Source organism: Kitasatospora sp. NPDC053057, from assembly GCF_044546945.1.
In the GTDB taxonomy this organism is placed as follows: domain Bacteria; phylum Actinomycetota; class Actinomycetes; order Streptomycetales; family Streptomycetaceae; genus Kitasatospora.
This window is the reverse complement of the sequence record NZ_JBITZP010000021.1, coordinates 56,427-151,261: the sequence shown is the minus strand read 5'-3', so window position 1 is coordinate 151,261 and position 94,835 is coordinate 56,427. Positions and strand designations below refer to the sequence as shown.

Below are 94,835 nucleotides of genomic sequence, written 5' to 3'. Positions count from 1 at the left end.
ATCGTCATGAGTCCACACAACCCTTGATGATCACGCGGTGGCCGTTGCCGTTCTCACCCGGCTCCCGGGAAAGATCACGAAGTCGCACTGGAGTACTAGCAGGACGGGCGGTCCGGCGCCAGAGGGCGTCCCCAACTCGGCCCTGGATGGATGACGTTCAGATGAAAGTGGGCATGCCAGGAAATCCCGTCCGGCATGCTGTGCCGCGTGACCATGCGGATGGAGGCCGAAACCGTGAGCGCGAACCTGCCGGAGACCGTCGCCGAGGGGGCGGTGATCCTGCCGGCACCCCCTCGGGTGGTGGACGACCTGGCCCGTGACCTGACCCAGGCCGCCGCCGCCGTCCGGGCGGTGTCGCGCGGCGGCCGCACCACCGGAGGCGACGTCGCGGTCGCCGCCTACACCGCCGTGGTGTGCACCGGGCGTTCGGCGGCCCGGGCCCTGGAGGAGGCGGCCGCCTGGTGTCGGCAGGCCCCCGAGGCCGAGGTGCACTCGCTCGCCTGGGCGCGGGTGCCGGGCCACCGCCACGATGTCTTCGAGTACCGCGTCACCATGGCCGTCAGCTTCCCCGACGACGAGACCGGCGAGCACCTCGGCGACACCCACCACGCCTGCCGCTGAAGTCGTATCATCGCCGACATGGGTGATAGGGGTACGAACGAGATGACCGGCGCGACGGACGGCACGCCCAACGAGACTGCGGGGAGCACCACTTCGGTCGCCGACGGCGATGGCGGCGCCGAGGGCGGCCCGCGCGAGCTGTCCAGGGCCGCCGCCGTCGGCGCCACGGCGCTGGCCGTCCTCTGCGGCTGCGCGGTGCTGCTGGCCATGTTCCACTGGCTGGGCTGGGCCGTTCCCGGAGTCGGCTGGATCGTCGCCAAGGTCGGGATCAAGCTGGCCGTGGGCGGCTTCGCCGGGCTGGCCGTCGCCGCCGCCTGGCTGCGCACCAAGTTCCGGGCGCAGCAGCGCGGTTGATGGGCCTGCTGCTCAGCCGGCCGGCGAGGCCGGGCAGGTCAGGTCGTGCTCGGGCGCCTGGCCGTCCAGCAGGTAGCGTTCGACGGTGTCGGTGACGCACGGGTCGGAGCCCGGGTACTGGCCGTGGTTGCCGTTGCCGTTGCTGGTGACGGTGACCAGCTTCGAGCCCCGCAGTGCGCGGTGCGCACCGACCGCCGACTCGTAGTACGTCGCCGGGTCGTGCAGCGAGTTGAGCATCAGCACCGGCGGCAGGTGGGCGCCGGTGACCTTGACCTTGGGTGCCGGGTCCGTCGGCCACAGCGCGCAGACCGAGCTGAAGACGAGGGTGCGGGCGCCGACCAGCGGGTAGCGGGCGGTGTTCTCCGCGCCGCGCTCGATCCAGGTGTCCATGTCCTTGTTCCACTTGGTGTCCCCGCACGTCACCGAGAAGAACTCGGCGAGGAACTCCGGGCTGAGGTACTGGCCGAACAGCTGGCGGGCCGTCTGCTTGGCCGCCGGGTCGGCGCCCTGCCAGTCGTCCAGCGCGGTCAGTGCCCGGGCGAGGGCGGGGAAGGCCTTGTCGCTGTAGATCGCGCTGATGGTGCCGTTGTCCAATTGGTTCGGGCCGAGCGTCAACGAGCCCTCGGTGATGGGCTGGTCGTGCAGGGCGGCGCGCCGCTGCTCCCAGTGCGCCTTGACCTCCTCCGGCGTCGTGCCCCAGTGGTACGTGGCGTCCCGGGCGGCCATCCAGGGCAGGAAGTCCTGTTCGAAGCGGCGCTGGAAGCTCATCGGCTGGCCCAGCTCGTACTGCTCCCAGGTGCCCTCGAAGCCGACGTTGCTGTCCAGCACCATTCGCTCGACCCGGTGCGGGAAGAGCGTGCCGTAGTAGGCGCCGATCATGGTGGCGTAGGAGGCGCCGTAGTAGCTGATCTGCTTCTCGCCGAGCAGCGAGCGGAACAGGTCCATGTCGCGGACGGTCTGCTCGGTGGTCAGGTAGGGCAGCAGATCGCCGCTGTGCTCCACGCAACCGGCCACCAGCTCACGGGAGTTGGCGATGATCCGGTCGACCTCCTCGGGGGACTGGTCGCGCCAGTCCCCGGCCAGGAACGCCTGGAACTGCTCCGGGGTCTGGCACTGGGCGTGGGTGCTGCGGCCGACGCCGCGCTGGTCGAAGCTGACGATGTCGTACGCGGCGGCCACCTTGGGGGCGCCCTGGACGAGTGCCATCGGCCGCAGCAGGCCCTGCCCGCCCGGACCGCCCGCGGCCTCCATCAGCGTGCCCTTCCGGTGCGCCAGGTCGGCGGTGCGGTGTCGGGAGACGGCGATGGAGAGGTCCGGCCCGGCGTCGGGGTGGTGCCAGTCGCGCGGGACGGCCATGGTGGCGCAGTCGAGCGCGGGCCCCCCGTCACAGGGCTGCCAGTGGAGCTGCTGGCCGGCGTAGCGGGCGGGCACGCGTTCGGCGTCGCCGGGGTTGCGGCCGGAGTCGGCGTTCGCCGTGGCGGGCAGGGCGAGGCCGGCGAGGACCGCGGTGGCGACGACGGCGGCCGCGCGGCGGGTGCGGGATGCGGTGGTGTTCACGGGAACGATCCTGTCCGACATCGCATCTGACGCACGATGATGCTGGACACCGTCTTCGGGGTGGTGCTGGATACAGCCCCGGGCGGGGGTATCCAGCACCACGGCGGTCAGAAGCCGTTCAGCGGCCGTCAGTAGCCGGCGGTGAAGCGGGTGCGCCGGTGGACGGGCTGCTCGGCCTCGTCGAGCAGCACGATGGCGAGGTCCTCCATCGAGATCGCCGAGTTGCCGTCGGCGTCGACCAGTAGCTCGTCCCGGCCGAGCCGGAAGCGGCCGGTGCGCTCGCCGGGTTCGAGCATCGCGGCCGGGCTCAGGTACGTCCAGTCGACCTTCTCGTCCGCGCGGTAGAGGTCCAGTTGCTCGCCGCAGGCCAGCGCGATCGGCCGGATCTCGTCGGGGAAGCCGGGGGAGTCCACCAGGATCGTTCCGTCGGTGCCCGGGACGATCAGGCTGCCCGCGCCGCCGACGGCGAGCAGGCGCACGCCGGTGCCGGCCAGGCCGGCCAGCAGGCCCCGGGTGGTGGCGGCCAGTTCGTGCTCGCGGCCGGGCGCCGGGCGGGTGGCGGTGATCACCAGGTCCTGCCCGGCGGAGATCCGGGCGACGTCCTCGGGGTTGCTCGCGTCGCCGACGGCGACGGTGACGGCGGACGGCAGGCCGTGCGGCTTGGCCGGGTTGCGGACGACGGCGGTGACCTCGTGGCCACGGGCGAGCGCCTCGGTCACGACCCGGCGGCCGACGTTGCCGGTGGAGCCGAACACGGTGATACGCATGAAGGTTTCTCCTTGGATCTTCGAGCGGGGTGAAACGTAGGGGGTACTGCGCCGTCAGGCGTTCTCGCGCGCGGGAGCCGACTGGACGGCAGGGGCAGGGGCAGGGGCAGGGGTGCGGGGCCGCTGGGTCTGCGCGACGATCAGCGAACCGAGCACGACCACCGCGCCGAGTGCCTGCAGTGGACTGAGGTCCTGCCCGAGCGCCAGCCAACCGACCAGGGTGGCGACCACCGGGCTGAGCAGGGAGAGGAAGGACAGCGAGGTCGGCGGCAGGGCGCGCAGACCGCGGAACCAGATCGCATAGGTGAGGGCCGCGCCGATCAGGCAGAGGTAGGCGTAGCCGAGCACGTTGTCGGCGGTGTAGTGGGTCGGCGGGGCGCCCTCGCTCAGCAGGGTGACCGGCACCAGCAGCAGACCGCCGGCGGTGAGCTGCCACCCGGTGGTGGCGAGCAGCGGCGCGGGGGAGACCCAGCGCTTGGAGAGCACGACGCCGAAGGCCATCACCACCGCGCCGCCGAGCGCGGCGGCCACCCCGATCGCGTCGAGCCGCGCGTTGGCGCGCAGCACCAGCAGGCTGACGCCCGCCACGCCCGCGATGCCGGACAGCACCGTGCGCAGGGTGAGCCGGTCGCCGAGCAGGGCGGCCGAGAGGCCGGCGGTGACCAGCGGCTGGACGGCGCCGACGGTGGCCGCGATCCCGCCGGGGAGGCGGTAGGCGGCGATGAACAGCAGGGCCTGGAAGCCGCCGATGTTGAGTGCGCCGAGGACGAGCGCGCGCCACCACCAGCCGCCCTTGGGCAGGGTGCGGGTGAGGGCGATCAGCAGCAGTCCGGCGGGCAGGCAGCGGATGACGGCGGCGAGGAGCGGACGGTCGGGCGGGAGCATCTCGGTGGTGACGAGGTAGGTCGTCCCCCAGGTGGCAGGGGCGAGGGCCGTCACCAGCACGACGGCGAGGCGATTGCTTAGCACTAAGCCAATGTAGCTCAGCGCTAAGGCATCCTTCAGGGGATATCACCGGTGACGTGGCTCACAGTTACCTCATCGCTAAGGAAATTCCTGGGCATCGCCTACCCTGAACCCGTGGCAGATCATCTCGACCGCGTCGTCGCGCAATGGGGCGCCGAGCGCCCTGACCTGGACGTCTCCCCGATGGAGGTGTTCGGCCGGCTCAAGCGCCTCTTCCGCCTGGTGGACGCCGAACTCAACCGCACCTTCGCCGAGCACGGCCTGGACGCCCCCTCCTTCGACGTCCTGGCCACCCTCAAGCGCAGCGGACCGCCGTACCGCCTCACCCCCACCGGCCTGATGGAGTCCGCCATGGTCACCTCCGGCGCGATCACCCAGCGCCTGGACCGCCTGGAGGCCCGCGGCCTGGTCACCCGCACCCGCAGCGACCAGGATCGCCGCAGCCGCGACGTCGAGCTCACCCCCGAGGGCCACGCCCTGATCGACCGCGCCCTGCCCGCCCACGTCGCCAACGAGCACCGCATGCTGGCCGGCCTCGACGAGGCGCGCAAGGCCGCCCTCATCGACGGGATGCGCGCCCTGCTCGCGGACCTCGGCGAGGGCTCCGGCTGACCCCTGGTCAGCCGTTCGCGGGGCGTTGAGCGTGGAATGGCCGATACCGGTGTCACGCCGGGCCGGTCCGTTCCGGGAGTATTGGCACCGAAGGCGAGGCATGTCCGAAAGGAGATCGTTCCGGTGCGTATGCGCAACGCGGTGCTCGTGCTCGCTTCCGCCGCCCTGATGGCCCTGGTCGGTACCGGCAGCGCCGGTGCCGCCGCCAACGCCAGGGCGGACGGGGAGCTGTGGTCCCCCAAGGGTTTGAACGTCGGCGTCTGGAAGACCTGGACGGGCGACGGGCACGGCGGCTACAACGGCCAGTTCCAGTGGGGGAAGAGGGACAGCGGCGTCTGGGTGCAGATGCGGATCACCTGGGAGTCCGGGCGCCTGGAGCAGAAGAACATGACGTTCGGGAAGCTCTACTCCTACAACGGCGCGTACGACGTCTACCTGCGCGCCTGCGACTCCAGCGGCTGCGGCGGCTGGTGGTAGCCGGGAGCCCCGGGCGGCCTACGGGTTGACCGCCACCGCCTTGAAGAAGGTGTAGTGGAACGTCCCGCCCGGTTCGGCCGCCCGGCGCAGCTCCGCGATGCCGAGGTCGAAGGCCTCCGCGGTGGTCAGCCCGGCGGCCAGCGCCTCCGATCGGACGGCCTTGACCATCGCGACGAAGGTCCGCCGCGTGAAGCCGTCCACCAGGGCCGGGCGGCCGCCGTCGGCGTAGACCGTACGGGGGCGGACCGTCACGTCCGCGAAGCCGGCCGCCGTCAGCAGCGGGTACAGCCGACGGCCCAGCAGGGCGTCGCCGCCCGCCCCGGCCTGGAGCCGCACCAGGTGGTCGATGGTGCGGCGGGCCGCCGGGGTCTCCGGGTGGAAGAAGGCCGAGCCGTGGTCGCCCTCGATCACCGTGATCGTCCCGCCCGGTCGCAGCACCCGCCGCAGCGCGGCCAGTCCGGCCGTCGGGTCGGGCAGGTGCTCCAGTACGAAGCACAGGAAGACGTGGTCGAACGCGCCGTCCGGGAAGGGCAGTCGGTGCAGGTCGCCGTGGTGCCAGACGACCCGGGCGGTCGGCGCCGCGTCGGCGATTCTGGCCCGGGCCTGGGCCAGCGACTCCGCCGAGACGTCCACCGCCGTCAGCAGCATGCCGGGGCTGGCCGCCAGCAGGTGCGCCGTCTGCGCGCCCACACCGCAGCCCGCCTCCAGCACCCGGCTGCCCGCGGGGTAGGCCGTGCCCGCGTGCAGCAGTTCGGCGAGGGTGTCGGCCTGGTCACCGAGGCGCTGCGCCTCGGTGTCCGAGTAGCCGTGGACGTAGGGGGCGGGGGCGGGGTGGGCGCCGGTTCCGGCGGCGATGGCTTCGGTGGTCATGGCTCAACCCTCGCGCCACTATGGACCGGTGAACAGGTCCAAAGAGAGCGACGTGGGCAGGTCCAAAGATGCCGACAGGTCAGGGGAGACCGGCGCCGACTTCCTCCAGCTCGACGCCGCCGACGCCCCGCCCGGCGGCCTCACCGACTGGCTGGCCCGCCGGCTGCGCGAGGCCGTCGCCGACGGGCGCCTCCCGGCGGGCAGCCGACTGCCCGCCAGCCGGGTGCTGGCGGCCGAACTCGGCGTCTCCCGAGGGGTGGTGACCGACGCCTACCGTCGCCTCGCCGAGTCGGGTCAGCTCGCTGGGCGCGGCAGGGGCGGCACCGTCGTCGTCGCCCTGGCGCCCGCCGGGCCGCGGGACCTCCCGGAGGCCGTCCCGTCGGCCCGGCCGGCGCCCGTCCTGTTCCGGGACGACCCCGGACCCGAGGTGTTCGACCACCTGCGCGGCACCCCCGCCCGGATCGACCTCACCCCCGGCGTGCCCGACCTCGCCGCCTTCCCCCGCGCCGCCTGGCTGCGCGCCGAACGGACCGTCCTCGACGGCCTCGCCGCCCACCACCTCGGCTACGGCGACGTCCGCGGCACACCCGCCCTGCGGCAGGCCGTCGCCCACTGGCTCGCCCGCAACCGGGGCATCCGCGCCGACCCGGAGGAGGTGCTCATCGTCGCCGGGACGGCCCAGGCACTCGCCCTGCTCGGCCGCGCCCTCGAACGGAGGGGCATCACCGAGGTCGCGGTCGAGGACCCGGGCTCGCTCGGCGCCCGCCAGCACCTCGCCCACTGGCTCGCCGCCACCCCGCCCGTCCCGGTCGACGCCGAGGGCATCCGGGTCGACGCCCTGCGCGCCACCGGAGCGCCCGCCGTCCTGCTCACCCCGGCCCACCAGTACCCGACCGGCGTCGTCCTCGGCGGTGAACGGCGCCGCGAACTGCTGCGCTGGGCAGCCGAAGGAGGGCTGGTCATCGAGGACGACTACGACGCCGAACACCGCTACGACCGCCCGCCCCTGCCCGCGCTGCGGGCCGAACTGCCCGACCGGGTCTGCTACGCGGGCAGCATCTCCAAACTGCTCGCCCCCGCCCTGCGCACCGGCTGGCTGCTGGTACCCCCGCGACTGCGCGACGCCGTGCTCGACGCCAAGCGCTTCGCCGACCTCGGCAATCCGGTCCTGCCCCAGCTGGTGCTGGCCCGGCTGATGGAATCCGGCGAACTCGAGCGCCACCTGCGGCTGTTGCGCCGCCGCCACCGCCGCCGCCGGGACGCGATGATCGCCGCCATCCGCACCCACCTGCCCGCCGCCACGGTGCACGGCGCGGCCGCCGGACTGCACCTGATGCTCACCCTCCCTGAGGAACTCGGCTGCAGTGACACCGAGTTGGCGACATTCGCGCTCGCCCGCGGGGTCAAGGTCCAGCCGCTGTCCTGGCACGCCCGGCTCCCCTACCCGCCCGGTCTGGTGCTCGGCTACGCGGCGGGCTCACCGGGCGCGATCGCCGAAGGGGTCGCCGTCCTCGGGGAGTTGGTGCGGCGTGCGGGGTGTCGGCCGTCTGCGCGGTAACCGCGGCCCGCCTGTGGGGTGGTGGGAACGTCGGCGCTCAGGCCTCCGGCCGCCACCACGGGTCGGCCTCGATCCGGGGCCGGCTCGGCCTCGTACTGCTCGGCCCAGAGGGCGACGTCGTCGATCTGCCGCACGACGGCGGACAGGTGGCCGCAGCAGCCACCGGTGTACTCCGGCCGGCCCAGTTCCACCCGGCGCGGCTGCCCGGTCGCCCTGGTGTCGCGGGGCGGAGAGGCGTTACGGCTTTTTGCCGGGCTGCCGGATGGCCGGTTCCTGGGTACGCTGACCGACCGTACTGCCGTTGCTGACCCTGGAGGCGTGATGGCCCCGTTTCGGCATGTTGCCCAGCTGGCCTCGGTGCTGCTGGTGGTGGGGGCCGCGCTGGGACCGGTCCCGGCCGGGTCGGTGACGCAGCGCAGCGGCGCCCACGCCGAGAGGACCGCACCGATGACCGTCCGGCACCAGGACTCCCGCGAGCTCGCGGGGCGTCGGATCGTGCTCTCCTACCCGGGCCCGACCCCGCCGCCCGAGACGCTGGAGGCGATCCGGGAGGGCCGGGCCGCCGGGGTGATCCTGTTCGGCGAGAACGTCACCAGCCCGGAGCAACTCGCCGAGGCGGTCGGCCAGTTGAAACGGGCCGCCGCCGAGGCCCCGCACCCGCGACCGCTGCTGCTGATGACCGACCAGGAAGGCGGCAAGGTCCGTCGGCTGCCCGGCGCACCCGAACTCTCCGCCCGTCGCACCGGCACGGCCCCGGTCCCGCTCGCCGCCGCCGTGGAGTCCGGCACCGGCGCCGCCGGGACCCTCACCGACGCCGGGCTGAACGTCAACCTCGCCCCGGTGCTCGACGTCTACGACACCCCGGACAACTTCATCGACCACTTCGAGCGCTCCTACGGCCAGGACCCCACCCGGGTGGGCGAGCTGGGCAGCGCCTTCCTCGCCGCCCAGCAGAGCCAGGGCGTGGCGGCCACGGCCAAGCACTTCCCCGGCCTCGGTGCCGCCGCCCGCGACGAGAACACCGATGCCCGGCCCGTCACCCTGCCCGTCCCGCTCGACCAGCTGCGCACCCGCGGCGAAGCCCCGTACCGCGCCGCCATCGCCGCGGGCGTGCGCCTGGTGATGGCCTCCTGGGCCGTCTACCCGGCGCTGGACCCCGACCGCCCGGCCGGGTTCTCGTCCACCGTGATCCAGGGCGAACTCCGCGACCGGCTCGGCTTCCGGGGCGTCACCATCACCGACGCCCTCGAAGCCGACGCCCTCACCCCGTACGGCCCCACCGGCCCCCGCGCCGTCGCCGCCGCGGCAGCAGGCATGGACCTCATCCTCTGCTCCGCCCGCGACCCCCAGCAGGGCCAGGAGGCCACGACCGCCCTGGCCGCCGCCCTCGACTCCGGCGGCCTCGACCGCGAGGCCTTCGCGGCGGCCGTGGCCCGGGTGGACGCGCTGCGGGACGGTCTGGGCTGACCGGGGGCGGGAGCCGTCACGCGATGCCGTCGCGCGCCGGCCCGTGCGGGATCGGTGTCAGTCCCGACCGGCAGAGTGCCGCCCATGGACACCGATGAGTTCTGGGCCGTCATCGCGGCCGCGAAGGCCGACACCACGCCCGCCCGCCCCTGCGCCGCCCGGCCGCCGCTGCCCGAGCTGGGCGAGGATTTCGACTTCGACGACCCGGTGGAGATGCACCGGCGCCTGCCGCGCCTGGCCGCGCTGTTCCTGGGGCCGGCCGATTGCTCGGCCGACTGCTCGGCTGACGGCCCGGTCAGCGGTTCAGCAGGGCGCGAAGGTCGATGATGCGGTAGCCGCGGGCGCGGGCGCCGTCGATGATGCGGGGGAGCGCCTCGGCGTCGAGGCAGGTGTCGGGGCCGCTCTCCTCGTCGGCGCCGACGTGGAACTGGAGGACGGCGCCCGGGGTGAGGGCGGTGAGGGCGCGTTCGACGGCGCGGTCGGTGGTCATGCCGTGGCCGGGGCCAAGGTAGCCCTTGGTGTCGGCGGTGAACTCGAGGTCGGCGTAGCCGAGGTCGTTGACCGTGGCGATGGCCTGCGGGCTGGTGGCGCTGTAGGGGAAACGGAAGAAGGGCAGTGGTTCGGTGCCGGCGGCGCGGCGGATCGCGGTGTCGGCGCGGCGCACCTCGCTCCGGGCCCGGTCGGGGGTGAGGGCGGTGAAGTCGGGGTGGCTGTAGGAGTGGTTGCCGAGGCCGTGGCCTGCGGCGGCGATGGCCCGCAGGGCGCGGGGGTGGTGGTCGGCGAAGTCGCCGGTGGGGAAGAAGACGGCCGGTGCGGCGCGGTCGTGCAGGACGGCGAGGACGGTGTCGAGTCCGGTCTCGTTCCAGGCGGCGTTGAAGGTGAGGGCGAGGACGCGCTCCTCGGTCGGGATCCGGCGGATCTCCGTGCCGAGCAGGGGTTCGGGTGCCGGTGCGATGCCCAGGAGGGCCGTGAGGGCGAGCAGTGCCGCAGCGGCGGTGCGCAGGCGCCCTCCTTCGAGTGCGAAATGAAATGTCATGTGTGAAACGCCTTGCTGGGAGGGGGCGGCGGGGAGCCGCCCGGCCGGACCGGGCAGGGAAAGCTTGCCCGGTCCGGCCCCAGTCTCGGCGGATCTGCCTGGAGATTTCTGACGGTTCATCATCCAGGCTGCCAGGCCCGTGATTTGGCAGGACGTCGGGCGCGACCCCCATGTGGCCCGGCGTGGCCGGCGGTGTGGGGGTGGTCACCTTCCACTGTGACGACTTGAAGAAATCTTCATCTGTCGCGATGATGCCTGTCGGCCGCGGCACGGACCCCGCCCGGCCGGACGACCACCGAGCCGGATTCGAGGGAGGGAACGGGCGATGCCGGTCCCGCTGTACCAGGCCAAGGCGGAGTTCTTCCGCACCCTCGGCCACCCCGTCCGGATCCGGGTCCTGGAACTGCTCCAGGACGGCCCCCGGCCGGTGCGCGAGCTGCTGGCGGAGATCGAGGTCGAGCCGTCCAACCTCTCCCAGCAGCTCGCGGTGCTGCGCCGCACCCAGCTGGTCACGGCCACCCGCGAGGGCAACACGGTGGTGTACGCGCTCAGCACCCCGGACGTCGCCGAGCTGCTGCGCGCGGCGCGCCGGATCCTGACCGAGCTGATCACCGACCAGGGCGCACTGCTCACCGAGCTGCGCGCTTCCGGCGGCCGGCCGCCCCGCTGAATCCGCAGCCTGCAGCTCGCGGCCGCGCCCATCCGGCCCGAAGCCCGCGTCCGACCCCGAGGAGAGCCGCACCATGAGCGACAGCGCCGACAGCCCGGTGAAGGGCGACGGTACGAGCGAGGAGAAGCGCCGCCGCAAGGCGATGCTGGTCCGCGCGGGGATCTACATCTTCGCCACGCACCTCTTCGCGGGCTTCGTCCTGCTGCTCTTCGCGCTCGGCGGCCGCAAGTAGCACGGCAGCGAGCGGCGGGGCCGGGCCTCAGCGCCCCCGGTCGCCCGGCACCAGGTAGCGGTCGCTGGTGCTGGTCCAGGCCTGGACGCCGGCGACCAGCTCCCGGGTGCCGTCCAGGTACCAGCGCCCCGCCGGGTGCCGCCGGCCCAGGTCGCGGCGCAGCTCCTCGTTCTCCTGCCGCAGCCGGGTGACCCGGGCGCGGACCGCGCGGACGGCCCGGCTGCGGGTGCAGCCGCGGACCCGTTGCAGGGTCAGGACGGTATTGAAGGCGGCCGCGCTCTGCCGTTCCTCCCGCTCCAGCGAGTAGAGGTCGTTGATCAGCGTCGCGGCGTCGGCGGTGTTGGCACGCAGGCGGTGCAGTGCGGGCTCCGCGTGCAGGGCGGCGGGGGCGTCGGCGCCGTGGACCCGTTCCAGTATGTTCATGAACGGGTAGAGGCAGCTGCCGTGGCGGCGCAGCCGCATGGTGTCCGCCAGGCCGAGGGCGGGGACGGTGCCGCGTGCGCGGTGCTCGGCCTCGGCGGGGAAGGTGGCCAGGCAGGCGCGCCACTCGCGGGCCGCCCTGGCGCGCCAGGCGGGGGAGGCCGCCTCGCTCTGGCGGTGCCACAGTTCCCGCCAGGCGGTGAGCAGCCGGTCGTCCGGGGTGTCCGGGCGGGCGCCGCCGTCGAGGGCGGAGATCAGCGGGTCGACCAGGGCGTGGGCCTCGGTGGGGCGGCGTCCGGGCGGACCGTCGAAGCGGTCGTCCAGGACGGTGAACCAGCCGAGTGTGTCGACCAGCAGGTCCAGTTCGGTGCCCCGGGCGCGCGGGAAGGCGTGGCCGATCAGCTCGTGCAGCGCGTAGGCCTGGTAGCCGGGCAGTTCGGCCGGGGCGAGCAGGCCGTGGTGGACCGTCCAGTCGGCGTGCCGGTCGGCGGCGGCGCGCAGTTCGGCGGGCGGCCGCGGGGTCGGTACGGGGGTGGCCCCGGTGCCGGTGAACGGGCAGCGGGCGGGGAGCGGCTTGTTCACCGGCTGCTCCGGCGCGCCGGCCTCGACCTCCGTGACGACGGCCTCCGTGACGGCGGCCGCCGTGACGACGGCCTCCGTACGGGGTGCCAGCCGTACCCGCAGTCCCTGCGCCTGGACGGTCGTCCACACCACCTCGCGGGCCCGCGCCCCGGGCACCGCCACCGGCCGCCAGCGGCGCAGGATCGCGGCCGCCGCGACGGTGAGCTCGGCCCAGGCGAAGGCCTCGCCGATGCACTTGTGCTTGCCCGCCCCGAACGGCAGGAAGGACGGCCGTCCGAGCCCGCCGCCGTCCTGCCAGCGCTCGGGCCGGAAGCTCAGCGGCTCGTCGTAGCGCAGCGGGTCGCGGTGCAGCGCGGTGAGGCTGTACAGCAGCTCGGTGCCGGCCGGGACCCGGTACGGGCCGAGGTCCACCGGCACCTGGGCGGTGCGCATCAGGAAGGCGTTGGGCGCGTGCAGTCGCACCACTTCCTGGGTGACGCTGCGGGTGTAGGTGAGCCGACCGAGCGCCTCCGGGGTCGGGGTGGTCCCGGCGGGCAGGTGTTCGTCCAGCTCGGCGAGGACGCGGGCCTCCACCTCGGGGTGGCGCAGGAGTTCGTCCAGCAGCCAGGTGAGGGTGGTGGAGACGGTCTCGGTGCCGGCGCCGAACATGGTGATCGCCTCGGATCGGACGTCGGCCTCGGTGAGCGGACGCCCGGTGGCCGGGTCGGTGGCGGCCCGCAGCAGGGCCGGCAGGGTGCCTGCGCGCCGGTCCGAACGGACCTTCCCGGAGCGGCCGTTGACGGCCTGGTCGACCACCCGGTTGAGCACCCGTACGGCGGCGTCGAAGCGCCGGTTGACGGGCAGCGGCAGCCGGGCGAACGCCGGGTGGGGGTAGAGGGACTGGACGATCTGGCCCTTCACCAGGTCGGGCAGGGCCCGGTGGAAGGCGAGGGTGGCGTCCTCGCTGAGCCGGGCGTCGAACAGGGAGCGGGTGACGATCTCCAGCGCCAGGTGGTTCATCTCCTTGGCCACGTCGAGGACTTGGCCGGGCCGCCAGCGTCCGGCCCGCTCCTCGGTGACCTGGTGCATCACGGCCAGGTACCCGGCCATCCGGTCCGGGCCGAAGGCGGGCTGGATGGTCCGGCGGCGGTCGCGGTGCGCCTGGCCCTCGGACATCAGCAGGCCGTCGCCGAAGGCCGTCCTCAGGGTGTCCTGGACGGCGCCGCGCGGACAGTCGCGGGCGAGCGCGACGAGCAGGGTGTGGACGAGCCGGGCGTCGGTCACCACGCAGACGGTGCGTGGTCCGAGCCGGATGCGGACCACGCCGCCGAGGCGGGCCAGCGAGCCGAGGAAGCCGAGCGGATCGCGCAGCAGGGCGGTGGCGTGGCCGAGGCCGGGCAGCGCGCCGGGGGCGAGCGGGGGGACGGCGGCGCGGACGGCGGGGACGGGGGGTGGTGTGGTTCTCGGGGGGACGATCCGTTTCCGTGTCTCTGCCAGCAGGACGTTGGTCGGCAGGACCATGACACTTCCTCTCACCAGGAGGACCGGTGCGGGCGGTACCGGGGGAAGGCACCGGCCGGCCGGCCGGGAGACGGGGGCCGGCGAGCGCGGGCCCCGCGTGCGCCAGGGGGCAGCGGGCGCACGCCATAGGAAACGCGCCGGTGCGGTGGGCGTTGCGCCGAACGCGCTCGGATCACTCCAACGGCCGATCCACTCGGCCCCGTCCGCCCGGATGGGCGTCCCGGTCGGCGGTACGTCCGGTGGCACCGGCCTGACCTGCGAGGATGCCTCCGTCCCGACGGTTCGTGTGCTGTCCGGACGGCAGGGTCTTTCGGCCCTCGCCCACACGGCCGTCCGAGGGCCAGCACGGTCGGACGGCGGCCCCGGGGCTCCGGCCGGGTGGCCGCCACGACCCCATGCCGGGAGCGCGCACCCCCCGAGTGCGCTCCCCGGCACCTTCGTGTCCGTCTTCGTCCTCGCTCTGCCGCCCCTTGCGGGGTGCTGCGACGGCGGTCTCGAACGAGTCCGGGAATTTCGCAGGAGGTTTCTGTTATTCCCGGCCGTCCCACTCGCTCTCCCTTGTGTCGGAAGGTCCGAGCCCCGCACCACAGGGCGCGGACCGTCGCACGAGGAAAGGAACGCGATGGGACACCGGAGCAGCGAACTCCGTCGGCGCAGGCGCCGCAGGCTCACCCGCAGGAGTGCCCTGGTCGCCATGGCGGTGGCGGCCGGACTGGTCGCCGGCGCCCTGGGCCTGCGCACCGCGCTGGAGCCGGGAGCGGTGCACAGCGCCGTCGCGGTGGCGGAGGCGCCGGTCGACGCGGTCGCGGACGACGGCGGGTCGGGGGAGACCGGCACCGCCGAGGGTGCCACCAGGGCGCCCGCCCCGAAGCGGGACGAGAAGGCCGCCCCGCCCAAGGCGATACCCAAGGACCAGCCCGATCGCGGCCTGGTCTACGCGGGGTTGAGCCTGCCGGCCAGCGACCGCTGCGGCAACATGCTGGAGGTCTCCGGCAGCACCCAGTGCAGCCACGGCCCGGACGCGCCGCCCAAGGACGTGGACATCCGCAAGGACGTCCCGCCGGTCGCGGCCCCGGCCGCCCAGGCGCCCGCGCTCACCCCGGCGGCGGGCGCCCAACCGCCCGCGGCCGCTGATCTGTTGAAGGGCGGCGCGCCCGTCCTCGACGCCACCCAGAAGGCGCTGCTCGGCGACTCCGGCACCGCCGCCGCGCCCCAGGACGCCGCGGCCCCGGCCGCCGGATCGGGCCTGGTCTGCGAGGGCGACGGCAGCAGCGGCAACCGCGTCCAGGTGGTGTACGTGCACAGCCCGGGCAACGACCGGTTCGCCCAGTACCTGTCCTCGTTCAAGAAGTGGGCCGCCGACGTCGACGTCATCTACAACGCCAGCGCCGCCGAGACCGGCGGTGTGCGGCACGTCCGATTCGTCACCGAACCCGACTGCACCGCCTCGGTGTTGAACGTGCAGATCTCGGACGCCGAGATCCAGGACTTCAACGCGAGCAACCGCGCCCTGGCCGCGCAGGGGTTCAACCGCAAGGACCGCAAGTACATGATGTTCACCGACGCCAAGGTGTACTGCGGGATCGGCACCTTCGCCGGCGACGAGCGCTCCGGCCAGGACAACCTGAGCAACTTCGGCCCCTCGTACGGCCGGACCGACTCCGGCTGCTGGGGCGGGCACACCGCCGCCCACGAACTCGGGCACAACCTGGGCGCGGTGAACAACAGCGCCCCCAACTCCAGCAAGGCCGGGCACTGTACGGACACCTGGGACCTGATGTGCTACTCGGACGCCCCCTACTACCCGACGATGCGGATCGTCTGCCCGGACCGCGCGCATGACGACCGGCTCGACTGCGGCCACGACGACTACTACAACACCTCGCCCGCGCCCGGCAGTTACCTGGCCACCCACTGGAACGTCGCCAACAACCGCTTCCTCATCGCGGGCAGCGGCAGCGGCCCGAACCCCACGCCCACCCCGACCACCGGTCCGACGGCCACGGGCTCGCCCACCCGCACACCCTCGCCGTCCCCGACGCCCACCGGCAGCCCCACCGCCACGCCGACCGGGTCCCCGTCGCCGACCGCGACCCCGACCACGGGCGGCACTGGCCCTGATGTGACGGCCAGTCAGATCACCCAGAACTCGGTCATGCTGAGCTGGAACCCCGTCCCGTCCGCCGCCGGCTACGACGTGCAGCTGAACGGCCAGACCATCGGCACCGTCCGCGCGACCGTGGTCGGCGTGGTCCGGCTGGCCCCCGGCACCGACTACACCGTGTCCGTCGCCGTCCGTGACGCGGCCGGAAAGGTCGGCAAGCCCGGCCGCCAGGCGAGCTTCCACACCCTCGCCGACGCCGGCCGCCCGCAGTCCGGCGCCCACTACACGATGGTCAACGGCCTCACCGGCCAGGCCGCCGACCTGTGGGGCAGCTCGATGAACGACGGCACCGTGGCGATCGGCTACCAGCGCACCGGCTACGCCAACCAGAAGTGGCTGTTCGAGGACGCTGGCAACGGCGCCGTGCGGATCAAGTCGGCGCGCTCCGGCAAGTGCCTGCAGCTCGGCGGCACGCCGGTCGCCGGTCAGTACGTCGCGCAGCAGCCGTGCGCCGACGCCGCCGCGCAGAAGTGGCAACTCACGGCCGGCGACGGCGGGTTCACCCTCACCGCAGAAGGTTCCACCCTGGTGCTCGGGCTCAGCGACCGTTGGTACTACGGTGGTTGGCTGCTGGAGCTTCAGCAGCCGAACGGCCGGCCGTACCAGAGCTGGTCGCTGCTGAAGACCTCGTAGGTCCGGAAGTCCGCTCCACTCCGTGCACCACGGGTGCGGCCGCCATTCACCCGAGGGCGGCCGCACCCGGCGCCACCGCTCCCCGCACCCCCACCGCCCGAGGACCGCCCGCCATGCGAATCCGCACCCGCCCGCTGCTCGCCTCCCTCGCCCTCGCCGCCGCGGCCGTCCTGCCCGCCGCCACACCCGCCGCCGCCCACGGGGACACCGTCCACCTGGACCTGCCCGGGCAGCAGAACGGCCGGATCAGGGCCGTCGCCACCTGGGAGAACGACCACGACCCGGTCACCGAGGACTTCGCCGGCACGCTCTCCGCGACCGCCGCCGACGGCCGGACCGTCGGGCCCTGGCGGCTGGTCCCGGTGCCCGGGCAGCCGGGGACGTACACCACCCGCGAGCTGCTGCCCGCCGGGCACTGGAAGATCGCCGTCGACTGCGCCTTCCCCTCGCTGGGCCACGGCGAACGTGAACTCGACGTCGAGGCGGCCGCGATCAGCGACCCGGTGCAGATGGACGCGACCGCCACCTCCGGGACGCCCGCCACCGCCCCCGCCACAGCCGCGGCAGCTTCCGCCGCCGACGCCGCCGCGGCCACCGCACCCGTCCACGAGAGCACGGACGACGCCACCACCTGGGCCGCCATCTGCACCGCCACCGCGGCCGTCGTCCTGGTCGCCACCGGCTTCCGGCTGCGCGCCCGCGCCCGCGCCCGCCGCTGACGGACCGCAAACCGGCGCCGCCCGCCGACCGTTGACCGACGAGGCACCGCCGGGCGGGAACCGACCGTGCACCGAGTACGTCCCAACGATCACCGGGCGTCACCGGACGCCCGGCCGATCGCAAGGGAGCACCCGCGCATGAGGAAGGTCCTGATCACCGGCGGTGCCGGCTTCATCGGCAGCACCGTGGCCTCAGCCCTGCTCGACCGGGGCATCACCCCGGTCGTCCTGGACAACCTGTCCAAGGGCCGCGCCGAGTTCGTGGAGAACCGCGTCTTCTACAGCGGCGACATCGCCGACACCGCCCTGCTGGAGCGGATCTTCACCGAGCACCCGGACATCGACGCCACCGTGCACTGCGCGGCCAGGATCGTCGTCCCGGAGTCGGTGGCCAAGCCGCTGTTCTACTACCGGGAGAACGTCGCCAAGACCGTCGAGCTGCTGGAGGCCCTGCAGCGCCACGGCTGCACCCGGGTGGTCTTCAGCAGCTCCGCCTCGATCTACGCGCCCACGCCGGACGGCCGGGTCGACGAGAGTTCCGCGGTCGAGGCGAACAGCCCGTACGCGCGCACCAAGCTGATGATGGAGCAGGTGCTCCAGGACTGGACCCGGGGCGAGGGGGCCGAACAGCAACGGGTCATCTCCCTGCGGTACTTCAACCCGATCGGCGCCGACTCCCGGCTGCGCACCGGCCTGCAGAACCTCAACCCCAGCCACGCCCTCGGCAAGCTGATCGAAGCGCACACCGACGGCACGCCGTTCACCGTCACCGGCGTCGACTGGGCGACCAGGGACGGCTCCGGCATCCGCGACTACATCCACGTGCAGGACCTCGCGGAGGCGCACGTCGCGGCGCTGCTCCGGTTCGACGAGGTGATCGCCCCCGACGCCACCGACCGCTACCGGGCGATCAACGTCGGGACGGGCGAGGGCACCACCGTCCGGGAGCTGGTCGCCGCCTTCGAACAGGCCGTCGGCACCAAGCTGGACGTCCGCGAGGCCGGTCCGCGCCCCGGCGACGTGATCGGCTGCTACGCCTCCGTGGACGCCGCCCGCGAGCTGCTCGGCTGGACGCCGAAGCAAAGCCTCGCCGAGGGCGTCGCCGACGCGCTGGCCTGGCGCGCCAAGTGGGCCGCCCAGCTCGGCGCCAGCTGATCGTCCCCGGCGTCTACTTCACGGCCTCGCCGGACCGCGCCCAGTTGTCGTGCAGGCGGTCCAGGTAGGACTGCGCCTGGGAACCGATCTTGACGCCCCGGGCGAACGCGAGCATGTTGCCCGCCCCGGCGTTGTAGCCGAGGGCGAGCAGCTCGTCCTTGTTCAGCGGGGCGCTCACCCGGACGGGTAGCTGGCCGGCGAGGTCGTGGAGGTGCCAGGCGGCGGCCTGGATGGCCAGGTTGCGGTCGTCCGGCAGCTCCTCCCAGCGACGGGAGGCGAACGGGCGGCCCGGCTTGGTGTCGTCGAAGGCGGCCCGGTGCATGTTGGCGATGCCGAAGGCGGCGTCCGGCTTGTTGCGCTGCCAGGCCCGTTCGAAATCCGGGTCGTGCGGTTTGTACGCCTCGTTGTAGAGGATCGCCATCAGCAGCTGGGGGTTGACCCCCGCCTCGGCGGCGTACTGGCGCACGGGCGCCGCGTAGTCGGCCGGTTCGTAGGTGCCGGAGGGCTTCGACGGCGGCGCGGACGACGCGCCCGGGGTGGCGGCGGGCGCCGAGGCCGAGGAGGACGGGGAGGGCGCCGACGAGGACGTGGCGGGTTCGTGGCCGCCCCCGCGGACGATGCCCCACCCGGCCGCCGCCAGGACGCCGATCACGATCCAGCGCCCCCAGCGCGGTCCCTTCTGCTCCTCGCCCACGGCTGCCGGCCCCTCCCCGTTCGCCCGTTATCCAGTTCGATCGCCGTACGGTCGACCGTGCCTCGCGGGAGGCCCGTCCGGCCCTATTCGGCGGGCTTCTGGCCCCCGTCGAGGTTGCGCAGGAAGTCCTTCGCCTTCTCGACGCCGGTGTCGATCTGCCCGCTGTACTTGCCGTCCGTGCGGTCGTCGATCACGCCGCCGACCTTCTCCAGGCCCTGCCCGAGCACGTCGCTGTGCTCGCGGGCGAGGTCGGTGGCCTTGTCCGCGAGGTTCTTCAGACTCTCAAACATGGTGACGCTCTGCTCCTCTGATGCGTTCCTGTTGGTGTGCCGACGTGGCGGGGATCATGGTCATCCTAACGAGGGCCGGGAAGGCGGCCCGCCGCCGCGGAACGACGGCGGATGACTCTGCTGAAATGGGTTTGTATGCTCCACACCAGCCTCTACAGACCTGTAGACGTGGGAACTGCCACGGGACCGGTGGCGTCCCGGCACGCGCGGTGGCGTGGCGCCGCCGCAGCCGAAACGATCGAGGGAAGTGCGCATGGCCGGCCAGCGGGCGAGAACGTCGTACCAGGACGCGGGAACCCGCATCGAGGACCCCGCCGTGCCCGCCCAGCGCTCCCGCGGGGCCGGCGGCGCCACCGACCCGGGCCGGGAGGCCCGCGCCCAGCGGGGTGGGGCCTCGCGCCGCAGGCAGCAGGCCCGCCGACGCGGCGGTCCGGTCGCCGCGCTCGCGGCGGTCGGGCTGCCGCTGCTCGGCGGGATCGCGGACGAGCTGAGCGGGCCGGGGGTCGGCATCCTGTTCGCGGTCGGCGCGGTGCTCGGCACCGGCATCGCGGCCCTGCTGTGCAGCCGGACCGGCCGCTGGTGGGTGGTGACGGCCGCCCCGGTGGTGGTGCTGCTCACGGCTTCGGGCGTCGAATACCTGTCCAACCCCGACAAGTACCAGGGCAAGGGCCTGGGCACCGGCGCGGTGCGCTGGGTGGTCGGGGCGTTCCCGGTGATGGCGGAGGCGGTGGCCGTCGCTCTGCTGGTGATCGTGGTCCGGGCGGTGCTCGAGCGCCGCAGGCCCGCCAGGGCGGGTGCCCCGAGCGGAAGGGGGCGCCGTGGCTGAGCACAGCAGCCGCCCGCACGGCCGGGCCCAGCGCCAAGGCTCGGCCGCACGCCGCAGCTCCGCCCCGCTGACCCTGGCCGGCCGCACCCTGGCCTGCACCGTCTCGGTCGCCGTGCTCGGCGCCAGCGGCTTCACCTGGTACGAGTACCGCAGCCTGGACGACGGCATGATCAAGTCCACCGCGCTGGCGGACGCCAAGAAGAACGCCCCGCCGCACCTGGACAAGTCCGTCAACCTGCTGCTGATCGGCCTGGACAGCCGCAAGGACATGGACGGCAACGACCTGCCCAAGCAGTTCGTCGAGGACGAGCTGCACGCCGGCTCCAGCGAGATCGGCGGCTACAACACCAACGCCCTGATCGTGCTGCACATCCCGGCCAACGGCGGCAAGGTCACCGCGCTGTCCGTCCCGCGCGACGACTACGTGCAGACCGTCGGCGCCGACGGCAAGATGCACAAGATCAAGGAGGCCTACGGCATCGCCAAGGAGGCCGCCGAGGCGAAGCTCAACGGAAAGGGCCTCTCCAAGGCCGAACTGGAACGGCAGAGCCGGGAGGCGGGCCGCTCGGCGACCATCCAGACCGTGCAGAGCTTCCTGGACGTCCCGATCGACCACTTCGCCGAGGTCAACCTGATCGGCTTCTACGACATCGCCAAGGCGGTCGAACCGATCCAGGTCTGCCTCAACCATCCGGTCGACGATCCGATCATCGCCCGGACCGCCACCCACGAGGGCGGCGGCACCGGACTCAAGCTGCCCGCCGGGATCAGCTCGCTCGACGCCGCCCAGGCGCTGTCCTTCGTCCGCCAGCGCCACCACCTCACCAACGGCGACCTCGACCGCACCCACCGGCAGCAGGCGTTCATCTCCTCCGTCGAGTACCGGCTCAAGCAGCAGGGCATCCTCAACGACTTCGGACAGATGCAGAAGCTGTTCGGGGTGGTGAAGAAGGACGTCGTGATCGACAACGAGTGGAACATCCTCGACTTCGCCCAGCAGGCGCCCAACCTCACCGGCGGCAACGTCGAGTTCAACACCCTGCCGATCACCGGGTTCAAGACCGTCGGCGGGCAGGAGGTCAACACCGTCAACCCGGACCTGATCAAGAAGATCGTCCGGCAGCTGTTCGATCGCGAACAGGCGCCCGCCGCCCCGGCCACGGCGGCCGGCTCCGCACCGAGCGAGACGGCCTCGCCCGCGCCCTCGCCGAGCGCCGCACCCAAGTCCGTGGTCGACGTCAACGCGGTGGCGGGCGCGGGCGCGGCCGCCACCGAGTCCAAGGCCCTGGTCGTACTCGGCTACCAGGCGGGCAGGATCGGCGACGCCCCCGCCCGGACCCGTGCCACCACGGTGACGTACGGCAGCGGTGCCAAGGCCGACGCCCAGGCGGTCGCCGCCCGCTACGGCGTCACCGCCGTCCCGTCCTCGGCGGTCGCGGCGGGCCACGTCCTGGTCAACCTCGCCGCCACCCGCACCCCGACCCCCACTCCGGCCACGCCCTCCGCAGGCGCCTCGGCCCCGGCCGACGGCTCCGCCGACCCGGCCGCCGGGCTGCCGATGCAGGGCCCGGCGGTGAAGGCCGGCGGGATTCCCTGCGTCGACTGAGTCGGGTGACGGCGGTCACCGGCCCGGCTGGTCGGGCCGGTGACCGCCCTGGCCCCGCAGGGGCTCGCGCAGATCCCGCAGGGGCTCTCGGTCGAGCACCTCGACGTACATGATCCGGCCGTCGACGACGTCCAGGATCAGGGTGCCCTCCGCGGGCAACAGCGGCACGCAGCGATGGCCCGGGCCGTACGGCTGTCCGGCCCGGTGGGGCTCCGTGCGGAAGCTCTGGCAGAAGTCGTCGCCGCAGCCGCAGTCTGCGACGAGGCGCAGATCCCGGGCGCCGGCGGCGAGTTCGGGCTCGCCCGCTGCTTCCAGGAGCGCCGTCAGTTCGCGGACGAGATCGGGGAAGACCTCGCGGACGAGGGGGTCGCCGGTCACGGGCGCGGAGCCTTCTCGCCGTGGACGGCGGTGTACTCGGCGGCGAGCCAGGGGGCCAGGTCGTCGATGAGGACGGCCAGGACGGCGCGGTCGATGGTGGGGGTGCGGGCGACGGCCGCGGCGAGACGCATCTGCTCGGCGCGGTCGGGGTAGTGGACGGCGAAAGCCTCGGCGGAGGCGGTGAGGTCGCTGGTCCAGCCGTTCCAGCGGGGCATCACCAGGGTGAAGCCGGTGCGGACGAGCCGGCGGGAGACCGCGCGGCTGAGCGCTGCGAGATCGGCGTCCGGGGCGATGGCATCCGGGGCGGCGCTGTTCGGGGTGGCGGCCGCCAGTCGTTCGCGCCAGCGGGGGAGGGCGAGCGCGAGGTCGCCGTTGGTCTCGCGGGCGAGCAGGGAGGTCGGGCGGTAGCGGGGGAGCTGCTCGGCGAGGTCCTCGCCGAGCAACGGGGTGCACAGGCAGGCGACGAACCAGCCCAGGTCGTACCGCTCCAGCTCGCTGAGCAGGGTGTCCGTGCCGAACAGGAGCACGCCGACGCCCTTGATCTGCGGGAAGGCCGAATCGAGGGTGGCTTCCAGGGCGTCGGCCTCGGCGTGGTCGTCCGGGGTGGGCTCCCGGTGCAGGGCGAGCAGCAGATCGAGGTCGGAGACACCGGGGATCGCGGTGCCGCGGGGGATGCTGCCGTACAGGTAGGCGCTGTGCAGCCGGGCGGGGCCGAAGGCGGTGGCGATCCGCTCCCGGGCGGCGTCGACCACCGGAGCGAACTCCGCCGGAACGCGGTCCGGCGAGCCCTCCCGCGCGATGTACCCGTCCTCGTCCAGTCCGTTGCTGATCATGGCGGCACTCTGCCGGTCCGCCGCACTGTTGGCCACCGATTAATTTCGTGGAGTTGACGCGGGGCCGGATTGTCAGGCGTGCGCTGCCACCGGCGTTCGCAACGGCCGGTGGCAGCGGGGGAGTCACACGATCAGGGGGTTGTGCCCGTTCCGGTCGTCGTGACCGTGGTGGTCGTGGTCTCGGTGGTCGTCGGAGCCCTCGTGGCGGTGGTCTCGGTGGCCGTCGGGGTTCTGGTGGTCGGGGTTCCCTTCGACGTCTCGGTGCTCGCCGAGGAGGTGGAGGCGGACGAGGACCCGGTCGCCGAGGACGTGCCGGACGAGGCGGTCGTCCCGGACGGCGTGCCCGAGGAGGTCGTCGATCCGGACGTGGTCGAGCCCGAGGTCGTCGCACCGGACGTCGTGGATCCGGGCCTGGTCGAGCCCGAGGTCGTCGCGCCGGAGGAAGTTGCACCCGAGGAAGTCGCGCCGGAGGAAGTTGCACCCGAGGAAGTTGCACCCGAGGAAGTTGCACCCGAGGAAGTTGCCCCGGAGGAGGTCGCCGAGGTGGATCCGGACGCGGAGGTGGACCCGGACGCCGAGGAGGATCCCTTCGTCGACGACGTCGCCGTCGACGACGTCGCCGTCGGGGTGGTCGGCTTCCACGGGACCGGCGGCGGGATGCCCGGCACCAGCGGGCCCCTCGGCTGATCGACCCGCTTGTCCACCACGTCGATCCGCCCGGTCAGCCGGGAGAACCAGCCGCCCGTCTCGACGTTCACCAGGATGATCTCGGTCACCGGCTGCGGCGCCGGCACCACCACGATCAGCGTGCTCGGTTCGAAGCCCGTCCAGGCCTTCCCGGTGTACTTGGCGTTGCTCACCAGCACCGGCGGCTTCAGCGGATTGCCGCAGGCGCACCGCACCCGGGGCACCCCCTGGGCGTCCACCAGGACGGCGGTGCCCGCCTGCAGCACCGACTGGTACTCGACCACGGCACCGCTCTTGTAGCTGTGGTTGGTCACCCGGGTGTCCACCCGCAGGTACGCCGAGGTCAGCGAGCGTAGGTAGGACGGGATGGCGGACTGCTCGATTCCCGCCGCCGAGGCCCAGGCCCGGCCGGCGTCGCCGCTGCTCACCATGCCGATGAGCCGCTCGGTGTCACAGCTGGGCTTGCTCATCGTCCCGCCGTACAGCCCCGCCGAGCTGCCCTGCACGCTGTGCAGGACGGCCGAGGAGCTGCTCTTCGCCGAGCCGCCCGGCTGGGTCGGCGCGGTGGTGGGCGAGGGGGTGGGCGCGGGAGCGTTCATGCCCTGGGTCTCCACCGATGGGGTGAACGGGGCGGGCCCCGGGTCGGCCGGGGCCTGCAGGGCGACCTCGTTGGCGGTGGGAACGGACTCGTTCTTGCCGCCCTGGTTGTTGACGACCAGCACGGTGGCCACCACGGCCGCCACCACCACCCCCGCGGCCACCGACAGGCCCTTCCCGGTACGCCACCACGGCCGTCGCGGGCCGCGCCCGCCCGCATCGGCGGAGGAGGACCCCGACGGGCCCGAGGGCGGCGGCGGTCCGGCCGCGCCGCCACCCGACGGCGGACCGGCCAGCGGGCCGGACGGGGGGCCGGAGGGCGGGCTGTAGGGCGGCTCGCTCGGCGGCCCGGAGAGGGGCGGTTGGGGACTCATCGAGGCTCCGTTTCGCAGGCGGCCGGCGCGAACGGCCGGCACGGGAAGCTCCTGCCACTGGGTTCCATTTCTCCCCCGGTGCCCAGTTCGCCGCAACAGCAGGTGCCGGCGCCGTCGCCGAGCGTGCCCGGCCGCGGTCGGTCACCCTGGGAACGAACCAGACCCGCGCGAGCAGAGGGAGGCGGCATGCAGCAGTCCACCACCGGGGACGCCGGTCCGCCCGGAGCCGTCCGCGGCTGGCTGGACGCGCTCGCGGTCGTGCTGGCCGGTCTCGTCGCGATGGCAGCGGTGGCCGCGCTCGGCCTCTGGCTGGCCGGCGCCGACGACCTTCCGGAGGGCGGATTCCCGCCCGTGCTCGCCGCGACGCTGGCGCTGGCCGTCGGCGGATCCGTCCAACTCGACGGTGGCGCGGGCAACTTCGCCGCCGTGGATGCCGGGGTCGACGCGATGCCGCTGACCGTCTCGCTGGTCGGCGCGGTCGTGATGGCCGAGGTGTTCCTTCGCCAGCTGCGCTTCCGTGCGGTCGCCGGGGGCGGTGAACTGCTCGGCCGGATCGCCCGGACGGTGGTGCTCTGGCTGATCGCCCTGGTGGTGATCACCGTAACCGCCAAGCACACCTTCGTGATCCAGCTCGGCGGCAGCCTGGTGCAGACCATCGGCGGCGCGCTCGGGCTCACCCCCGAGGTCGGCTTCCACGCGGACGGCCCCACCACGATCGGCATCGGGCTGGCCTGGCTGCTGCTGGTGCTCGCGGCCACCTTCGCGGTGTCCCGGCGGGCGCCACTGCCGCGCGGCCTGCTGCGCTACCAACTCGCCGTCCGCCCGGCCGCGTTCGCGCTGTGGATGGTGCTGCTGGCGTACGTGGCGATCGGCGCGGTCGCCGGGATCATCACCGCGATCACCCACGGCGACGCCCGGCAGATCATGGCCGTGCTGCTGCTCGCCCTGCCCGACCTGGTCTGGCTGGCCTTCGGCATCGGCCTCGGCGCCGCGTGGCACGGGCGGCTGGTCGGCGCGCTCGGCCTGCCCGTGCCCAAGCCGCTCAGCGCGGTGCTGCGCACCCCCGGCGGGAAGGAGGCGACCATCGACCTCGGCACCCTGACCGACCACGACGCCCGCAGCTGGTGCCTGCTGCCGCTGGCCGCCGTGCTGCTGCTCGCCGCCGCCTTCCTCGCCGCCCACCGCTCCCCGCGCACCGTCCGGCTCTGGCAGCACGCCGTCCGCTTCGCCGTGGCCACCGCCGTCACCGTGCTGCTGGTCGGCCTGTGGACCCGGATGGACGCCGACTACGGGCTGTCCGTGCTGGGCGTCGGCCTCGGCAAGGACGGACTGGGGGACCTGCTCGGCGCGGTCCTCGGCGGCAGCAATCCGCTGGCGGCGCTGGGCAGCGGCAGCCTGACGCTGCGCCCGGCGCTGTGGCCGGCGGTGCCGCTGGCGGCGGGTTGGGGGCTGGTGACCGGGCTGATCGGGGCGCTGCTCGCCGCGCGGGTGCGACGCCGCGGGGAGGTCACGCAGGACGCGGGCGGCTGAGCGCCGTCCGGGTGGCCGAGTACGGGCCCGGGCCGGCCCGGGCCCGTACTCGGCCACCCAGGCTCAGACCGCCCCGCCTCAGATTGCTTCGGCGATCAGGATGACCGCCGCCGGTACGGCCTGGCCGAGGGCGCCGCGCCACAGCTTCGGCTCGGAGATGAACAGGGCCGTCCCGCCGGCCACCATGAACGCGGCGATGTAGAGGATCACCGGCCGCCCCGACCCGGCGTGCCCGGTGTGCAGCAGGACCAGGCCCGCGACCAGGCCGAGAGCCAGGAACAGGTTGTAGAAGCCGACGTTGAAGCGCCACAGCCGGACCTCCGGCGCGTCCGCCGTGCTGCCGGTGAGCAGGTAGCGCACCCGTGGGTGCCCGTACAGGTAGCTCTCCAGCGGCCACACCACGAGGTGGATCGCGGCGGCGAGCATGGCGAAGACCTGGCTCACGGCGTTCATGTTCGACGGCTCTCCCTAACGGTCCCGGGACGGCGGGTGGACGGCCGGGCCGGCCCAGGCGGGCGGGTCCGGCACCTGGGCCGGGGCGGCGGGGGCCCGGGCGACCGCCGGGACGGCCCGGGTGGGCGGCCCGCCGCCGCTCCACGGAGCGGGCACGATGGCCGCCCGCAGCTCGGCGACGAACTGCAGACAGCTGGGGTACCGATCCCCGGGTGCCTTGGCGAGGGCGCGGGCGACGACCGCCTCGACCGCTTCCGGGAGGTCGGGCCGTTGCCCGCGCAGTTCGGGCGGCGGGTCGTTGAGGTGCGCCCAGAGCAGCGCGAGGTCACTCTCCCGGCGGAACGGCGGGGTGCCCGCGAGCAGCTCGAAGACCACGCAGCCGAGGCTGTACTGGTCGCAGCGCCCGTCCAGCGGCTTGCCGGAGATCTGCTCGGGTGCGGCGTAGTCCAGCGTCCCGACGATCTGGCCGACGCTGGTCAGCCCGCTGAGCGACAGGGACTTCTTGGTCAGCCCGAAGTCCGCCAGGTAGAGGTGCTCGGGGTGCTCGCTGTCCGTACCGGCGGCGACCAGGACGTTGCCCGGCTTGACGTCCCGGTGCACCAGCTCGTGGTCGTGCGCGGCGTCCAGCGCGGAGGCGATCTGCAGGGCCATCCGGGTGGCGCGCTCGATCGGCAGCGGGCCGCCCCGGCTGATCAGGGCCCGCAGGTCGCCGCCCTCGACGAAGCGCATCGCCAGGTAGAGGATGCCGTCGTGCTCCCCGGCCTCGAACACCGGGATGATGTGCGGGTGGTCGATCCCCGCGGCGGCCTTGGACTCGTGCATGAACCGCTGCCGGAACACCCCGTTGCGGGCCAGCTCGGGGGCCAGCAGCTTGACCGCGACGGTCCGGCCGAGCCGTAGGTCCTTGGCCCGGTAGACCACGGCCATCCCGCCGTGCCCGATCTCCTTCTCCAGCTGGTACCCGGCCACCTTCCGCCCGACCAGGCCGGCCGGCAGGCTCGGTGCCGAGGGCGGCTCGACGGGGATCACGGCTCACCGGTCCGGGTGGGCGCGTACGGGCTGTGCACGGGCGCCGCCGCCGGGGACGGCGCGGGCGAAGCAGTCGGGGAAGCCGCCGGCGAAGCGGTCGGAGGAGCAGTCGGAGAAGCCGCCGGAGACGCCGTCGCGGCTTCCGGGGGCACCGGGGAGGCCTCGGGCACTGGGGAAACCGGGGAGACGGGGGTGGACACCGGTGCGGGCGACGGCCGGTTGGTGGCCGCGTAGGTCTGCAGCTGCAGCCCGTCGCAGTAGCACCAGCGGTCGTGCACCGGGTCGAACACCCAGAGCGCCTCGCCGTCCGCGATGAGGCCGATCCGCTGGCCGCGGGTCCGCTCCCGGAAGGCCTCCAGGTCCAGCGTGCCCGCCGCGAGGTCCTCCAGCAGCGCGCGGTGGCGGGCGAGCGCGGCCTCGGCCTCGGCGAGCGCCGGGCGCGGGTCGGCGGTGCGGGCGGGCGGGCCGCCCGCGGCGGGTGGCGGCTCGGGGAGCGCGACCAGCAGCCGGCCGTCCACCCAGGCGGTCCAGCCGTTGGAGCAGAGGACCTGCGCCCAGTCGCCCTGCCGGGCGATCAGCCGGAGTGGGAGCAGCGGGTCGAGCCGGGCGGACGGCCGTGCCGGGTCCGGGGCCGTCCAGGTCGCCATGCCGTCCGGCGGGGCGACGTGGGTGGGGCGGAACGCGAACTCGTCCATGGGCGGGTGGATTCCCTCCGCCGCGCGAGCCGGAGCCGGTGGCCGGGGCTGCGTGCGGCACTGTCACCGCAGATCGGTTTCCACTCTACCGGCGGCGGCCGGGGCGGCTACTTGCGCATGATCGTCGGCTCGCGCCGCCGCAGCAGGGCGAGCACCGCCAGCCCGTACGCCACCGCGAGGACGAACAGGGCGGCCATGTCGATCAGCCAGCCGGTGCGCTCGTGGCGGAACATCGGGTCCTCGGTGATCGGGCTGGGGCCGCCGAGCCGGTTCAGGTCGACGGTGCGGGCCATGGCGCCCAGGCCCCACCGGGACGGGATCAGCCAGGCGAACTGCTCCAGTCCGGGCACGCCGTGCAGTGTGAGCATCAGGCCGCTGAAGACGATCTGGACGATCGCGAGGAGCACCAGCAGCGGCATCGTGGTCTCCTCCTTGCCGACGAACGCGGAGACCACCAGGCCGAGCACCATCGATGTGAAGGCGAGCAGCGCGATCGCGATGATCAGCTCGGGCAGCTGGGGCATCAGCAGGCCGCTGGTCACCGGCGGCGGGGCGTTCGGCCGCGGCCGTGCGGTGAGCGTGACCCCGGCCAGACCGACCACGGTCAGCACCGCGGACTGGGCCGCCGTGACGATGCCGAGCACCACCACCTTCGAGATCAGGTACGCCGATCTGGACAGCCCGACCACGCGCTCCCGCCGGTAGATCGCGCGCTCCTTGACCACCTCGCGCACCGCGTTGGCCGAGCCGATGAGCACACCGCCGAGGCAGAGCGTCAGCAGACAGTTGATGGCGTTCTGGTCGCTGAGCCGCGAGCCGGCCATCGCCCGGCACATCATGCCGATGATGAACGGCAGCGCGATCATCACGGTGAGGAACAGCCGGTCGGCGGCGAGCACCACGGCGTACCGGCGCACCAGGGTGCCCAGCTGGGAGAACCAGCTCTGCGGCTTCTCCCGGCCGATCACGGGGGCGGAGGCGGCCGGTGGCTGCGCCGGGTGCGCGGCTTCGGCCGTCACGTACCGCCGGTACTGAGGCGAGGCGCGGAACCGCTGCTGGCAGGCCCCCTCGGAGTCGCTCTCGAAGGCCTCGAAGGCCTCCGGCCACTCCTCCTCGCCGAAGTACGCCAGCGCCTCGGTCGGCGGACCGTAGTAGGCCGTCCGGCCGCCGGGGGCGAGCACCAGCAGGCGGTCGCACACGTTGAGGCTCAGCACGCTGTGCGTCACCACGACCACCGTGCGGCCGTCGTCGGCCAGTCCGCGCAGCATGCGCATCACCGAGCGCTCCATGCCCGGGTCCAGGCCGGAGGTCGGCTCGTCGAGGAAGAGCAGCGAGGGCTTGGTGAGCAGTTCCAGCGCGATGCTGACCCGCTTGCGCTGGCCGCCGGAGAGGCTGGCGATCACCTGCTGGTCCCGATCCTCCAGCCCCAGTTCACGGATCACCTCGGAGACCCGGGCCTCGCGCTCGTGAGCCGCGGTGTCGCCGGGGAAGCGCAGTTCGGCGGCGTAGGACAGGGCGCGGTGGACGGTCAGCTGGGTGTGCAGGATGTCGTCCTGGGGGACGAGACCGATCCGGTGGCGCAGCTCGGCGTAGTCGTGGTACAGGTCGCGGCCGTCGTACAGCACGGTTCCCTCGTCGGCGGGGCGCAGCCCGGTGAGCGCGTTGAGCAGGGTGGACTTGCCGGCGCCGCTCGGGCCGGCCACCGCGAGCAGCGTCCTCTCGGCGAGCGGGAAGCCGACGTCGTCCAGCAGCACCCGGTGGTCCGGGCCGACCCGCACCACCAGGTGCTGGACGTCCAGGGAGACCTCGCCGCTGTCGACGTACTCGACCAGCCGGCCGTCGACCAGGCAGAACTCGCAGTGGCCGATGCCGACGATGTCGGCCGGGCCGATCGGGGCGTGCCGCACCGGGCGACCGTCGACGTAGGTGCCGTTGTGGCTGTCCAGGTCGACGATCTCGTGGCCGCCGCCCGGCAGTTCGCGCAGTTCGGCGTGGTGCCGGGAGACCAGCAGGTCGTCCAGGACCAGGTCGTTGTCGGGCGAGCGGCCGATCCGTACGGTCGGCCCGGGCAGTTCCAGGACGGCGCTCGGGCTGCGGAAGACGCTGGAGCTCTGCGGGACGAGCAGGGTCGGGCGCTCGCCGGGGGCCGGCTCCGCGGCGGGGGCGGGCAGGCCGGCGAAGGTCGCGGACGGGCCGGTGGCCGGATCGCCGAAGCGCAGCCTGGTGCCCGGGCCGACGTCCTCGTGGTCGACCCGGCGGCCCTGGTCGTAGGTGCCGTTGGTGCTGCCGACGTCCTCCAGCAGCCAGTGGCCCTCGGCCGTGCGCAGCACGGCGTGGTGCCAGGAGACCCGGGGGTCGTCCAGCACGATCTCGCTGGTCGGGTCGCGGCCCAGGTGATAGGCCCGGGTCGGGTCGATCAGCCGGGAGTCGCGGTCGGTGACCAGGACGAGGGGCGGCGCGGTGGGTGCGCCGGGGCGCTCTCCCATGCAGCGAATTCTATCGTCGGGCGGTGCCGTCGTGCTGCGCGAACGGTCTTTCCGGAGGGCGACATTGGGCTGGACCACTGCCTCGGCGCGCCACTATCGTTCGGCGTGTCCGCCCACGAGCGTAGGGATCCCATGACCATCTGGCCGCAGTCGCGCAGCTCCCTCTGCTTCGACCGGCCGCTGGACGAGGACCGGCTCGCCGCCGGACCGGCCCCCGCCCTGGAGCGGGTGCCGGTGTTCGCCGAGCGGCTGCCCGACTGGCAGGAGCAGCAGCGGCCGCTGCTGCTCGCCGGGCCGGACCGCCGACTCGGGGTGCTCAGCCTGCCGGTGCAGCCGTGACCGGGCTCGCGCTCTGGCTGATCGCCACCGACCAGCCCGAGGAGGTGGTCGCCCGGCTGGGGTGGACGCTGGACGCGCAGGAGCGGGCCCGGGCGGAGCGGGCCGACGAGCTGCGGCGCAGCCGGTTCACCGTGGTGCGCGGCGCCGTCCGGCAGCTGGTCGCCGCGCGGCTGGGCATTGGCCCGGCCGAAGTGCGCTGGCGGGAGGGGCCGCACGGCAAGCCGGAGCCGGTCGGGGCGGGCGCGCTGCGGGTGAGCTGGTCGGCCTCGGACTCCCTGGCGGTACTGGCCCTCGCGGAGGGCCGGGCGGTCGGCGTCGACGTAGAGCGGCTGCGCGAGGCCCGGCTGGCCGAGCGGATGGCCGCCCGCTGGTTCCCCTTCGAGGAGGCGCGCTTCGTCGCGGAGGCCGCCGAACCCGCCGAGCGGTCGGCGCGCTTCACCGCGCTGTGGTGCCGCCGCGAGGCCTGTGTGAAGGCGTACGGCGGGCGGCTGACCCAGGCGCTGGGGGTGTCCGTGGCGGGCCCCTCCCCGCTGCTGCTGGCCGACCCGGGGCCGCTCGGCGCCGGTCCGGTGGCGCTGTGGGACGTGCCCGTCCCCGGGCCGTACCGGGCCGCCGTCGCCACCGTCGGTGCATCGAAAGATGGGATCAACCTCCTTTACTGGCAAGTAAGTTGATTTACCGTCAGGAAATGGACGATCACCGTCGGCCGCTGGTAGCGTCCGGCCGTACCTCCGCTGAGCCCTTCCCGGCGAGCCGAAAGGCGCGTACGACGTGACTGCGCACAACGCTGCACCGCCCGACGCGACACCCCACGACCCGACCCGGACCGGTCGGCAGGTCACCGTCCACTTCGCCGCGACGACCGGCGGCTCCGGCCCGCTCACCCGTGGCCAGGGCAACATGATCCGGTGCATCCGACGCGACGCCCCCGAGCGGATCAACGAGGAGTCCGTCTGGCCCGTCCCGCCCGTTGCCTCCCTCGCCGCCGGCCTGCAGGCGCTGCGCGGGCTGGTCGAGCGGCACGAGTCGCTGCGGACCTCCTTCCCGCCGGGCCTAGGCCCGGATGGCTTCCCGGACAGCCAGGTGGTGCACGGGAACGGCCGGTTCACCGTCACCGTGATCGAGGCCGGCGGTCTGGACGATCGTGAACTCGACGCTCTGGCCCATGAGTTGGGCCGGGCAGACGTCGCCGTCCCGGTGGAGCTGACGGCCGTCCCGCGGATCCGCTTCACCCTGCTCGCGGACGGGCCGGAACTGCTCCGGCTGGTCGCCGTGGTGTGCCACGCGGGCGCGGACGGCGCCGCCACCGCCCAGCTGATCCAGGACTGGTACGCCCTCGCCGCCGGGAAGGAGCTGCCGCCCGTCACCGCCCCGACCCCGATCCAGATCGCCGCCGCCGAGCGGAGCCCGCAGGGCCGCCGCAAGGTGACCGGCGCCCTGCGGCACTGAGCTCACCCCCGACGCCGTGCACCGCGCGGTGGCCGCCGCCCTGCCCGGCCGGGACACCGCGATGGCGCCGCGCCACCACCGCATCCGGTATCGCGGCCCGGACGGCGAGCGGCTCGGCGCGGGGAGCGGCCGCGACCCGAGGTCGTCGCCCGGCTCGCGGCCCTCACCTGAACGTGGGACGGCGGGGCCGCCGGGGCGCGCTCACTCCAACGGGTGCTCGTCGTCCCCTCCGTCCGGCTCGCCGAACGCCCACGGCAGGCCCCAGGAACACGCCGCGGTCGCCCCGGAGGTGAGCCCCCAAGGGCTCGGCACCTCCTGCGCCTCCTCCTCGTCCCCGCCCTGCAGCGGCAGCCGGTCGATCACCGCGACCAGCGCGGGCGGCAGCTGCGGCGCCAGCCCCCGGTGCACCCGGGAGAGGATGTCGCGCCGGGCGGCCTCCGGCAGCAGCGGCCGGCTCATCCGCAACGGCCGCGGCCCGGTCGGGCGTTCGGCCGTCGACAGCTGCTCGGACCAGGCCCGCCAGTAGTCCGCGTCGTCGGTCTCGCCGAGCTTCAGATGGTGCAGGTGGAGGCAGTAAGCGGCCGTACCGCTGCCCGAACCGGCAGCGAAGCGCCACCAGAACTCGGCGCCCTCCTCCTTGCCGGTGGCGTACAGCAGCGCGCCGAACACCTCCGCCCCCTCCGGCTGGATCCGGCGCGCGTTGACCAGCAGGTCCAGCCCCCGGGAGGCGCACGGCGCGCCCAGCACCAGGGCGATCACCAGGCCGAGTTCGAAGGCGGCCTGCTCGTGCTCCGAGGGCAGGTGGGCCGGGGCGGCGGTGAGCCGGGCCTGCCGCAGGGCCGCGATCCGCTCGGCGTGGGCGCGTTCGCGCCGGGGTACGCGGAACACCGAGCGCTCCCCGCCGGTGGTGCACGCCCCGCCGTCCGGGTCGGCCTCCCGGCCGGTCGTCACGACTCGCCCTCCCGGTCCGGCAGTTCGCCCACCCCGAGCCGGCGGGCCAGCCGCTCCCGGGCGTGCCGCAGGTTGGAGTGCACCGTCGCCACCGGCCGCCCCAGGTAGGCCGCGATCACCCTGGCGTGCAGGCCCAGCAGATAGCGCAGGATCACCACGTCCCGCTGCCGGTCCGGCAGTTCCAGGATCGCCGCGTACAGTCGAACCTCGTCCGCCTCGCTGTGCAGCAGCCCGTCGGCGACCTGCTTGAAAGCCCCGATCACGGCCGCGAAGGTGACCGCCTCCACCTCGACCGGTTCGTCCGCGGCCACCCAGTCCCCGACGTGCCGGTTCGCCAGCCGCCAGGCGTACGCGGCCGGTTCCTCGAACCGCAGCACCTGCGGCCAGCAGCGGGCCAGGTCGGCCTTGACCGCCTCGACCACCAGCACGGCGTCGGCCGGGCTGCCTATCCGGGTCAACGCGAGCGCGTGCCAAGCGGGTTCATGGGTCTCGCAGAACGCGGCGTAGGTGAGGTCCAGGCGCGGGCCCGACTCGACCAGCACCGCCGTCCGCTCCGCCCCGGCCGCGCTGGTGCCCTCCACCGCCGTCCCTCCGCGGTACCCGCGCGCGGCGGTACCCCTGTCGATCGTCATCGAGCCTGCTTTCCATGGCCTCGGCTGTTCGCCGGCCACCCGAGGGTCGGACTGTCCGCGCCCATCCTCATTCCATCAGGCCCGTCACTCCAGGCTGCAAACCGAATACAGATTGTCATCCCATGTGATGGGCCGTTGAGTTGAGCCCCAGGGGAGACGATTGCCCCCCGGGTACGGTGGGCACCGATCGGACGGTGTCCGCGATGCCGAGGGGGAAGCCGGATGAGCCGCTACGACGGGGTCGACCTGCAGCTGAACGTGCCGCACTCGGCCCGGATGTACGACTACTTCCTCGGCGGCTTCACCAACTTCGCCGCCGACCGCGAAGCCGCCGGCCACGTCCTCGCCTCCGCCTCCTGGGTGCGCGACGCCGCCCACGCCAACCGCGCCTTCATGCGCCGCTCGACCCGCACCCTCGCGCGGGCCGGCATCGACCAGTTCCTCGACATCGGCACCGGCATCCCCACCTCGCCCAACCTCCACGAGGTCGCGCAGAGCATCCGGCCCCGCGCCCGGGTCGTCTACGTCGACAACGACCCGATCGTGCTCACCCACGCCCAGGCCCTGCTCACCGGCACCCCCGAGGGCCGCACCGCGTACGTCGAAGCCGACGTCACCGACCCCGCCGGCCTGCTTGCCGCACCCGGCCTGCGCGAGACCATCGACCTCGCCCGCCCGGTCGCGCTCTCGCTCAACGCCCTGCTCCACTTCGTCCCCGACGCCGGCGGCGCGTACGAGCTGGTCGAGCGCCTCAAGTCCGTGCTCGCCCCCGGCAGCGCCCTGGTGATGACCCACATCACGCCCGACTTCGCACCCGAGGAGGTCGGGCGCATCATCGGCGTCTACGAGGCCGCCGGCACCGCCCTCCAGGCCCGCACCAGGGCCGAGGTCGCCCGCTTCTTCGCCGGCTGGACCCTCCTCGATCCCGGCGTCGTCCCCCTCCCGCACTGGCGGCCCGACCCGGACGAGCCCTCCGTCCCCGCCGCCGACGCCGCCGGCTACGCGGGAGTGGCCCTCCGGCCCTGACCCGACGGCTGCCACGGCCCCGGGCGCCCGCCGCCTTCGGCATCGTCCTCGCGCGGAGGGCGGGCGCGGCCGTCATCCCCACCGTCCCCGCCCCTCCCGTCCCACCCGTGCGCCCCCGCCGCCCCGGGCCCAGACTGGTGGTGGATCGCCGCCGCCCGCGAGGGAGACGCATGCTGCTGGGACTCACCACCGCGCTGGTCGCCACCGTCTGCTTCGGCTTCGGGGCGGTGTTCCAGGCGCGCGGGGCGCGGTCGGCGCCGCGCGCGGACCGGGTGCGGGCGGGGCTGCTGGCCTCGCTGCTGCGGTCCTGGCAGTTCATCCTCGGCACGGCCCTCGACATCCTCGGCTTCGTGCTGAGCATCGTCGCCCTGCGCAGCCTCCCGCTGTTCCTCGTGCAGGCCGTCACCAACGCCAGCCTCGCCGTCACCGCGCTGGCCGCCGTCTGGCTGCTGGGCGCGCGGCTGCGCCGGGGCGACGTCGCGGGCATCCTCGCGGTCGTCATCGGCCTCAGCCTGCTGGCGCTGGGCTCCGGTCAGGAGGGCCGGGAGTACGCCCCGGCGGCCTTCCACTGGGCGCTGCTCGCCACCACCGTCGTGATGCTGCTGGCCACGCTGGTGCTGGTCCGCCGGGACGGCACCGCCGCCGTCGCCGGTCTGGGCCTGCTGGCGGGCGCGGGCTTCGGCATCACCAGCCTCGCGGTGCGCGTGCTGGACGCGTCCGGCCTCACCGCCGTGTTCACCGATCCGGCCGCCTACGCCCTGGCGCTCGGCGGGCTGGGCGGCTATCTGGCCTACGCCCTCGCACTGCAGCGCGGCACGGTGACGGCCGCGACCGCCGCCGGGACGGTGGCCGAGACCTTCGGGCCGGCCCTGGTGGGGGTGGTCTCGCTGGGGGATTCAGCGCGCCCCGGTTTCGCCGGGTGCGCCCTGACGGGCTTCGCGATCGCGGTCGGCGGAACGTTCCTGCTCTCCCACTTCGGTGAACTGGAGGGCGAGTCCGCCGAACTGTCGGCCCCGCGGCCGGACGCCGAGGCCGAGGCCGAGCGCGGACGCCGGGGCCGGGCCCGCCCCGGTAGCCCGGACGGCTCTGCCGTGCGAAGGTGACTTGCCGGACAAATCGGACGGCACGATGCCCCACGGAGCGGCAGGTGAGCGATGGCGGAGGACGCCGCGATGGCTGAGCGAGCCCAGGCCCGGTCCCGGCGGTCAGGGCCGACCGGCCGCCCCGTCGTGCTGATCACCGGCGCCTCCTCGGGAATCGGCCTCGCCACCGCCACCCGGCTGGCCGACGCCGGCTGGCAGACCCTGCTCTCCGGCACCGACCGCACCCGCCTCGACGCCCTCGCCGAACGCACCGGCGGACGCGCCCTGCCCGAGGACCTGAGCAAACCGGACGGCCCCGCCCGCCTCGCCGAGGCCGCGCTCGCCGCGGCCGGCCGGGTGGACGCACTGGTCGCCAGCGCCGGCCTCGGCTGGCGCGGCCCGTTCGCCGAGACCCCCTCCGACACGCTCGACCGGATGATCGAGGTCAACCTCGCCGCCCCGCTGCGCCTGATCCGCCTGCTGCTGCCCGGCATGCTGGAGCGCCGCCACGGCCGGATCGTGCTGCTCGGCTCGATGGCCGGGCAGGTCGGCGTGCGCGACGAGTCCGGCTACTCGGCCACCAAGGGCGGGCTGGCGATGTTCGCCGAGAGCCTCTGGTACGAACTGCGCGGCACCGGGGTCGGCGTGCGGCTCGTCCTGCCCGGCGCGGTGGACACCCCGTTCTTCGACCGGCGCGGCACCCCGTACCAGCGCGAACGCCCGCGCCCGGTCTCGGCCGAGCGGGTCGCGGCCACCGTGGTCGCCACCATGACCACCGAGCGGGACCGGCTCTACGTCCCGCAGTGGCTCGGTTTCCCGGCCCGGATCCACGGGGCCGCGCCCGGCGTGTTCCGCCGGCTGGCCTCCCGCTTCGGGTGAGCCCCCGGCCTGCTGCCGCCTTCGCGCTCGCCCTCGCGACGGGCGTCGAGTTCCTGCACCTCGCCCCGGCGGCGGTCCGCCTCCCGCCGCTGCGCCGCACCCTGGCCCGCCGCACCGCCGGCTACGGCACCACCCCGGGCCACCTCGCCCTCACCTTCGACGACGGCCCCGACCCGCGCAGCACCCCGTACGTCCTGGACGCCCTCGACGAACTCGGTGCCCGCGCCACCTTCTTCCTGCTCGGCACGATGCTGGAGCGCGCCCCCGCCCTCGGCCGCGAACTGGTGCTGCGCGGCCACGAAGTCGCGGTGCACGGCTGGCACCACCGGCAGCAGTGGTACCCGGTCCCGGCCCGCGACCTGCGCGAACTGCGCCGCGCCACCGAGGCGGTGACCGACCTGTGCGGCGCCCGCCCGCGCTGGTACCGCCCGCCGTACGGCGTGCTCACCGCCGGTCCGGCGCTGGCCGCCCGCCGCCTGGGCCTGCGCAGCGTGCTGTGGACCGCCTGGGGCCGCGACTGGACGGCCGAGGCCACCGGCGACTCCGTCTACGCGACCGCCCGCCCCGGCCTCACCGCCGGCGCCACCCTCCTCCTGCACGACTCCGACTGCACCTCCGCCCCCGACTCCTGGCGCGCCACCCTCGCCGCCCTCCCGCTGATCGCCGCCCACTGCCGCGACCGCGCCCTCACCCTCGGCCCGCTGCGCGACCACGCCGTGCCGCCCCTCGCCTCCGCCGCACGGTAGTCGGGACGGTCGGCCCCGGTCGCCCGACGTTCCAGGCGCCCCGCTACCCCAGCCCCACCCGCTCCAGCGCCGCCCCGAAGCCCTTCTGCCAGGCCTCCGGCGTGGCTCCGGGCGAGGGCTCGGGGTCCGGCCGGTCGAGGGCGGCGAGCGCGTTGCGGACCACCTCGGCGGGGCGGGCGGTGGCGACGTCGGCGTGGCCGAGCTCCAGTTCGTGCTGGAGGTTGTCCCGCCCGTGGCCCTGGACGACGTCGAGCAGCAGCAGTCGGCGCCCGAGCGCCCGGGCCTCGCTGCAGGTGTCACCGGAGCTGGTGACGACCAGGTCGGCGGCGGCCATCAGGGCCGGGATCCGGTCGGTGTAGCCGAAGGCGTGCAGGCGCGGCTCCCGGCGGGCGGCCGCCCGCAGCCGCCGTTCCAGCTCCCGGTTGCGCCCGGCCACGGCGAGCACGTGCGGTCCGGCGGCGGCCAGCGAGGCGGCGGTGCGGGCGATCGGCCCGAGCCCCCAGGAGCCGGACATCAGCAGCACGCACCCGGCGCCGGGTGGCACGCCGAACTCGGCCCGGGCCTCGGCCCGGCCCGGCGGGCGGTAGAACGGCTGCCGCAGCGGCGCGGGCAGCACAGCGACGTCGGCGTCCGGCCGGTAGCGGCGCACGGCGCAGGCGGCGACCTCGGAGGTGACCAGGAAAAGGTCGGTGCCCTCCTGCACCCAGAGCCGGTGGGGCGTCGCGTCGGTGCAGAACACGAAGTGCCGGAAGTCCCGCCGCGGCAGCCGGTTGACCGCCGAGGTGGCGGTGGCGAACACCGAGACCACCAGCTGCGGCCGCTGCGCCGCGACCAGCTCGCGCAGCGCCGGGACGAGCCGGCTGCGGGCGGCCGCGTCGGCGAGCACCGCGATCCGGGCGCCGGGGCGCAGCGCCGAGAAGTGGAAGGCGTCGTAGATCCCGGGCAGGTCGAGCAGCCGCCGGAAGACGGCCTCGCCGGCGGCGCCCGAGCGCTGCCCGAGCAGGGCCATGGCGTCCACCGTGCGGGTGGTCCAGCCGCGCTCGCGCAGGGTGTCGGCGCAGGCCTGGGCCATCACGTCGTGGCCCTGGCCGAGCGAGCCGGAGACCAGCAGGGCGTGCGGCATCGGGCGGCCCCGGTCAGCCGGCGGTGGTGGGGGCGGCGGTGTCGGCCCGGTACCAGTCGGCGTAGCGGCGCACGCCGTCGCTGAAGTTGGTCCGCGGCGACCAGCCGAGCAGCCGCTTGGCCTGGGCGGAGGAGATCCGCCGCCCGGTGTAGTCGGCCTTGCGCCCGTCGATGTGCTCGATGGTGACCGGGCCGAACAGCTTGTCGACGGTGTCGGCGATGTCGCGCACCGAGACGGCCGTGGAGCCCTCCAGGGCGAAGGTCTGGTCCTCGGCGGCGGGGGACAGGGCCCGGACGTGGGCGTCGGCGAGGTCCTCGACGTAGACGAAGTTGCGGCTCTGCCGGCCGTCCCCGGCGATGGTGATCGGCCGCCCGGCGAGTGCCGACTGGACGAACCGGGCGACGACCAGTTCGTCGCGCATCCGCGGACCGTACGGGATACCGAAGCGCAGGATGGTGAAGTGCTGCCCGTACAGCTCGCGGTAGCTGTGCGCCAGCATCTCGGAGGCCAGTTTGGTGGCCACGTACAGGTGCCCGCTGTGCTCCAGCTCGATCGGTACGTGTTCGTCCAACTCCTGTTCCTCACCGCCGAGTTGCCCGTCGCGGAGGGCGGCGCCGTAGACCCACACGGTGCTCGCCAGCACGGTGCGGCTCAGTCCGCTGCGCCGGGCGGCCTCCAGGACGGCCTCGGTGCCGTCGATGTTGGTCCGCACGGCCCGGACCGGGTCGGCGGAGACCTGCTCGACGTCGGCCATCGCGGCGAGGTGGTAGACGACCTCGCTGCCGGCCAGCGCGGAGGTCAGCGCCGGCAGGTCGAGGATGTCGATCCGGGCGTGTTCGGCGTCGGGGTTGAGGTACTTGTCGGTGGTGTCCACGGCGAGGACCTCGTGGCCGGCCGCGATCAGGTGGTCCACGACGTGTGAGCCGATGAACCCGCAGCCCCCGGTGACGGCTATCCGCACGGTCTTGCTCCCTTCGCTCCGCTACCCGGCCAGCCGTCGGTGCACGGCCGAGACGGCCTCGATCACCTGCTCGGTCTCGTCCTCGGTCATGTCGGAGTGCACCGGCAGGCAGACCTGCCGCGCGCAGACGTCCTCGGCCGCCGGCAGCGGCCCGCGCCGGTAAGCGGCCAGGACCGGCTGCAGGTGCAGCGGCAGGTCGTAGACCTCACCGGACAGCCGCACTCCGTACTCCTCGGCCACCGCCCGCTTGAAGGCGGCGCGCTCCACGCCGGGCGGCAGCAGCGCCACGTACTTGTAGTAGTTGCCGCGGCTGCCGGGTGGTTCGAGCACCGGCTCCAGCCCGTCCAGCCCGGCCAGCGCCGAGTCGTAGCGGCGGGCGACGGCCCGGCGGGTCTCGATGAACTCCTTGAGCCGGCGCAGGTGCACCGCGCCGACGGCCGCGTGCAACTCGCTCATCCGCCAGGAGTAGCCGAGCCGGACGTGGTGGTTGGTGCTGAAGGAGCCCTTGCCCTGGTCGCGGTAGATCCGGGCCTCGTCGCGCAGCTCCGGCGACTCGGTGAGGACCATGCCGCCCTCGCCGCTGGTGGTGACCTTGGTCGGGTAGAAGGAGAAGGCCCCGGCCAGGCCGAAGGTGCCGGCGGCGCGGCCGTCGTGGCTGCTGCCGTGGGCGTGCGCGGCGTCCTCGATCAGCGGGACTCCGTGCCGGTCGCAGAGCGCGCGCAGGGCGTCCACCTGCGGGGTGACCAGTCCGCCGATGTGGACGAGTACGACGGCCGCGGTATCCGGGGTGAGGGCCGCCGCGAGGGTCTCGGGGGAGAGCGCCAGGGTGGCCGGGTCGACATCGGCGAACACCGGACGGCCGCCGGCGTGGATCACCGCGCCGGCCGTCGCGTAGAAGGTGACGGCCGGGACGACCACGTCGCGGCCGCGGACGTCGACGGTGCGCAGGATCATCTCCAGCGCCGCCGTGCCGCTGCTCACCGCGACGGCGTGCGAGGCGCCGTGCTCGGCGGCGAAGGCCTGCTCGAAGCGCTCGGTCCACGGGCCGAGGGTCAGGGCGCCGGTGGTGAGCATCTCGGTCACCGCGTCGGCGACGGCCGCGCGGTCGTTCTCGTCGAACACGATGCGGGCGGCTGGAACGCCCATGGGCACCTCCGGCGGCGGGCTGGGATCAGCACCGATCAGGACGGGTCGGCCCGAACCGGGTGGAAACGGTCGGGCCAGAGGCCCATCACGCTACTTCGCCCGGGCGGTCGCGGCCCGTCGTCACCTCCGCACGGGTGATGCGCCGCTGCTCCCGCCGCAGGCGACCGGCCGCTCCCGGCTGCTCCCGGCGCAGGGCGTGCGCTCCGCCGTACGGGGGAGGGCCGTACTGCGTCCGCAGTACGCAAACGGCCTGCGCAGGGACGACGACGGAGCAGGGGTCGGCGATCAAGGATTGGTCATGCTGCGAGCGGACCGCCTTCGTGCTGCCGCACCCGCACCCGTCCCCGTCCGCATCTGCTTCCGAATCCGAAGGAGTCCGTTCTCCCGTGGCAACGTTCCTCTACCGCCTGGGCCGATGGGCCTTCGCCCGGCGCCGGCTGGTGGCCCTCCTGTGGGTCGCCGTGCTGGCAGTCGGCGGAGTCCTGGCGGCCAAGGCGCCCGCCGCACCCGACGACGGCTTCTCGATGCCCGGGACGGAGGCGCAGAAGGCCTTCGACCTGATGAACGAGCGCTTCCCCGGCGGCCACGCCGACGGCGCCTCGGCCCGCCTGGTGTTCGTCGCGCCCTCCGGCCAGAAGATCACCGCCGGGCCCAACCAGCAGATCGTGGAGAAGACGGTCGGCGAGCTCGTCCACGGCGAGCAGGTCACCAGCGCGGTGGACCCGTTCAAGATGAAGGGCGCCGTCTCCAAGGACGGGACGACGGCCTACGCCACCGTCAGCTACTCCGCCAAGGCGGGCGAGGTGTCCAAGGGCGCCACCGACGCCCTCCAGCAGGCCGCCCAGCACGGTCGCGACGCCGGGCTCAAGGTCGAGATCGGCGGCAACGCGCTGATGGCCAAGCCCGAGGCGGGCGGCAGCAGCGAGGCCATCGGCATGGCGCTGTCCGCGGTGGTCCTGGTGATCACCTTCGGCTCGCTGGTCGCCGCCGGCCTGCCGCTGCTCACCGCCGTGATCGGCGTCGGCCTCGGCATGTCGCTGATCACCGCGCTCGGCAGCACGCTCGGCCTCTCCTCGACCACCGGCACGCTGGCCATGATGCTCGGCCTCGCCGTCGGCATCGACTACGCCGTGTTCATCGTCTCCCGCTACCGGGCCGAGCTCTCCGAGGGCCGCACCCCGCAGGAGGCCGTCGGCCGGGCCGTCGGCACCGCCGGCTCCGCCGTGGTCTTCGCCGGACTCACCGTGGTGATCGCCCTCGCCGGGCTCTCCGTGGTCGGCATCCCGATGCTCGCCAAGATGGGCATGGCCGCCGCCGGGACGGTCGTCATCGCCGTGCTGGTCGCGCTCACCCTGGTGCCCGCCCTGCTCGGCTTCCTCGGCCGCAAGGTGTTGCCCCGCAAGGTCCGCAAGGCCGAGAAGGCCGGCGGCGCGGTCCAGCCGGCCGGGGCGAAGGAGAACGGCGGCGCCCGCTGGGCCCGGTTCGTGCTGCGCCGCCCGCTCGCGGTGCTGCTGCTCGGCGTGGTCGGCCTCGGCGTGCTCGCCTCCCCCGCGCTCGACCTGCGGCTCGGCCTGCCCGGCGACGAGGCCAAGCCCACCTCCACCACCCAGCGCCGCGCCTACGACCTGCTCTCCGAGGGCTTCGGCCCCGGCTTCAACGGCCCGCTGACCGTCCTGGTGGACGTCAAGGGCACGGCGGACCCGAAGGCCGCCGCGGGCGAGGTCGCCAAGGCCGTCTCCGGCGTGCCCGGCGTGGTCACCGTGACGCCGCCGATGTTCAACAAGGCGGGGGACACGGCCCTGCTCAACGCCGTCCCGGCCACCGGCCCGGCCGAGGCCGCGACCAAGGACCTGGTCCACACCATCCGCGGCCAGGCCGCCGGGCTGAAGGCCTCCACCGGGGCGACGATCCTGGTGAGCGGTACGACGGCGATGAACATCGACGTCTCGCAGAAGCTCACCGACGCGCTGCTGCCGTACCTCGCGGTGGTCGTCGGCCTGGCCGTCCTGCTGCTGCTGGTGGTCTTCCGCTCCGTCCTCGTCCCGCTCAAGGCGGCGCTCGGCTTCCTGCTCTCGGTGGCCGCCGCGCTCGGTGCGGTCGTCGCGGTCTTCCAGTGGGGCTGGCTGGCCCACCTGATCGGTGTGGAGCAGACCGGCCCGGTGATGAGCATGATGCCGATCTTCATGATCGGCGTGGTCTTCGGCCTCGCCATGGACTACGAGGTGTTCCTGGTCACCCGGATCCGTGAGGGCTTCGTCCACGGCGAGCAGCCCGGTGAGGCCATCGTCACCGGCTTCCGGCACAACGCCCGGGTGGTCACCGCGGCAGCCTTCATCATGATCGCCGTCTTCGCGGGCTTCATCGGGATGAGCGAGCCGATGATCAAGATGATGGGTCTGGGCCTCGCCGCCGCCGTCGCCTTCGACGCCTTCGTGGTCCGGATGACGATCGTCCCGGCCGTCCTCGCCCTGCTCGACCGCCGCGCCTGGTGGCTGCCGCGCTGGCTCGACCGCCTGATACCGGACGTCGACGTCGAGGGCAGCAAGCTACACACCGTCGCTCCCGAACCGGCCCCGGCCCGGGAGTCGGTCACCGTCTAGGCCCGGCACCGTCCGGCCCCGCCCGAGCACCCTTCGGGCCGGGCCGGCACCGCCCGGACCGGGCCGCCCACCGGGGCGGGCCGGTCCGGCGCCGGTCGGCTCGGAGACCGGTTCGAGCGCCAACCGTTACCGTTGCTGTCGGGGCCGCCGCCCGTACGGACGCCCCCGACCCGGCCGCGCCACACCCCACCGGGGGCGCGGCACGACACCGACTGGCAGAACCCGGCGAGGGTGCGGCCAGGGCACCCCGACCCGGAGAGCACGACCATGAGCGACACCTGGCAGCGCCTGCGCCGCGAGCACCCCCGGTTGCTCGACGTCGCCGGAGGCCTGGCCCTGATCGCGGTCACCGGCCTCGGCGCCACGGTCGACCAGACCACCGGGCACTTCGCCCCGGTCGACCCGGCCACCGGCTTCCTCGCCCTGATCGCCGCCGCAGCCGTGTTCTTCCACCGCCGCCACCCGCGCGCGGTGGCCGCCGTCACCCTCGTCTGCACCATGATGCTGACCTGGACCAGCCCCCGGCTCACCCCGATGCTGGCCACCCCGCTGCTGCTCGCGCTCTACTTCCTCGCCGTGCACACCGACCGCTCCACCGCGCTGCGCGCCTCGATCGCCACCGCCGTCCTGCTCACCGGGATATCCCTGCTGTTCGGCCCCGGCGGCCCGATCGGCGAGCGGATCAGCGTCCTCGCCTGGGCCCTGCTGCCCGGCGCCCTCGGCGACTCCATCCGCAACCGCCGCGCCCACCTCGCCTCGATCGAGGAACGCGCCGAACGCGCCGAACGCACCCGCGAGGAGGAGGCCCGCCGCCGGGTCGCCGACGAGCGGATCCGGATCGCCCGCGACCTGCACGACGTCGTCGCCCACCACATCGCCCTCGCCAACGCCCAGGCCGGCATCGCCGTCCACCTCATGGACAGCCACCCGGTGCAGGCCCGCGAGGTGCTCAGCCACATCACCGACGCCACCGGCTCCGCCCTCCAGGAGCTGCGGGCCACCGTCGGCCTGCTGCGCCGTGCCGAGGAGCCGGCCCCGCTCGAACCCGCGCCCGGCCTGGACCAGCTCCCCGAACTGATCAACACCTTCGAACGGGCCGGCCTGCCGGTCCGGCTCACCGTCGAGGGCGAGTCCCGGCCGCTGTCGCCCGGCGTCGACCTCACCGCCTTCCGGATCGTCCAGGAGTCGCTGACCAACGTCGCCAAGCACGCCCACGGCGCCGACGCCGAGGTCACCCTCTCCTACAGCGGCAGCCGGGTCGCCGTCAGCGTCGCCAACGGCCGCCCGACCGCCACCGGCCGCCCGCGCACCGCCCTGCTGCCCCCGCCCGCCCCCGGCGAGAGCGGCTTCGGCCTGATCGGCATGCGCGAGCGGGCCGGCGCGGTCGGCGGCCGCCTCGCGGCCGACCGCCGCCCCGACGGCGGCTTCCTGGTCACCGCCGAACTCCCGCTGCGCACCGGCGCCCGGGACGACGTCTCGCCCTGGCCGGACGATGCGGCCCGCCCCGAGGGCGCCACCGAGCCGGGCAGCCCGGCCGGGCCCGCCGCCAAGGACCGGCCCGCCCACGCCTTCTGGCGCGACTGCACGGTCCGGCCCGCGCGCCCCGACCACTCCGCCGACTCCACCGCCGCGACCGGTTCCCCCGGCTCCGTGGGCTCTTCCGGTACTCCCGACCCCGCCCGACAAGATCGCGCCATCCGAGAGGACAAGGACCACGCATGACCATCCGCGTGCTGCTCGCCGACGACCAGGCCCTGCTGCGCGGCGCCTTCCGGATGCTGATCGACGCCGAGGAGGACATGGAGGTGGTTGGCGAGGCCGCCGACGGCCGCGAGGCGGTGGAACTCGCCCGCGCCACCAAGCCCGACATCGTGCTGATGGACATCCGGATGCCCGGCGCCGACGGCCTCGGCGCCACCGCCGAGATCTGCGCGGACGAGGAGTTGGCCGGCACCCGGGTGCTCATCCTCACCACCTTCGAGATCGACGAGTACGTGGCCCAGGCGCTGCGCGCGGGTGCCGGGGGCTTCCTCGGCAAGGGCGCCGACCCGAAGGAACTGCTGGCCGCCGTGCGCACCGTCGCGGCCGGCGACGCCCTGCTCTCGCCCGCCGCCACCCGGGCCGTGATCGAGCAGTTCCTCGCCCAGCCCGGCCCGGCCGCCGCTGCGCCCGCCGAGCGGCTCTCCGTCCTCACCGCCCGCGAGCGCGAGGTGATGTCCATGGCCGCCACCGGGCTCACCAACGAGGAGATCGCCGAGCGGATGTTCGTCAGCCCGTTCACCGTCCGCACCCATGTGCACCGCGCGATGGCCAAGCTGGACGCCCGGGACCGGGCGCAACTCGTCGCGATCGCCTACCAGTCCGGACTGGTCCCGCCCGGCAGACCGTCCTGACGGGCCATCACCCCACCGCTCCGCGACTCGCGCCATTTGCCGCGATCGCGGACTGAGACAACGTCAGAACTCCTCCCGCTGAACCGTTCAAGATCCGGTCCTGGCCGAAAACCGCCGCCGAACTGGTGTATCAGCGAGTAGTCTGCCGATGACTCAGAATGAGGAGGATGTTCGTGGAAACCAAGGACACGGCCGGCGAGGTGCGGATTCTCCAGCCGTTGCCCGGGCGCACGGAGGACGGATCGCAGGCGTTCGAGCTGCGGCTCGCGCGTCTGCTCCGCGTGCTCGGGGCCGAGGTCGCACCGGGGGCGGACTACCCGAGCGCGGCCCGATGGGAGGTCCACAAGGCGCTCGCCGGGCGGTCCGAGCTGCCCGAGGAGTACTTCGAGCCGCTGCTGGAGGCGGCGGTCCACGACCCCAACCCGAGCTTCAACCGCCGCTTCGTCGAGCCCGCCCTCATCGCCTTCGGCCAGCGCCGGGTCCGCCTGGCCCTGCTCGGCTACCTGCAGACCGGCACCGATCCGGAGCGCGCGGGCGCCGCCCGGGCCTGGTACTGGACGGCACTGACGGTCGGCGGCGGCCGGAACGCGACCGCCGACGAGGGTGCGACGGTCCGTGACAGCTGGAACGAGGCCGCGCTGCGGGAGTTCGTCGCCAACGAGGACCTGGACGTCCGCCGCTGCATCCTGCCCGGCCTGCCGCTCGTACCGCGCGCCTACCCGGCCGAACTGCACGCCCTGGTCGAGGCGGCGGTCACGATCGCCCGCTCGCAACCCGACGAGTACATCCGCCACCGCGCCGAGATCCAGACCGGCCTCTGACCTTCGGGCACGCCCGCTCCGCGGGCGTGCCCGAAGGTCGCCCCCACCCGTCACCCGCCCCTGCCGCCCTGGCCCCATGGCCGAGGCAGGTCGTGAACTCGGGGGCCGGTCAGCCCGTGTTGACGGTGATGTCGCCGATGTCCGTGCCCAGGTCCAGCTTGAACTTGCCGTTGGGGTCGTTCTGGACACCGATGTGCTTCGAGCCGATGTCCGTTCCGGCGCTGACGCGGTAGGAGCCGGGCGGGACGGTGAGGCGGATCTCGCCGTTGTCCGTGCTGGCCTTGACGTCCTGGGGCTTGGCGGCGGTGAGTTTGATCGCGCCGCTGTCCGTCTTGGCCTGGATCCGGTCGCCCTTGAGCGAAGTGCCGTCGATGTCACCGCTGTCGGTGCGCAGGTCGACCGGTCCGGCGGCCTGGTCGACTGAGATGTTCCCGGCGTCGGTGTGCACCGACACCGAGCCCACCTCGGTGAGGTGGATCCCGCCGGAGGAGGTGCCGCCGCTGATCGGCAGCCCGGCGGGCAGCTCGACGGTGTAGCTCACCGAGCAGTTGTGCCCGCAGCCGCCGAGCACCAGGACTCCGCCCTCGACCCGGGTGGTCGTCCCGGGCTTGCTGTCCCGGTAGGTGATCTTCCGGTGGACGGAGGCACTTCCGGCGCCGGCCTTGCCGTGGATGGTGACCTCCCCGGAGGAGTCGTCGAGCTTGACGGCGGTGATCTTGTCCGAGACGGTCGCGTCGTCGTTGACCTCGGTCCCGACCGGGTCACAGGCGGCGAGCACCCCGACGGCGAGCCCGGCGACCACGACGGCCCCGGCAAAACGCTGATAGCTGCGGTACTGGACCATGATGGTTCCCCCCACGTCATGGACGATCGTCGCGTGCTGACCGACTTCGTGTGACCGCCCCGGTCCGGAGCCGTCGCGACGACCGTAGCGGGGGACGGGCGCCCGGGTCCCTGGTAAAAACCCCCCTATCCGAGGTCCGGCAGGCCCCACCCCCACCTCACCCCGCCGCCGTCAGGGCTTGCGCGCGACCGCGCCGTACACGCTCACCCGCTCGGCACCCGGCTCCGGCGCCGCCTCCGGCCGCCAGAGCCTCCCGGACGAGGTGTTCGTGAAGTCGGCGGACAGCCTGAAGCCCAGGTCAGCGCGCTCGTGGTGGTTGGTCGGCTCACCCCCGTATGTCCCTTTCGTCGCGCCCCGGCGCCCGTCCCGGCGGAGGATGGAAGCCCCGGGCGGTGGGCCCGGCGGAGCCGGCGGACCGGATGGAGTCGTCGGTAGGGCGCGACACGGGAGGCCGAGGTCGTGGGAATCGCTATGGCAGACATCCGCGAGTGGCGCGGCCAGCCGGTGGTCGACGAGAAGGGCCACCGCATCGGCACGCTGGAGTCGGTCTACGTCGAGACGTCCACCGACGAGCCGTGCTTCGCCACCGTCATGACCGGCATGACCAAGCGCCGCCTGGCCTTCGTCCCGCTGAACGGCTCGGTGGCCGGCCCGGGCTACCTGCGGGTGCCGTACCCGAAGGCCAAGGTCAAGCAGGCGCCGGCGATCGGCACCGACGACATCCTGCCGGCCACCGACGAACCCGAGGTCTTCGCCTACTACGAGCTGCCGTACGCGACCGGCGCCGGGGGCGAGCGCCGACTGGCCCGCCGCTGATCAGGGGCCCTTTCGGGAGGGTTCCGTCCAGCCGGGAATGAATACCCCGCCGGGTACACTTGTCAATCGACAGTCGATGTGAAAGGCGGCCCGGACATGCAGGTGGACGAGGAGGCGGTCGGCGCGGTCCTGAACCGACTGCGTCGAGCCCAGGGCCAGTTGGCCGGGGTGATCGCGATGATCGAGGCGGGTCGGGACTGCAAGGACGTGGTGACCCAGCTCGCCGCCGTCTCGCGCGCCCTGGACCGGGCCGGGTTCAAGATCGTCGCGAGCGGGATGCGCCAGTGCATGGCCGCCGCCGACGAGGACGCCGCTCCGATGAGCGAGGCCGAGCTCGAGAAGCTGTTCCTCGCCCTGGCCTGAGAAACCTCGCCAGCCCCGGAGGGCCGCGACGGATCACCCGTCGCGGCCCTCCGCGCATTCCCGTCCCCTTCCGACGCCCCACGAAGACGCCTCCGCCACGGAGTTCCCGAAGCGCCCGATGCTCCGTCACGTGTCGTTCACGCCCCGGTCGCTGGCCTTCGGATGAATGAGCCCGCCCGCAGTTGTACAGCCAACTGCGCGCATTCCTCCCTCCCAGCCTCCGTGACCAGCCGCGCGCGGCCCCGGCACCGTCCCCCGACGGACCGGGCCCCGCGCTGGCGGACAGGACAACCGTGGCCGCAGGCAGCGCCCTGACCCTGACCTCCTCCAGCAGCCCCGCCGAAGGCGACCGGCTCACCTTCCACTGGACCACCGACGCCCCCGACGCCAAGAACTGGGTCGGCATCTACGACGGCAGCCGCCAACCCGGCACCGGCTCCTCGCTGCTCTGGAAGTACACCCCCGGCACCTCCGGCGACGTCCAGCTCGACACCTCCGCGCTGACCGGCGGCCCGTACACCGCCTACCTGCTCGCCAAGGACGGCTACGGCATCCTCGCCCAGACCGAGCCGTTCGGCTTCCGGCCCAAGCCCCCGGTGGTCCGCCCGCACGCCGCCGTCGACTCCTTCACCGCCACCCCGGTCGCCCCCGGCGCCGCCGTGCGGATCAAGCTCGGCGGCCTCTGGTCCCGCCCGGCGGGCAACGCCCCCGGCACCGCGGCCTACCGCAAGCTCGGCGGCGCGGCCTGGGCCTCGGTCGGCGCCGACGGCACCATCACCGGGACGGCCCCCGCCGACCCCGGCCGCAACCCCGAGCCGGTCGTGGTCGGCGTCAAGGACAGCACCGGCGCCACCGACACCGTCACCGTGCTCGTGCCCGTCGTGGACCCGGCCGCCCCGCCCCGGCTCAAGGCCGCCGGCTGGAACCTGCACGAGGCCGGCTCCGGCTACACCGACGCGCTGGAGAAGCAGCTGCGCATCGTCCTCGCCCAGGGCCTGGACGTGCTCGCCCTGCAGGAGACGGCCGGCGAGCGGGCCAAGACCCTGGCGGACGCGCTCGGCTGGTACGCCCACCAGAGCCCGGGCAGCGTCGGCATCCTCAGCCGTTACCCGCTCACCGACCTGACCCCGGCCACCGCCGAGCTGCCCGCCGTCGCGGCCACCCTCCAGCTGCCGGGCGGTCGCGGCGTCCGGTTCTGGGCCGCCCACCTCGACGAGACGGGCTACGGCCCGTACGCGGTGCAGGACGGCAGCAGCGCCGCCCAGGTGCTGGCCGCCGAGAACGCCTCGGTCCGGCTCAAGCAGGCCAAGGCGCTGGCCGCCGCGGTGCGCGCGGACCTCGCCCGGCGCATCCCGGTGGTGCTGGCCGGCGCCCTCTCCTCGCCCTCCCACCTGGACTGGACGGCCGCCACCGCCGCCGCCCACAACGGCGTGGGTGCCCTCGACTGGCCGGTCACCGCCGCCCTCCAAGCCGCCGGGCTCACCGACACCTTCCGCGAGGAGAACCCCGACCCGGCCAAGGCCCCCGGCACCACCTGGTCGCCCACCCGCAAGCGGCGCGGCGACCGCCCCGAGCCCCAGGACCGCATCGACTTCGTCCAGTACGCCGGAGCGCTGAAGCTGGTCGAGGCGCACACCCTGGTCGCGGACTGGCCCCAGCCGGAGCCGAACGCCGCCGCCAACGAGTGGCCCTCCGACACCGCCGCCGCCGTCGCCACCTTCCAGCTCTGAGAGGCCAGTTCACGATGCCCGAGCTCTCCCGCCGCACCTTCGTCGGCGCCTCCGCGGCCGTCGGCGCCACCGCCCTGACCGGCCTGTCCACCACTCAGGCCGCGGCCGCCACCGCCGCGGCGGCCGACACCGCCCTCACCGGCACCATCAAGGACGTCAAGCACGTGGTCGTCCTGATGCAGGAGAACCGCAGCTTCGACCACTACTTCGGCACCCTGAACGGCGTGCGCGGCTTCGGCGACAAGCAGGCGCTGCAGTTCCCGGACGGCACCGACGTGTTCCGCCAGCCCGACGCCCGCCGCAGCGACGGCGGGGTGATGCTGCCGTACCGGATGGACACCTCGAAGTACAACGCGCAGAACGCCGGCGGCCTGGCCCACGACTGGGCGACCGGCCACCAGGCCATCAACAACGGTGCGATGAACAAGTGGATCGCCGCCAAGGGCGAGCGCACCATGGGCTACTTCACCCGGGACGACATCCCCTACCAGTACGCCCTGGCCGACGCGTTCACCCTCTGCGACGCCTACTTCACCTCGCTGGCCGGCCCCACCGACCCCAACCGGCTCTACCTGTGGACGGGCACCGCCGGCCCCGGCCGCGACGGCACCACCGGCCCCTGGATCGACAACACCCCGGTCACCGACAACCCCGTCGCCGACTGGACCACCTACGCCGAACGGCTGGAGGCGGCCGGCATCAGCTGGCGGGTCTACCACAACCCCAGCAAGGACGACCGCACCGGCGACTACGACGACAACGCCCTCTCCTACTTCAAGCAGTTCCACAACTTCCCGCACGACGACCCGCGTTACGTCAACGCGATGACCAAGTTCGACCCCTCCGACTTCGACCGCCACTGCAAGGACGGCACCCTGCCGACCATCTCCTGGCTGGTCGCCCCCTACCTGTTCTCCGAGCACCCGGAGGCCGGCCCCGCCTACGGCGCGCACTGGGTCAACCAGGCGCTGCAGTCGCTGATGTCCAACCCGGACGTCTGGCGGCACACCGTCTTCCTGGTCATGTACGACGAGAACGACGGCTACTTCGACCACATGGTGCCGCCCACCCCCGAAGCCGGCACCCCCGAGGAGTTCACCCACGGGCGCGCCATCGGCCTCGGCAACCGCGTCCCGCTCTGGGTGGCGTCCCCCTGGTCGCGCGGCGGCTGGGTCAACTCCCAGGTGTTCGACCACACTTCGGTGCTGCGCTTCATGGAGCTGGTCACCGGCGTGGCCGAGCCCAACATCTCCGCCTGGCGCCGGGCCGTCTGCGGCGATCTCACCAGCTGCTTCGACTTCGCCGCCCCGGACCACTCGCTCCCGAAGCTGCCCGACACCAACGCCCTGATGGCCCGGGCCGACGCGGGCACCAAGCTGCCCGGCGTCGCCCTCCCGGCGGCCGGCGCCCAGTCGATGCCGGTCCAGGAGCGCGGCGAGCGCCCGCACCGCCCGCTGCCCTACCAGCCGTGGGCCGACGTCGCGGTGGACCGCCGGACCGGCAAGGTCACCTGCACCATGAGCAACGACGGCTCGGTGGCCTTCCCGTACACCGTCTACCCGAACATCCTGCTCCCGTTCGCGGGTACCCCGTACACCGTCGCCCCCGGCGCGAGCGCGACGCACGTCTGGGACGCCGCCGCCACCGACGGCCGCTACGACTTCACCGTGCACGGCCCCGACGGCTTCGTGCGCCGCTTCGCCGGCACCGTGGTCCGGGACGGGCAGGACGGCCAGAACGACATCGGCGTGCCGATCGTCACCGCCGACCTGCGCGGCAGCCAGAAGCTCACCCTCCAGGTGGCCAACGACGGCCTGACGGACGTGGCCTTCACCGCCGCGCCCAACGACTTCGCGGGCAGCGCGCAGACCGTGTGGGTCAAGCCGGGCAAGCAGGTCAACCTCGCCTGGCCGCTGGACAAGCAGGGCCGCTACGACGTCGTGGTGACCGCCCACACCGGCCAGCGCTTCGTGCAGCGCTACGCGGGCTGGGTGCACTGATCCGTCTCCCCTCCGGCCGGGGGGCGCCGATCCGGTGACCCCCGGCCGTGGCTCGGCCGCGGTGACGGACCCCGCCGCTACCGTCGGGCCCATGCAGAAAATCACCACCTTCCTCTGGTACGACGACCAGGCCGAAGCGGCCGCCGCCCTCTACACCTCGCTGTTCCCCAACTCCCGCGTCACCGGGGTCACCCGCTACGGCGAGGCCGGCCCCGGGGAGCCCGGCTCGGTGATGACCGTCGAGTTCGAACTCGACGGCCGGCCCTACGTGGCGCTCAACGGCGGCCCCGAGTTCACCTTCACCGAGGCGGTCTCGCTCCAGGTGGAGTGCGACGACCAGCGGGAGGTCGACGAACTCTGGGCCAAGCTCACCGCGGACGGCGGCCAGGAGGGCCCGTGCGGCTGGCTCAAGGACCGCTTCGGCCTCTCCTGGCAGATCACCCCGCGCATCCTGCTCGACCTGATCGGCGACCAGGACCGGGCCAAGGCCGACCGCGTGATGGCGGCCATGCTGCGGATGCAGAAGATCGAGATCCAGCAGCTGCTCGACGCGGCCAGGGGCTGAGACCGTGACCGCCTTCAGCCACCGGAGCATCGTCTACCTGCGCGCCACCCCGGAGCGGGTCTGGCACGCGCTCACCAACGCCGACGAGTCCGGCCTCTACTGGGGCCACCGCAACGTCTCCACCTGGCTGCCCGGCGCGCCCTGGGAGCACCAGCGCACCGACGACTCCGGGATCGCCGACGTGATCGGCACCGTCGAGGTGTCCGACCGCCCGCACCGCCTGGTCACCACCTGGGCCGGACCGGAGGGGCGACGCGCGGAGGGGCCCTCCCGGGTCAGCTTCGACCTCCGGCACTGGCAGGACCTGACCCGGCTGACCGTCACCCACGAGAACCTCGCCGACGAGGACGAGCGGGCGGACGCCGAACGGGGCTGGTCGGCGGTGCTGTCCAACCTCAAGACCTACCTGGAGACCGGCCACCCGCTGCCCCAGCAGCCCTGGCTGATGCCCTGACCTCCGCAGGCCCGTCGCAACGGGCCCGGATCAGCGCCCGGCCCCCGCCGCCGGGCGCTCCCGTTCGCCCTGCCGCTGCCCGCCCCGCACGGCGCGGCGCAGCCGGGCGAGGCGGGAGAACCGCTCCCGGCTCACCAGCGAGGCCCGGTCCAGCTCCTCCATCAGCCGCCGGCTGCGGTGCTCCAGGTCCAGCTCGTCCAGGATCCGGTCGACCTCGGCCAGCATCGAGCCGTGCAGCTGCCAGGCCTCCGGGTGCTCCTGGACCTTGCGCAGCAGCACCTCGGCGACGTTCTCCCGGCAGGTCCAGGCCGCCGCCAGTTCGGCGGTCAGCCGCTCCTCGGCCTCCTCGGCGCTGCGGCTGACCTGGGTGGTGACCAGCACCGCGAAGCTGACCATCGCCCCGCCGACGTGCGCCAGCAGCTCCTCCAGCCCGACCGCGACCTCGGGCGGGAACAGCCGCTCCTGCGGCCCGCGCCGCTTGGCCAGGTCGGTCAGCGAACGGGCCAGCACCCGGATCACCACCACGCAGATCTCCAGGGTGTCCAGCCCGGTGCGCAGCACCAGCCGGGAGAGCAGTCCCTCGCTGATCCGGGGGTTGAACCGCAAGCTGTCCTCGGCCTGGCGCAGCGCCGCGTCCACGTCCGCGATGGCCTGGTCGAGCCGACGGGCCTCGTGCAGCCGTTCGACGGCCCGGGCCACCGGGGTGGGGCGGCCCAGCTGTTCGGAGATGTCGAGCAGCAGCTGGCGGGCCCGTCGGGCGAGGTCCTCGATCGACTCCCCGGCGGTGTCGACCCAGACCGGCGGGGCGAAGAGCAGGTTGAACAGCAGGCCGACGGCCGCGCCGATCAGTGTCTCCAGCACCCGGTCCCAGGCCTGGGAGGCCAGTTTGGTGACGCCCAGGATCAGCATCGCGCTGATCGCGACCTCCTGGACGAACTCCTCGACCCGGACGAACCGCCCGATCACCAGGGAGGCCAGGATGATCAGCCCGAGACTCCACCAGGAGAGCCCGACCACGGCGCTGAAGCCGATCGCGATCAGCACCCCGACCACCACCGAAACCACCCGGCGGACGCTGGTCTTGAGCGTGGAGTAGACGGTGACCTGGACCACCAGCAGCGCGGTGAGCGGCGCCGTCAGCGGGGCGGGCTCACTGCTCAGCTGGGTCGCCACCCCGTAGGACAGGGTGGCGGCCACGGTGGCCCGCAGGGTCTGGACGGCGAACGGGTCTCGGGCGCCGCGGCGGACCGTGGCCGTGAGGGACTCCGGGAGAAGAACCATGTCGGCCTTCTTTCCCCGCGGCCGCCACTCACACTGCAGGTCGCCGAAGGGAGTACACGTCTAGGGGGTGTCTTGCGAACCTTTGCCGGGTCCGCCAAGATCCACAAGACACCCCCTAACCCTCGCGGTTGAAGCGCAGCTTCCAGGGGGCGAGCGCGGACTCCACCTGCACGCCGATGCTCATCTTCGAGGCGCCCTCGATCCGCTCCTCGAACCGGATCGGCACCTCGCGGATGGTCAGCCCGCGCTGGATCACCCGGTAGTTCATCTCGACCTGGAACGAGTAGCCGTTGCTCTGCACGGTCGGCAGATCGATGGCCCGCAGGGTGCTCGCCCGCCAGGCCTTGAAGCCCGCGGTGGCGTCCCGGACACCCAGGCCGAGGATCGCGTTGACGTAGAAGTTCGCCCAGGCGGAGAGCGCCTTGCGGTGCCAGGGCCACTCCTCGGCGGTCGAGCCGCCGGGCACGTAGCGGGAGCCGAGCACCACGGCGGTGTCGCCGGCGAGCAGGGCGCTCACCATCTCGGGTATCACCGAGGCCGGGTGCGAGAGGTCGGCGTCCATCTGGATCACGACGTCGGCGCCCTCGTCCAGGGCCCGGGCCATGCCGGCCAGGTAGGCGCGGCCGAGGCCGTCCTTCTCGGTGCGGTGCAACACGCCGACGGTGCCCCCGGAGTCGGCGGCCAGCTTGTCGGCGAGCTCGCCCGTGCCGTCGGGGGAGTTGTCGTCGACCACCAGCAGGTGCAGGTTCGGTACGGCGAGGTCCGCGAGGAGCCCGGCGAGGACCGGAAGGTTCTCCCGCTCGTTGTACGTGGGGACGACGACAACGACCTTGGGGGAGGCCTCGACCATGTTCTGTTTTCCTCCTGCCCTCGCCGGCCGGCACCCCGTGCCGCACCGGTCCGTTGTCCTGGACGACCTGCGCTGCTGTCAGACCGTGCGAGTGTAGCCGGGCCGCGGACCTCCGCCCGCCCGGGGTGCGCCGGGTCCGTTACGCCGTGCCGTAGACGGCGGCCAGGTTGTCCCGGGCGGGGTGGGCGCGGCCGGCCGGGCCGGCGGCGAAGGCGCGCAGGACGTTCTCGGTGACCTTGCGGACCACGTCCCCGGCGTGGGAATCGATGCCGTGGTCGGCCTTGCCGCCGCCGGGGCCGTTCGCGTCCAGGGTCTCGACCCAGCGCATCGTGCCGCTGGCGAAGACCCCGGCGCCGCTGGGCACGGTGTAGTACGCGGTGTCGGAGTGGGAGGGCCGGCCCTCGCAGACCACGGGGGAGTGGGCGATCACCTCGATCGGGCGCGGGGTGGGGAAGGCGGTGTCGACCCGGTCGTACTCGACGCCGACCAGGTGGGGGAAGGACGCCCCGGCCGCGACGCCCGTGCCCTCGAAGGCCCAGTGGTCCGGCGAGGTGACCACGTACGGGGCGTCCACCGGGTAGCCGTCGTAGATCACGCCGAGCATCGAGCTCTCCGGGTCGGCGCCCGGTCCGACCCGGAAGTCGGTGGTCGCCGGGGCGCCGGCCTGGTGGCCCGGGTCCTGGGCCCAGGCGTCCTTGTAGCAGACCACCGTACGGTCCGGCCCGAGCTCGGTGGGCTCGAAGCGGACCCGGCGGAAGCAGCAGTTGGCGCCCAGGATTGCCAGGTTCGTCCCGGCGTCGCGGGCCGCGACCACGTTGGCGCGCTGTTCGGGGGACCAGTACTCGTCGTGGCCGAGCGACAGCACGGCGCTCGCCCCGTGCAGCAGCCCCGGGTCGCGGGCCACGTCGATCCCGGTGGTGTACGCGAGCGGCAGCCCGAGCTTCTCGGCCAGGGCGACCAGCGGCGCCTCGTAGACCAGGAACAGCCCGGCGCCGTGGTCGTAGCCGTAGGGCCGGTCGAAGACGACCCGCAGCGAGCGGGTGGCCAGGGTGCCGGTCGGGCCGTTGTAGAGGCTGTAGCCGCCCCACTCGTTGTAGGCCTGCCAGGTCGCGGGGGAGCTCATCACCACGGTCCGGCCGGCGGTGCTCGCGGAGCGGACGGTGAGCGGGACGTAGCTGCGGCCGGAGCCGTCCTCGGCGTCCAGGCGCAGCAGGTAGGCGCCCTCGGGCCAGCCCGCGGTGTCCACGGCGAGGGTGCGCTGCCAGCCGGTCAGCACGGTGCGGGTGGCCTGGTCCACGTGCGGGGCGGCCTGCTTGGTGCCGGGGACGTGCTCGCGGCGCCAGACCAGCCGGGCCCGGGCGCCGCCGTACCAGCCCATCCGGTAGGCGGAGACGGTGAAGGCGGCGGCGGGGGTGGAGACGTGCAGGCCGAAGGACTCGCCGGGCAGCACGCTGACCCGGTCGGCGAAGCCCTCGACGGCGCCGGCCCGGCCGGGGTCGGTGATCTCCCAGTCGGCGTTGCCGGGCCGGGACTGCTCGTCGGGGGTGTCGCCCTTCGGGCCGGCGTGCTGGGCGGTGGTGGGCCCGGCGGTGCCGGGGGTGCCCTGGGCGTCGGGTGTGGGGAGCGGGGCCGAGTCCGGGTGTCGGGCGCCGCAGGAGGTGACGGCTGCTGCCATCAGGCCCAGGCCCAGGATTCCCCGCCGAGTCGGTTCCGCCACCGCTGTCTCCCTGTCGCTCCGTCGCCGCACCCCTGGGCGCGTCAGCCTCGTGAGTCAATGCGCGCGGACATACTTACCCCCTTCGAGGAGTGGCCGGTTACCGCCGCGCCGGAAGCCCGGGTCACGGCCGGTGGGCGGCCGCCACCCGGGAGGGCCGTACGGGCGCACCATGGTGTGTTGGCCCGCGCGGTTGCCGGGCGGGCGCGGCCCGGTCACCTAGCCTGACCAGGCCCGCCGTCCGGCGGCCTGGGCCGGTCACCTAGCCTGACCAGGCCCGCCGTCCGGCGGCCTGGGGGTCCGGAACCGAGTGGCGGCCGGCTGAAGTCGTGGACAGGGGTGTACGTGGTGTCGTCGGGTTCGGCCCAACCGGGAACGGCTCCTGCGGCGCGGGGCGGGAGGTTCCGGGCGTGGCTGCTCGAAGGCCTGTCGGACATGGCCAAGCAGCACCCCGGCCCGCACGCGGAGGCGCCCAGGGAGAAGGGGGCGCACTGGTGGCGGGTCATGTGCCTGACCGGCCTCGACTACTTCTCCACCCTCGGCTACCAGCCGGGCATCGCGGCGCTCGCGGCCGGCCTGCTGTCGCCGATCGCGACGATCGTGCTGGTGCTCGTCACCCTGTTCGGCGCGCTGCCGGTCTACCGGCGGGTGGCCGTCGAGAGCCCGCACGGCCAGGGTTCGATCGCGATGCTGGAGCGCCTGCTGTCGTTCTGGCAGGGCAAGCTGTTCGTGCTGACCCTGCTCGGCTTCGCCGCCACCGACTTCATGATCACCATCACGCTGTCGGCCGCCGACGCGACCGCGCACCTGATCGAGAACCCGCACCTGCACAGCGCCCTGTCCGGCAAGCAGGTGCTGCTCACCCTCATCCTGGTGGCCCTGCTCGGCGCGGTGTTCCTCAAGGGCTTCAGCGAGGCCATCGGTCTGGCCGTCGTCCTCGTCGTGGTCTACCTCGCGCTCAACGTCGTCGTGGTGATCAACGGCTTCTGGCACGTCCTCAAGGAGCCGCATGTGTTCGGTGACTGGACCGACGGGCTCACCGCCGAGCACGGCAACGCCTTCGCGATGATCGGGGTGGCGCTGATCGTCTTCCCGAAGCTGGCGCTCGGCCTGTCCGGCTTCGAGACCGGCGTCGCCGTGATGCCGCACATCGAGGGCGACCCGGACGACACCGAGGAGAAGCCCACCGGTCGCATCCGTGGCGCCCGGCACCTGCTCACCACCGCCGCCGCGATCATGAGCGTCTTCCTCATCGCCACCAGCCTCATCACGACCCTGCTCATCCCGAAGGCCGCCTTCAAGAGCGGCGGCCCGGCCAACGGGCGAGCCCTCGCCTACCTCGCCCACCAATACCTGGGCAGCACCTTCGGCAGCATCTACGACCTGTCGACCATCGCCATCCTCTGGTTCGCCGGCGCCTCCGCCATGGCGGGACTGCTCAACCTGATGCCGCGCTACCTGCCGCGCTACGGCATGGCGCCGCACTGGGCGCGGGCCGTACGGCCGACGGTGATCGTGCTGACCCTGATCGCCTTCCTGGTCATCTGGCTGTTCGACGCCAGCGTCGACGCCCAGGGCGGCGCCTACGCGACCGGCGTGCTGGTGCTGATCAGCTCGGCCGCGGTCGCCGTCACCATCGCCGCCCGCAAGGCCAGGGAACGGCGCTGGACCATCACCTTCGCGGTGATCGCCGCGGTGTTCCTCTACACCACGGCCGTGAACATCGCCGAGCGGCCGGACGGCGTCAAGATCGGTGCCTGCTTCATCGCGGGCATCATGCTGGTCTCCTTCCTCTCCCGGCTCAAGCGCGCCTTCGAGCTGCGCGTCACCGACGTGGTGCTGGACGACGTCGCGGAGCGGTTCGTCCGGGACTACCTGCACCGTCCGCTGCGGCTGATCGCCAACGAGCCGAACAGCCGGGACCTCGCCGAGTACCGCGAAAAGCTCCGCCAGATCCGCACGGACAACGACATCCCGGCCGAGGACGACCTGGTCTTCGTCGAGGTCACCGTGCTCGACCCGTCCGACTTCGAGGCCGAACTGACGGTGCGCGGCGAGGTGCTGCACGAGCGCTACCGGGTGCTGTCGCTGCAGAGCTCCAGCGTGCCCAACGCGCTGGCCGCCCTGCTGCTGCAGGTGCGCGACCTGACCGGGCAGCAGCCGCACATCTACTTCGAGTGGACCGAGGGCAACCCCTTCGCCCAGTTCCTGCGGTTCTTCCTGTTCGGGCAGGGCGAGATCGCCCCGGTGACCCGGGAGGTGCTCCGCGAGGCGGAGCCCGACCGCAGCCGGCGGCCCGCGGTGCACGTGGGCTGAGCCGCCTGCCGCGGGGGCGTCGCTCAGCGGGGCGGGCGGTTCTTGCTCCAGGCCGGTGCCACGAAGGCCACCAGGGCGACTGCGAAGGCGAGTTGGAGGATGTGACGGATCCAGTCGATGCCCGAGGTGTGGCGGACACCGACCCAGCCGGAGACGGCGTTGCCCAGCCAGGCCCCGGCGGCGCCGAGCAGCATGGTCAGCCACCAGGGGATCGACTGCGGCCCTCGCAGGATCAGCTTGGCGAGCACGCCGAGCACGAAGCCGATGAGCAGAATCCACAGGAGCTGGAACATCGCGGTCCACCTTCCCGGCGCCGCCGGACCGTACCGGTGCGCCGAATCGCCGAAGACGCGGTTCGTCCCATGATCACCCGGTCCGGCCGAGCGGGCACCTCGGCGGGAGCCGTTGCGGGTGGCGGGCCTGGCGGCGACCGGTCCGGGACGAGGGAGGGTGAGAACGCGCCGCCGGCCGGCTGGACGCTCGTCAGGCCTCAGGGCTCCCGGACCGCCTCGACGGCCTCGCGGACATCCGGGTGCGGATCAGCGGCGAGGCCGTCCAGCAGCTCGGCGACGCCCGGTGTGGACCAGCCGTGGACGGCCCAGACCAGCTCCTCGCGGACGGTCGGGTCGGGGTGAGCGGCCAGCCGGGCGAGCCGGTCCACCGGGCCGCGGCGGCGCAGACCGAAGCACCGCAGCACGGCCCGCAGCGCGGCCGGATCGCCCGGATCGCCCGCCGCGTCGAGCCGGGCGAGCAGGACGGGCACGGGCGGCGGCGGGCCGTCCAGCGGATGCGGATCGCGCTCGCGCATTCGCCGGTCGCCGTACCCGCCGCGCAGCCGGCAGCCCGCGCAGGTGCACGGGCGGGTGCCGTGCGCGCCCGGGAGGTAGCGCCAGCCCGCGACCTGCGGCACCGCGCGGATCCGATGCACCTCGCGGGCACCCACCGCACGCGGCACGACCACCTCCCAGCCGCGCGGGTCCGGCAGGGCGGCGATCCGCGCGACCGCCTCGGCGGCGGTCTGCCACCGCTGGGCGTCCTTGGCGCGGTCCCGGTAGTGCCCGACCAGCACCTGCTGGGCGTCGTCCAGGCGGACGTGCACGGCGGCCAGCGAGCCCTTGGGGCCGAACCGGGCCAGTTCGCGCAGCCACTGGTGGGTGAGGGTGTAGGAGGGCAGCACGGGGAAGCAGTACACCCCGCGCACGCCGCCCTGGCCCCGGCTGTCGGCCCGGATTCCGGCGCGGCGGATGCGCGGCGTGTTCGCCGCGGCCGTCAGGTGCACGAACATCGCCATGAGAGCGGATGATAGTTGTCCCCGCCGCCCCGGATCGACGGGTCCTCGGGCCGCTACGCCTGCTGTTCGTGGGTGGTGCGGCGGCTGATCAGGGCGGCCAGGCCGTCCAGGATGCGGGCCAGGCCGAAGTCCAGGGCCTGGTCGCGTCCGTCCGGATCGGCCATCGCGGCGGCCACGGCGGGGTAGCGGTCGGCGTGCCGGTGCACCACCGTGCCGAGGGCGGCGAGGAGTTCGGCCTCGGGGGAGCCGTCCGGGCCGGTCGCACGGGCCTGCTCCGCGATGCTGCGCACGTGCCCGGCGAGCAGCACGGCGGCGTCCATCCGCTCGGCGCCGGTCAGCCCGTGGCCGTCGAGGGCGGCCACCACCCGCTCCAGCCAGGCGAGTTCGTTCGGGCCCGGCACCCGGGGGCCGAGGGTGGCGTCCAGCAGCCAGGGGTGCCGGGCGAAGGCATCCGCCAAGTGGCGGGCCCAGGCGGTGAGTTGCTCCCGCCAGTCGGGAACGTCCGGGGCCGTGGGGGGCTCGCCGACGGCCGACTCGACCATCAGCGCGACCAGTTCGGCCTTGCCGGGGACATAACGGTAGAGCGACATCTTGGTGAAGTCGAGCAGCCCGGCCACCTTCTGCATGGAGACCGCGCCCAGGCCCTCGGCGTCCGCCACCTCGACGCCCGCGTCGGCGATCCGCTCCAGGCTCAGGGCCGGTTTCGGCCCGCGGGTCGGCCGGGCGGGCCGCTCCCAGAGCAGCCGCACCGTGTCGTTCGCCGCCTCGCCCATCGTCCGCTCCCGTCCTGGGGGTTGTCCGCTCGTGCAAATTGCGTCTACCGTACACAGCAATGAACAGTGTCCATCGGACACAGTTTCCAGATCCACGGACGGAGTGGTTTCCATGAGCGCATCCCCGCGCACCAGGGTGCTGATCTCGGGCGCGAGCATCGCCGGCCCCGCCCTGGCCCACTGGCTGGGCCGGTACGGCTTCGATGTCACGGTGGTCGAACTCGCCCCGGCGCTGCGCGGCGGCGGACAGAACGTCGACTTCCGGGGACGCACCCACCTCACCGTGCTGGAGCGGATGGGCGTGCTGGAGGAACTGCGCACGCTCGACACCGGTGGCAGCCCGATCACCTTCGTGGACCAGGAGGGGCGCCGACTACTGCACCTGCCGGCCGACTTCGCGGGCGGCGAGCTGGAGATCCCGCGCGGGGAGCTGGCCCAGGTGCTGTACCGGCACAGCAACTCCCGCGCCGAGTACCTGTTCGGGGACTCCGTCGAGGCCCTGGAGGAGACGGCGAGCGGCGTGCGGGTCGCCTTCCGGCACGGCGCGCCGCGCGAATTCGATCTGGTGATCGGCGCCGACGGGCTGCACTCCACCGTGCGGCGCCTCGCCTTCGGCCCCGAGCAGCGGTTCGTCCGCCACCTCGGCTACTACGCGGCCACCTGGCAGCTGTCCGACGGGGGCGGCCTGCCGGCCGGCGGGGTGGCCCTGAACGTCCCCGGCCGGCTGATATCCGTCGGCGCCGACCACCGCGACCCGGCCAGGGCGGGCGCCTTCTGCCTCTTCGCCTCGCCCGAACTGCGCTACGACCGCCACGACACCCGGCAGCAGAAGGCGCTGGTCCGCGCCGCCTTCGCCGGCCTCGGCTGGCGGGTGCCGCAACTGCTCCGGAGCCTGGACGGCGCGCCCGAGCTGTACTTCGACTCGATCAGCCGCGCCGACGTCCCCGCCTGGTCCACCGGCCGGATCGCGCTGCTCGGCGACGCCGCCTGCGGCGCCACCATCGGCGGGATGGGCACCGGGACGGCGGTGGTGGCCGCGTACGTGCTGGCCGGCGAGCTGGCGCTGGCCCGCGGCGACCACCGGGCCGCCTTCGCCCGGTACGAGAAGCTGCTGCGCGGCTACGCCCAGGGCTGCCAGAAGGGCGGGGACCGGACCGGCCCGTTCCTGGCGCCGCGCACGGCGACCGGGCTGCGGCTTCGCAACGGGCTGCTCAACCGGCGGTGGGTGCTGAACCGGATGCTGGAGCTGGGCAAGCAGGTCTCCAGCGTCGAACTCCCTGACTACGCGGCCCTGTTGGCCGACCGGGTCAGTGCGGTGGGCTGATCCGGTTGCCGTTGTCGAGCAGCGCCTCGACCTGGACGGCGGCGGCCCGGGCGGGCCGCTCGACCGCGAGGGTGCGGTCCGGGACGGGGCGGTCGGCCGACCAGTCCGGGCCCTTGACGGTGAGCCGGGTGACCCGTCGGCTGCCCGCCGCGAGCAGGTACTCCGCGCCCTGCGGGGAGCGCCACCACGTCCAGGCCACGGTGTCCTGCTCGAACCGGCTGCACGACCGGCCCGGGCCACCGCCGGTGCGCTGCGGGCCCCGGGCGGAGGGCAGCAGTACGGCGGTGGCCGCGCTGCCCTCGCCCGTCCAGCGGTCGGCGCGCAGGCAGAACCAGGCCGCCGAGCCCGCGTTCTGCGGCAGCGGCTGCACCGCGAAGGCCCACAGGTTGAGCTGCTTGACGCCCGGCGTGCCGTCCGGCACCGCGCAGCCGGCCCGTGCCCAGGCCTGCAGGGCGTCCTGGGCGATGGCCTCGCGCGGCTCGCGCTCGGGCTGGCCGCGGTCGGGCGGGTTGGCGCCGGGCTGGGTGGTGCCGGGCTGGACGCGGTCGGGCGGGGGCGCGTAGGTCAGGTGCGCGGGGAGCAGGCCGCCCAGGTCGGCCAGCAGGAAGGCGTGCTTCTCGGCGATCACCGGGGAGGAGTGCAGCTGGAGCACGGTGGCGGCGCCCTTGCAGTCCGCGAGCCCGCCGCCGGGCGCGGCCGCGGTGACCCCGTCAGGGTGGTCCAGCGGGCGGGCGGCGGCGTCGGGCTGGTCGATCCGGCGCGTCTCTGCGGCGTCGACCCAGGGGGCCAGCAGGTACCGCAGGGCGGTGCCCCGGCGGTGCAGCACCACCGCGCCCGCCGTGGCCGGGTCCGCGCCGTCGGCCCGGGCGAGATCCAGGCCGCCGCCGGGTCCGTCGGTGTACCGGGCGATCCGCCGGCCGTCGTACAGCACCGCCACACCGGTGCCGTCCACCGTCCCGGCATACAGCAGCTGCGGTGGGGTCGCGGGCGGGGCGGTATCGGTGCCCGGCTCGGCGTGGGTCCGCGCGCCCGGCCGGGACCAGGCCGCCAGGGCACGGCCGAGCAGCGCGCCGTCCTCGCGCCGGTCGCCGCGGGCCGGCCAGGCGGTGAAGTCGACCCGGGTCGTGTGCTGCCAGGCGTCCGGTGCCACCCGGACCAGCCGGGCCGGGTCGGTCACGGCGCCCGCGGGCCGGTCATCGGCCTGGGCGGCGCCGGACGCCGACCCGGAACCGCCGCCCAGCACGGCCGCCGTCGTGGTCAGCCCGAGCACCCCGACCGCCAGCACGGCGGTCAGCGTACGGCGGCGGCGCAGCAGATCGGTGGGCTGCACCCGGACCGCGCACGGGTCGAACACGGGCGGCTCCGCCTCCGGCCCGGCCGCGACCTCGGCGGCCGCGGCGACCGCCTCCTCCGGCCGCTCCACCCCGGCCTGCCGCAGCACCTCCGCCGCCCGCTCGTCCGCCAGCCCCTCCACCACGCGCAGGGCGAAGGCCGCCCGGGCCGGGGCGTCGAGCCCGGCCAGCGCGTGATCCAGCGCCGCGTCCTGCTCGCCGCCGTGCGGGGTGAACAGCCGCAGGCCCCAGACCCGGGGCGCCAGCAGTCGCGCTCCCGGCCGCGGGCACAGCGCGGCGCGCAGCACCCGTAGGCGCAGCGCCGCGTACACCGGGTCCGGCTCGGAGGCGGCCGGGAGCGATGCGGTCGGCTCGGTGCGGCGGGTCCAGCGGAACGGCAGGGCGCGCTGGACGGCCCCGTGGGCGGCGAGCACCCGGCTGTGCCGGTCCCGGTCGGCGGGCAGGGCCAGGTAAGCGAGCCGGACCAGTCTGCGGTAGTGACGCACCAGTGCGGCCTCCGCCTCCGCCACCGGGCGCGCCGCGCCACTTCGGGCCGCCGGTGCCGCGCCCACCGTCCGTCCTGCCAACAGGCCCTCCCGGTGCCGCCAGTGCTGTCGTGGTGGACGGTCCAACGAGTCGATCATGTGATGGTTGCGCCGTCCGGGGTGGGCGGTGTGTCGCCGGGGGCGCAGGCCCGACAGGGTGGGCGGACCGTTCGTCGGAGAAATATTCGAAGGCCGGGGTCCAAGGTCCCACCCGTTCGGCCCCTTGGCCTCTGGCGATCCGCGCGGCCGGAGGCCATGCTGCCGGTACCGGCCCGGACGATCCGTGCGCGGTCGGACCAGCATCGTTGGACGAGGTGAACCGGCGTGCCGCATGCCACCGTCGAATCTGTGATGACCAGCCCCGTGGTCCGGGTCGCCCCCGAGACCGGCTTCCGGGAGATCGTCACGCTGCTGACCGAGTACGACATCACCGGGGTGCCGGTGGTGGACCCGGACGGGCGGCCGCTCGGGCTGGTGTCGGAGGCGGACCTGCTGCGCACACTGGCCGCGCAGGAGGATCCGGGCAGCCTGCTGCCCGCGCCCGAGTCGGCGCAGGTGGGTCACGGCGGTGAGGTCACGGCGGCGGACCTGATGACGGCGCAGCCGGTCTGCACCACGCCTGACACCAGTGTGGTCGCGGCGGCCCGGCTGATGAGCCGGCACGGGTTGAAGCGGCTGCCGGTGCTGGACGAGGAGGGGCGGGTCATCGGGATGGTGAGCCGCGGGGACCTGCTGCGGGTGTTCCTGCGGGAGGACCGGGTGATCCGGCGGGAGATCGTCGAGGAGGTGCTCGGCCGGATCGACGGGGTGAGCCCGGCGGAGATCGGGGTGGAGGTCGACCAGGGCCGGGTGGTGCTCAGCGGCACGGTGCCCGAGGCGCACCTGGTGCCGATCGTGCTGAACCTGTGCCGCTCGGTGGACGGGGTGGTCTCAGTGACCGACCGGCTCCAGGCCGGGGGCGCCACCGCGTCGGTCGGCTGATCGTCGCGTCGCCTCGGCCGCCCTGGTCGCTTCGGTCGCCGCCCCCGCCCTCGGACCGCGGAGGTCCGGTTCGCATACTGCGGAGTGTATCGGGGAACTCACTCTGTGTGCCCGGTGGTTCGGACTGCCGGGGCGCCGGAGCATCGGGGAGGCGGCCGTGGCAGTCGTGTTCGACGCTGACTTCACTTCGACCAGGCAGTGGATCGCCGGGCGCAGCAGTGCGTACCCGCGGATGGGGCCGACCAACCGGAGCGACCACAAGCTCGACTATCTGAGCCACGAGTACTGTCCCGGCGGGGTGTTCACCGCCGTGCGGCGGCGCAGCGGCGGGCTCTGGACGTGCAACCTGCTGACCACCGAGGGCAGTCCGGAGGGCTTCCAGGTCCGCACCGGGGACGTGCTCTCGGCGCAGGTCACGCTGCCCGTCGAGGTGGGTGCCTGGCCGGCGATCTGGACCTGGCGGGACGGCGGCAACGAGGTGGACGTCTTCGAGTACCACCCGGACAACCCGGACCTGTTGGAGATCTCCAACCACGTCCGGGGCGGCTTCCGGTACTGGCACGGCGGCGGTGTCGGGATCGGTCCGGGGGCGAGCTTCGGCCTGCGGGTGGTGCTCGGTGCGAACTCGGTGGACTGGTACGTCGAGGGCGAGCTGGTGTACGCGGATCTGCACGGGGTCGGGGCCGGCTGGCACGCCTACCTGATCGTCAACCTGTCGGTGGCGGACGGGACTTACCACGAGCGGCCGCCGTTCGGCGGGCCGGAGCGGTTGAGTTGGGTCTGCGAGAGCCTGACGGTCGAGCGCTGAACCCCCGGTGGCGGGCGCGGTCGGGCGGACTCCGCCGGCGTGGCCAGGGCCCGTCTCAGGGTGCGAAGGCGGCGGTGATCGGGCCGCCCGGGCCGGAGCGTTGGAACCAGACCGCCCGGCGGTGCGGGCCGATGTGCGCGGGGTCGGTGACGTACAGGTCGTCGCGCGGGGCGCGTTCGTTGCCGGGGGCCAGCGCGGCGTCCACGGCGCGTTCGGCGAGTGCGCGCAGCAGGGCGGAGGCGGTGGCCTCGGCGGCGCTGGGGGCGATGGCGAGGGTGGCGAGTTCGGCCCAGAGCGCGGTGGACACGTAGGCGATCGGGGAGTGGTTGAGCGCAGGGTGGGGGTGGCCGTCGGCGTGGCGCCGGAGCACCCCGGCCGCGACGAGCTGCTCGGGGGAGCGGTGGTCGTCGGGCGGATGGTGGCTCATGGGCGGCAACGGTACCCGCGGTGGGCGGGGCAGGATCGCAGGAACGTTTTCTCAGGCTTTCTTCACAGCGCTTTGACCGGTCGCGGGCGCACGATGGTGATAAGGCGCTGATCACCCCGGGCGGCGCGGCAGCTCAGGCCGTACGGCAGTCAGGCGTCACGGCACCCCGGGTGGTTTCGGTGCCGAACACCTCGGCGGGCCCGGAGGGCCGGTCAGCGGCTGATCGGGCCGGGGTTTCGGGGGAGTTCGGGGTCCGGGGGAGCGGGTGGGGCCCGCCGCACGTGGTGGTGCGGCGGGCCCCACTGCTCGACCTACTCGACTCGCTGGAGTTACCCGATTTACTCGACGACCAGCTCGACCGGGATGTTGCCCCGGGTGGCACGGGAGTACGGGCAGACCTCGTGGGCCTGCTTGACCAGCAGCAGGCCGCTATCGCCCGCGAGCGCGTCGGGCAGTTCGACGCGCAGCACGACGGACAGGCCGAAACCGGCGTCGTCCTTGCCGATGGAGACCTCGGCGGTCACCGAGACCTCGCTGGTGTCGACCCGGGCCTGTCGGCCGACCAGGCCGAGGGCGCTGGCGAAGCAGGCGGCGTAGCCGGCCGCGAACAGCTGCTCGGGGTTGGTGCCCTGGCCGCTGCCGCCGAGCGCGGGCGGCATCGCGAGGGCGAGGTCCAGCTGGCCGTCCGAGCTGACGGCGCGGCCCTCACGGCCGTTGGCGGTGGCGGCTGCGGTGTAGAGCGCGTCCATGGTGGGTCCCTTCGTGATGCGCGGTCCGTGGTGCGTGGAGGTGCGCGGGGGGCGTGCGGAACTCGTCGTGCTTCGGCGGCGGCCCGGGCCCTTGGTCGAGGTCCGGTTGCCGACTCCTCCATAAGTAGAGCACGCCATTCAATTGGGCACAACTCAATCGCGCGACTGTGATCGGTACCATGGGGTCATGACCACGCTCCCCGGCATGGCGGACGAGGAACTGCTCCGCCTCGACCAGCAGATCTGCTTCTCGCTCAACGCCGCTTCGCGCGCCTTCGGCGGCGTCTACCGGGTCCTGCTCCGGGACCTCGGGCTCACCTATCCGCAGTACCTGGTCATGCTGGTGCTCTGGGAGGACGGCGAGCTGCCCGTCAAGCGGATCGGCGAACGCCTGCGGCTCGACTCCGGCACCCTCTCCCCGCTGCTCAAGCGGCTGGAGGCGGCCGGACTGGTGCACCGCGAGCGCAGCCAGGAGGACGAGCGGTCGGTCACCGTCAGCCTCACCGCCGAAGGATCGGCGCTGCGCGAGCGGGCCGGGCAGGTGCCGCGCCGGCTGCTCGCGGCGACCGGGCTGCCGGTCGAGGACCTGGCCGCGCTGCACGCGCTGCTGGAGCGGGTGACCGTCGCGCTGGACTCGGCGGACGTGGAGCCGGCGCCGTAGCCGTCCCCGGCTGCGGCATGGGTGTCGGGGGGTTTGTCAAGCAGGTGCCCGACGGGGTGTGATCTGGGTCACGTCCGGTCCGTCGGATGGTGGTTCATGGGCGCGAACGGGCAGGTCAGCGGCACTGTTCGGAAGTGAACGGAAACGTTCGTCAATTGTCCGCCCGATCCGGTCAACAACCCGCGCCTCCCGGACGGTTACACCACGAGCCCCCAAAGGGCCGTCGGCGTGCCACCCGGTGGGCCGGCCAGCTGACCCAGGAAAGGGGGCGCGTGTGAACACTCCCGGGCCGGGCGAGGAGCGGAGCCTGCGGGCCGACCCGCTCGACGACCTGCCGAACGACTTCGAGGCGTTCTTCACCCGCGAGAACACCGGCTACCTCCGCTACGCCCAGCAGCGCCTGCGCCACCGCGAGGACGCCCAGGACGCCGTGCAGAACGCCGGCACCACGCTCTACAAGAACTGGCGCCGCGCCCTGGCCAGCGAGGACCCGCAGGCCTTCGCCTTCAAGATCGTCAAGGACGCGGTGATCGACGTCCTGCGCGAACGCCGGCGCGCCGAGCGCAAACGGCTGCGCGTGATCGCCCAGCGCCGCCCCGACACCAGCCAGGACGAGCTGGAGGAACTCGCCGAACTGGACGCCCTGGACTGGGCGATGGACGAGCTCGCGCGGGCCGCGCCGGTCCAGGCCGACGTGGTCCGGCTGCGCCAGTCGGGCCTGTCGTACCCGGACATCGGCCGGTCGCTCGGCATCGCGCACACCACCGCCCGCACCTACTACAGCCTCGGGCGGCGCCATCTGGAGTACCTGCTGGAGCACCCGGACGACGGGCAGGCGACATGAAGGTCACCGCGCTGCTGCGCGCGCACGCCGCCGAGCTGGACCAGGAGTTCCGCGACCACGACCCGGCGGCCTTCACCCGCCGGCTGGCCGAGCGACTGGCCGCCGCCCGGCGGGCCGCCCCGACGGGGCGTGAGCGCCCCGCCCGGCCGCCCGCCGTCGCCCGCCCGCCGCACGCCCTCGCGGCCGGGGGCCACCCGTGGACCGCCGGGCGCTCCGAACTACGGCGCGACCTGCGGCACCTGTGCGCGGGCGTGGCCGGAGCAGTGGAGCCGGGAGAGCTGGCGCTGGACCTCGAACTCGCCGAGAAGGCGGCCTTCCGGACCCTCGGCTGCCTGCTCTACGGCATGGGCCGCACGGCGGACGGGGTCTTCTGGTGGCGGATCGCCGCCCAGTACGGCGACCAGCTGGCCGTCCACTGCCTGGCCGTGCACTACGCCGCCGAGGGCGAGCGCCGCGACGCGGCTCGCTGGGCGGCCGAGGCCGAGGACCTCAGCGGCCCGGGCCGGCTGCCGGAGCTGGCCCCGGAGGCCCGTCCGGGCCGCGCCGCCGAGCTGGCCCGGCTGCTGGCGGAACGGTACGACGGGGAGATCCTGCTGACCCTGCGGGACGCGGTGGCGGCACGGCCGAGGGCCGCCGACGCCGGACGGCTGGGTGTACGGGCGGTGCGGGGGCGGGGGGTGGTGCGGATCCGGTGACAGGGCGCGCGGGCGGGCGGGGCCTTCAGGAGAGTCCGGAGAGGGCGCTGCCGAGGTAGTCGGCGCCGAGCACGATCGGGACGGCGGTCATGATCGCCGCATTGTGCGCGGCCGTCCAGGCGCGCCACTCGCCGAGGGCGTGGGCCGAGCGGTCGGCCCCCCGGAGCTGGACGGCGAGCGGCAGCAGCGTGCCCAGCGAGCCGATCAGCACCATCACGGCGGCGGCAACGGCCATCGCCCCGGCGCTGGGCGGGGCGGCGGCGATCGAAGCGGCGCCGCCGACGGCCGGGAGCAGGGTCCTGGGCCGGGTCACGACCAGGGTCACGGCGAGTCCGGCGGACCTGGCGGGGGTGAGGCGGTCGATCTCCAGAAGCCAGGCCGGGGGTGCGGTGACGTGGCCGGGGCGTGGACGGTTGCGCCACTGCTCGGCCGCCAGCAGGAGCAGCGCGGCCCCGAGGGTGAGCTTCAACCAGGACGACCAGGTCGGTGTGCCGTCCGCCGGGTTCAGCGCACTGCCCGCCACCACCACCAGCGCCACGACCGCCGCCAGGCCGAGCACCCAGCCCGCCGTGAACGTGAGCCCGTTGGTCCGGCCGCGCGGCGAGGCGAGGATCAGGAGCACGGCGATCAGCGGCAGTGGACTGAGCGCGACCGCCACCGCCGAGGCCAGCATCGGACCGATCGCCTCACCCATCCCCGGACCTGCCTTCCCGTCGGCGGGCGCCGTCCGCCATTCAGCTACCTCCGGGGGCGGAGCGCACGGCCGGGCGGGCCATTCGGGTGAGGGCTGCTCCGGTGGGCAGGTGGACAGGTGGGCAGGTGGACAGGTGGACAGGTGGGCCGGAACGGCCGGGGGCCGCCGCACCGGTGTGGTGCGACGGCCCCCGGGGACCGGCTGCGACGGGCAGCGCCCGGTCAGTCGGTGCCGGACTCGATCGCCGCGTGGTCGAGTGCGGTGGACTCCGCCTCGTTGCCGTTGCCCGCGGCGATCGGCGCCGCGCCGCCCGGGGTGAGCTCGCCGATCAGGCCGCTCCACGGCGCCAGCTGGCCGTGGCCCGCGTACAGCTCCAGCTTGCTGCGCGAGTCGGCGATGTCCAGGTTGCGCATGGTCAGCTGGCCGATCCGGTCGTCCGGGACGAAGGCGGCGTCGACGCTGCGCTCCATCGACAGCTTCTCCGGGTGGTAGCTGAAGTGCGGGCCCTGGGTGTCGATCACCGAGTAGTCCTGGCCACGCCGCAGCCGCAGCGTGACGCTGCCGGTGACGGCCTGGCCGACCCACTTCTGCAGGCTGTCGCGCAGCATCAGCGCCTGCGGGTCGAACCAGCGGCCCTCGTACATCAGGCGCCCGAGCCGCCGGCCCTGGGTGTGGTAGGTGGCGAGGGTGTCCTCGTTGTGGATCGCGTTCAGCAGGCGCTCGTAGGCGATGTGCAGCAGCGCCATGCCGGGGGCCTCGTAGATGCCGCGGCTCTTGGCCTCGATGATCCGGTTCTCGATCTGGTCCGACATGCCCAGGCCGTGCCGCCCACCGATCCGGTTGGCCTCGTGCACCAGCTCGACGGCGGTGTCGAACTCACGGCCGTTGATCCGGACCGGCCGGCCGAACTCGAAGTCGACGGTGACGTCCTCGGTCTGGATCTCGACGGCCGGGTCCCAGAAGGCGACGCCCATGATCGGGGCGACGATCTCCAGCGAGGTGTCCAGGAACTCCAGCCGCTTGGCCTCGTGGGTGGCGCCCCAGATGTTGGCGTCGGTGGAGTAGGCCTTCTCGGCGGAGTCCCGGTACGGCAGGTCGCGCTCGGCCAGCCACTCGGACATCTCCTTGCGGCCGCCGAGCTGGTCGACGAAGTCCTGGTCCAGCCACGGCTTGTAGATCCGCAGGTTGGGGTTGGCGAGCAGGCCGTAGCGGTAGAACCGCTCGATGTCGTTGCCCTTGTAGGTGGAACCGTCGCCCCAGATGGAGACGCCGTCCTCCTGCATGGCCCGCACCAGCAGGGTGCCGGTCACGGCGCGGCCGAGCGGGGTGGTGTTGAAGTAGGTCTGCCCGGCGGAGCGGATGTGGAAGGCGCCGCAGGCCAGGGCGGCCAGGCCCTCCTCGACCAGCGGGGCCCGGCAGTCGATCAGGCGGGCCTGCTCGGCGCCGTAGGCGCGGCCACGGGCCGGCACGTCGGCGAGGTTCGGCTCGTCGTACTGGCCGATGTCGGCCGTGTAGGCGTAGGGGACGGCGCCGTGCTCGCGCATCCACGCGACCGCGACGGAGGTGTCCAACCCACCGGAGAATGCGATGCCGATCCGTTCACCGACCGGCAGCTTGCTCAAGACCTTCGACATGCATGCACCCTTGACCCACCCGCGCGGCGCGGGCTCCTGATTTAGCGACGTGTGAGGGGATTCGGCCTGATTGATCCGATGCCCGCACTCTGGCATAGATTTGCAGAGTACCGCAAGAGCATACGAACGCGTCGGCCGGGGCGGCTGCTTGCGGAAGCTTTTTCGGGAGACCGTCGGTCGGGTCAAGTCGGAGGGGCGGCAGGCGGGTTGGGGTGGCAGGTGGGTCGGGGCGGGAGACGGGACGGGCCGGACTCCCGGGGGTGGGAAGTCCGGCCCGTAAGCAGTACGGCGGTGCGGTGGGGTGTCAGGGGGTACGGCTCGGTTTCCGGCGGCTCGGTTCCCGGCGGTACGGGCGGGTGGCGCGGGCGAGCAGCCAGAGCGATCGGGAGGCGAAGACGCCCAGCCCGAGGGCCACCAGGTGTCCGGCATCGGCCAGTTGCTGATCCGTCGCCCAGGCCCCGGCCAGCGCCAGGGCGAGCGCCGGCAGGCCGTACCGGCGCAGTACGGGCGGCCCCAGGGCCAGCAGGCAACCGGCGGTGGCGACCAGCCCGTAGCTGATCCCCACGTCCCGCGCCCGGGAGAGGGCACCCGGGATCCGGGCGACCAGCATCACCCACATGGCGCCCTCGGTGAGCAGGGTCGCGCCCACGTGGCCGAAGGCGAAGACCGCGCCCGCGCGGGCCGGGCCCCAGCGCCACTCGGCCAGGCCCAGGACCACGGCGACGGCGGCGATGCCCGCCCAGGCCGGGACCCCGTCGACCACCAAGCCGCTGGTGAAGAGCGTCCACCACTTGCCCACCTCCATGTGGTGGACGTTGCTGCTGTTGTGCCGGACGAACCGGGCCCGCTCCGCGTGGCCCTGGGTGGCGAGCCAGGAGGCGGTGACGGTCAGCAGGACCACGTAGACCGTGGTGAGCCGCAGGCGGACGGCTGTTGCGGCGGCCGTTCTGCGGGCGGCCGTTCTAGAGGGCGTTCCGGCGGCGGCTTCGGAGGCCGGGCGCCGGGTGGCGGCCGAGTCGGTGTCGGTCGGTTTCGTCGTTCCGAGGCGGTCCCTCATCGTGCCTGGCGCCCTTGCTGTGGGGTATTCGGTGCCGGCGGCTCCATGGGCGGCCGGGGATCCAGCCTATGCCAGTTCGGGAAGACCGCCGTGGCGGCTGTTCTCGGCCGGATGCCCTCGGCGGTGCCCGGGCGGCGGTCGGATCAGGGGCCGGGGCCGAGAGCGGAGGTGGCGCCGGATCACCCGTACGGGTCGTCGCGGCGGCGGGTGGAGCCCGGGCCGGGCGAGGGTGAGGGGGACCGTCGAGGAGGCGCCGATGACCGGCAGCGCCACCAGGGTGCCGCAGGCGCGCCCGGGAGCCTGGCGGGCGCGGGCTGCCCGGGCGGTGTGGCGCTACATCCGGCGGGCACCCGGCACCTACATCTGGCTGGCGATCCTGCTGGTCACCACGCAGGTGATCCGGCACGTCGACGCGGCGACCGCCGACCGCATACTGGAGCGCCGCTCGACCAACCTGCACCACCTGCAGATCTCGCCGGCCCGGGTGCTGGCGACCAGCGCGCTGTGGATCGCGGGCGGCGGCTGGCTGAGCTACTTCGCGCTGTACAACCTCTTCCACGTGCCCGCCGAACGCTGGCTGGGCACGCTGCGCTGGCTCTCGGTGGCGGTGCTGGCGCACGTCGGCGCGACCTACCTCAGCGAGGGCGTCCTCGGCTGGGCGATCCACCGGGGCCTGGCCGCGCCGAGGGCCGTCTACACGCTCGACTATGGCGTCAGTTACGCGCTCGCCGGGGTGGTCGGGGTGCTCACCTACCTGGTCGTGCGGCCCTGGCGGTACCTGTACCTGGCGGGCGTGCTGGCCGTGTACGTCCTCGGCGTCTTCCAGAGTCGGGACTACACCGGCATCGGTCACCTCAGCGCGGCGCTGATCGGACTCGCCTGCTACCCGTTGACCCGGGACCGGCCGGGGGAGTTCGACCCGGTCGCCTCGGCGCGTGCGCTCCGGCGGTGGCTGCGCCCGAGGCTGCGCCGGGGGTGACCGCTTCGCCGGATTGTGGCGGGTGCCGGGCATTCCGTGAATGCCAACTGTTCGAAACGGTAGGGGTTTTAACCGTTTCTTACCGTGCGGATCTTCCCCGAACCGGGCACACCGAGCAGGCTTAGCCCCCTGTTTCGCCGGGGCCGCGCGACCGCGCGGCCGGCCACAGGGGAGGACCGCACTCGTGCCCATCAGGCAACACCGACGGCTGCTGCTGAGCGCCGTCACGCTCACCGCCCTCGGACTGACCACCAGCCAGGCGCTCGCCGCGCCGTCGGCGCCGTCCGCACCGCAGCCCTGGCAGGTGCAGCACCAGGCGGACATCGGCAAGCAGCACGCGAAGAAGGCCACGGCCGCCACCACCCGGTCGACCTTCAGTCCCAAGGCCGACTCGGGGGCCGGGGACGGCGGCGGCGAGGCGGAGAACTCCGCCGAGGGCGTCGCCCAGTACACCGAGGCGCGCACGGCGCCGGGCGTGGTCGCGCCGGGCGCGTACGGTGCGGCCTGGGCGCAGCTGCAGTCGATGCCGCACACGGACGGCAACTGGGACCACGTCACCGACAAGCCGTACAACTCGGACGACCCGCGCTACCGGGACGTCAACTCCAACTCCAGCGGCGGCGCCGGGCTGGTGACCGGCCGGATCACCGGCATCGCGGCCGACAGCAACGGCTATGTCTACGCGGGCGGCGCCAACGGCGGCGTGTTCCGCTCCCGCACGGGCGGCGGCAAGTGGGAGCCGATCGCGGACAAGCTGCCGACGTTGTCGACGGGCACGCTGAACCTGGACGAGGGCGGGCGGCTCTGGTACGCCACCGGCGAGTCCAACACCGGCGCCACCTCGTACGTCGGCACCGGCGTGTACGTGCTGTCCGACCCCAAGCACGGCAAGTTCCAGCCCGGCAACCGGGTCGGCGGCGCCGAGCTGGAGTCGACCATCATCCACGCGCTGCGCTTCGGCGGCGGCAAGGTGTGGGCGGCGACCAGCCGGGGCGTGTGGAGCCACTCGACCTCCGACCTCTCGGGCCCGTGGACGCTGGAGTTCGCGCCCAACCCGGACTACCTGCCGGGCGGTTCGAAGGCCAAGGACGAGAGCGCGCCGTACAAGAACATCGCCAACGACATCGCGATCGACCCCAAGGACCCGTCGAAGGTGATCCTGGCGGTCGGCTGGCGCGGCGGCGACACCTACAACGGCTTTTACAGCAAGGCCGCCGACGGCAGTTGGCAGCGGGTGTCCTCGCTCGGTGACCTGCCGACGGACGCCGCGAACGTCGGCAACGTGACCTTCGCGCGCTCGGCGGACGGCTCGCGCTACTACGCGATCGACCAGTCGCCCGATGTCATGGCGCACAACCCGGACACCGGCCTCAAGGGCATCTACGTGTCCAAGTCCGGTTCGCCGTCCGGTCCGTGGACGCTGATCGCGGACAAGGACAAGCTGAAGGGATCCGGCTCCGCCCTTCAGGACCCGGGCTACCAGCCCGGCATCCAGGCCTGGTACAACCAGTCCCTCCAGGTCGACCCGGCCAACCCGGACCACGTCTACGCCGGCCTGGAGGAGGTCTTCGAGACCACCGACGGCGGTGCCAAGTGGGCGACCGTCGGGCCGTACTGGAACAACGGCTTCCCGTGCTGGAGCATCGACCCGAGCAAGCAGACCGGTGACTGCTCGCCGACCGTGCACTCCGACCAGCACGCCGTCGCCTTCGGCAGCTACCAGGGCAAGGTGAACGTCTACGTCGGAAACGACGGCGGCATCTACCGGCGCCCGGGCAACGGGCAGTTGGACGCCTGGGGCCATGGTAAGGACTGGACGCCGCTCAACGACGGCACCATGGACACCCTGCAGTACTACTCGGTCGGTGTCGGCAAGGACCCGGCGGATAAGTCCGGCAAGGGCGTCATCGTCAGCGGCGGTCTGCAGGACAACGGCGAGTCGATCCTGCGCGCCCATGACAAGGTGATGGGCTCCAACTTCGGGGGCGACGGTGGCGACACCATGGTCGACCCGGCCAACGGCTGCAACATCGCCGAGGAGTACGTCTACCTCGACATGTGGGTCACCCAGAACTGCGCCGTGAACGACGGCAGTTGGACGAAGGACCCGAGCAAGGCCACCTCCTACGAGGTCGCCCCGCCGGACAAGGACGCCAGCGCCGCCCGGTTCATCGCGCCGATGACCAGCGACCCCAAGGACACCAATACCTGGGTCGCCGGCGGCCAGCACGTCTGGGTCCAGCACAAGGGCTACGCGATCCGTAGCGGCAGCGAGTGGACTTCGGCCTACGACCTGGGCGCCGGACACGTCGCCACCGCCGTGGCCACCGTCAACGGCACCGTGTACGCGGGCTGGTGCGGCCCGTGCAACAACCAGGGCTTCAGCCGCGGCATAGCGGTCGGCAACACCGACGGGACCGGCTGGCACCAGCTGAACCTGCCGGTCGACGGCACCGTGCCCAACCGGTACATCTCCTCCTTCGGGGTGGACGAGAAGGACGCCCAGCACGTCTTCGTCGCGATCAACGGCTTCTCGCGGACCTGGACCGAAGGCCCCGGCGCGGGCAACGGCCACCTCTTCGAGACCCACGACGGCGGCGCCACCTGGACCGACGTCTCGGCCAACCTGCCCGACGTCCCGGCCACCTCGGTGAAGATCCTGCCCAACGGCGGCCTCGCCCTCGGCACCGACCTCGCCGCCTTCTACCGCGCGCCGGGCGAGAGCGACTTCTCCGTCCTCGGCCGCAACCTGCCCACCACCGCGGTGCAGCAGCTGAAGACCGGCCCCGACGGCCGCCTCTACGCCGCCACCTTCGGGCGCGGCATCTGGTCGATCAACCCACGTGAGCTGTCCGAGGACAACGACAGCCAGGGCTGACAGTCCGCTTCCCTCCGTTGCCCGGCCCGTTCCTCGAGAGCGGGCCGGGCAACGGCGTTCCGGGCCCGTGGGTGACGGGGTGCTCGGGTGCGGGTGTGGGTGCGGGTGCGGTGGGCAGGGGCTACCGGCCGACGCGCTGGGCCAGGCAGAGGATGTTGCCCTCGCTGTCCTTGAACCAGGCGGCGCGCATGCCCTCGCCCTCGGCGACGCCGTTGACGGTCTTGAGGCCGGGGAAGTCGTACTCCTCGAAGGTGATGCCGCGGTCACGCAGGGCGGACATCTCGCCGTCGAGGTCGGCGACCTTGAAGCTGGCGAGGGTGTGGGCGGCCTGTCCACCGCTGGGGGTGTGGTAGACGGTGAACTGGGTCGCGCCGCTCTCGCAGACCAACTCCTCCTCGCCCTCCTCGATCAGCTTGAGACCGAGTGTGTCGGTGTAGAAGGCCTTGGCGCGGGCGAGATCGGTGGCGGGGATGACCGGCTGCGGTGATACGGTCGCTGCCCGTGGCAGAGCAACTTCCTGTATTTCCATACCACCCCGACCCGGTGGCCACCGGTGCCATCGTCCGGTCCGACGCGGATTGCAGCTGCTGCAATCGGGCCCGCGGCTACATCTACGCAGGCCCCGTCTACGCAGCCGAGAACCTCCGGAGGCGGCTCTGCCCCTGGTGCATCGCGGATGGAAGTGCGGCCGACCGCTTCGAGGCCCAGTTCACAGACGTGGTCGACGACGTCTCGATGGATCGGCTGTTCGCGATCACGCAACGCACTCCAGGATTCAGCGGGTGGCAGCAGGAGCGCTGGCTGATCCACTGCGAAGACGGCGCTGCCTTCCTCGGCTCAGCTGGAGCGGCCGAGCTTGCCGCCTACCCAGATGCATTGGCATCACTTCGACAGGAACTTGCCTCCTGGCCGAAGTCGCAGGCCGAACAGTACCTCAACGCGTTGACCAGGGACGGTCAGCCGACCGCATATCTCTTCCTGTGCCGAGCCTGCGGCACCCACCTCGCGTACGCAGACGCCACGTAGGCCCCGCTCCGGGCGAGACGTTCGAAGCGCAAGCTGAGCGGACGTTGGATGGCATCTCGTTCACTTCCTCCCAGTACCACAGGCCGCCCTGGCTCCGCGTGCGCAACGCCGTGCTCGACCGGCTCGCGCCCGAGGCCGACCGCGAGGAGGCCTCCGACAGCGCGGCCGCCGCGGCCCGGGCCCGCCGCACTGCCGTCCGGCTCGCCCTGCTCGACGCCGTGCGCAGCCAGCACGACGCACCCTGGTTCGCCGCCTTCGAAGCCGCCGGGGCGGGCGTCGAGGCCGTCGCACCGCTCGCCGGGGTGGCGCGGGAGGCCGGCTGGTGGTGGCCGTACCAAGGCGTGGTGCTGCTCTCCGAGCGGCCGGTCGCCCTGCACCGTGACGAGACGGGCGTGCTGTGGCGGATCGTGCTGCCCGACGACGAACCGGTGGTGATGGTGGAGGTGGTCAACTCCACCCCCGAGCCCAACGGCACCTTCCGCACCTACTGGCTGCGCGTCCCCCCGAGCACCCGCACCGCCCGGGCCGGGGTCGCCTGGACCTTCGGCATACCCGAGACCGCCTACCACCCCCAGCGCGAGACCTGACCGGCCCGGCATCCGGAGCCCGGCGCAGGCCGGCGGGTCGCGCGTGTTGACCCTCACCCCACGTCAGGCTGCACGGTGGGGCGCGGCCGACACTCGGCCGCCACATGTACGGATGCTCGGATCACCAGGAGGAAACCCATGAGCTGGTCGGTCGGACAGGTCTCCGGATTCGCCGGAGTCACGGTGCGGACCCTGCACCACTACGACCGGTCCGGGCTGTTGTCGCCCAGCGAACGCAGCCCGGCCGGCTACCGGCTCTACAACGCGGCGGACCTCACCAGGCTCCAGCAGATCCTCTTCTACCGGGAACTCGGCTTCCCGCTCGAGGAGATCGCCACGATCCTGGCCGATCCGCTCGCCAACGCGCTGGACCACCTGCTCGCCCGGCGCGACGCGCTCACCGAGCAGATCGCGCGGCTGCAGAAGCTGGTGGACGTCGCGGAACGGGCGATCGAGGTCCAACGCACCGGGATCGAGCTCACCCCGGAGGAACGGTTCGAGGTCTTCGGCGACGTAGTCTTCGATCTCAGCTACGCCGCCGACGCTCACCTCAAGTGGGGTGATCAGGAAGGCCACCAGGAAGCGCTGGCGCGTGCCGCCACCCACACGAAGCAGGACTGGCGGCGCCTGATGGCCGAGGCCGCCGACTGGCGCGGGCGACTGCTCGCCGCCTTCGACCAGGGCCTGCCCGCCGAACACGAGGAGGTGCTGGACCTCGCCGAGGAGCACCGTCAGCACATCACCCGCTGGTTCACACCCTGCCCACCCGAGACGCACTGCCGGATCGCCGACGACTACGAGGCGGACGCCCGGGCCTTCGCCCTCGTCGTGCCACCTGCCGAGCAGCGCCCGGGCCTGGCCGGCTACCTCCGCGACGCCATCGGTGCCAACGCCGCGCGGCGGGCCGGGACGAGCGGTCCGGAGGTGGCGCGATGAGGATCCTCATCATGGCCGCAGGCTCCTACGGCGACGTCGCCCCGTACACCGGGCTCGGTGTGCGACTCCGGGGCGAGGGGCACGAGGTCGCCCTCGCCGCGCCGGAGACCTTCCGTGAACTGGTGAGCGGCAGCGGCCTCGAGTTTCGCTCGCTGCCGGTCGACCCGCGCGGCACGTCCGCGGGGGAGCAGGTGGGGCGCTCCTCGCTCCTGGCGCGGGCCGCCGCCTTCGTGGAGCGGCTCGGTGACGGGCTGGCCGATGCGGCCGCTCCGGGCGCCGATCTGCTGTTGCTCGCCACCACGACGGCGCCGCTCGGCTGGCACCTGGCCGAGGCGATGGAGGCGGCGAGCCTCGGGGTCTACCTCCAACCCACGCTGCCGACCGGTGAGTTCCCGCCGGTCGTCGGTCCGGGTCGCTCGCTCGGCCGCTGGGGCAACCGGGCGACGGGTGCGCTGGGCCAACGGGTGGTGGACCGGCTGCACGTGGGGGCGGCGCGGCGACTGCGGGCGAGGCTGGGGCTGCCCGTGTGCTCCCAGACGGAGCGCCGGAGGGCGGTGGAACGAGCGAACTGGCCGGTCCTGCACGGGTTCAGTCCCGTACTGGTGCCGCGTCCGGCCGACTGGCGGGAGGGGCTGAGGGTGGTCGGCAACTGGTGGCCGCACGTCGCATCCGACTACCGGCTGCCGGCGGAGGTCGAGGACTTCCTGCGGGCCGGGCCGCCGCCGGTGTTCATCGGGTTCGGCAGTATGGCGGGCGGCGAGGGCGAGCGGCTCAGCGGGCTGGCGGTCGACGCGCTGCGACGCGCCGGTGTACGGGGTGTGCTGCAGTCCGGCTGGGCCGGGCTCGACGCCGGCGGGAACGACGTGCTGACCGTCGGCGAACTGCCGCACTCCCACCTGTTCCCGCGGATGGCTGCCGTCGTGCACCACGCGGGTGCCGGTACGGCCGCTGCGGCGCTGCGCGCGGGCGTGCCGAGCGTTCCGGTGCCGGTGACGGCCGATCAGCCGTTCTGGGCCGGCCAGCTCACCCGGCTCGGTGCGGCCACCGGCCCGATACCGTTCGCCGACCTGACCGCTGCCCGGCTGGGCGAGGCCATCCGGCAGGCCGTCGAGGACCGGTCGTACCGGGACCGGGCGGAGGCGGCGGCCCGTGGGATGGCGGGGGAGGACGGTGCGGCGCGGGTTGCGGAGGCGGTGACGGACCTGCCGCTGCTGCGGTACTGACACCGAGCGGTTGTCCGTGGTCGTTGAGGTGTGAACCGGGCTCCCACCTGCCGCCGGGCCAAGTTTGGCCCCTGCCGGATGCGGGCGTTGGCGAGGACGTCCACCAGCGCCCGCACCTCGACGGGGTGTTCCGCCAGGAAGCCGAGGCTCGCCTCGATGTAGGCGGCCAGCATCGCGGTGGGTTCACGGTGGGCGCAAAAATGCCCCGCCGCCTCCGAGGAGGCAGGTCGGCGGGGCTGTCCGGCGGAGGATCGGCAGGTCAGGGCGCCCGGGCGATCAGGAGGGGTTGGAAGAAGCCGGTGTCGGCGGGCTGCTCCCAGCCGACCTCGGCGAGGTCCGCCTCGGCGGCGAAGGCGCTCAACTGCGCCTGGGTGAGCGCCCAGTAGCTGGAGCGGTGGACCGCGACCTGCCACTGCCCGGTGTCGTCCGGCAGCAGCCGGAACAGCTCCAGGTCGTACCGCTCGCCGTCCTCGTGCCAGCGCCAGAGCTGGAAGATGACCGACCGGCGGCCGTCCCGCTCGGCGGTCTGCGGCGGGGTGGAGGCCGGACGGTCGCGGCGCAGCCGGTCGTACGGCCGGGTGGAGACCAGCAGCAGACCGCCCGGGTGCAGGACCCGGCGCATCTCGCCCAGCGCGGCGTGGACGTCCTCCGCCGTGAGCAGGTGGGGCAGCGCGTTGTCGGCGCACACCACGACGTCGAAGTGCCCGTCCGGGAACGGGAGTCGGCGCATGTCGGCGGCCGCCGTGGGCAGCCGCAGCCCGCGTTCGGCGGCCTCGGCGCCGGCCCGGGCGGCGGCGACCGGGCTGAGGTCGGTGCCGGTGACCTTGTGGCCGAGCGCGGTCAGGCCGATCGCCTGGGTGCCGATGCCGCAGGCGCAGTCCAGCACCTCCGCGGGGCCCGGCCCCAGGCGGGCGCGGATCAGGGCGTCCAGCGCGGCGCCCTGACGGGCGAGCGAGGCGTCCCAGTCGGCGTAGAGCAGGTGGTAGTCGCGGGCGAAGTCGTCGTAGAAGCGGCCGAGGGCGGACCGGGTCATGGCGTCGGAGTCTCCATGGATGGGGGCTGGGGGGAAGGGCGCGCGAGCCGGTGCTGTGCCGGACGCGGCGGCCGCCCGTCCGTCATGACGGCTATCCTCGCCCGGACGTACCGACCCGGAGTACCGGTTTTCGAGGCCGCGGTTCCGGACCGAGAAAAGCGGTTCCGGACCGAGGAAAAGGGGTGGGCCGTGGAACGGATACCGGACGAGGACCAGTTGGACGGGCTGCGCCCGCTGCTGGAGGCGGGCGAGGCCGTCCTCGGCTACGAGCCGGACGGGCCCGGGCAGGGCTTCGCCGATCGCTGCTGGGTGCTGCACACCCTGCGGGTGGACGGGCGGCCGGTGCGCTGGGCCGAGGCGCTGGCCGGAGCCGGGCGGCGCCTCGCCGACTGGCCGTTCACCCTGTCGTACCTGGTGTTCAACGATCCTGTGGTGCTCGCCGGCGAGGTCGAGCGCCCGCGGCTCGGGGAACCGGACCGGGACTGCCTCGCGCGGCTGGTGGAGGTGCTGGCGCGGCACAGTGCGGACGGGCCGGCGACGGACTGCCGCTTCGCTTCGGCCGCGATCGAGGACCTCCTGCGGCCGGTGACGGCCCATCGCGGCCGACTGGACGAGGCGGTGGCCCATTACGACGCCTGGCCGGAGGGCGGTCAGTTCCCCGCGCACTGGTGGCCCTCGGACCGCTCCTGGTTCGTCCTCACCAACTGGGACCTCAGCGCCACCGAGGTCTTCGGCCCGCCCGCCCTGATCGCCGAGCTGCTCGACGACGCAGGCCTGGAGGCCGTCCGCCACCCACGCATCGCGGAGGTCCCGGGCGGCACCGCGCGGTGGCCGCGGTGATCGAGCTGCCCGAGGGGTCCTGGTGGGACTGGGACGTGTACTCCTGGAGCCCGGGCGAGCTGCGCCTGGCCGCCGGCCACGACCTCGGCTACCACCACGGCCTGGAGCTGGTCCTCACCGACCCGCTGTACGTCCGCTGCCCGGCGTCCTTCCAGGACCCGGCGTTCCGCGAGCCCACGCCCGAGGAGCGGCGGCTGGTCGAGCGGCAGTGCGGCGAGCAGCCGGGCGTGCTGCTCGCCTTCGAGGCGGACGGCGGCGGCCCGGAGCCGGTGAGCGGGCTGATCGCGGCCGGTGGCCTGGAGGTGCGGGTCGGGACGGTGCTGCGGTACCGGACCGAATCCGCTGGCAGCACGGCGCCGCCGCCGCGATGATGCCCGCATGCGCACCTTCGAAGAGCTGATCGCGGAGGCCGAGTCCGTCTCCGTGGACGGCTGGGACTTCTCCTGGCTGGACGGCCGGGCCACCGAGGACCGCCCTTCCTGGGGCTATCAGCGGCTGTTGGCCGGGCGGCTGGGCACGGCGACGGCGGCCCTGGACATCCAGACCGGCGGCGGTGAGGTGCTCGCCGGCGCCCTGCGGCAGGGCGGCTGCCCGCCCGTGCTGGCGGCCACCGAGTCCTGGCCGCCCAACCTGGCCCGGGCCACCCGGCTGCTGCACCCGCTGGGCGGGGTGGTGGTCGCCGACCCGGACGAGCCGCCGCTGCCGTTCGCGGACGAGGCCTTCGACCTGGTCAGCAGCCGGCACCCGGTGCGGGCCTTCTGGTCGGAGATCGCCCGGGTGCTGCGGCCCGGCGGCGGGTACTTCGCCCAGCACGTGGGCCCGGCCTCGGTGTTCGAGCTGGTCGAGTACTTCCTCGGGCCGCAGCCCGAGGCGCGCGAGGGCCGCCGCCCCGAGGTGGAGAGCGCCGAGGCCGGGGCGGCCGGGCTGGAGGTGGTGGACCTGCGCTCGGAGCGGCTGCGGATGGAGTTCCGCGACATCGGCGCGGTGGTGTACTTCCTGCGCAAGGTGATCTGGATGGTCCCGGGCTTCACCGTCGCCCGCTACCACGACCGGCTGCGCGAGCTGGACGCCCTGATCCGGGCCGAGGGGCCGTTCGTCGCCCATTCGGCGCGCTTCCTGATCGAGGCGCGCAAGCCGTAGGGCTGCCCGGCCCGCCGGGGAGACCGGCGGGCCGAGCGGAATATCAGGCCTGGGCGACCAGGTCCAGGTACTCGTCGTGCCAGAGGTCCTCGTCGCCGTCCGGCAGGAGCAGGACCCGGTCGGGCCGCAGGGCCTCGATGGCGCCCGGGTCGTGGGTGACCATCACGATCGCCCCCGGGTAGGTGCCGACCGCGGCCAGGACCTCCGCCCGGGACGCCGGGTCCAGGTTGTTGGTCGGCTCGTCCAGGAGCAGCACGTTGGCGCCGGAGTGGACCAGGGCGGCCAGGGCCAGCCGGGTCTTCTCGCCGCCGGACAGGACGCCCGCCGGCTTGTCGGCGTCGTCGCCGCGGAACAGGAACGCGCCGAGGACGGTCCGCAGTTCGCCGTCGGTCAGTTCGGGCGCGGCCAGGGCGAGGTTGTCGCGGACGCTGAGCGCCGGGTCCAGGGTGTCGTGCTCCTGGGCGAAGTAGCCGAGCCGCAGGCCGCTGCCGGGGACGACGCGGCCGGAGTCCGGCTGCTCGTGGCCGGCCAGGATGCGCAGCAGGGTGGTCTTGCCCGCGCCGTTGAGGCCGAGCACGACCAGTCGGCTGCCGCGGTCCACGGCGAGGTCCAGTCCGCTCAGCACCGCCCGGCCGCCGTAGGCCTTGGCGAGGCTGATCGCGCCGAGCGGCATCCGGCCGCAGGGCGCGGGCTCGGGCAGCCGGATGCGGGCGGTGCGCTCGGCCTGCCGGACGGGTTCGAGTTCGGCGAGCATCCGGTCGGCGCGGCGGGCCATGCTGCGGGCGGTGGTCGCGGTGGCGACGTTGGACCGCATCCGGTCGGCTTGGGCGTGCAGGGCGGCGGCCTTGCGTTCGGCGTTGGCCCGCTCCCGGGTGCGGCGGCGCTCGTCGGCCGCGCGCTGCGCCAGGTAGGCCTGCCAGCCGGTGTTGTGGACGTCGATCGCGGCGCGCTGCGGGTCCAGGTGGAAGACCCGGTTGACGGTGTCCGCCAGCAGGCCGAGGTCATGGCTGATCAGGACCAGCCCGCCCTGGTGGGCGGCGAGGAAGCCGCGCAGCCAGGCGGTCGAGTCGGCGTCCAGGTGGTTGGTGGGCTCGTCCAGTAGCAGGGTGCCGTGGTCGGCGAACAGGATGCGGGCCAGCTCGACCCGGCGGCGCTGTCCGCCGGACAGCGTGCCGACGGGGGAGTCCATGACCCGGGCGGGCAGTCCGAGCCCGGCCGCGACCCGGGCGGCCTCGGCCTCGGCTGCGTAGCCGCCGCGGGACTGGAACCGGGCGTCGGCGCGCGCGTAGGCGTCCATCGCCCGGCGCTCCTCGGCCGGGGTACCGGCCCGGGCCATCGCCTCCTCGGCGGCGCGCAGCGCGCGCACGGCGGCGTCCAGGCCGCGGGCGGACAGGATTCGGTCGGTGACGGTGACGGCCGGGTCGGCGGCGCGGGAGTCCTGCGGGAGGTAGCCGACCGGGCCGGTCCGGGTGACCGTCCCGGCGGCTGGCGGCAGTTGCCCGGCGAGGGTGGCGAGCAGGGTGGTCTTGCCGGCGCCGTTGCGGCCGACCAGGCCGATCCGGTCGCCGGGGGCGATGTGCAGGGTGACGTCGGACAGCAGCAGGCGGGCGCCGACGCGTACGTCGACACCACGGGTGGTGATCACGGGATAACGCTCCGAAACAGCTAACGGACACACGGGTGGCGTGGAGGCGGGTCCGTCAGCTAGGAAATTCGGGGCGTAGACATGTCGGCCAGGGTAGCGGCCGGTCGGAACGGACGCACCCGAATTAACGGGAGCACCCGGATCGGGCTGCCGCCGGACGGAGTGCGCACCGGCTCGCGGCGGTACGCACCCCGTACGGGACGGCCCTCAGCCGCGCAGGACGGCGGCCACCACCGAGGGGTGGAACAGCCGGGTCGGCGGCTCGACCAGGGAGAGCACCTCGTGGAAGGCCGCCGTGACCTCGGGGTTGCGGGTCGCGCCGTGCAGCACCTTGTCCAGGTAGCGGTGCTGGAGCTTGATCAGGGCGCCGGTGGGGCCGCCGGTGGTGGCGGCGAAGCGGACGTCCTCGGCGCAGGACATCATCCAGGCGTTCTTGGACACCGCCGCGATCCCCCGCCGGGCGTCGCGGGCCGTGGCGGGCCCGAGGCCGCCGTGTCGCATGGCCGTCCGGCGCAGCACCTGGGCGCAGAACAGCGAGACGGTGACGCCCTGGCCGTACACCGGGTTGAAGGTGCTCGCGGCGTCGCCGACCGCCACCAGGCCCGCGGGGGCGCTGCGCTGGTAGTGCCGCCGCACGCCGGGGCCGGGGAGGAAACCGCGGACCTCGCCCGCCGGTTCGGCGCCCCGCAGCATCTCCTGCAGGCCCGGGTCGCGTAGTTGGGACAGGTGCTTGGTGAAGCCCTCCTCACCGGGCTCGGGTTCGGCGCCGCGCATCCCGGCCAGGCTGACGATCCAGCGGTCGCCCTCCACCGGCAGCAGGACGCCCATCCGCGGCTTGTCCGGGGCCTTGGTCTGCAGGTAGATCGCCTGGTGGCCGAGGTCGACGCCGGGCGGCCGGTGGAACAGCCGGGAGGCGTAGGCGACGCCCGCGTCCACCCGCTCCTCGGGCACCGGGCGGCAGCCCAGTTCGGTGAGCCACTTCGGCACGGAGGTCGATCGGCCGGAGGCGTCGATCACCAACTCGGCGGGCACCTCCCGGACTTCACCCCGCTCCGAGCCGCGCTCCGAGCCGCGCTCCGAGCCGCGCTCCGAGCCGCGTTCCGAGCCGCGTTCGCGGACCTTCACCCCGGTCACCGCCTGCGCCGAGCCGAGCAGGCCGACCACGTCGGCGCCCTCCAGGAACTCGATCGACGGCTCGGTGCGGACCCGGTCCAGCACCAGCTTGTCCAGCACCGGGCGGGTGCAGGAGAGGAAGGACATCCGGGCGGGGTAGTCGATCATCCACCCGGCCGAGCTGAGCCACTTGAGGTCACCCGAAGTGGAGACCCGGTGCGCGCCCGCGGCCGTCAGCTCCTGGTTGATGCCGGGCATCAGCTCCTCCAGCGCCCGATGGCCGGCCTCCAGCACCAGGTGCGCGTGCCGGCCCTGCGGCACCCCGGCCCGGAACACCGGCTCGTCCGGGTACCGGTCCCGCTCCACCACGACGATCCGCTCGGCGAAGCCCCGCAGCGCCCATGCCGCCACCACGCCGGCCAGCCCGCCGCCGATCACCACCGCCGTGCCCCGCCCGGGGGCCGTCTCCGAAGAAGTCATGCGACGTAGCGTAGTGGTGTCGGCGCCGGTCCGTAATCGCTCCAGCTGGACGAACCTTCCGGCGGGGCAGGCGGGTTGGCGTCGGCGGGCCCGAGGGTGCGTACGCGTACTCCTCCGGTCCGCGCTAAGGAACCGTCAAGAAGGCCGGTCGGCGGCGTCAAGGAGGCGTCAGGATGCCCACCCCCGCAGGTGGCGGGGCACTAGCGTCGCGCGGCGAAGAGAAACGGTTCTGCGCTCGGACCCCACCCCGGAGCCCCGGCAGGCCGTGCGACGGGGGAAAGGGACGTGTCGTCATGACCACCTCGACAGCGGGCAGATCGGCCACCTCGGAGGAGGGGGCCGCGGGAGGCGACGACGGCCCCGAACCAGCAGCCGGGCTGCGGGTGCCGGCCGGCTCCCTGGCCCGGCTCGGCCAGGGGCTCCGGACGGTCGGCAGCCGCTCCTACCGGACCACCCCGCGACTGGTCCGCGGCCTCACCGCGCTGAGCCTGGCCGCCCTGATCGGCCTCGGCGCCACCGCCACCGCCGTCCTCGGCGGCGCCCGAGACGGCACCGACACCATCGGCCACCGGGCCGCCCCGCAGGCCACCCGCGCCGCCGACCTCTACTTCGCGCTCAGCGACATGGACGCCCAGGCCGCCAACCTGCTGCTGGTCGGCGACGACCCGGACTACACCACGCTGCGCAAGCAGACCCTGGACACCTACGAGCAGCGCCGCGACCAGGCCGACGACGACCTCCAGCAGGCCGCCCAGTCCGCCGCCGCCGACCCGGCCGGGCAGCGCGCCGTCCAGCTGGTGCTCGGCCGGCTCGGCAGCTACGAGGCCCTGGTGGCCCGCGCCCAGTTGCTGGAGGAGCAGGCCAAGGCCCCGGCCGGCCGGCCCTCGCCCGCCGCCCTGGACGCCTACCGGCAGGCCTCCGACCTGCTGCGCAACCAGCTGCTCCCGGCCGCCGACCAAGTCACCGCCGCCAACGAGGCCACCGTCGACCACGTCTACACCCAGCAGCGCGGCGCCCTGGACAGCGGTTGGTGGTGGCTGCTCGTCGTCGGCCTGCTCGCCCTCGTGGCGCTGTGCGGGCTCCAGCGGGTGCTGGCCGTGCGCTACCGCCGGGTGCTCAACCCCGCGCTGGCCGCCGCCACGCTGCTGACCGGCGTGGCGCTGGTCGCCGGGCTGAACCTGGTGGGCCGCACCGAGGACCACCTGGTGACCGCCAAGAGCAACGCCTACGACTCGGTGATCGCGCTGAGCCGGGCCCGCGCCGTCGCGTACGACATGAACGCCGACGAGAGCCGCTACCTGATCGACCAGGGCCGCGCGGCCGTGTGGGAGCAGGCCTACCTGGAGCAGAGCCAGGCGGTCGTCCACCTCGACGGCGCGACCATGGGCAGCTACGACTCCCAGCTGCAGGACGCCCTCAACCGGCACGGGGCGGACCGCTCCGCCGTCCCCTTCGGCGGGTTCCTGGGCAGCGAGCTGCGCAACATCACCTTCCCCGGCGAACAGGACGCCGCCGAGCGGGTCCTGGGCGCCTTCCAGGAATACCAGGCGCTCGACCGCCGGATGCGGGACCTGCACGACGAGGGGAAGCTCAAGGAGGCGATCACGCTCAACACCGGGCTCGCCAAGGGACAGTCCAACTACGAGTTCGGGCAGTTGAGCACGGCGATGGAGGACACCATCACGGTCAACCGGACGGCGATGGACACGGCGGTCTCGGCGACCGACGGCGACCTCGACGGCACCACGGCGGCCCTGGCCGGGGCGGTGCTGGCGGCGGCGCTGGGACTCACCGCGCTGGGGGTGCGGCCCCGGCTGCGCGAGTACCGGTAGCGCGGAGCCGGTCTGACGCGGTTTGACGCCGGTCGGCCCGGGGTCCTCCAGGGTCGGCCCGGGCTCGGGCGTTCCGGTGACTGGAAGTCCGGAAAGCGGGAACCGGGAGGACGGGGCCCGGTGGCGATCGGCGGATCGTCACCGGGCCCTGCCGCGTGCGCCGCCGCTCCCGGGGCAGGCCGTCACCGGTGTGCCGGATTGACAACCACCCTTGCCGTCCCGGCGAATAGCAGGCATGGCCGACGAAGAGTTCGAGAACGTCCTCACCACGGTGGGCCCCCGGCTGCGCGCCCTGCGCCGGGAGCGCGGCACCACGCTCGCCAAACTGGCCGCCGCGACCGGCATTTCACTCAGCACGTTGTCCCGGCTGGAGTCCGGGCAGCGCAAGCCGACCCTGGAACTGCTGCTGCCGCTGGCCCGGGAGTACCGGGTGCCGCTGGACGAACTGGTCGGCGCCCCGGCCACCGGCGACCCGAGGATCCACCCGCGCCCGGTGACCAGGAACGGCCAGACCATCGTCCCGCTCACCCGCCACCTGGGCGGTCTGCACGCGTACAAGCACATCGTGCCGCCCGGCCGGAACACCGGGCCCGAGCTGGAGCTGAAGGTCCACGAGGGCTACGAGTGGCTGTACGTGCTGTCCGGGAGGCTGCGGCTGGTGCTCGGCCCGCACGACCTGGAGCTGACGGCCGGTGAGGCCGCCGAGTTCGACACCCGGACCCCGCACGCCTTCGGCAACGCCGGTTCGCAGCCGGTGGAGTTCCTCAGCCTGTTCGGCCCGCAGGGCGAGCGCATCCACGTCAGGGCGCGCCCGGGAACCTCTGTTCGGTAGGTTCGTTCCCTGACAGGGGGTCTCCGCTTCGGGCTCCCGCCAGGCCGTCGGGAGGGGCCGATCAGATGAGTGTGCAGCAGAGTACGGAGTCCGGCGAGAGCGACGGAACCGAGGAGAGGCAGGAGACGGCGGCCGAGCCGGCATCCGAGCCGGCGGAGACCCCCGAGGCCGGTGCGAAGCCCGCCCGCAAGAAGCGCCCGTTCTGGCAGGAGCTGCCGATCCTGCTGGTGATCGCCCTGCTGCTCTCGCTCGGCATCAAGACCTTCTTCGTGCAGGCCTTCTCGATCCCCTCCGGTTCGATGGAGAACACCCTGCAGATCGGCGACCGGGTGCTGGTCGACAAGCTCACCCCGTGGTTCGGCGCCGAGCCGGAACGCGGCGAGGTGGTGGTCTTCCACGATCCGGGCGGTTGGCTGGACGACACGGCGCCGAAGGACGACGGTTTCATGGGCAGCGTGCAGAAGGTGCTGAGCACCGTCGGCCTGATGCCCTCGGCGGACGAGAAGGACCTGATCAAGCGGGTGATCGCGGTCGGCGGGGACACCGTCGAGTGCAACGCGGGCAGCCCGGTGAAGGTGAACGGCGTCGCGCTGGACGAGCCGTACCTGTTCCCTGGGGCGACGCCCTGCGACAACGACCCGGTCGGCACCGTCACCGTGCCCAAGGGCAAGTTGTGGGTGATGGGCGACCACCGCAACAACTCGCGGGACTCCCGCCCGCACCACAACCTCACCGGGGACGGCTTCGTGCCGGTGGGCGACGTGGTCGGCCGGGCTTTCGTGGTGGCGTGGCCGATCTCCAACTGGTCCACCCTGCCCGTACCGGACACCTTCGACAAGGTGCCCTCCCGGGCCGCCGGCGCCCTGCCGGAGCAGGCGCCCCCGGCTCCGGCGGCGCTCGCGCTGGCCGGCGTCGTGCCGATCGCGCTGTGGCGGCGCCGGCGGTCGCGGCGCAGGACGGGCTGAGCCGGACGGGCTCCGCCGGAACTCCATCCGCCGCCCACCCGCCGGAACTCCACCCGCCGGCCGCAGTGCCAGACCGAGACCCACGGCACGCCGTTCCGTCCGGGCTGCGGGTTCAAGCCGGCGCAGCCCGCCCAGTGCGGGCAGTGCCACAAGGACGTGCCGGAGGGAGCCGCGTTCTGCCCGTCCTGCGGGACGAGGCGCTGAGCGGCCGGTAGCCGAAACGGACAGGGCGCCCGCGGACCGGAAGTCCGCGGGCGCCCTGCCGTTCGTCGGTGCTGCGAGGCGGCTCAGCCGTACGACACGTTGGCGCACGGGTCGTCGTCCGCCGAGCGGGCGGTGCCGCTGACGCTGGTCGGCAGCGGGGCCGGGGCGTTGGGGGCGCCGGGTGCCGACGTGGCGGCGGAGGCCGGGTTGGCGGCGGCGAAGTCGTGGCCGAGCACCACGCTCAGGCCCCGGCCGCCGGGCTGGACGGTCGCGCCTGGGAACAGCTTGGCGACCGACTCGGCGGCGCTGCGCTCGCCCGTGCCGTACTCGACCACGGTGGTGCTGCGCGGCTTTCCGGCCGCGTTGCCGACGGTGGTGACGGTGTAGCCGGCGCCCTTGACGGCCTCGGCCCCCTTGCTGCCGAGGCCGCTCTCGCCGGTGCTGTTGAGCACGGCGACCTTGATCTCGGCGTTCTTGGCGTCCGCGGTGGGGGTGGGCGTGGCCTCGGCGGTCGGCGGGGCGCTGGGGGCGGCGGAGTCGGTGGCGGCCGGGCTCTGGGCGCTGGCGTCCTGGCCGTCGATGGTGCGGTCGGCCTTGAGCGCGGCCCACAGCTGGTCCACATCGGGGTGCACCAGGGCGACCCGAGCGCCCTCGTAACGCCACGGTGCGGTCAGGAACTTGACGTCATGCAGGTTGACGTCCTTGATCGACATGGCGAAGGACATCAGCTTGGCGGCCGAGCCGAGGTCGGGGTCGACGGTCAGCGACTTGGTCGCCGCGTCGGCGAGCGGCAGGAGGGTGGTCGGGTCCATGCCGCGCGACTTGACCTCCTTGATGAGGGAGGAGAGGAACGCCTGCTGGCGCTTGGTGCGGCCGATGTCGGAGCCGTCGCCGATGCCGTGCCGGACCCGGACGAAGTCCAGCGCGGACTGGCCCTCGACCTTCTGCTTGCCCTTGGCGAAGATCAGCTTGCCCTTGTGGCCCAGGTTGGGGTTGAGGTCCCCCTCGTAGACGTTGTTCGGCAGGCAGACCTCGACGCCGCCGACCGCGGAGGTCATCGAGGCGAAGCCGCTGAAGTCCACCACGATGGTGTGATCGACGCGCAGGTTGGTCAGCTTCTCGACGGCGTTCTGGGTGCAGGCCGGGTTGCCCTGTTCGGTGTTGCCCACCGAGAAGGCGCTGTTGAACATCACATTGGTCTGCTCCTTGGTCCACTTGCCGTTGGGGAGCTTGCACGGCGGGAGGTTGACCAGGGAGTCACGGGGGATCGAGATGCCGACCGCGTGCTTGTGGTCGGCGTAGACGTGCAACAGGATCGCGGTGTCCGAGCGGGCGCCGTCGTCCCCGCCGCCGCCCAGGTCGCTGTTGCCGTTGCCGCGGCTGTCCGAGCCGATCAGCAGGACGTTCACCGGGGTGCGGCCCTGGGCGTCCGGCGCGGCCGCCTCCGGGCGGTCCTTGCTGAGGGCGTCGCCGTCGAAGGTGGTGATGTTGCTGTTCAGGCGGTAGTAGACGGCGCCGCCGGCGAGCACCAGGAGGGCGGTGCAGCCGGCGGTCGCCCAGAGCACCTTCTGCTTGGTGCTGCGTTTCTGCTTCGGCTTGGCCCGGCTGGCGGGGCGGGTGTCGGATATGTCCTTTTCCGTCCCGCCCTTGCCCGAGTTGGCTGTGCGACCGGCGGCTCTGCGCCCACCGGCCCGGTGCGGCGAATTCTCGGTCTCGGTGGAACCCCTGCGACCCGACACGGCGTCATCCTCCACAGTTGCCACGGAACCCCCGTCGGAGCGGTGGCTTGCGTGGTCCTGGGCCGGAGCGGATCCGGGTCGGCCCTTCGCTAAACTTTTACACCGCTGTAGAACTTTCAGAGGAGCATACTAAGCGTAGATGAGAAAAATACTGGTCAGGCCATGAGAGAAGGTCGGCCGGGTCTCATCTCCGTGGCTCCGTACCCGTACGAGGAGCACGATGACTCACCGGATCGCCCGTTCGATAGCCGGTGCCCTGGTGGCACTGCTGGCCGCCGTCGGCCTCAGTGCCGCGGCGTCGAGCGCGACGGCGGTGGCCGCAACCCCAACCGCCGCGGGGAGCGCGGCCGTCGCGCCGGCCTCCGCGGCTGTGGCGCACATCACGCAGGTTTCGCAGGACGGGCAGGGCTCGCAGGCCGCGAACGTCACCCACGTCGCGGCCAAGCAGGAGAAGAAGAAGTCCGGCTTCTTCGCCAAGCTCGGGAAGTTCCTGCTGGTCGTGGTCATCCTGATCATCCTGGTCATCGTCCTGCTGATCTGGGGCGTCGTCCACTTCGTGCGACGGCTCTTCCGCCGCCGCTGAGCCGCTGCTGAGCCCGCCCCGGGTGCCGAAACGGCCCCCGAGGCGGGCCACTTGGGTGCGATTGGCCCTGGCCGGCCCGGTCGCGGCGCCACAGGATGGCGGCATGAGCGACCACCGCACCGACCCCGACGCGCTGCGCCCCGAGAGCCGGATCGTCCACCCGCCGCTGGCCGAGACCACCGGCAGCCGTCCGCTGGGCATCCCGCTGCACCAGAGCCACCTGTTCGCCTTCGAGACCAGCGAGGCGCTCACCACCGCCTTCGGCGGTCCCGACGGGGCGTTCTTCTACAACCGGTTCGGCAACCCGACCGTCCGCTCGCTGGAGAGCGCCGTCGCCGACCTCGAGGGCGGCACCGGCGCCATCGCCACCGCCTCCGGCATGGGCGCGATCAACACCGTGCTGCTCGCCCTGCTGCGCTCCGGCGACCACGTGATCGCCCAACGGAGCCTGTACGGCGGGACGTTCGCGATGCTGGCCGACCTCGCGCAGCGGTGGGGCGTCGAGGTGACGCACGTCTCGGGCGACGACCCGGACGAGGTCGCGGCGGCAATGCGGCCCAACACCCGGCTGCTGCACCTGGAGACGATCTCCAACCCGACCACCCGGGTCACCGACCTGCCCGCGCTGATCGCGGTCGCCCGGGGAGCCGGGGTGCTGAGCGTGGTCGACAACACCTTCGCCACCCCGCTGCTGTGCCGGCCGATCGAGCACGGTGCGGACGTGGTGATCCACTCCGCCACCAAGTACCTGGGCGGGCACTCCGACGTCCTCGCCGGGATCGCCGTGTTCGCCGACGCCGAACTGCACCGGAAGGTCTGGCACTACGCGACCGAACTCGGTGCCAGTGCCGACCCCTTCGCCGCTTGGCTGACCCTGCGGGGCCTACAGACCTTGGCGCTGCGGGTCCGCCGCCACTGCGACACCGCCCTCGACCTGGCCACCCGGCTCTCCGCGCACCCGGCGGTCTCCGCCGTCCACTACCCGGGCGTGCCCTCCCACCCCGACCACGACCTCGCCCGCCGCCTCCTGCCGGACGGCCACGGCGGCGTCCTCGCCTTCGACCTGG

At 73.6% G+C, this 94,835-nt stretch carries 91 protein-coding genes and 3 pseudogenes (1 of these 94 only partly in view); 55 read left to right on the top strand and 39 right to left on the bottom strand.

The window, feature by feature from the left end; all coding sequences use genetic code 11:
- The first annotated feature begins 207 nt into the window (after positions 1 to 207).
- Positions 208 to 621 (top strand): hypothetical protein, encoded by a 414-nt coding sequence (locus ACIG5E_RS22955; RefSeq protein ID WP_396536052.1) that lies wholly within the window; start codon positions 208 to 210, stop codon positions 619 to 621.
- A gap of 18 nt (positions 622 to 639) precedes the next feature.
- The gene (locus ACIG5E_RS22950) at positions 640 to 975 is read left to right on the top strand and encodes a hypothetical protein (RefSeq protein ID WP_396536050.1); all 336 of its coding nucleotides are present in this window, start codon (positions 640 to 642) and stop codon (positions 973 to 975) included.
- Between the two features lie 12 nt (positions 976 to 987).
- Here ACIG5E_RS22950 and ACIG5E_RS22945 read toward each other — a convergent pair whose 3' ends face one another.
- The 3 genes from ACIG5E_RS22945 to ACIG5E_RS22935 all read right to left on the bottom strand — a co-directional run bounded on the left by ACIG5E_RS22945 (position 988) and on the right by ACIG5E_RS22935 (position 4,268).
- A complete protein-coding gene (locus ACIG5E_RS22945; protein ID WP_396536048.1) occupies positions 988 to 2,532 on the bottom strand; it encodes an alpha/beta hydrolase in 1,545 nt (514 codons plus the stop codon).
- A 128-nt stretch (positions 2,533 to 2,660) separates the two neighbouring features.
- Positions 2,661 to 3,299, bottom strand: a complete 639-nt coding sequence (locus tag ACIG5E_RS22940; RefSeq protein WP_396536046.1) for an NAD(P)-dependent oxidoreductase — start codon at positions 3,297 to 3,299, stop codon at positions 2,661 to 2,663.
- A 54-nt stretch (positions 3,300 to 3,353) separates the two neighbouring features.
- Positions 3,354 to 4,268, bottom strand: a complete 915-nt coding sequence (locus ACIG5E_RS22935) for an EamA family transporter (protein WP_396536044.1) — start codon at positions 4,266 to 4,268, stop codon at positions 3,354 to 3,356.
- A gap of 111 nt (positions 4,269 to 4,379) precedes the next feature.
- Here ACIG5E_RS22935 and ACIG5E_RS22930 point away from each other — a divergent pair, with 111 nt between their 5' ends.
- Both ACIG5E_RS22930 and ACIG5E_RS22925 read left to right on the top strand, forming a co-directional pair.
- A complete protein-coding gene (locus ACIG5E_RS22930; RefSeq protein ID WP_396536042.1) occupies positions 4,380 to 4,877 on the top strand; it encodes a MarR family winged helix-turn-helix transcriptional regulator in 498 nt (165 codons plus the stop codon).
- A gap of 123 nt (positions 4,878 to 5,000) precedes the next feature.
- Positions 5,001 to 5,354: a hypothetical protein gene (locus ACIG5E_RS22925; RefSeq protein ID WP_396536040.1), complete on the top strand. Its 354-nt coding sequence runs from the start codon at positions 5,001 to 5,003 to the stop codon at positions 5,352 to 5,354.
- 18 nt (positions 5,355 to 5,372) lie between these two features.
- Here ACIG5E_RS22925 and ACIG5E_RS22920 read toward each other — a convergent pair whose 3' ends face one another.
- Positions 5,373 to 6,224 carry an L-histidine N(alpha)-methyltransferase gene (locus tag ACIG5E_RS22920; RefSeq protein ID WP_396536038.1) on the bottom strand — a complete coding sequence of 284 codons (852 nt, stop codon included), beginning with the start codon at positions 6,222 to 6,224 and terminating at the stop codon, positions 5,373 to 5,375.
- Here ACIG5E_RS22920 and ACIG5E_RS22915 point away from each other — a divergent pair.
- The 3 genes from ACIG5E_RS22915 (at position 6,223) to ACIG5E_RS22905 (ending at position 9,576) form a co-directional block, all read left to right on the top strand.
- Positions 6,223 to 7,782 carry a PLP-dependent aminotransferase family protein gene (locus ACIG5E_RS22915; protein ID WP_396536036.1) on the top strand — a complete coding sequence of 520 codons (1,560 nt, stop codon included), beginning with the start codon at positions 6,223 to 6,225 and terminating at the stop codon, positions 7,780 to 7,782. The two genes, ACIG5E_RS22920 and ACIG5E_RS22915, sit on opposite strands and share 2 nt — an antisense overlap.
- A 321-nt stretch (positions 7,783 to 8,103) precedes the next feature.
- Entirely contained in the window at positions 8,104 to 9,249 is a 1,146-nt protein-coding gene (locus ACIG5E_RS22910) for a glycoside hydrolase family 3 N-terminal domain-containing protein (RefSeq protein ID WP_396536058.1), read from the top strand.
- A gap of 84 nt (positions 9,250 to 9,333) precedes the next feature.
- Complete coding sequence (locus tag ACIG5E_RS22905; RefSeq protein ID WP_396536034.1) at positions 9,334 to 9,576, top strand: hypothetical protein; 243 nt, start codon at positions 9,334 to 9,336, stop codon at positions 9,574 to 9,576.
- Here the strand turns inward: ACIG5E_RS22905 and ACIG5E_RS22900 are convergent.
- Positions 9,545 to 10,285 carry a polysaccharide deacetylase family protein gene (locus tag ACIG5E_RS22900; protein ID WP_396536032.1) on the bottom strand — a complete coding sequence of 247 codons (741 nt, stop codon included), beginning with the start codon at positions 10,283 to 10,285 and terminating at the stop codon, positions 9,545 to 9,547. The genes ACIG5E_RS22905 and ACIG5E_RS22900 overlap by 32 nt on opposite strands.
- 325 nt (positions 10,286 to 10,610) lie before the next feature.
- Between ACIG5E_RS22900 and ACIG5E_RS22895 the strand changes: the two genes are divergently transcribed.
- Both ACIG5E_RS22895 and ACIG5E_RS22890 read left to right on the top strand, forming a co-directional pair.
- Positions 10,611 to 10,955 (top strand): ArsR/SmtB family transcription factor, encoded by a 345-nt coding sequence (locus tag ACIG5E_RS22895; protein WP_396536030.1) that lies wholly within the window; start codon positions 10,611 to 10,613, stop codon positions 10,953 to 10,955.
- 73 nt (positions 10,956 to 11,028) lie between these two features.
- Positions 11,029 to 11,187 carry a DUF6126 family protein gene (locus tag ACIG5E_RS22890; protein ID WP_270149878.1) on the top strand — a complete coding sequence of 53 codons (159 nt, stop codon included), beginning with the start codon at positions 11,029 to 11,031 and terminating at the stop codon, positions 11,185 to 11,187.
- 27 nt (positions 11,188 to 11,214) lie between these two features.
- Here the strand turns inward: ACIG5E_RS22890 and ACIG5E_RS22885 are convergent, their stop codons facing one another.
- On the bottom strand, positions 11,215 to 13,689 hold the full coding sequence (locus tag ACIG5E_RS22885) for a cytochrome P450 (protein ID WP_396536027.1): 2,475 nt from the start codon (positions 13,687 to 13,689) through the stop codon (positions 11,215 to 11,217).
- 622 nt (positions 13,690 to 14,311) lie between these two features.
- Between ACIG5E_RS22885 and ACIG5E_RS22880 the strand changes: the two genes are divergently transcribed.
- From ACIG5E_RS22880 to galE, 3 genes are all read left to right on the top strand, one after another.
- Positions 14,312 to 16,486: an RICIN domain-containing protein gene (locus tag ACIG5E_RS22880; RefSeq protein ID WP_396536025.1), complete on the top strand. Its 2,175-nt coding sequence runs from the start codon at positions 14,312 to 14,314 to the stop codon at positions 16,484 to 16,486.
- 113 nt (positions 16,487 to 16,599) lie between these two features.
- Positions 16,600 to 17,205 carry a hypothetical protein gene (locus tag ACIG5E_RS22875; protein WP_396536023.1) on the top strand — a complete coding sequence of 202 codons (606 nt, stop codon included), beginning with the start codon at positions 16,600 to 16,602 and terminating at the stop codon, positions 17,203 to 17,205.
- Between the two features lie 138 nt (positions 17,206 to 17,343).
- Entirely contained in the window at positions 17,344 to 18,360 is a 1,017-nt protein-coding gene (galE, locus tag ACIG5E_RS22870) for a UDP-glucose 4-epimerase GalE (RefSeq protein WP_396536021.1), read from the top strand.
- A 13-nt stretch (positions 18,361 to 18,373) separates the two neighbouring features.
- On the opposite strand, the gene ACIG5E_RS22865 is transcribed toward galE, so the two are convergent.
- Both ACIG5E_RS22865 and ACIG5E_RS22860 read right to left on the bottom strand, forming a co-directional pair.
- The gene (locus tag ACIG5E_RS22865; protein ID WP_396536019.1) at positions 18,374 to 19,054 is read right to left on the bottom strand and encodes a lytic transglycosylase domain-containing protein; all 681 of its coding nucleotides are present in this window, start codon (positions 19,052 to 19,054) and stop codon (positions 18,374 to 18,376) included.
- An 83-nt stretch (positions 19,055 to 19,137) separates the two neighbouring features.
- A complete protein-coding gene (locus tag ACIG5E_RS22860) occupies positions 19,138 to 19,344 on the bottom strand; it encodes an antitoxin (protein ID WP_396536017.1) in 207 nt (68 codons plus the stop codon).
- Positions 19,345 to 19,597: 253 nt separating this feature from the next.
- Between ACIG5E_RS22860 and ACIG5E_RS22855 the strand changes: the two genes are divergently transcribed.
- Positions 19,598 to 20,170, top strand: a complete 573-nt coding sequence (locus ACIG5E_RS22855; RefSeq protein WP_396536015.1) for a DUF6542 domain-containing protein — start codon at positions 19,598 to 19,600, stop codon at positions 20,168 to 20,170.
- The gene (locus ACIG5E_RS22850; RefSeq protein ID WP_396536013.1) at positions 20,163 to 21,776 is read left to right on the top strand and encodes an LCP family protein; all 1,614 of its coding nucleotides are present in this window, start codon (positions 20,163 to 20,165) and stop codon (positions 21,774 to 21,776) included. The genes ACIG5E_RS22855 and ACIG5E_RS22850 overlap by 8 nt, the downstream gene beginning before the upstream one ends.
- A 15-nt stretch (positions 21,777 to 21,791) precedes the next feature.
- On the opposite strand, the gene ACIG5E_RS22845 is transcribed toward ACIG5E_RS22850, so the two are convergent.
- The 4 genes and pseudogenes from ACIG5E_RS22845 to ACIG5E_RS22830 form a co-directional block, all read right to left on the bottom strand.
- Positions 21,792 to 22,154: a hypothetical protein gene (locus ACIG5E_RS22845; protein WP_396536011.1), complete on the bottom strand. Its 363-nt coding sequence runs from the start codon at positions 22,152 to 22,154 to the stop codon at positions 21,792 to 21,794.
- Positions 22,151 to 22,987 carry a nucleotidyltransferase gene (locus ACIG5E_RS22840; protein WP_396536009.1) on the bottom strand — a complete coding sequence of 279 codons (837 nt, stop codon included), beginning with the start codon at positions 22,985 to 22,987 and terminating at the stop codon, positions 22,151 to 22,153. Before ACIG5E_RS22840 ends, ACIG5E_RS22845 begins: the two co-directional genes overlap by 4 nt.
- Positions 22,988 to 23,110: 123 nt before the next feature.
- Positions 23,111 to 23,629: a hypothetical protein gene (locus ACIG5E_RS22835; RefSeq protein ID WP_396536062.1), complete on the bottom strand. Its 519-nt coding sequence runs from the start codon at positions 23,627 to 23,629 to the stop codon at positions 23,111 to 23,113.
- A 134-nt stretch (positions 23,630 to 23,763) separates the two neighbouring features.
- Positions 23,764 to 24,144: pseudogene (locus tag ACIG5E_RS22830) on the bottom strand (DUF6777 domain-containing protein); the annotation flags it as partial.
- On the opposite strand from ACIG5E_RS22830, the gene ACIG5E_RS22825 reads away from it, so the two are divergent.
- Complete coding sequence (locus tag ACIG5E_RS22825; protein WP_396536060.1) at positions 24,041 to 24,601, top strand: hypothetical protein; 561 nt, start codon at positions 24,041 to 24,043, stop codon at positions 24,599 to 24,601. The pseudogene ACIG5E_RS22830 and the gene ACIG5E_RS22825 overlap by 104 nt on opposite strands.
- 230 nt (positions 24,602 to 24,831) lie before the next feature.
- Positions 24,832 to 26,175, top strand: coding sequence for a streptophobe family protein (locus ACIG5E_RS22820; protein WP_396536007.1), 1,344 nt, complete (start codon positions 24,832 to 24,834; stop codon positions 26,173 to 26,175).
- A gap of 78 nt (positions 26,176 to 26,253) precedes the next feature.
- Here the strand turns inward: ACIG5E_RS22820 and ACIG5E_RS22815 are convergent, their stop codons facing one another.
- The 4 genes from ACIG5E_RS22815 to ACIG5E_RS22800 form a co-directional block, all read right to left on the bottom strand.
- On the bottom strand, positions 26,254 to 26,628 hold the full coding sequence (locus ACIG5E_RS22815) for a DUF1304 domain-containing protein (RefSeq protein WP_396536005.1): 375 nt from the start codon (positions 26,626 to 26,628) through the stop codon (positions 26,254 to 26,256).
- 15 nt (positions 26,629 to 26,643) lie between these two features.
- Entirely contained in the window at positions 26,644 to 27,654 is a 1,011-nt protein-coding gene (locus ACIG5E_RS22810) for a serine/threonine-protein kinase (RefSeq protein ID WP_396536056.1), read from the bottom strand.
- Positions 27,654 to 28,352: a hypothetical protein gene (locus ACIG5E_RS22805; protein WP_396536003.1), complete on the bottom strand. Its 699-nt coding sequence runs from the start codon at positions 28,350 to 28,352 to the stop codon at positions 27,654 to 27,656. The genes ACIG5E_RS22810 and ACIG5E_RS22805 overlap by 1 nt, the downstream gene beginning before the upstream one ends.
- A gap of 107 nt (positions 28,353 to 28,459) precedes the next feature.
- Complete coding sequence (locus ACIG5E_RS22800) at positions 28,460 to 30,838, bottom strand: FHA domain-containing protein (protein ID WP_396536001.1); 2,379 nt, start codon at positions 30,836 to 30,838, stop codon at positions 28,460 to 28,462.
- 132 nt (positions 30,839 to 30,970) lie between these two features.
- On the opposite strand from ACIG5E_RS22800, the gene ACIG5E_RS22795 reads away from it, so the two are divergent.
- From ACIG5E_RS22795 to ACIG5E_RS22785, 3 genes are all read left to right on the top strand, one after another.
- A complete protein-coding gene (locus ACIG5E_RS22795) occupies positions 30,971 to 31,177 on the top strand; it encodes a hypothetical protein (RefSeq protein WP_396535999.1) in 207 nt (68 codons plus the stop codon).
- Positions 31,174 to 31,851: a 4'-phosphopantetheinyl transferase family protein gene (locus tag ACIG5E_RS22790; RefSeq protein ID WP_396535997.1), complete on the top strand. Its 678-nt coding sequence runs from the start codon at positions 31,174 to 31,176 to the stop codon at positions 31,849 to 31,851. The genes ACIG5E_RS22795 and ACIG5E_RS22790 overlap by 4 nt, the downstream gene beginning before the upstream one ends.
- Positions 31,852 to 31,948: 97 nt before the next feature.
- Entirely contained in the window at positions 31,949 to 32,626 is a 678-nt protein-coding gene (locus ACIG5E_RS22785) for a hypothetical protein (protein ID WP_396535995.1), read from the top strand.
- Positions 32,627 to 32,827: 201 nt separating this feature from the next.
- On the opposite strand, the gene ACIG5E_RS22780 is transcribed toward ACIG5E_RS22785, so the two are convergent.
- Positions 32,828 to 33,577 (bottom strand): hypothetical protein, encoded by a 750-nt coding sequence (locus ACIG5E_RS22780; RefSeq protein ID WP_396535993.1) that lies wholly within the window; start codon positions 33,575 to 33,577, stop codon positions 32,828 to 32,830.
- Positions 33,574 to 34,209 (bottom strand): RNA polymerase sigma factor, encoded by a 636-nt coding sequence (locus ACIG5E_RS22775; protein WP_396535991.1) that lies wholly within the window; start codon positions 34,207 to 34,209, stop codon positions 33,574 to 33,576. The genes ACIG5E_RS22780 and ACIG5E_RS22775 overlap by 4 nt, the downstream gene beginning before the upstream one ends.
- A gap of 222 nt (positions 34,210 to 34,431) precedes the next feature.
- Between ACIG5E_RS22775 and ACIG5E_RS22770 the strand changes: the two genes are divergently transcribed.
- The 4 genes from ACIG5E_RS22770 to ACIG5E_RS22755 all read left to right on the top strand — a co-directional run bounded on the left by ACIG5E_RS22770 (position 34,432) and on the right by ACIG5E_RS22755 (position 37,942).
- The gene (locus ACIG5E_RS22770; RefSeq protein ID WP_396535989.1) at positions 34,432 to 35,235 is read left to right on the top strand and encodes an SAM-dependent methyltransferase; all 804 of its coding nucleotides are present in this window, start codon (positions 34,432 to 34,434) and stop codon (positions 35,233 to 35,235) included.
- A gap of 170 nt (positions 35,236 to 35,405) precedes the next feature.
- The gene (locus ACIG5E_RS22765) at positions 35,406 to 36,338 is read left to right on the top strand and encodes a hypothetical protein (protein ID WP_396535987.1); all 933 of its coding nucleotides are present in this window, start codon (positions 35,406 to 35,408) and stop codon (positions 36,336 to 36,338) included.
- A gap of 69 nt (positions 36,339 to 36,407) precedes the next feature.
- Positions 36,408 to 37,196 carry an SDR family NAD(P)-dependent oxidoreductase gene (locus ACIG5E_RS22760; RefSeq protein ID WP_396535985.1) on the top strand — a complete coding sequence of 263 codons (789 nt, stop codon included), beginning with the start codon at positions 36,408 to 36,410 and terminating at the stop codon, positions 37,194 to 37,196.
- The gene (locus tag ACIG5E_RS22755) at positions 37,193 to 37,942 is read left to right on the top strand and encodes a polysaccharide deacetylase family protein (RefSeq protein WP_396535983.1); all 750 of its coding nucleotides are present in this window, start codon (positions 37,193 to 37,195) and stop codon (positions 37,940 to 37,942) included. The genes ACIG5E_RS22760 and ACIG5E_RS22755 overlap by 4 nt, the downstream gene beginning before the upstream one ends.
- A gap of 43 nt (positions 37,943 to 37,985) precedes the next feature.
- Here ACIG5E_RS22755 and ACIG5E_RS22750 read toward each other — a convergent pair whose 3' ends face one another.
- From ACIG5E_RS22750 to ACIG5E_RS22740, 3 genes are read right to left on the bottom strand one after another with little or no spacing between them, the layout of a single operon-like run.
- Entirely contained in the window at positions 37,986 to 39,065 is a 1,080-nt protein-coding gene (locus ACIG5E_RS22750) for a hypothetical protein (protein ID WP_396535981.1), read from the bottom strand.
- A 13-nt stretch (positions 39,066 to 39,078) separates the two neighbouring features.
- Positions 39,079 to 40,026, bottom strand: a complete 948-nt coding sequence (locus ACIG5E_RS22745) for an NAD-dependent epimerase/dehydratase family protein (RefSeq protein ID WP_396535979.1) — start codon at positions 40,024 to 40,026, stop codon at positions 39,079 to 39,081.
- Positions 40,027 to 40,047: 21 nt separating this feature from the next.
- A complete protein-coding gene (locus tag ACIG5E_RS22740) occupies positions 40,048 to 41,172 on the bottom strand; it encodes a DegT/DnrJ/EryC1/StrS family aminotransferase (RefSeq protein WP_396535977.1) in 1,125 nt (374 codons plus the stop codon).
- 386 nt (positions 41,173 to 41,558) lie between these two features.
- Between ACIG5E_RS22740 and ACIG5E_RS22735 the strand changes: the two genes are divergently transcribed.
- The 4 genes from ACIG5E_RS22735 to ACIG5E_RS22720 all read left to right on the top strand — a co-directional run bounded on the left by ACIG5E_RS22735 (position 41,559) and on the right by ACIG5E_RS22720 (position 46,986).
- Positions 41,559 to 43,772, top strand: a complete 2,214-nt coding sequence (locus ACIG5E_RS22735) for an MMPL family transporter (protein ID WP_396535975.1) — start codon at positions 41,559 to 41,561, stop codon at positions 43,770 to 43,772.
- Between the two features lie 267 nt (positions 43,773 to 44,039).
- Entirely contained in the window at positions 44,040 to 45,494 is a 1,455-nt protein-coding gene (locus tag ACIG5E_RS22730) for a sensor histidine kinase (RefSeq protein ID WP_396535973.1), read from the top strand.
- Complete coding sequence (locus ACIG5E_RS22725) at positions 45,491 to 46,165, top strand: response regulator (RefSeq protein WP_396535971.1); 675 nt, start codon at positions 45,491 to 45,493, stop codon at positions 46,163 to 46,165. Before ACIG5E_RS22730 ends, ACIG5E_RS22725 begins: the two co-directional genes overlap by 4 nt.
- Before the next feature lie 173 nt (positions 46,166 to 46,338).
- Positions 46,339 to 46,986 (top strand): hypothetical protein, encoded by a 648-nt coding sequence (locus tag ACIG5E_RS22720; RefSeq protein ID WP_396535969.1) that lies wholly within the window; start codon positions 46,339 to 46,341, stop codon positions 46,984 to 46,986.
- Positions 46,987 to 47,095: 109 nt separating this feature from the next.
- On the opposite strand, the gene ACIG5E_RS22715 is transcribed toward ACIG5E_RS22720, so the two are convergent.
- Complete coding sequence (locus ACIG5E_RS22715; RefSeq protein ID WP_396535967.1) at positions 47,096 to 47,845, bottom strand: DUF4097 family beta strand repeat-containing protein; 750 nt, start codon at positions 47,843 to 47,845, stop codon at positions 47,096 to 47,098.
- 456 nt (positions 47,846 to 48,301) lie between these two features.
- On the opposite strand from ACIG5E_RS22715, the gene ACIG5E_RS22710 reads away from it, so the two are divergent.
- The 6 genes from ACIG5E_RS22710 to ACIG5E_RS22685 all read left to right on the top strand — a co-directional run bounded on the left by ACIG5E_RS22710 (position 48,302) and on the right by ACIG5E_RS22685 (position 53,758).
- Positions 48,302 to 48,646, top strand: coding sequence for a PRC-barrel domain-containing protein (locus tag ACIG5E_RS22710; protein ID WP_396535965.1), 345 nt, complete (start codon positions 48,302 to 48,304; stop codon positions 48,644 to 48,646).
- A gap of 96 nt (positions 48,647 to 48,742) precedes the next feature.
- On the top strand, positions 48,743 to 49,009 hold the full coding sequence (locus ACIG5E_RS22705) for a metal-sensitive transcriptional regulator (RefSeq protein WP_188303232.1): 267 nt from the start codon (positions 48,743 to 48,745) through the stop codon (positions 49,007 to 49,009).
- 293 nt (positions 49,010 to 49,302) lie between these two features.
- Positions 49,303 to 50,739, top strand: a complete 1,437-nt coding sequence (locus ACIG5E_RS22700; RefSeq protein ID WP_396535963.1) for an endonuclease/exonuclease/phosphatase family protein — start codon at positions 49,303 to 49,305, stop codon at positions 50,737 to 50,739.
- A gap of 14 nt (positions 50,740 to 50,753) precedes the next feature.
- Entirely contained in the window at positions 50,754 to 52,739 is a 1,986-nt protein-coding gene (locus ACIG5E_RS22695; RefSeq protein ID WP_396535960.1) for a phosphocholine-specific phospholipase C, read from the top strand.
- Between the two features lie 91 nt (positions 52,740 to 52,830).
- Positions 52,831 to 53,304 (top strand): VOC family protein, encoded by a 474-nt coding sequence (locus ACIG5E_RS22690; RefSeq protein WP_396535958.1) that lies wholly within the window; start codon positions 52,831 to 52,833, stop codon positions 53,302 to 53,304.
- Between the two features lie 4 nt (positions 53,305 to 53,308).
- A complete protein-coding gene (locus ACIG5E_RS22685) occupies positions 53,309 to 53,758 on the top strand; it encodes an SRPBCC family protein (protein ID WP_396535956.1) in 450 nt (149 codons plus the stop codon).
- A 30-nt stretch (positions 53,759 to 53,788) separates the two neighbouring features.
- Here the strand turns inward: ACIG5E_RS22685 and ACIG5E_RS22680 are convergent, their stop codons facing one another.
- The 3 genes from ACIG5E_RS22680 to ACIG5E_RS22670 all read right to left on the bottom strand — a co-directional run bounded on the left by ACIG5E_RS22680 (position 53,789) and on the right by ACIG5E_RS22670 (position 57,606).
- The gene (locus tag ACIG5E_RS22680; protein WP_396535954.1) at positions 53,789 to 55,039 is read right to left on the bottom strand and encodes an aromatic acid exporter family protein; all 1,251 of its coding nucleotides are present in this window, start codon (positions 55,037 to 55,039) and stop codon (positions 53,789 to 53,791) included.
- Between the two features lie 115 nt (positions 55,040 to 55,154).
- The gene (locus ACIG5E_RS22675) at positions 55,155 to 55,889 is read right to left on the bottom strand and encodes a polyprenol monophosphomannose synthase (protein WP_396535952.1); all 735 of its coding nucleotides are present in this window, start codon (positions 55,887 to 55,889) and stop codon (positions 55,155 to 55,157) included.
- 139 nt (positions 55,890 to 56,028) lie between these two features.
- On the bottom strand, positions 56,029 to 57,606 hold the full coding sequence (locus tag ACIG5E_RS22670) for a N,N-dimethylformamidase beta subunit family domain-containing protein (RefSeq protein WP_396535948.1): 1,578 nt from the start codon (positions 57,604 to 57,606) through the stop codon (positions 56,029 to 56,031).
- 432 nt (positions 57,607 to 58,038) lie between these two features.
- Between ACIG5E_RS22670 and ACIG5E_RS22665 the strand changes: the two genes are divergently transcribed.
- Complete coding sequence (locus ACIG5E_RS22665) at positions 58,039 to 59,919, top strand: amino acid transporter (RefSeq protein WP_396535946.1); 1,881 nt, start codon at positions 58,039 to 58,041, stop codon at positions 59,917 to 59,919.
- Positions 59,920 to 59,942: 23 nt separating this feature from the next.
- On the opposite strand, the gene ACIG5E_RS22660 is transcribed toward ACIG5E_RS22665, so the two are convergent.
- The 3 genes from ACIG5E_RS22660 to ACIG5E_RS22650 form a co-directional block, all read right to left on the bottom strand.
- Positions 59,943 to 60,212 (bottom strand): GlsB/YeaQ/YmgE family stress response membrane protein, encoded by a 270-nt coding sequence (locus ACIG5E_RS22660; protein WP_396535944.1) that lies wholly within the window; start codon positions 60,210 to 60,212, stop codon positions 59,943 to 59,945.
- 197 nt (positions 60,213 to 60,409) lie between these two features.
- Entirely contained in the window at positions 60,410 to 61,210 is an 801-nt protein-coding gene (locus ACIG5E_RS22655) for a HEAT repeat domain-containing protein (RefSeq protein WP_396535942.1), read from the bottom strand.
- A 53-nt stretch (positions 61,211 to 61,263) separates the two neighbouring features.
- The gene (locus tag ACIG5E_RS22650; RefSeq protein WP_396535940.1) at positions 61,264 to 61,983 is read right to left on the bottom strand and encodes a TetR/AcrR family transcriptional regulator; all 720 of its coding nucleotides are present in this window, start codon (positions 61,981 to 61,983) and stop codon (positions 61,264 to 61,266) included.
- A gap of 112 nt (positions 61,984 to 62,095) precedes the next feature.
- On the opposite strand from ACIG5E_RS22650, the gene ACIG5E_RS22645 reads away from it, so the two are divergent.
- Complete coding sequence (locus ACIG5E_RS22645; protein WP_396535938.1) at positions 62,096 to 63,307, top strand: FAD-dependent monooxygenase; 1,212 nt, start codon at positions 62,096 to 62,098, stop codon at positions 63,305 to 63,307.
- Here ACIG5E_RS22645 and ACIG5E_RS22640 read toward each other — a convergent pair.
- Positions 63,291 to 65,225, bottom strand: a complete 1,935-nt coding sequence (locus ACIG5E_RS22640) for a hypothetical protein (RefSeq protein ID WP_396535936.1) — start codon at positions 65,223 to 65,225, stop codon at positions 63,291 to 63,293. The genes ACIG5E_RS22645 and ACIG5E_RS22640 overlap by 17 nt on opposite strands.
- 309 nt (positions 65,226 to 65,534) lie before the next feature.
- Here ACIG5E_RS22640 and ACIG5E_RS22635 point away from each other — a divergent pair, with 309 nt between their 5' ends.
- Both ACIG5E_RS22635 and ACIG5E_RS22630 read left to right on the top strand, forming a co-directional pair.
- Complete coding sequence (locus ACIG5E_RS22635) at positions 65,535 to 66,164, top strand: CBS domain-containing protein (RefSeq protein ID WP_396535934.1); 630 nt, start codon at positions 65,535 to 65,537, stop codon at positions 66,162 to 66,164.
- 157 nt (positions 66,165 to 66,321) lie between these two features.
- The gene (locus ACIG5E_RS22630; RefSeq protein WP_396535932.1) at positions 66,322 to 66,972 is read left to right on the top strand and encodes a beta-glucanase; all 651 of its coding nucleotides are present in this window, start codon (positions 66,322 to 66,324) and stop codon (positions 66,970 to 66,972) included.
- A gap of 55 nt (positions 66,973 to 67,027) precedes the next feature.
- On the opposite strand, the gene ACIG5E_RS22625 is transcribed toward ACIG5E_RS22630, so the two are convergent.
- Together ACIG5E_RS22625 and ACIG5E_RS22620 are read right to left on the bottom strand one after the other, a co-directional pair.
- A complete protein-coding gene (locus ACIG5E_RS22625; RefSeq protein WP_396535930.1) occupies positions 67,028 to 67,399 on the bottom strand; it encodes a hypothetical protein in 372 nt (123 codons plus the stop codon).
- A gap of 338 nt (positions 67,400 to 67,737) precedes the next feature.
- Entirely contained in the window at positions 67,738 to 68,148 is a 411-nt protein-coding gene (locus ACIG5E_RS22620; protein WP_396535928.1) for an organic hydroperoxide resistance protein, read from the bottom strand.
- Positions 68,149 to 68,335: 187 nt separating this feature from the next.
- On the opposite strand from ACIG5E_RS22620, the gene ACIG5E_RS22615 reads away from it, so the two are divergent.
- From ACIG5E_RS22615 to ACIG5E_RS22605, 3 genes are all read left to right on the top strand, one after another.
- Positions 68,336 to 68,809 (top strand): MarR family winged helix-turn-helix transcriptional regulator, encoded by a 474-nt coding sequence (locus ACIG5E_RS22615; RefSeq protein WP_396535926.1) that lies wholly within the window; start codon positions 68,336 to 68,338, stop codon positions 68,807 to 68,809.
- 274 nt (positions 68,810 to 69,083) lie between these two features.
- On the top strand, positions 69,084 to 69,653 hold the full coding sequence (locus tag ACIG5E_RS22610) for an RNA polymerase sigma factor (RefSeq protein ID WP_396535924.1): 570 nt from the start codon (positions 69,084 to 69,086) through the stop codon (positions 69,651 to 69,653).
- Entirely contained in the window at positions 69,650 to 70,348 is a 699-nt protein-coding gene (locus ACIG5E_RS22605; RefSeq protein WP_396535922.1) for a hypothetical protein, read from the top strand. The genes ACIG5E_RS22610 and ACIG5E_RS22605 overlap by 4 nt, the downstream gene beginning before the upstream one ends.
- A 25-nt stretch (positions 70,349 to 70,373) precedes the next feature.
- Here the strand turns inward: ACIG5E_RS22605 and ACIG5E_RS22600 are convergent, their stop codons facing one another.
- The 3 genes from ACIG5E_RS22600 to ACIG5E_RS22590 all read right to left on the bottom strand — a co-directional run bounded on the left by ACIG5E_RS22600 (position 70,374) and on the right by ACIG5E_RS22590 (position 73,733).
- Positions 70,374 to 71,042 (bottom strand): GAP family protein, encoded by a 669-nt coding sequence (locus tag ACIG5E_RS22600; RefSeq protein WP_396535920.1) that lies wholly within the window; start codon positions 71,040 to 71,042, stop codon positions 70,374 to 70,376.
- Positions 71,043 to 71,263: 221 nt separating this feature from the next.
- Positions 71,264 to 72,676: an argininosuccinate synthase gene (argG, locus tag ACIG5E_RS22595; protein WP_396535918.1), complete on the bottom strand. Its 1,413-nt coding sequence runs from the start codon at positions 72,674 to 72,676 to the stop codon at positions 71,264 to 71,266.
- 304 nt (positions 72,677 to 72,980) lie between these two features.
- Positions 72,981 to 73,733 (bottom strand): rhomboid-like protein, encoded by a 753-nt coding sequence (locus ACIG5E_RS22590; RefSeq protein ID WP_396535916.1) that lies wholly within the window; start codon positions 73,731 to 73,733, stop codon positions 72,981 to 72,983.
- 256 nt (positions 73,734 to 73,989) lie between these two features.
- Here ACIG5E_RS22590 and ACIG5E_RS22585 point away from each other — a divergent pair, with 256 nt between their 5' ends.
- Together ACIG5E_RS22585 and ACIG5E_RS22580 are read left to right on the top strand one after the other, a co-directional pair.
- A complete protein-coding gene (locus ACIG5E_RS22585; RefSeq protein ID WP_396535914.1) occupies positions 73,990 to 74,712 on the top strand; it encodes a rhomboid-like protein in 723 nt (240 codons plus the stop codon).
- Positions 74,713 to 74,896: 184 nt separating this feature from the next.
- Positions 74,897 to 77,590: a glycosyl hydrolase gene (locus tag ACIG5E_RS22580; protein ID WP_396535912.1), complete on the top strand. Its 2,694-nt coding sequence runs from the start codon at positions 74,897 to 74,899 to the stop codon at positions 77,588 to 77,590.
- 121 nt (positions 77,591 to 77,711) lie between these two features.
- Here the strand turns inward: ACIG5E_RS22580 and ACIG5E_RS22575 are convergent, their stop codons facing one another.
- Positions 77,712 to 78,119, bottom strand: coding sequence for a VOC family protein (locus tag ACIG5E_RS22575; RefSeq protein ID WP_396535910.1), 408 nt, complete (start codon positions 78,117 to 78,119; stop codon positions 77,712 to 77,714).
- Between the two features lie 14 nt (positions 78,120 to 78,133).
- Here ACIG5E_RS22575 and ACIG5E_RS22570 point away from each other — a divergent pair, with 14 nt between their 5' ends.
- The 4 genes and pseudogenes from ACIG5E_RS22570 to ACIG5E_RS22555 all read left to right on the top strand — a co-directional run bounded on the left by ACIG5E_RS22570 (position 78,134) and on the right by ACIG5E_RS22555 (position 81,362).
- Entirely contained in the window at positions 78,134 to 78,616 is a 483-nt protein-coding gene (locus ACIG5E_RS22570; protein WP_396535908.1) for a CbrC family protein, read from the top strand.
- Positions 78,617 to 78,711: 95 nt separating this feature from the next.
- A pseudogene (locus ACIG5E_RS22565) lies at positions 78,712 to 79,203 on the top strand (DUF6745 domain-containing protein); the annotation flags it as partial.
- Between the two features lie 138 nt (positions 79,204 to 79,341).
- Positions 79,342 to 80,139: a MerR family transcriptional regulator gene (locus tag ACIG5E_RS22560; RefSeq protein WP_396535906.1), complete on the top strand. Its 798-nt coding sequence runs from the start codon at positions 79,342 to 79,344 to the stop codon at positions 80,137 to 80,139.
- The gene (locus tag ACIG5E_RS22555; RefSeq protein WP_396535904.1) at positions 80,136 to 81,362 is read left to right on the top strand and encodes a glycosyltransferase; all 1,227 of its coding nucleotides are present in this window, start codon (positions 80,136 to 80,138) and stop codon (positions 81,360 to 81,362) included. Before ACIG5E_RS22560 ends, ACIG5E_RS22555 begins: the two co-directional genes overlap by 4 nt.
- A gap of 259 nt (positions 81,363 to 81,621) precedes the next feature.
- Here ACIG5E_RS22555 and ACIG5E_RS22550 read toward each other — a convergent pair whose 3' ends face one another.
- Positions 81,622 to 82,395, bottom strand: coding sequence for a class I SAM-dependent methyltransferase (locus tag ACIG5E_RS22550; RefSeq protein WP_396535902.1), 774 nt, complete (start codon positions 82,393 to 82,395; stop codon positions 81,622 to 81,624).
- Between the two features lie 189 nt (positions 82,396 to 82,584).
- Between ACIG5E_RS22550 and ACIG5E_RS22545 the strand changes: the two genes are divergently transcribed.
- Genes ACIG5E_RS22545 through ACIG5E_RS22535 form a run of 3 tightly spaced genes read left to right on the top strand, consistent with a single transcriptional unit; the run spans position 82,585 to position 84,375 of the window.
- Positions 82,585 to 83,235, top strand: coding sequence for a hypothetical protein (locus ACIG5E_RS22545; RefSeq protein ID WP_396535900.1), 651 nt, complete (start codon positions 82,585 to 82,587; stop codon positions 83,233 to 83,235).
- Positions 83,232 to 83,606, top strand: coding sequence for a hypothetical protein (locus tag ACIG5E_RS22540; RefSeq protein ID WP_396535898.1), 375 nt, complete (start codon positions 83,232 to 83,234; stop codon positions 83,604 to 83,606). Before ACIG5E_RS22545 ends, ACIG5E_RS22540 begins: the two co-directional genes overlap by 4 nt.
- A 7-nt stretch (positions 83,607 to 83,613) precedes the next feature.
- Positions 83,614 to 84,375, top strand: coding sequence for a class I SAM-dependent methyltransferase (locus ACIG5E_RS22535; RefSeq protein ID WP_396535896.1), 762 nt, complete (start codon positions 83,614 to 83,616; stop codon positions 84,373 to 84,375).
- Positions 84,376 to 84,418: 43 nt separating this feature from the next.
- On the opposite strand, the gene ACIG5E_RS22530 is transcribed toward ACIG5E_RS22535, so the two are convergent.
- Positions 84,419 to 86,020, bottom strand: a complete 1,602-nt coding sequence (locus tag ACIG5E_RS22530; RefSeq protein WP_396535894.1) for an ABC-F family ATP-binding cassette domain-containing protein — start codon at positions 86,018 to 86,020, stop codon at positions 84,419 to 84,421.
- A gap of 207 nt (positions 86,021 to 86,227) precedes the next feature.
- Positions 86,228 to 87,613, bottom strand: coding sequence for an NAD(P)/FAD-dependent oxidoreductase (locus ACIG5E_RS22525; RefSeq protein WP_396535892.1), 1,386 nt, complete (start codon positions 87,611 to 87,613; stop codon positions 86,228 to 86,230).
- A gap of 293 nt (positions 87,614 to 87,906) precedes the next feature.
- Here ACIG5E_RS22525 and ACIG5E_RS22520 point away from each other — a divergent pair, with 293 nt between their 5' ends.
- The 4 genes and pseudogenes from ACIG5E_RS22520 to ACIG5E_RS22505 form a co-directional block, all read left to right on the top strand.
- Positions 87,907 to 89,445, top strand: coding sequence for a hypothetical protein (locus ACIG5E_RS22520; RefSeq protein WP_396535890.1), 1,539 nt, complete (start codon positions 87,907 to 87,909; stop codon positions 89,443 to 89,445).
- A 235-nt stretch (positions 89,446 to 89,680) separates the two neighbouring features.
- Positions 89,681 to 90,277: a helix-turn-helix domain-containing protein gene (locus tag ACIG5E_RS22515; protein ID WP_033351105.1), complete on the top strand. Its 597-nt coding sequence runs from the start codon at positions 89,681 to 89,683 to the stop codon at positions 90,275 to 90,277.
- A 65-nt stretch (positions 90,278 to 90,342) separates the two neighbouring features.
- Positions 90,343 to 91,242: a signal peptidase I gene (gene lepB, locus ACIG5E_RS22510; protein ID WP_396535888.1), complete on the top strand. Its 900-nt coding sequence runs from the start codon at positions 90,343 to 90,345 to the stop codon at positions 91,240 to 91,242.
- 138 nt (positions 91,243 to 91,380) lie between these two features.
- Positions 91,381 to 91,446, top strand: a pseudogene (locus tag ACIG5E_RS22505) (zinc-ribbon domain-containing protein); the annotation flags it as partial.
- 83 nt (positions 91,447 to 91,529) lie between these two features.
- Here the strand turns inward: ACIG5E_RS22505 and ACIG5E_RS22500 are convergent.
- Positions 91,530 to 93,185: an LCP family protein gene (locus tag ACIG5E_RS22500; protein ID WP_396535886.1), complete on the bottom strand. Its 1,656-nt coding sequence runs from the start codon at positions 93,183 to 93,185 to the stop codon at positions 91,530 to 91,532.
- 220 nt (positions 93,186 to 93,405) lie between these two features.
- Here ACIG5E_RS22500 and ACIG5E_RS22495 point away from each other — a divergent pair, with 220 nt between their 5' ends.
- The gene (locus tag ACIG5E_RS22495; RefSeq protein ID WP_396535884.1) at positions 93,406 to 93,768 is read left to right on the top strand and encodes a hypothetical protein; all 363 of its coding nucleotides are present in this window, start codon (positions 93,406 to 93,408) and stop codon (positions 93,766 to 93,768) included.
- Positions 93,769 to 93,871: 103 nt separating this feature from the next.
- Positions 93,872 to 94,835, top strand: partial view of a trans-sulfuration enzyme family protein gene (locus ACIG5E_RS22490; RefSeq protein ID WP_396535882.1) — the 5' portion only. 239 nt of this gene lie beyond the right edge of the window; only the first 964 of its 1,203 coding nucleotides appear in the window; the start codon lies at positions 93,872 to 93,874; its stop codon lies off the right edge, out of view.

What these genes read in the sequence shown, in the direction of transcription:
- ACIG5E_RS22950 (WP_396536050.1), top strand. Translation starts at nt 640, where the DNA reads ATGGGTGATAGGGGTACGAACGAGATGACCGGCGCGACGGACGGCACG.
- ACIG5E_RS22940 (WP_396536046.1), bottom strand. Translation starts at nt 3,299, where the DNA reads ATGCGTATCACCGTGTTCGGCTCCACCGGCAACGTCGGCCGCCGGGTC.
- ACIG5E_RS22915 (WP_396536036.1), top strand. Translation starts at nt 6,223, where the DNA reads ATGGCTCAACCCTCGCGCCACTATGGACCGGTGAACAGGTCCAAAGAG.
- ACIG5E_RS22920 (WP_396536038.1), bottom strand. Translation starts at nt 6,224, where the DNA reads ATGACCACCGAAGCCATCGCCGCCGGAACCGGCGCCCACCCCGCCCCC.
- ACIG5E_RS22910 (WP_396536058.1), top strand. Translation starts at nt 8,104, where the DNA reads ATGGCCCCGTTTCGGCATGTTGCCCAGCTGGCCTCGGTGCTGCTGGTG.
- ACIG5E_RS22905 (WP_396536034.1), top strand. Translation starts at nt 9,334, where the DNA reads ATGGACACCGATGAGTTCTGGGCCGTCATCGCGGCCGCGAAGGCCGAC.
- ACIG5E_RS22900 (WP_396536032.1), bottom strand. Translation starts at nt 10,285, where the DNA reads ATGACATTTCATTTCGCACTCGAAGGAGGGCGCCTGCGCACCGCCGCT.
- ACIG5E_RS22895 (WP_396536030.1), top strand. Translation starts at nt 10,611, where the DNA reads ATGCCGGTCCCGCTGTACCAGGCCAAGGCGGAGTTCTTCCGCACCCTC.
- ACIG5E_RS22890 (WP_270149878.1), top strand. Translation starts at nt 11,029, where the DNA reads ATGAGCGACAGCGCCGACAGCCCGGTGAAGGGCGACGGTACGAGCGAG.
- ACIG5E_RS22885 (WP_396536027.1), bottom strand. Translation starts at nt 13,689, where the DNA reads ATGGTCCTGCCGACCAACGTCCTGCTGGCAGAGACACGGAAACGGATC.
- ACIG5E_RS22880 (WP_396536025.1), top strand. Translation starts at nt 14,312, where the DNA reads ATGGGACACCGGAGCAGCGAACTCCGTCGGCGCAGGCGCCGCAGGCTC.
- ACIG5E_RS22875 (WP_396536023.1), top strand. Translation starts at nt 16,600, where the DNA reads ATGCGAATCCGCACCCGCCCGCTGCTCGCCTCCCTCGCCCTCGCCGCC.
- galE (WP_396536021.1), top strand. Translation starts at nt 17,344, where the DNA reads ATGAGGAAGGTCCTGATCACCGGCGGTGCCGGCTTCATCGGCAGCACC.
- ACIG5E_RS22860 (WP_396536017.1), bottom strand. Translation starts at nt 19,344, where the DNA reads ATGTTTGAGAGTCTGAAGAACCTCGCGGACAAGGCCACCGACCTCGCC.
- ACIG5E_RS22855 (WP_396536015.1), top strand. Translation starts at nt 19,598, where the DNA reads ATGGCCGGCCAGCGGGCGAGAACGTCGTACCAGGACGCGGGAACCCGC.
- ACIG5E_RS22840 (WP_396536009.1), bottom strand. Translation starts at nt 22,987, where the DNA reads ATGATCAGCAACGGACTGGACGAGGACGGGTACATCGCGCGGGAGGGC.
- ACIG5E_RS22825 (WP_396536060.1), top strand. Translation starts at nt 24,041, where the DNA reads ATGGCGGACTGCTCGATTCCCGCCGCCGAGGCCCAGGCCCGGCCGGCG.
- ACIG5E_RS22820 (WP_396536007.1), top strand. Translation starts at nt 24,832, where the DNA reads ATGCAGCAGTCCACCACCGGGGACGCCGGTCCGCCCGGAGCCGTCCGC.
- ACIG5E_RS22815 (WP_396536005.1), bottom strand. Translation starts at nt 26,628, where the DNA reads ATGAACGCCGTGAGCCAGGTCTTCGCCATGCTCGCCGCCGCGATCCAC.
- ACIG5E_RS22805 (WP_396536003.1), bottom strand. Translation starts at nt 28,352, where the DNA reads ATGGACGAGTTCGCGTTCCGCCCCACCCACGTCGCCCCGCCGGACGGC.
- ACIG5E_RS22800 (WP_396536001.1), bottom strand. Translation starts at nt 30,838, where the DNA reads ATGGGAGAGCGCCCCGGCGCACCCACCGCGCCGCCCCTCGTCCTGGTC.
- ACIG5E_RS22795 (WP_396535999.1), top strand. Translation starts at nt 30,971, where the DNA reads ATGACCATCTGGCCGCAGTCGCGCAGCTCCCTCTGCTTCGACCGGCCG.
- ACIG5E_RS22775 (WP_396535991.1), bottom strand. Translation starts at nt 34,209, where the DNA reads ATGACGATCGACAGGGGTACCGCCGCGCGCGGGTACCGCGGAGGGACG.
- ACIG5E_RS22770 (WP_396535989.1), top strand. Translation starts at nt 34,432, where the DNA reads ATGAGCCGCTACGACGGGGTCGACCTGCAGCTGAACGTGCCGCACTCG.
- ACIG5E_RS22765 (WP_396535987.1), top strand. Translation starts at nt 35,406, where the DNA reads ATGCTGCTGGGACTCACCACCGCGCTGGTCGCCACCGTCTGCTTCGGC.
- ACIG5E_RS22760 (WP_396535985.1), top strand. Translation starts at nt 36,408, where the DNA reads ATGGCTGAGCGAGCCCAGGCCCGGTCCCGGCGGTCAGGGCCGACCGGC.
- ACIG5E_RS22750 (WP_396535981.1), bottom strand. Translation starts at nt 39,065, where the DNA reads ATGCCGCACGCCCTGCTGGTCTCCGGCTCGCTCGGCCAGGGCCACGAC.
- ACIG5E_RS22740 (WP_396535977.1), bottom strand. Translation starts at nt 41,172, where the DNA reads ATGGGCGTTCCAGCCGCCCGCATCGTGTTCGACGAGAACGACCGCGCG.
- ACIG5E_RS22730 (WP_396535973.1), top strand. Translation starts at nt 44,040, where the DNA reads ATGAGCGACACCTGGCAGCGCCTGCGCCGCGAGCACCCCCGGTTGCTC.
- ACIG5E_RS22725 (WP_396535971.1), top strand. Translation starts at nt 45,491, where the DNA reads ATGACCATCCGCGTGCTGCTCGCCGACGACCAGGCCCTGCTGCGCGGC.
- ACIG5E_RS22710 (WP_396535965.1), top strand. Translation starts at nt 48,302, where the DNA reads ATGGCAGACATCCGCGAGTGGCGCGGCCAGCCGGTGGTCGACGAGAAG.
- ACIG5E_RS22705 (WP_188303232.1), top strand. Translation starts at nt 48,743, where the DNA reads ATGCAGGTGGACGAGGAGGCGGTCGGCGCGGTCCTGAACCGACTGCGT.
- ACIG5E_RS22695 (WP_396535960.1), top strand. Translation starts at nt 50,754, where the DNA reads ATGCCCGAGCTCTCCCGCCGCACCTTCGTCGGCGCCTCCGCGGCCGTC.
- ACIG5E_RS22690 (WP_396535958.1), top strand. Translation starts at nt 52,831, where the DNA reads ATGCAGAAAATCACCACCTTCCTCTGGTACGACGACCAGGCCGAAGCG.
- ACIG5E_RS22680 (WP_396535954.1), bottom strand. Translation starts at nt 55,039, where the DNA reads ATGGTTCTTCTCCCGGAGTCCCTCACGGCCACGGTCCGCCGCGGCGCC.
- ACIG5E_RS22675 (WP_396535952.1), bottom strand. Translation starts at nt 55,889, where the DNA reads ATGGTCGAGGCCTCCCCCAAGGTCGTTGTCGTCGTCCCCACGTACAAC.
- ACIG5E_RS22665 (WP_396535946.1), top strand. Translation starts at nt 58,039, where the DNA reads ATGGCCAAGCAGCACCCCGGCCCGCACGCGGAGGCGCCCAGGGAGAAG.
- ACIG5E_RS22660 (WP_396535944.1), bottom strand. Translation starts at nt 60,212, where the DNA reads ATGTTCCAGCTCCTGTGGATTCTGCTCATCGGCTTCGTGCTCGGCGTG.
- ACIG5E_RS22655 (WP_396535942.1), bottom strand. Translation starts at nt 61,210, where the DNA reads ATGGCGATGTTCGTGCACCTGACGGCCGCGGCGAACACGCCGCGCATC.
- ACIG5E_RS22650 (WP_396535940.1), bottom strand. Translation starts at nt 61,983, where the DNA reads ATGGGCGAGGCGGCGAACGACACGGTGCGGCTGCTCTGGGAGCGGCCC.
- ACIG5E_RS22645 (WP_396535938.1), top strand. Translation starts at nt 62,096, where the DNA reads ATGAGCGCATCCCCGCGCACCAGGGTGCTGATCTCGGGCGCGAGCATC.
- ACIG5E_RS22635 (WP_396535934.1), top strand. Translation starts at nt 65,535, where the DNA reads ATGACCAGCCCCGTGGTCCGGGTCGCCCCCGAGACCGGCTTCCGGGAG.
- ACIG5E_RS22625 (WP_396535930.1), bottom strand. Translation starts at nt 67,399, where the DNA reads ATGAGCCACCATCCGCCCGACGACCACCGCTCCCCCGAGCAGCTCGTC.
- ACIG5E_RS22620 (WP_396535928.1), bottom strand. Translation starts at nt 68,148, where the DNA reads ATGGACGCGCTCTACACCGCAGCCGCCACCGCCAACGGCCGTGAGGGC.
- ACIG5E_RS22615 (WP_396535926.1), top strand. Translation starts at nt 68,336, where the DNA reads ATGACCACGCTCCCCGGCATGGCGGACGAGGAACTGCTCCGCCTCGAC.
- ACIG5E_RS22605 (WP_396535922.1), top strand. Translation starts at nt 69,650, where the DNA reads ATGAAGGTCACCGCGCTGCTGCGCGCGCACGCCGCCGAGCTGGACCAG.
- ACIG5E_RS22600 (WP_396535920.1), bottom strand. Translation starts at nt 71,042, where the DNA reads ATGGGTGAGGCGATCGGTCCGATGCTGGCCTCGGCGGTGGCGGTCGCG.
- argG (WP_396535918.1), bottom strand. Translation starts at nt 72,676, where the DNA reads ATGTCGAAGGTCTTGAGCAAGCTGCCGGTCGGTGAACGGATCGGCATC.
- ACIG5E_RS22590 (WP_396535916.1), bottom strand. Translation starts at nt 73,733, where the DNA reads ATGAGGGACCGCCTCGGAACGACGAAACCGACCGACACCGACTCGGCC.
- ACIG5E_RS22585 (WP_396535914.1), top strand. Translation starts at nt 73,990, where the DNA reads ATGACCGGCAGCGCCACCAGGGTGCCGCAGGCGCGCCCGGGAGCCTGG.
- ACIG5E_RS22575 (WP_396535910.1), bottom strand. Translation starts at nt 78,119, where the DNA reads ATGGAAATACAGGAAGTTGCTCTGCCACGGGCAGCGACCGTATCACCG.
- ACIG5E_RS22560 (WP_396535906.1), top strand. Translation starts at nt 79,342, where the DNA reads ATGAGCTGGTCGGTCGGACAGGTCTCCGGATTCGCCGGAGTCACGGTG.
- ACIG5E_RS22555 (WP_396535904.1), top strand. Translation starts at nt 80,136, where the DNA reads ATGAGGATCCTCATCATGGCCGCAGGCTCCTACGGCGACGTCGCCCCG.
- ACIG5E_RS22550 (WP_396535902.1), bottom strand. Translation starts at nt 82,395, where the DNA reads ATGACCCGGTCCGCCCTCGGCCGCTTCTACGACGACTTCGCCCGCGAC.
- ACIG5E_RS22535 (WP_396535896.1), top strand. Translation starts at nt 83,614, where the DNA reads ATGCGCACCTTCGAAGAGCTGATCGCGGAGGCCGAGTCCGTCTCCGTG.
- ACIG5E_RS22525 (WP_396535892.1), bottom strand. Translation starts at nt 87,613, where the DNA reads ATGACTTCTTCGGAGACGGCCCCCGGGCGGGGCACGGCGGTGGTGATC.
- ACIG5E_RS22520 (WP_396535890.1), top strand. Translation starts at nt 87,907, where the DNA reads ATGACCACCTCGACAGCGGGCAGATCGGCCACCTCGGAGGAGGGGGCC.
- ACIG5E_RS22515 (WP_033351105.1), top strand. Translation starts at nt 89,681, where the DNA reads ATGGCCGACGAAGAGTTCGAGAACGTCCTCACCACGGTGGGCCCCCGG.
- lepB (WP_396535888.1), top strand. Translation starts at nt 90,343, where the DNA reads ATGAGTGTGCAGCAGAGTACGGAGTCCGGCGAGAGCGACGGAACCGAG.
- ACIG5E_RS22495 (WP_396535884.1), top strand. Translation starts at nt 93,406, where the DNA reads ATGACTCACCGGATCGCCCGTTCGATAGCCGGTGCCCTGGTGGCACTG.